Annotated in this window: 84 protein-coding genes and 1 tRNA gene; 52 read left to right on the top strand and 33 right to left on the bottom strand. The window is 72.0% G+C overall.

Annotated elements, in window-relative coordinates; translation table 11 throughout:
• Positions 1–131 precede the first annotated feature (131 nt).
• The 4 genes from ACFWJO_RS11165 to ACFWJO_RS11150 all read right to left on the bottom strand — a co-directional run bounded on the left by ACFWJO_RS11165 (position 132) and on the right by ACFWJO_RS11150 (position 2617).
• On the bottom strand, positions 132–527 hold the full coding sequence (locus tag ACFWJO_RS11165; protein WP_384416195.1) for a YidH family protein: 396 nt from the start codon (positions 525–527) through the stop codon (positions 132–134).
• Positions 528–536: 9 nt separating this feature from the next.
• A complete protein-coding gene (locus ACFWJO_RS11160; protein WP_386864426.1) occupies positions 537–1052 on the bottom strand; it encodes an NUDIX hydrolase in 516 nt (171 codons plus the stop codon).
• Positions 1053–1085: 33 nt separating this feature from the next.
• Complete coding sequence (locus tag ACFWJO_RS11155) at positions 1086–1850, bottom strand: glucose 1-dehydrogenase (RefSeq protein ID WP_386864519.1); 765 nt, start codon at positions 1848–1850, stop codon at positions 1086–1088.
• Between the two features lie 137 nt (positions 1851–1987).
• Complete coding sequence (locus ACFWJO_RS11150) at positions 1988–2617, bottom strand: TetR/AcrR family transcriptional regulator (protein ID WP_386864425.1); 630 nt, start codon at positions 2615–2617, stop codon at positions 1988–1990.
• A 94-nt stretch (positions 2618–2711) separates the two neighbouring features.
• Here ACFWJO_RS11150 and ACFWJO_RS11145 point away from each other — a divergent pair, with 94 nt between their 5' ends.
• Entirely contained in the window at positions 2712–4379 is a 1668-nt protein-coding gene (locus ACFWJO_RS11145) for an FAD-binding dehydrogenase (protein WP_386864424.1), read from the top strand.
• 189 nt (positions 4380–4568) lie between these two features.
• Here the strand turns inward: ACFWJO_RS11145 and ACFWJO_RS11140 are convergent, their stop codons facing one another.
• Together ACFWJO_RS11140 and ACFWJO_RS11135 are read right to left on the bottom strand one after the other, a co-directional pair.
• Positions 4569–5966 carry a gluconate:H+ symporter gene (locus ACFWJO_RS11140; protein WP_386864423.1) on the bottom strand — a complete coding sequence of 466 codons (1398 nt, stop codon included), beginning with the start codon at positions 5964–5966 and terminating at the stop codon, positions 4569–4571.
• A 123-nt stretch (positions 5967–6089) separates the two neighbouring features.
• Positions 6090–6626 carry a gluconokinase gene (locus tag ACFWJO_RS11135; protein WP_386864422.1) on the bottom strand — a complete coding sequence of 179 codons (537 nt, stop codon included), beginning with the start codon at positions 6624–6626 and terminating at the stop codon, positions 6090–6092.
• A 147-nt stretch (positions 6627–6773) separates the two neighbouring features.
• Here ACFWJO_RS11135 and ACFWJO_RS11130 point away from each other — a divergent pair, with 147 nt between their 5' ends.
• The 4 genes from ACFWJO_RS11130 to ACFWJO_RS11115 all read left to right on the top strand — a co-directional run bounded on the left by ACFWJO_RS11130 (position 6774) and on the right by ACFWJO_RS11115 (position 11002).
• A complete protein-coding gene (locus ACFWJO_RS11130; protein WP_386864421.1) occupies positions 6774–7475 on the top strand; it encodes a FadR/GntR family transcriptional regulator in 702 nt (233 codons plus the stop codon).
• Positions 7476–7676: 201 nt separating this feature from the next.
• Complete coding sequence (locus ACFWJO_RS11125) at positions 7677–9152, top strand: amino acid permease (protein ID WP_386864420.1); 1476 nt, start codon at positions 7677–7679, stop codon at positions 9150–9152.
• 135 nt (positions 9153–9287) lie between these two features.
• Positions 9288–10373: an S-(hydroxymethyl)mycothiol dehydrogenase gene (locus tag ACFWJO_RS11120; RefSeq protein ID WP_386864419.1), complete on the top strand. Its 1086-nt coding sequence runs from the start codon at positions 9288–9290 to the stop codon at positions 10371–10373.
• Positions 10373–11002: an MBL fold metallo-hydrolase gene (locus tag ACFWJO_RS11115; RefSeq protein ID WP_386864418.1), complete on the top strand. Its 630-nt coding sequence runs from the start codon at positions 10373–10375 to the stop codon at positions 11000–11002. The genes ACFWJO_RS11120 and ACFWJO_RS11115 overlap by 1 nt, the downstream gene beginning before the upstream one ends.
• Here ACFWJO_RS11115 and ACFWJO_RS11110 read toward each other — a convergent pair.
• Together ACFWJO_RS11110 and ACFWJO_RS11105 are read right to left on the bottom strand one after the other, a co-directional pair.
• Entirely contained in the window at positions 10986–11915 is a 930-nt protein-coding gene (locus tag ACFWJO_RS11110; RefSeq protein ID WP_386864417.1) for an RluA family pseudouridine synthase, read from the bottom strand. The genes ACFWJO_RS11115 and ACFWJO_RS11110 overlap by 17 nt on opposite strands.
• Positions 11916–11986: 71 nt before the next feature.
• Positions 11987–12074 (bottom strand) — tRNA-Leu (locus ACFWJO_RS11105).
• A gap of 218 nt (positions 12075–12292) precedes the next feature.
• Here ACFWJO_RS11105 and ACFWJO_RS11100 point away from each other — a divergent pair.
• From ACFWJO_RS11100 to ACFWJO_RS11090, 3 genes are all read left to right on the top strand, one after another.
• Positions 12293–13618 (top strand): M20/M25/M40 family metallo-hydrolase, encoded by a 1326-nt coding sequence (locus ACFWJO_RS11100; protein ID WP_386864416.1) that lies wholly within the window; start codon positions 12293–12295, stop codon positions 13616–13618.
• Between the two features lie 139 nt (positions 13619–13757).
• Positions 13758–13991 carry a chaplin ChpH gene (gene chpH, locus ACFWJO_RS11095; protein WP_345489987.1) on the top strand — a complete coding sequence of 78 codons (234 nt, stop codon included), beginning with the start codon at positions 13758–13760 and terminating at the stop codon, positions 13989–13991.
• 116 nt (positions 13992–14107) lie between these two features.
• Positions 14108–14968, top strand: a complete 861-nt coding sequence (locus ACFWJO_RS11090; protein ID WP_386864415.1) for a chaplin — start codon at positions 14108–14110, stop codon at positions 14966–14968.
• Between the two features lie 58 nt (positions 14969–15026).
• On the opposite strand, the gene ACFWJO_RS11085 is transcribed toward ACFWJO_RS11090, so the two are convergent.
• A complete protein-coding gene (locus ACFWJO_RS11085) occupies positions 15027–15215 on the bottom strand; it encodes a DUF5703 family protein (protein ID WP_128983151.1) in 189 nt (62 codons plus the stop codon).
• A 47-nt stretch (positions 15216–15262) separates the two neighbouring features.
• On the opposite strand from ACFWJO_RS11085, the gene ACFWJO_RS11080 reads away from it, so the two are divergent.
• Entirely contained in the window at positions 15263–15895 is a 633-nt protein-coding gene (locus ACFWJO_RS11080; RefSeq protein WP_386864414.1) for a hypothetical protein, read from the top strand.
• Positions 15896–15978: 83 nt separating this feature from the next.
• On the opposite strand, the gene ACFWJO_RS11075 is transcribed toward ACFWJO_RS11080, so the two are convergent.
• Complete coding sequence (locus tag ACFWJO_RS11075) at positions 15979–18222, bottom strand: helix-hairpin-helix domain-containing protein (RefSeq protein ID WP_386864413.1); 2244 nt, start codon at positions 18220–18222, stop codon at positions 15979–15981.
• Positions 18219–19205, bottom strand: coding sequence for an aldo/keto reductase (locus tag ACFWJO_RS11070; protein WP_386864412.1), 987 nt, complete (start codon positions 19203–19205; stop codon positions 18219–18221). The genes ACFWJO_RS11075 and ACFWJO_RS11070 overlap by 4 nt, the downstream gene beginning before the upstream one ends.
• A gap of 186 nt (positions 19206–19391) precedes the next feature.
• Here ACFWJO_RS11070 and ACFWJO_RS11065 point away from each other — a divergent pair, with 186 nt between their 5' ends.
• Together ACFWJO_RS11065 and ACFWJO_RS11060 are read left to right on the top strand one after the other, a co-directional pair.
• Positions 19392–20441 carry an LLM class F420-dependent oxidoreductase gene (locus tag ACFWJO_RS11065; RefSeq protein WP_386864411.1) on the top strand — a complete coding sequence of 350 codons (1050 nt, stop codon included), beginning with the start codon at positions 19392–19394 and terminating at the stop codon, positions 20439–20441.
• 269 nt (positions 20442–20710) lie between these two features.
• Positions 20711–21496, top strand: a complete 786-nt coding sequence (locus ACFWJO_RS11060; RefSeq protein WP_386864410.1) for a ferritin-like domain-containing protein — start codon at positions 20711–20713, stop codon at positions 21494–21496.
• A gap of 27 nt (positions 21497–21523) precedes the next feature.
• Here ACFWJO_RS11060 and corA read toward each other — a convergent pair whose 3' ends face one another.
• Positions 21524–22516, bottom strand: a complete 993-nt coding sequence (gene corA / locus ACFWJO_RS11055; protein ID WP_386864518.1) for a magnesium/cobalt transporter CorA — start codon at positions 22514–22516, stop codon at positions 21524–21526.
• Positions 22517–22612: 96 nt separating this feature from the next.
• Between corA and ACFWJO_RS11050 the strand changes: the two genes are divergently transcribed.
• The 5 genes from ACFWJO_RS11050 to ACFWJO_RS11030 all read left to right on the top strand — a co-directional run bounded on the left by ACFWJO_RS11050 (position 22613) and on the right by ACFWJO_RS11030 (position 29390).
• A complete protein-coding gene (locus ACFWJO_RS11050) occupies positions 22613–23302 on the top strand; it encodes a histidine phosphatase family protein (RefSeq protein WP_386864409.1) in 690 nt (229 codons plus the stop codon).
• A 116-nt stretch (positions 23303–23418) separates the two neighbouring features.
• Positions 23419–24009: a DUF3090 domain-containing protein gene (locus ACFWJO_RS11045; protein WP_386864408.1), complete on the top strand. Its 591-nt coding sequence runs from the start codon at positions 23419–23421 to the stop codon at positions 24007–24009.
• The gene (locus tag ACFWJO_RS11040) at positions 23973–24827 is read left to right on the top strand and encodes an SCO1664 family protein (RefSeq protein ID WP_386864517.1); all 855 of its coding nucleotides are present in this window, start codon (positions 23973–23975) and stop codon (positions 24825–24827) included. Before ACFWJO_RS11045 ends, ACFWJO_RS11040 begins: the two co-directional genes overlap by 37 nt.
• A gap of 165 nt (positions 24828–24992) precedes the next feature.
• Positions 24993–26222 (top strand): cysteine--1-D-myo-inosityl 2-amino-2-deoxy-alpha-D-glucopyranoside ligase, encoded by a 1230-nt coding sequence (mshC, locus tag ACFWJO_RS11035; RefSeq protein WP_384414524.1) that lies wholly within the window; start codon positions 24993–24995, stop codon positions 26220–26222.
• Positions 26223–26333: 111 nt separating this feature from the next.
• Complete coding sequence (locus tag ACFWJO_RS11030; RefSeq protein ID WP_386864407.1) at positions 26334–29390, top strand: NPCBM/NEW2 domain-containing protein; 3057 nt, start codon at positions 26334–26336, stop codon at positions 29388–29390.
• A gap of 87 nt (positions 29391–29477) precedes the next feature.
• Here the strand turns inward: ACFWJO_RS11030 and ACFWJO_RS11025 are convergent, their stop codons facing one another.
• The 5 genes from ACFWJO_RS11025 to ACFWJO_RS11005 all read right to left on the bottom strand — a co-directional run bounded on the left by ACFWJO_RS11025 (position 29478) and on the right by ACFWJO_RS11005 (position 35703).
• Positions 29478–30515, bottom strand: a complete 1038-nt coding sequence (locus ACFWJO_RS11025; protein ID WP_386864406.1) for a PAC2 family protein — start codon at positions 30513–30515, stop codon at positions 29478–29480.
• Positions 30516–30668: 153 nt separating this feature from the next.
• The gene (locus tag ACFWJO_RS11020) at positions 30669–32273 is read right to left on the bottom strand and encodes an FAD-dependent oxidoreductase (protein WP_386864405.1); all 1605 of its coding nucleotides are present in this window, start codon (positions 32271–32273) and stop codon (positions 30669–30671) included.
• A 16-nt stretch (positions 32274–32289) separates the two neighbouring features.
• Positions 32290–33819, bottom strand: coding sequence for a glycerol kinase GlpK (gene glpK, locus ACFWJO_RS11015; protein WP_386864404.1), 1530 nt, complete (start codon positions 33817–33819; stop codon positions 32290–32292).
• A gap of 35 nt (positions 33820–33854) precedes the next feature.
• Complete coding sequence (locus tag ACFWJO_RS11010) at positions 33855–34640, bottom strand: MIP/aquaporin family protein (protein ID WP_386864403.1); 786 nt, start codon at positions 34638–34640, stop codon at positions 33855–33857.
• Between the two features lie 298 nt (positions 34641–34938).
• Entirely contained in the window at positions 34939–35703 is a 765-nt protein-coding gene (locus ACFWJO_RS11005) for an IclR family transcriptional regulator (protein WP_386864402.1), read from the bottom strand.
• A 243-nt stretch (positions 35704–35946) separates the two neighbouring features.
• Here ACFWJO_RS11005 and metH point away from each other — a divergent pair, with 243 nt between their 5' ends.
• The 4 genes from metH to ACFWJO_RS10985 all read left to right on the top strand — a co-directional run bounded on the left by metH (position 35947) and on the right by ACFWJO_RS10985 (position 43995).
• On the top strand, positions 35947–39465 hold the full coding sequence (gene metH / locus ACFWJO_RS11000) for a methionine synthase (RefSeq protein WP_386864401.1): 3519 nt from the start codon (positions 35947–35949) through the stop codon (positions 39463–39465).
• A gap of 131 nt (positions 39466–39596) precedes the next feature.
• Positions 39597–40304, top strand: coding sequence for an HAD family hydrolase (locus ACFWJO_RS10995; RefSeq protein ID WP_386864400.1), 708 nt, complete (start codon positions 39597–39599; stop codon positions 40302–40304).
• Between the two features lie 455 nt (positions 40305–40759).
• Positions 40760–42349 carry an ABC transporter substrate-binding protein gene (locus ACFWJO_RS10990; RefSeq protein ID WP_386864399.1) on the top strand — a complete coding sequence of 530 codons (1590 nt, stop codon included), beginning with the start codon at positions 40760–40762 and terminating at the stop codon, positions 42347–42349.
• Positions 42350–42417: 68 nt separating this feature from the next.
• Positions 42418–43995, top strand: a complete 1578-nt coding sequence (locus ACFWJO_RS10985; RefSeq protein ID WP_386864398.1) for an ABC transporter substrate-binding protein — start codon at positions 42418–42420, stop codon at positions 43993–43995.
• Between the two features lie 68 nt (positions 43996–44063).
• Here the strand turns inward: ACFWJO_RS10985 and ACFWJO_RS10980 are convergent, their stop codons facing one another.
• Both ACFWJO_RS10980 and ACFWJO_RS10975 read right to left on the bottom strand, forming a co-directional pair.
• The gene (locus ACFWJO_RS10980) at positions 44064–44735 is read right to left on the bottom strand and encodes a response regulator (RefSeq protein WP_384414555.1); all 672 of its coding nucleotides are present in this window, start codon (positions 44733–44735) and stop codon (positions 44064–44066) included.
• 50 nt (positions 44736–44785) lie between these two features.
• Positions 44786–45682 (bottom strand): RecB family exonuclease, encoded by an 897-nt coding sequence (locus ACFWJO_RS10975; protein ID WP_386864397.1) that lies wholly within the window; start codon positions 45680–45682, stop codon positions 44786–44788.
• Here ACFWJO_RS10975 and ACFWJO_RS10970 point away from each other — a divergent pair.
• The 3 genes from ACFWJO_RS10970 to ACFWJO_RS10960 all read left to right on the top strand — a co-directional run bounded on the left by ACFWJO_RS10970 (position 45597) and on the right by ACFWJO_RS10960 (position 48862).
• Positions 45597–47033, top strand: a complete 1437-nt coding sequence (locus tag ACFWJO_RS10970) for a site-2 protease family protein (protein WP_386864396.1) — start codon at positions 45597–45599, stop codon at positions 47031–47033. The genes ACFWJO_RS10975 and ACFWJO_RS10970 overlap by 86 nt on opposite strands.
• A gap of 87 nt (positions 47034–47120) precedes the next feature.
• Positions 47121–48008: a tRNA (adenine-N1)-methyltransferase gene (locus ACFWJO_RS10965; protein WP_019884997.1), complete on the top strand. Its 888-nt coding sequence runs from the start codon at positions 47121–47123 to the stop codon at positions 48006–48008.
• A gap of 284 nt (positions 48009–48292) precedes the next feature.
• Positions 48293–48862: a hypothetical protein gene (locus ACFWJO_RS10960; protein ID WP_386864395.1), complete on the top strand. Its 570-nt coding sequence runs from the start codon at positions 48293–48295 to the stop codon at positions 48860–48862.
• Between the two features lie 32 nt (positions 48863–48894).
• Here ACFWJO_RS10960 and ACFWJO_RS10955 read toward each other — a convergent pair whose 3' ends face one another.
• Entirely contained in the window at positions 48895–49206 is a 312-nt protein-coding gene (locus tag ACFWJO_RS10955) for a ferredoxin (protein WP_386864394.1), read from the bottom strand.
• A gap of 242 nt (positions 49207–49448) precedes the next feature.
• On the opposite strand from ACFWJO_RS10955, the gene arc reads away from it, so the two are divergent.
• The 5 genes from arc (at position 49449) to prcA (ending at position 55049) form a co-directional block, all read left to right on the top strand.
• Positions 49449–51215, top strand: coding sequence for a proteasome ATPase (arc, locus tag ACFWJO_RS10950; RefSeq protein WP_384414571.1), 1767 nt, complete (start codon positions 49449–49451; stop codon positions 51213–51215).
• Between the two features lie 165 nt (positions 51216–51380).
• Complete coding sequence (gene dop / locus ACFWJO_RS10945) at positions 51381–52892, top strand: depupylase/deamidase Dop (protein ID WP_386864393.1); 1512 nt, start codon at positions 51381–51383, stop codon at positions 52890–52892.
• A 145-nt stretch (positions 52893–53037) separates the two neighbouring features.
• Positions 53038–53250: a ubiquitin-like protein Pup gene (locus tag ACFWJO_RS10940; RefSeq protein WP_030759619.1), complete on the top strand. Its 213-nt coding sequence runs from the start codon at positions 53038–53040 to the stop codon at positions 53248–53250.
• Positions 53251–53409: 159 nt separating this feature from the next.
• Positions 53410–54249, top strand: a complete 840-nt coding sequence (prcB, locus tag ACFWJO_RS10935) for a proteasome subunit beta (RefSeq protein WP_386864392.1) — start codon at positions 53410–53412, stop codon at positions 54247–54249.
• Positions 54250–54296: 47 nt separating this feature from the next.
• Entirely contained in the window at positions 54297–55049 is a 753-nt protein-coding gene (prcA, locus tag ACFWJO_RS10930) for a proteasome subunit alpha (protein WP_386864391.1), read from the top strand.
• Between the two features lie 87 nt (positions 55050–55136).
• Here prcA and ACFWJO_RS10925 read toward each other — a convergent pair whose 3' ends face one another.
• Positions 55137–56156: a LacI family DNA-binding transcriptional regulator gene (locus tag ACFWJO_RS10925; protein WP_386864390.1), complete on the bottom strand. Its 1020-nt coding sequence runs from the start codon at positions 56154–56156 to the stop codon at positions 55137–55139.
• A gap of 124 nt (positions 56157–56280) precedes the next feature.
• On the opposite strand from ACFWJO_RS10925, the gene ACFWJO_RS10920 reads away from it, so the two are divergent.
• The 12 genes from ACFWJO_RS10920 (at position 56281) to ACFWJO_RS10865 (ending at position 69340) form a co-directional block, all read left to right on the top strand.
• Entirely contained in the window at positions 56281–57612 is a 1332-nt protein-coding gene (locus ACFWJO_RS10920) for an MFS transporter (protein WP_386864389.1), read from the top strand.
• Positions 57613–57621: 9 nt separating this feature from the next.
• Positions 57622–58983 carry a Pup--protein ligase gene (pafA, locus tag ACFWJO_RS10915; protein ID WP_384414588.1) on the top strand — a complete coding sequence of 454 codons (1362 nt, stop codon included), beginning with the start codon at positions 57622–57624 and terminating at the stop codon, positions 58981–58983.
• Positions 58984–59111: 128 nt separating this feature from the next.
• Positions 59112–60050 (top strand): FKBP-type peptidyl-prolyl cis-trans isomerase, encoded by a 939-nt coding sequence (locus ACFWJO_RS10910; protein ID WP_386864388.1) that lies wholly within the window; start codon positions 59112–59114, stop codon positions 60048–60050.
• A 64-nt stretch (positions 60051–60114) separates the two neighbouring features.
• On the top strand, positions 60115–60495 hold the full coding sequence (locus ACFWJO_RS10905; RefSeq protein ID WP_386864387.1) for an FKBP-type peptidyl-prolyl cis-trans isomerase: 381 nt from the start codon (positions 60115–60117) through the stop codon (positions 60493–60495).
• 177 nt (positions 60496–60672) lie between these two features.
• Entirely contained in the window at positions 60673–61677 is a 1005-nt protein-coding gene (locus ACFWJO_RS10900; protein WP_386864386.1) for a helix-turn-helix transcriptional regulator, read from the top strand.
• A 16-nt stretch (positions 61678–61693) separates the two neighbouring features.
• Positions 61694–62644, top strand: coding sequence for a helix-turn-helix transcriptional regulator (locus ACFWJO_RS10895; RefSeq protein ID WP_384414599.1), 951 nt, complete (start codon positions 61694–61696; stop codon positions 62642–62644).
• Between the two features lie 97 nt (positions 62645–62741).
• Positions 62742–62987 (top strand): hypothetical protein, encoded by a 246-nt coding sequence (locus ACFWJO_RS10890; protein WP_386864385.1) that lies wholly within the window; start codon positions 62742–62744, stop codon positions 62985–62987.
• Positions 62988–63124: 137 nt separating this feature from the next.
• Complete coding sequence (locus tag ACFWJO_RS10885; protein ID WP_384414606.1) at positions 63125–63322, top strand: hypothetical protein; 198 nt, start codon at positions 63125–63127, stop codon at positions 63320–63322.
• Positions 63323–63508: 186 nt separating this feature from the next.
• Complete coding sequence (gene tatA, locus ACFWJO_RS10880) at positions 63509–63793, top strand: Sec-independent protein translocase subunit TatA (RefSeq protein ID WP_384414608.1); 285 nt, start codon at positions 63509–63511, stop codon at positions 63791–63793.
• Positions 63794–63897: 104 nt separating this feature from the next.
• Positions 63898–64800 (top strand): twin-arginine translocase subunit TatC, encoded by a 903-nt coding sequence (gene tatC / locus ACFWJO_RS10875; protein WP_386864516.1) that lies wholly within the window; start codon positions 63898–63900, stop codon positions 64798–64800.
• A gap of 128 nt (positions 64801–64928) precedes the next feature.
• Entirely contained in the window at positions 64929–67757 is a 2829-nt protein-coding gene (locus tag ACFWJO_RS10870; RefSeq protein ID WP_386864384.1) for a DEAD/DEAH box helicase, read from the top strand.
• A 176-nt stretch (positions 67758–67933) separates the two neighbouring features.
• Positions 67934–69340, top strand: coding sequence for a cytochrome P450 (locus ACFWJO_RS10865; protein ID WP_386864383.1), 1407 nt, complete (start codon positions 67934–67936; stop codon positions 69338–69340).
• Between the two features lie 142 nt (positions 69341–69482).
• On the opposite strand, the gene ACFWJO_RS10860 is transcribed toward ACFWJO_RS10865, so the two are convergent.
• Genes ACFWJO_RS10860 through ACFWJO_RS10850 form a run of 3 tightly spaced genes read right to left on the bottom strand, consistent with a single transcriptional unit; the run spans position 69483 to position 71797 of the window.
• Entirely contained in the window at positions 69483–70415 is a 933-nt protein-coding gene (locus ACFWJO_RS10860) for an ADP-ribosylglycohydrolase family protein (RefSeq protein ID WP_386864382.1), read from the bottom strand.
• Positions 70416–70424: 9 nt separating this feature from the next.
• The gene (locus ACFWJO_RS10855; protein WP_386864381.1) at positions 70425–70898 is read right to left on the bottom strand and encodes an ABA4-like family protein; all 474 of its coding nucleotides are present in this window, start codon (positions 70896–70898) and stop codon (positions 70425–70427) included.
• Entirely contained in the window at positions 70895–71797 is a 903-nt protein-coding gene (locus tag ACFWJO_RS10850) for a hypothetical protein (RefSeq protein WP_386864515.1), read from the bottom strand. Before ACFWJO_RS10850 ends, ACFWJO_RS10855 begins: the two co-directional genes overlap by 4 nt.
• Before the next feature lie 193 nt (positions 71798–71990).
• Between ACFWJO_RS10850 and ACFWJO_RS10845 the strand changes: the two genes are divergently transcribed.
• Positions 71991–72635, top strand: a complete 645-nt coding sequence (locus ACFWJO_RS10845; protein WP_386864380.1) for a MerR family transcriptional regulator — start codon at positions 71991–71993, stop codon at positions 72633–72635.
• A 167-nt stretch (positions 72636–72802) separates the two neighbouring features.
• The gene (locus ACFWJO_RS10840; RefSeq protein ID WP_386864379.1) at positions 72803–74593 is read left to right on the top strand and encodes a hypothetical protein; all 1791 of its coding nucleotides are present in this window, start codon (positions 72803–72805) and stop codon (positions 74591–74593) included.
• A 157-nt stretch (positions 74594–74750) separates the two neighbouring features.
• Here the strand turns inward: ACFWJO_RS10840 and ACFWJO_RS10835 are convergent, their stop codons facing one another.
• Both ACFWJO_RS10835 and ACFWJO_RS10830 read right to left on the bottom strand, forming a co-directional pair.
• The gene (locus ACFWJO_RS10835) at positions 74751–75587 is read right to left on the bottom strand and encodes a siderophore-interacting protein (RefSeq protein ID WP_386864378.1); all 837 of its coding nucleotides are present in this window, start codon (positions 75585–75587) and stop codon (positions 74751–74753) included.
• A 110-nt stretch (positions 75588–75697) separates the two neighbouring features.
• A complete protein-coding gene (locus ACFWJO_RS10830; protein WP_385694328.1) occupies positions 75698–76603 on the bottom strand; it encodes a 5'-3' exonuclease H3TH domain-containing protein in 906 nt (301 codons plus the stop codon).
• Between the two features lie 273 nt (positions 76604–76876).
• On the opposite strand from ACFWJO_RS10830, the gene ACFWJO_RS10825 reads away from it, so the two are divergent.
• From ACFWJO_RS10825 to ACFWJO_RS10810, 4 genes are all read left to right on the top strand, one after another.
• Positions 76877–78064: a glycine betaine/L-proline ABC transporter ATP-binding protein gene (locus ACFWJO_RS10825; RefSeq protein WP_386864377.1), complete on the top strand. Its 1188-nt coding sequence runs from the start codon at positions 76877–76879 to the stop codon at positions 78062–78064.
• Positions 78057–79868, top strand: a complete 1812-nt coding sequence (locus ACFWJO_RS10820) for an ABC transporter permease/substrate binding protein (protein ID WP_386864376.1) — start codon at positions 78057–78059, stop codon at positions 79866–79868. Before ACFWJO_RS10825 ends, ACFWJO_RS10820 begins: the two co-directional genes overlap by 8 nt.
• Before the next feature lie 204 nt (positions 79869–80072).
• Complete coding sequence (locus ACFWJO_RS10815; protein ID WP_384414634.1) at positions 80073–80624, top strand: helix-turn-helix domain-containing protein; 552 nt, start codon at positions 80073–80075, stop codon at positions 80622–80624.
• Positions 80621–81394, top strand: a complete 774-nt coding sequence (locus ACFWJO_RS10810) for a helical backbone metal receptor (RefSeq protein ID WP_386864375.1) — start codon at positions 80621–80623, stop codon at positions 81392–81394. Before ACFWJO_RS10815 ends, ACFWJO_RS10810 begins: the two co-directional genes overlap by 4 nt.
• On the opposite strand, the gene ACFWJO_RS10805 is transcribed toward ACFWJO_RS10810, so the two are convergent.
• Entirely contained in the window at positions 81321–82478 is a 1158-nt protein-coding gene (locus tag ACFWJO_RS10805) for a TDT family transporter (protein WP_386864374.1), read from the bottom strand. The genes ACFWJO_RS10810 and ACFWJO_RS10805 overlap by 74 nt on opposite strands.
• A gap of 70 nt (positions 82479–82548) precedes the next feature.
• On the opposite strand from ACFWJO_RS10805, the gene ACFWJO_RS10800 reads away from it, so the two are divergent.
• Positions 82549–83481, top strand: coding sequence for a LysR family transcriptional regulator (locus ACFWJO_RS10800; RefSeq protein WP_386864373.1), 933 nt, complete (start codon positions 82549–82551; stop codon positions 83479–83481).
• 273 nt (positions 83482–83754) lie between these two features.
• On the opposite strand, the gene ACFWJO_RS10795 is transcribed toward ACFWJO_RS10800, so the two are convergent.
• Positions 83755–85365 (bottom strand): amidohydrolase, encoded by a 1611-nt coding sequence (locus tag ACFWJO_RS10795; protein WP_386864372.1) that lies wholly within the window; start codon positions 85363–85365, stop codon positions 83755–83757.
• A gap of 14 nt (positions 85366–85379) precedes the next feature.
• Positions 85380–86042: a TetR/AcrR family transcriptional regulator gene (locus ACFWJO_RS10790; RefSeq protein ID WP_386864371.1), complete on the bottom strand. Its 663-nt coding sequence runs from the start codon at positions 86040–86042 to the stop codon at positions 85380–85382.
• Between the two features lie 71 nt (positions 86043–86113).
• Here ACFWJO_RS10790 and ACFWJO_RS10785 point away from each other — a divergent pair, with 71 nt between their 5' ends.
• The gene (locus ACFWJO_RS10785; protein ID WP_386864370.1) at positions 86114–87535 is read left to right on the top strand and encodes a purine-cytosine permease family protein; all 1422 of its coding nucleotides are present in this window, start codon (positions 86114–86116) and stop codon (positions 87533–87535) included.
• Here the strand turns inward: ACFWJO_RS10785 and ACFWJO_RS10780 are convergent.
• From ACFWJO_RS10780 to ACFWJO_RS10770, 3 genes are all read right to left on the bottom strand, one after another.
• The gene (locus ACFWJO_RS10780; RefSeq protein ID WP_386864369.1) at positions 87525–88208 is read right to left on the bottom strand and encodes a gamma-glutamyl-gamma-aminobutyrate hydrolase family protein; all 684 of its coding nucleotides are present in this window, start codon (positions 88206–88208) and stop codon (positions 87525–87527) included. The two genes, ACFWJO_RS10785 and ACFWJO_RS10780, sit on opposite strands and share 11 nt — an antisense overlap.
• A gap of 32 nt (positions 88209–88240) precedes the next feature.
• Positions 88241–89689 carry an ethanolamine permease gene (eat, locus tag ACFWJO_RS10775; RefSeq protein ID WP_386864368.1) on the bottom strand — a complete coding sequence of 483 codons (1449 nt, stop codon included), beginning with the start codon at positions 89687–89689 and terminating at the stop codon, positions 88241–88243.
• 142 nt (positions 89690–89831) lie between these two features.
• Positions 89832–90560, bottom strand: coding sequence for a FadR/GntR family transcriptional regulator (locus ACFWJO_RS10770; RefSeq protein ID WP_386864367.1), 729 nt, complete (start codon positions 90558–90560; stop codon positions 89832–89834).
• Positions 90561–90638: 78 nt separating this feature from the next.
• Between ACFWJO_RS10770 and ACFWJO_RS10765 the strand changes: the two genes are divergently transcribed.
• The 4 genes from ACFWJO_RS10765 to ACFWJO_RS10750 all read left to right on the top strand — a co-directional run bounded on the left by ACFWJO_RS10765 (position 90639) and on the right by ACFWJO_RS10750 (position 95594).
• On the top strand, positions 90639–92003 hold the full coding sequence (locus ACFWJO_RS10765) for a glutamine synthetase family protein (protein WP_386864366.1): 1365 nt from the start codon (positions 90639–90641) through the stop codon (positions 92001–92003).
• A gap of 8 nt (positions 92004–92011) precedes the next feature.
• Entirely contained in the window at positions 92012–93376 is a 1365-nt protein-coding gene (locus ACFWJO_RS10760; RefSeq protein ID WP_386864365.1) for an aldehyde dehydrogenase family protein, read from the top strand.
• Positions 93377–93381: 5 nt separating this feature from the next.
• Positions 93382–94167: a 3-oxoacyl-ACP reductase gene (locus ACFWJO_RS10755; protein ID WP_384414667.1), complete on the top strand. Its 786-nt coding sequence runs from the start codon at positions 93382–93384 to the stop codon at positions 94165–94167.
• 161 nt (positions 94168–94328) lie between these two features.
• The gene (locus ACFWJO_RS10750) at positions 94329–95594 is read left to right on the top strand and encodes an HAD family hydrolase (protein WP_386864364.1); all 1266 of its coding nucleotides are present in this window, start codon (positions 94329–94331) and stop codon (positions 95592–95594) included.
• Positions 95595–95617: 23 nt separating this feature from the next.
• Here ACFWJO_RS10750 and ACFWJO_RS10745 read toward each other — a convergent pair whose 3' ends face one another.
• A complete protein-coding gene (locus tag ACFWJO_RS10745) occupies positions 95618–96820 on the bottom strand; it encodes an amino acid deaminase/aldolase (RefSeq protein WP_386864363.1) in 1203 nt (400 codons plus the stop codon).
• Positions 96821–97474: the final 654 nt, after the last annotated feature.

The raw sequence follows: 97474 nt of genomic DNA, 5'->3' as shown, positions 1-97474 counted from the left end.
GTTCTCTGTTTTCCCGAAGACCACACCAACCCCTTTGGAGGAGGGGTGGGGGCCCCCCCAGCCAGCCTGGTTCCCCTCCTCCGCCCCCCTGGGTCCCCGTCCCCCCCCCTGTTCCCCGCCCCCGGCCGCGGTCACCGCCCGGCCCAGCCGAAGACGACGACCACCACCATCGCCAGCGCGACCACCGCCACCGCCAGGCTCAGGACCGTCGGGAAGCGGGACACGGGCAGGTCCTCGCCGCGCCGCATGGCCCGCTCGCAGCGCACCCAGTGGTTCACGGCGCGCAGCGCGCACAGCACACCGGCCGCGAGCAGCGCGAGGGCGAGCCCCACGCGGACGCCCCAGCGCAGGTCGGGCAGGAACTGGTCCACGGCGAAACCGCCGCCGATCAGAGCGAGCGCGGTACGGATCCAGGCCAGGAAGGTCCGCTCGTTGGCCAGGGAGAAGCGGTAGTCGGGGGTCTCGCCCTCCTCCCGCAGGCGCCGCGGCGCGAACCACAGCCGCAGGCTCTGTACGAAGTCGCTCACGCGGGCACCCTAACCGCCCCGGTGCGCGAGCAGCCGCTCGTACGCGGCGAGCCCGTCCGGCACCCACTCCCACTCCGCGAGCCGCGCCGCCAGCTCGTCCTCCGGCAGGAACGCGTGCCAGGCCACCTCCTCGGCCTGCGGGTTCACCGGCAGCTCGCACCGGACCTCGTACACGGCCGACCACCACTTGCCGGCGACGCCCCCGGAGTCGTACAGGAACTTCAGGACGGGCCGGGGCCGGGGCAGCCCGGACACGCCCAGCTCCTCCTCGGCCTCGCGCAGCGCCGCGTCGTCGTAGGACTCGCCCGCGCCCACCACCCCGCCGACGAACATGTCGTACAGGGACGGGAAGACCAGCTTCGTCGGCGTCCTGCGGTGCACGAAGATCCGCCCCTCGGCGTCCCGTACCTGGATGAAGGCGCAGCGGTGGATCAGGCCCCGCGCGTACACCTCGCCGCGCGGGGCCCGCCCCACCACCTGGTCGTTCTCGTCGACGACGTCGAGTACTTCGTCAGAGGCGCTCATGCGCCCATGAAATCACCGGGCGGGCCGCCGTCGTCACTGCCCCATGACGTACTTCACCGTCGGGCCGGTCGTCCAGCCGCCGTCCACCGCCAGCTCCGCGCCCGTGACGTACGAGGCGGCGTCCGAGAGCAGGAAGACCACGGCGCCCGCGATCTCGTGCGCCTCGCCGACCCGGCCCATGGGGGTGTTGGGGTACCTGCCCTCGCCCTTCTCGATGCCGACGGAGGCCGTCATCGGGGTGTATGTCATGCCCGGGTGGACCGAGTTCACGCGGATCCGGGAGGTGCCGAGCTCCACCGCGCCGATCTTCGTCAGACCGCGCACGCCCCACTTGGAGGCGCCGTAGCCGGCGGTCAGCGCGAGGCCCATCAGGCCGGCGGCGGACGAGATGTTGACGATGGAGCCGCCGCCCGCCTCCTTCATGGCCGGAATAGCGGCCTTCATGCCGATGAACACGCCGGTCAGGTTGATGTCGAGGACCCTGCGGAAGTGCTCGACCGACTCGGTCTCCAGGAACGCGCCCGTGGGTATGCCGGCGTTGTTCACCAGGCCGTGCAGCCCGCCGAACTCCTCGACGGCGTACGCGACGGCCGCCGCCCACTCCTCCTCCGAGGTCACGTCGTGGTGGCGGAAGCGCGCCCGCTCGCCCAGCTCGGCGGCGGTGGCCCTGCCCTCCTCGTCGAGCACGTCGGTGATCACGACCGAGGCGCCGGCGGCCACGGCATGCCGGGCGGCCTCGGCGCCCAGGCCGCGGGCGCCGCCGGTGATGAGCACGGTCTTGCCGGTGAGGTCGTTCATGGCGGGGTGGTTCGTGCCGGAGTCGTTCGCGGCGGGGGCGTTCGTGGCGGAGTCGGTCATGGCGGAGTCGGTCATGGCGGGGTCGGTCATGGGGAGGAGGGTCCCTTCGGGGTGGTCCCGGCTGTGCGTCGGGGCGGTCAGAGGTTCCGGGGCCGTGCGGCCCGGAGGAGCGCGGTGGTCGTCTCGACCAGGTCGGCGAGGAAGAGCGGCTCGTCGGTCAGCGGCTCGGCGCCGTCCAGGTACTGCCGGGCCCGGTCCGCCATGGCGGCGCCCACGACGGTCAGCGCCAGGTCCAGCCGCTCCAGGCGCAGCGGCTCGGGCAGCCCGTCGGCGGCGAGCCGGGCCTCGATCCGCTCGATGAGCCGCCAGTAGCAGGTGCCGGCCAGCGTGGGGTGCGGCGTGCGGGTGCGGACGCCGCTCTCGTGGCTCAGCTGCGCGGAGATGCGCAGGCACCGCCGGCCGCGGTCGGTGCGCAGCTCGCTCGCCTCCGCCGTGACGAGCGCCGCGACCAGGGCGTGGGTGTCGTCGGCGGCGGCGTCGAGGAGCGGGGCGAGCACCTGCTCGGTGCGGAGCTGGCGGCCGGCCATGACGGCGTCGAGCAGCCCGGCACGGGAGCCGAAGTGGTACTGCACGGCGGAAGGGTTGCCCTGGCCGGCGAGCGCCACGACGTCCCGCAGCTGGGCGCCGTCGACGCCCTGCGCGGCGAAGACCTCCTCGGCCGCGCGGATCAGCTTCTCCCGGGTCTCGGGCCCTGACGTCCTTGCCATGCCCTCATATTAATGCTCGACATTAGAAAACGGGAGGGCTCGCGGAGGGCCGGAACCGTTGACTGGATACATCGGTGTATCCAAGATGCGGTCCATGCCATCTCATGAGTCGTACGACGCCGACGTGATCGTCATCGGGGCCGGTCTCGCCGGTCTCGTCGCCACCGCCGAACTGGTCGACGCGGGCCGGTCCGTCATCCTGCTCGACCAGGAGCCCGAGCAGTCCCTGGGCGGTCAGGCCCACTGGTCCTTCGGCGGGCTCTTCCTCGTCGACTCGCCCGAGCAGCGCCGGATGCGCATCCGCGACAGCCGCGACCTGGCCCTCCAGGACTGGCTCGGCACGGCCGGTTTCGACCGCCCGGAGGACGACTGGGCGCGGCGCTGGGCGGAGGCGTACGTCGACTTCGCCGCCGGCGAGAAGCGTTCCTGGCTGCACGGCCTGGGCGTGCGCTTCTTCCCGGTGGTCGGCTGGGCCGAGCGCGGCGGCTACGACGCCAACGGCCACGGCAACTCCGTACCGCGCTTCCACATCACCTGGGGCACCGGCCCCGGACTCGTCGAGCCGTTCGAGCGGCGGGTGCGCGAGGGCGTCGCCCGCGGCCTGGTCCGTTTCCGCTTCCGCCACCGCGTGACCGGTCTCGGCTCCACCGCCGGGGCCGTGGACACCGTGACGGGCGAGGTCCTGGCCCCCTCCGGCGTCCCGCGCGGCACGGCCAGCAGCCGCGAGGTCACGGACACGTTCTCCTTCCGCGCCCAGGCGGTGATCGTCACCTCCGGCGGCATCGGCGGCAACCACGACCTCGTACGGAAGCAGTGGCCGGAACGCCTCGGCACCCCGCCCGACCGCATGCTCTCCGGCGTGCCCGCCCATGTCGACGGACTGATGCTCGGCATCGCCGAGGACGCCGGCGCCCACCACGTCAACCGCGACCGGATGTGGCACTACACCGAGGGCATCGAGAACTGGAACCCGATCTGGGCCCGCCACGGCATCCGCATCCTGCCGGGCCCGTCGTCCCTCTGGCTCGACGCCACCGGCAGGCGGCTGCCCGTACCGCTCTTCCCCGGCTTCGACACCCTCGGGACCCTCGAACACATCATGCGGACCGGGTACGACCACACCTGGTTCGTGCTCGACCAGAAGATCATCGGCAAGGAGTTCGCGCTCTCCGGCTCCGAGCAGAACCCGGACCTCACCGGCAGGTCGGTCCGCGACGTCCTCGTCCGCGCCCGCGCCGACGTGCCGGGGCCGGTCAGGGCCTTCATGGACAAGGGCGTCGACTTCGTCGTCGAACGCGACCTCGGGGCCCTGGTCCGCGGCATGAACCGGATCACCGGAGAGGACCTGATCGACGAGACGGCGCTGCGCCGCGAGATCACCGCCCGCGACCGCGAGATCGCCAACCCCTTCACCAAGGACCTCCAGGTCACGGCGATCCGCGGGGCCCGCCGCTACCTCGGCGACAAGCTGATCCGTACGGCCGCCCCGCACCGCATCCTCGATCCGAAGGCCGGCCCGCTGATCGCCGTACGCCTCGGCATCCTCACCCGCAAGTCCCTCGGCGGCCTCCGGACCGACCTCTCCTCCCGCGTCCTCACCGCCTCCGGCGACCCGCTGCCCGGCGTGTACGCGGCGGGCGAGGCGGCCGGCTTCGGCGGCGGCGGCGTCCACGGCTACCGCTCCCTCGAAGGCACCTTCCTCGGCGGCTGCCTCTTCTCGGGACGCGCGGCGGGACGAGCGGCGGCGGACGCGGTCGGCTGAGCGCCCGGTCGGCTGAGCGGCCGGCCGGCCGACCGGGCGGGCCGGCAGGCCGACGGGAACGCGGGAGACCCCGGAGCGCGCGGGAGCGCTCCGGGGCCTCGTGCTTCCGGACCGGGACTACGTCACCGGCCACATCACCGGCCACATCACCGGCCACATCACCGGCCACCTCACCGGCCGGATCAGCGGCTACATCACCAACGACAGCAGCAGCACGAACACGATGCCGACCACCGAGATGATCGTCTCCATCACCGACCAGGTCTTGATCGTCTGGCCGACGTTCATCCCGAAGTACTCCTTCACCAGCCAGAAACCGGCGTCGTTGACGTGGCTGAAGAAGAGCGAGCCGGCGCCGATCGCCAGGACCAGGAGCGAGACCTCACCGGTCGACATGCCCTCCGCGAGCGGGGCCACCAGGCCCGCCGCCGAGATCGTCGCCACGGTCGCCGAGCCGGTGGCGAGCCGGATCGCGACCGCGATCAGCCAGGCGAGCAGCAGGGCCGGGATGGACCAGTCCTTCGAGAAGTCCAGGATCATCTGGCCGACGCCGATGTCGATCAGGGTCTGCTTGAAGCCGCCGCCCGCGCCGACGATCAGCAGGATGCCCGCGATCGGGGCGAGCGACTTCTCGACGGTGGAGGACAGGCGCTCCTTGGAGAAGCCGGCCGCGCGGCCCAGGGTGAACATGCCGACTATGACGGCGGCGAGCAGTGCGATCAGCGGCGATCCGATGACGTCGGTGACCTTCTGCAGGCCGTTGTCGGGGTCGTCCACGACGATGTCGACGAGGGCCTTCACCAGCATCAGGACGACCGGCAGCAGCACGGTGGCGACGGTGGCGCCGAAGCCGGGGCGCTTCTCCAGGTCCTCGGAGGGGCGGACCGGGATCATCTTCTCGGGGGCCGGGATGTCCACCCAGCGGGCGGCGAACCGCGAGAACACCGGACCGGCGATGATCACGGTCGGGATGGCGACGACCAGGCCGAGGGCGAGGGTGACGCCCAGGTTGGCGCCGACCGCGTCGATCGCGACGAGCGGGCCGGGGTGCGGCGGGATGAGGCCGTGCATCACGGACAGACCGGCGAGGGCGGGGACGCCGATCCGCATCAGCGAGTAGTTGCCGCGCTTGGCGACCAGCAGCACCACCGGGATCAGCAGCACGATGCCGACCTCGAAGAAGAGCGGCAGGCCGATCACGGACGCGATGAGCACCATCGCCCAGGGCATGGCCCGCCCGGACGCCTTCGCCAGGATCGTGTCGACGATCTGGTCCGCGCCGCCCGAGTCGGCGAGCAGCTTGCCGAGGATCGCGCCGAGCGCGATGAGCACGCCGACACCGGCCACGGTGCTGCCGAGCCCGGTGGTGAAGGACTTGATGGTGTCCGCGAGCGGGGCGCCCGCGAACGCGCCGAGCGCCAGCGACCCGATGGTCAGGGCGAGGAAGGCGTGCAGCTTGAACCTGGTGATGAGCAGGACGATGACGGCGATGCCGGCGAGTACGGCGATCCCGAGCTGGGCGTTGCCCGCCGAGGTGATCGGTTCGGCGGCGTCCGCTGCCAGGGTCTCGACGCTGAGACTGGTCACGGTGGGTCCCTTGGGGTGAGGGGGCAGGGGAAGGGGGGCGGCAAGAGAACGGGGGAGAGCGGGGAAGACGAGGGAGAGCGGGGACGGGGTAGAGCTGGGGAGGGAACGGGGGAGAGCCGGGGCTCAGGCCGTGAGCCTGCGCAGCGCGGCCACGGCCCGGGCGGTGATCTCCTCGGGCGTGCCCGAGACGTCGACGGCGACGCCGGCCTCGTCCTTCTCCAGGGGCTGGAGGGTGGCGAACTGGGAGTCGAGGAGCGCCGTGGGCATGAAGTGGCCCTTGCGGGCGGCCATGCGCCGCTCGATCAGCTCCCGGTCGCCGGTCAGATGCAGGAAGACGACGCCGGGCGCGGCCGCGCGCAGCCGGTCCCGGTAGCCGCGCTTCAGCGCCGAGCTGCTCACCACGCCGCCGAGCCCCGCCCGCCCGTGCGCCCACTCCCCGATGGCGTCGAGCCAGGGCCCGCGGTCGTTGTCGTCCAGCGGGATGCCGGCCGACATCTTGGCCACGTTGGCCGCCGGGTGGAAGTCGTCGCCCTCCGCGTACGGAAGGCCCAGCGCCTCGGCCACCAGCGGACCGATCGTGGTCTTGCCGGTGCCGGCGACGCCCATCACGACGACGACCGGCGGACGGCCGTCGGCGGAGGGCCGGGGGGTGGTGCTCATGGGTGGTGCCTCGCTGTCTTCTTCGACATCGATCCGTCGCGCTCATGAAACCCATTGGGTACGACGTATTCAAGACCCTGTGACAAATAAGTCGTACTTTTTCTTCCCGACGTGATCATTCGTGTGATCACGCATAGGCTGGCCACCATGACGACACCGGGCCAGGGGCTCCATCCGCACGTCCTGACCTCCCTGGGCCTCGCGATCACCGCGGGGGAGTACCCGCCCGGCAGCGTGCTGCGCACCGACGAGCTGGCCGAGCGCTTCGAGGTCTCCCGCACCGTGGTGCGCGAGGTCGTCCGCGTCCTCGAGTCCATGCACCTCGTCGAGTCCCGCCGCCGGGTCGGCGTGATCGTGCTCCCCACCGAGCGCTGGAACGTGTACGACCCGCAGGTCATCCGCTGGCGTCTGGCCGGCGCCGACCGGCCCCGCCAGCTGCGCTCGCTCACCGTGCTGCGCTCCGCCGTCGAGCCGGTCGCGGCCGGCCTCGCCGCCCTGAACGCCACGCCCGAGCAGTGCCGCGAGCTCACCGAGCAGGCCCTCGGCATGGTCGCCACCTCGCGCGGGCGACAGCTGGAGGCGTACCTCGTCCACGACGTCGCCTTCCACCGGGTCGTCCTCAACGCCTCCGGCAACGAGATGTTCGCCCGGCTCGGCGACGTGGTCGCCGAGGTGCTCACCGGCCGCACCCGCCACCAGGTGATGTTCGAGGACCCCGACCCGGCCGCCGTCACCCTGCACGTCCAGGTCGCCGAAGCCGTACGGGAGAAGGACGCGGCCCGGGCCGAGCGGCTGACCCGCGAGATCGCGGTGGGAGCCCTCAAGGAGCTGGACGTCCTCGCGCCGTAGCCCGTGTACCGCACGTGCTGTAACACGCCGTACACCCGCAAGTAACCTCTGAACTAGCTCAAATAAGGGCGTTCAGTGACATCCGCCACAGTCAGCAACCGGGTGTTGCCGTGAGGATGTGCGCTGGCCGTGCCGGGAAGCCTCACAAGGGCACGGCCGGGTACCGCACAGACCCTCCCCCTCACGAAGGCGAACAACTCCATGAGTGACCGCATCACTGCGGCCGACCCGCTGTCCGCCACTCCGGCGGCCTCCGGAGCCGCGCCCTCGTCGACGACCCCCCACGTCGACGCCGGTGACGCCGGATACCGCAAGGACCTCAAGTCCCGGCACATCAACATGATCGCCATCGGCGGCGCCATCGGCACCGGCCTGTTCCTCGGCGCCGGCGGCCGCATGGCCAACGCCGGTCCCTCCCTCTTCATCGCGTACGCGGTGTGCGGCGTCTTCGCCTTCTTCGTGGTCCGGGCCCTCGGTGAGCTCGTGCTCTACCGCCCCTCCTCCGGCGCCTTCGTCTCGTACGCCCGTGAGTTCATGGGCGAGAAGGGCGCCTACACGGCCGGCTGGCTCTACTTCCTCAACTGGTCGACCACCGCCGTCGCCGACATCACCGCCGCGGCCACCTACGCGCACTTCTGGTCGATGTTCAGCGACATCCCGCAGTGGATCCTCGCGCTGATCGCCCTCGCGGTCGTCCTCGCCGCCAACCTCATCTCCGTGAAGTACTTCGGCGAGATGGAGTTCTGGTTCGCGATCATCAAGGTCGCCGCCCTGGTCGCCTTCATGGTGGTCGGCATCTTCCTCGTCGTCACCTCGCACGACGTCGGCGGCCACACGCCGGGCCTCGCCAACATCACCGACAACGGCGGCATCTTCCCCAACGGCATGATGCCGATGCTGCTGCTGATCCAGGGCGTCGTCTTCGCCTACGCCTCCGTCGAGCTGTGCGGCGTCGCCGCCGGCGAGACCGAGAACCCCGAGAAGATCATGCCGAAGGCGATCAACTCGATCATGTGGCGCGTGGGCCTCTTCTACGTCGGCTCCGTCGTGCTGCTCGCGCTGATCCTCCCGTACACCGCGTACTCCGGCGACCAGAGCCCCTTCGTCACCGTCTTCGACAAGCTCGGCATCCCCGGCGCCGCCGGCGTGATGAACCTGGTCGTGCTCACCGCCGCCCTCTCCAGCCTCAACTCGGGCCTCTACTCCACCGGCCGCATCCTGCGCTCGATGTCGCTGGCGGGCTCCGCGCCCAAGTTCACCGGCGTGATGAACAAGGGCGGCGTGCCCTACGGCGGCATCCTGCTCACCGCGGGCTTCGGCGTCGCCGGCGTCATCCTCAACGCCCGGATGCCCGAGGAGGCCTTCGAGCTGGTCCTGAACTTCGCCTCGATCGGCATCATCGGCACCTGGGCGATGATCATGGTCTGCTCGCTGCTCTTCGTCCGCCGCGCCAAGGAGGGCAAGCTCGCCCGCCCGAGCTACCAGCTGCCCTGGGCCCCGTACACCCAGATCGTCACGCTGGGCTTCCTCGCCGCCGTCCTGGTCCTGATGTGGATGGACGGCGGAGTGGGCCGCACCACCGTCAACTGCCTGCCGCTGATCGCGGCCGCGCTGGTCGGCGGCTGGTTCCTGGTCCGCGGCCGGGTCCGCGCGACCCAGGCCGAGCGCCAGGACTGACCCGGGCGACCCCCGGCCGGCCTCCCCCCACGGGAAGAGCGAGACCCCCGCAGGCACGATCCGCGGGGGTCTCGCGTTTTGTCAGGAGATAGTGGTACGCAAGATCCTTACAGTGTCGGAGAAGGGAAGTTCGCGATGCCGCAGCAGGTCCAGGGGGTCGTGGCCCCCGGCAGGAACGAGCCCGTACGGGTCGAGACGATCGTGATCCCGGACCCCGGCCCCGGCGAGGCCGTCGTGCAGATCCAGGCCTGCGGGGTCTGCCACACCGACCTCCACTACAAGCAGGGCGGAATCAACGACGAGTTCCCCTTCCTGCTCGGCCACGAGGCCGCGGGCGTCGTCGAGTCGGTCGGCGACGGCGTCACCGACGTCGCGCCGGGCGACTTCGTCGTCCTCAACTGGCGCGCGGTCTGCGGCCAGTGCCGCGCCTGTCTGCGCGGCCGCCCCTGGTACTGCTTCGACACCCACAACGCGAAGCAGAGGATGACCCTTCTCGACGGCACGGAGCTCTCCCCGGCCCTCGGCATCGGCGCCTTCGCCGAGAAGACCCTCGTCGCCGCGGGCCAGTGCACCAAGGTCGACCCGGCCGTCGCGCCCGAGGTCGCCGGACTCCTCGGCTGCGGCGTCATGGCCGGCATCGGCGCCGCGATCAACACCGGCGGCGTCGGCCGCGGCGACAGCGTCGCCGTCATCGGCTGCGGCGGCGTCGGCGACGCCGCGATCGTCGGCTCCCGGCTCGCCGGAGCCGCGAAGATCATCGCCGTCGACATCGACGACCGGAAGCTGTCCAAGGCCACGGAGATGGGCGCCACCCACACCGTCAACTCCCGCACCACCGACCCCGTCGAGGCCGTCCGCGAGCTCACCGGCGGCTTCGGCGCCGACGTCGTCATCGAGGCCGTCGGCCGCCCCGAGACCTACCGGCAGGCCTTCTACGCCCGCGACCTGGCCGGCACCGTCGTCCTCGTCGGCGTCCCGACCCCCGAGATGAAGCTCGAACTCCCGCTCCTCGACGTCTTCGGCCGCGGCGGCGCGCTCAAGTCCTCCTGGTACGGCGACTGCCTGCCCTCCCGCGACTTCCCGATGCTCATCGACCTGCACCAGCAGGGCCGCATCGACCTCGGCGCCTTCGTCACCGAGACCATCGGACTCGGAGACGTCGAGAAGGCCTTCGCCCGCATGCACGAAGGCGACGTGCTGCGCTCGGTGGTGGTCCTCTGATGGCCGCCCGCATCGACCACCTGGTCACCTCCGGCACCTTCAGCCTCGACGGCGGCACCTGGGAGGTCGACAACAACGTCTGGATCGTCGGCGACGACACCGAGGCGATCGTGATCGACGCCGCCCACGACGCCGACGCGATCCTCGCCGCGCTCGACGGCCGCACCCTGCGCGCCATCGTCTGCACCCACGCCCACGACGACCACATCGACGCGGCCCCGGCCCTCGCCGCCGCCACCGGCGCCCGGATCCTGCTGCACCCCGCCGACCAGCCGCTGTGGAAGCTCACCCACCCTGACCACACCCCGGACGGCGACCTCGCCGACGGCCGGGTCCTCACCATCGCCGGCACGGACCTCCGGGTCCTCCACACCCCCGGCCACGCGCCCGGCGCCGTCTGCCTCCACGCCCCCGACCTGGGCACCGTCTTCACCGGCGACACCCTCTTCCAGGGCGGCCCCGGAGCGACCGGCCGGTCCTACTCCGACTTCCCGACGATCATCGACTCGATCCGCGAGAAGCTCCTCACCCTCCCGCCGGAGACGGTGGTCCGCACCGGCCACGGCGCCACCACCACGATCGGCGCCGAGGCCCCGCACCTTCAGGAGTGGATCAGCCGAGGCCACTGAGCGGGCGCCGGCTCGTGAACGTCCTCCGCTCGCCCGTGAACGGGTCGGTGAACACCAGCGACCGCGCGACCAGCTGCAACGGCCGCGCGAAGTCCTCCGGCCCGTCCTCGCGGACCACCGGATAGACCGGGTCGTGGAGGATCGGGAGCCTGAGCGCGTTCATGTGCACCCGCAGCTGATGGGTCCGCCCGGTCACCGGCACCAGCCGGTACCGGGCGAAACCGCCGCCGTGGGCGAGCAGCTCGATCCGGCTCTCCGCGTTCGGATCGCCCGGAACCTCCCGGGCGGCCATCACCCCGCGCTCCTTCTCGATACGGCTGCGCACCGTCACCGGAAGCTCCCGCCGCGGGTCGTACGGTGCCACCGCCTCGTACGCCTTGTGCACGAGCCGGTCCCGGAACAGCGTCTGGTAGGCCCCGCGGTCCTCCGGCCGTACGACGAAGAGCACGAGCCCGGCCGTCAGCCGGTCCAGCCGGTGGGCCGGCTGCAGCGTCGGCAGCCCCAGGTCCCGCCGCAGGCGAGCGACCGCCGTCTCCGTCACGTGCCGCCCGCGCGGCATCGTCGCCAGGAAGTGCGGCTTGTCCGCCACCACGATCCGCTCGTCCCGGTACAGCACCTCGATCTCGAAGGGCACCCGCTGCTCGGCCGGAAAGTCCCGGTGGAACCAGAGGTATCGTCCGCCGGCGTACGGCTCGTCCCAGCCGACGGCCGTCCCGTCCGCCCCGACGAACCGGCCCGTCCGCACCATCTCCTCGACCCGGTCCGTGCCGACGGCCCCGCCGTACCGCCCGACCAGGTAGTCCCGCACGGTCGCCGTGCCCGGCTCCAGCTCCTCGGGCAGCCGCACGCGCACCGGATCGATCCCGTCCCGCTGCGGAAGCGGCGCCGTCGGTGCCTTCGTTCTGCGTCGCACGCCCGTCCTGCCGCCGTAGAGCCGTAAAGCCGTAAAGAAGAAAAGACCCCACGTGATGTGGGGTCTTTCGCTGGTGTCCGAGGGGGGACTTGAACCCCCACGCCCGATAAAGGGCACTAGCACCTCAAGCTAGCGCGTCTGCCATTCCGCCACCCGGACAGGTGTTTCGTCTTCCGGCCGCTGGGCCCTTCCGACGAGGAAAACCATAGCAAACATCTGGAGGGGCCGATCACCACCCTGGCCCCGGCCGCCTCGGGCGCATCCACCGTGTCAGGAGTGTGTCGGCCGGGAGCCGCCCTTGGGCGGGGGCGGGGGAGCGCGGGAGGATGGGGTGATCACACAGCAAGCACGTGGGGCACGTAGTGGGAGGAAGCAGCGTGAGCGAGTCGAACACCGGCCGTGGCGTCACCGGCGAGGACGAGGTCGTCGACCTGTGCCGGGACCTCATCCGCATCGACACCAGCAACTACGGCGACCACTCCGGTCCGGGCGAGCGGGCGGCGGCAGAGTACGTCGCGGAGAAGCTCGCGGAGGTCGGACTCGAGCCGAAGATCATCGAGTCGCACAAGGGACGGGCCTCCACCGTCGCCCGGATCGAGGGCGAGGACCCCTCGCGGCCCGCCCTGCTCATCCACGGCCACACCGACGTCGTCCCGGCCAACGCCGAGGACTGGACCCACCACCCCTTCTCCGGCGAAGTCGCCGACGGCTGCGTGTGGGGCCGCGGCGCCGTCGACATGAAGGACATGGACGCGATGACCCTGGCGGTCGTCCGCGACCGGCTGCGCAGCGGCCGCAAGCCGCCGCGTGACATCGTCCTCGCCTTCCTCGCCGACGAGGAGGCCGGCGGCACCTACGGCGCCCGTTACCTGGTCGACAGGCACCGTGACCTCTTCGACGGCGTGACGGAGGCGATCGGCGAGGTCGGCGGCTTCTCCTTCACCGTGAACGAGAACCTGCGGCTCTACCTGGTCGAGACCGCCCAGAAGGGCATGCACTGGATGCGGCTGACCGTCGAGGGCACCGCCGGGCACGGCTCCATGACCAACGACGACAACGCCATCACCGAGCTCTGCGAGGCCGTCGGCCGGCTCGGCCGTCACCAGTGGCCGGTGCGCGTCACCAAGACCGTGCGGTCCTTCCTGGACGAGCTCTCGGACGCCCTCGGCACCCCGCTCGACCCCGAGGACATGGACGCCACCCTCGCCAAGCTCGGCGGCATCGCCAAGATGGTCGGCGCCACCCTGCGCAACTCCGCCGCCCCGACCATGCTCGGCGCCGGCTACAAGGTGAACGTCATCCCCGGCCAGGCCACCGCGCACGTCGACGGCCGGTTCCTGCCCGGTTACGAGGAGGAGTTCCTGGCCGACCTCGACCGCATCCTCGGCCCGCGCGTCAGGCGCGAGGACGTGCACGGCGACAAGGCCCTGGAGACCAGCTTCGACGGCGCCCTGGTCGACGCCATGCAGCTGGCCCTGCGCGCGGAGGACCCGATCGCCCGGGCCGTGCCGTACATGCTCTCCGGCGGCACCGACGCCAAGTCCTTCGACGACCTCGGCATCCGCTGCTTCGGCTTCGCGCCGCTCCAGCTGCCGCCGGAGCTGGACTTCGCCGGCATGTTCCACGGCGTCGACGAGCGCGTCCCGGTGGACGGGCTGAAGTTCGGCGTCCGCGTCCTGGACCGCTTCATCGACGCGTGCTGAGGCCCGCCCGAATCGACCGCGCGTGCACCGATTACCGGAAAGAGTGAATGGCCGAGGTGTCTCGTTGCCCCCTCGATTCCCCCTCGTTACAGGTGGTGCGGTCCGAGGCTGGGACCGCTTTTGCCAACAAGGAGGAATAATGATCAAGAAGGTCGTCGCTGCTGCGGCTGCCACCGGCGGTCTCGTTCTCGCGGGTGCGGGCATGGCCGTTGCCGACGCGGGTGCCCAGGGTGCGGCCATCGGTTCCCCCGGTGTCCTCTCGGGCAACGTCGTCCAGGTTCCGGTCCACGTCCCCGTGAACGTGTGCGGCAACACCGTCACCATCATCGGGCTGCTGAACCCCACCTTCGGCAACACCTGCATCAACGCCTGACGTTGAGCCTCGACCCCTCGAGGGTCCGAGCCAAGGCCGGCCCCGGAGTGCGTGCCATGCACTCCGGGGCCGGTGGCCATTTCGTCACGAGCCGAAAAGGCAGGTAATCAGCAAAAATGCGACAGGTCACACGCATCATCACCCGCAAGAGCATCGTCACCGTCGCCGCGGCGGGCGGCATGATCGCCCTCGGCGGCGGTTACGCCCACGCCGGCTCGGGAGCGAGCGGTACGGCCTCCGACTCGCCGGGCGTCGCGTCCGGCAACACCGTCCAGGCCCCGGTCCACGCGCCGGTCAACGTGTGCGGCAACACGGTCTCGGTGATCGGGTTGATGAACCCGGCCACGGGCAACTCCTGTGCCAACACCGGCACGGACGGGTCCGGCGGCTACGGCGACGAGGGGGGCTCCGGCTCCTCCGCCGACGGCCACGCCTCCGACTCGCCGGGCGTCGGCTCCGGCAACACCGTCCAGGTCCCGGTCGACGCCCCCGTGAACGTGTGCGGCAACAGCGTCAACGGCGTCGGCGTGGGCAACGCCGCCGGCAACAACGACTGCGGCTACGGCGTCGAGCCGACGACGCCGGGCAACCCGGGCAACCCGGGGAACCCGGGTGGGCCGGAGACGCCCGGCAACCCGGGGAACCCGGGCGGGCCCGGGACGCCGGGGAACCCCGGCAACCCCGGTAACGAGGGCGAGCACCCGGGCAACCCCGGAAACCCGGGTACGCCCGGAACGCCGGGGACGCCGGGCACGCCCGGCAACGAGGGCGGGCACCCCGGAACGCCGGGGGCGCCGGGCACGCCCGGCAGCTCGTACGGGCCGAACACGCCCGGTACGCACGCCGTCACGCCGAGCAGTCCCACCGAGGAGCTCGCGCACACCGGAGCGGGACCGCTCGGTCTCGCCGTCCCGGCCGGCGCGGCCCTGCTCCTCGCCGGCTCCGTGATCTACCGCCGGTCCCGCCGCACCGCCTGACCCGTCCGGAAAACGGCAGGGGCCCCGCACCGCGGGGCCCCTTCTGCTTCTTCTGTTCTCACCAGGTGGCGCGGGTCTGGCGGATGATGCGCCGCCGCAGCCGCACCCTGCGGCTGCCGTCGCGGCGCAGGCTCAGGCGGTCCAACTCCCAGTGTCCGTACTCGGCATGGTCGGTCAGAAGCCGCGTCGCCTCCTTGCGGGAGACGCCTCGCGGCACGTACACGTCGACAAATTCGTATTCCGGCATCGCATCTATTGTGCGGCCAAGGGCCCGGTACGGATAGCGTCTGTCCTATGTCTGATGCTGCGCAGCCCACCGCTGCCGAGGTACGCGCCGCCGCCGAGGCGGTCAAAGCCGCACTGGACCGTCACCTCGCGGCGGTCGAACGCCGCACCGGGGACGACGACCCGGCCGTCTACGAGGCCTTCAACGCGCTCGCCACGGCGGCGGAGGCGTACGACGAGGCCCTCTACGACCGGTACGACGAGGTCACACCCTTCGAGATCCCGGGCGCCGACGACTCCCTGCCGCCCTACGCGGGCCCGGACGAGCCGCACGCCGTGAGCGTGCTGATCCGTCGCGACTACGCGGTGGTGGAGCCGCAGCGCCTGATCGCCCAGGCCCGCCGGGTCACCGATCTCGAACGGGAGGAGGGCCCCGGGACCACCCACGCGGCGCTCGGCGTCGTCTTCGGCGAGTACGAACCTGACGAAATCGCGTCCCGTCACAAGGAATTCGGTCTGGAGGAGGGCGACTCCACGCTCTGGGTCGAGGCCGCCGAGGAACTGCCCGAACCGGGGGAGTGGCTGCACGCCCCCTTCGACCAGGCCGACCCGGAACGGATCGTGTGCCGCTTCGACATCAGCACTGTCTTCGACGACGAGGTGGACGAGGAGGAGCTGGAGGAGCAGGTCCGCCGGGCCTGAGCCACCGGCCACCACCTGCCGGGCCCCGTAGACGGCGCGCGCCCTTCCCGCGGAGATCGGGGAGGGCGCGCGCCGTCTTCACGTCACGCCTCGGCGTCCTCCTGCAGCAGCGCCTCCAGGAGCGGACGCAGCCGCGTCGTGCGCTCCGGGTCCCGGCCCTCGGCCACCGCCCGAGGCAGCGCCTGCTCCACACCGTGGACGACCGACAGATGGCGCTCCGCGCGCCCGAACGCCGTGTACACCCAGGACCGGGTCAGGCCTCCCGCCGCGTCGCCGGGCAGCACCACGACCGCGGCCGGCCAGCGCGCCCCGACCGCCTGGTGCGCGGTGAGCGCCCAGCCGTGGCGCAGGGCGGACTCGACCCGCTCCTTCGCCACGACGACCTTCTCGCCCTCGCAGTCCAGGTGCAGGCCCTCGGCGTCGGCCGAGACGACCGTGCCGACCCGGGTGCGGCCCGGGGCGGGGGAGTGGGCCACCCGGTCGCCCGGGTCGTAGCCGCCGAAGCGGCCCGGGCCCGGGTTGAGGCGCTCCTTGAGCGCGGCGTTCAGGGCGCGGGTGCCGGCCGAGCCGCCGTGGCCGACCGTGATCACCTGGGTCTGCGCGGCCGGCACGCCGATCGCCCGCGGGATCGAGTCGGCGACCAGCTGCACCGTGCGGTGCACCGCCTCGCCGGCGTCCCGGACCGGGACGATGACGACCTCCTTGCCCGGTGCGGCCACCTGGTTCAGCTCTCCGACGCCGATGCCCGACACCAGCTCGCCCACCGGGCCCGGGTCGGGCACCCGGGAGGCGATCTGCGGGGCGACCCGGGCCGCGAGCAGATCGGCGAACACCCGGCCGGGACCCGCCGGGCCGAGCACGTGCGGATCGCCGCTGAGCACCAGCCGGCAGCCGTCGGGCAGCGCCTCCACGAGCGAGGCCGCGCTCTCCACGTCGAGCTGCGGCGCGTCCAGGACGACCAGCAGGTCCAGGGCGAGGCTGCCCTCCGCGTCCCGGCCCGGACCGGCCGCGCCGGACAGCAGCGCGGCCACCGGCACCGCCCCGTCCCGGGCCGTGTGCGCCGCGAGCGCGACCCGCAGACCCCGTGCGCGGGCGGCCTCGGCGAGCGCGGCCGGCTCGGCGCGGGCGGCCTCGCCGCCGGTGTGGAGCACGAGGCCGTGGGCGCCCGCCGCCCGGGCCAGTTCGGGGCCGTCCCACTCCGCGGCCTCGACCGTACGGATCAGGCGGGCGAGACCGTCGGCCAGGCTCTCCTCCGCGAGCGCGAAGCGCTCCAGTCCCAGCAGCACCGGCGTCCCGGGGCGCGGCTGCTCCCCGGCCTCCTCGCCGTCCTCCCCGGTCTCCTCCGGCTCCTCGTCCTGTTCCTCCTCCTGGAAGACCAGCACCGCGGCCTCGGAGACCGCGAGGTCGACGGCCTTGTCGGGCTCGGGCACCGAAAGCCTGGCGAGCCCGTCCCGTACGGCGCCGATCTCCAGGGCCGTGTGCCCCTTCAGGGCCGCCTGGTCGAGGAGCCAGGCGGTGAGCGCGACCACCCGGCGCGGGTCGGCGGGGCCGCACTGCGGGCCCAGCAGCGCCCGCGCGAAACCGTCCGCCTGCTCGGACCGGACGCCCGGCACCGCGAGCAGCTGCCACGGGTCGTCCTCCAGCGCCCGGGCGGCGCCCTCGCCGAGGACCGCGGCGACCTGACCGGCGAGCGCCTCGGGCGCGCCGCCGCGCGCGAGGACCTGTCGCACGGCCGCCGTGGTCTCCTCGGTGACGAGCGGCGCCTCGGGCACCGGCGGGCGCACGGTCGTCTCGGGGGCCGCCGCCGGTGCGGGCCGGGCCGGCTCGGGCGCCTCGACGCGCGGCACCGAGACCGGCCTGGCGCCGCTCTCCACCGCCCGCACCGCCGCGAGGAGATCCGCGGCCGTGCCCGTCAGCTTCCCGCCAGCCTCCACGGGCGAGCCGCGCTCGGCCTTGCGCCGCTCGATCTTCTCCCGCAGCTCCCGCTGCGCGGCCAGCTCCGCCTGCGCCTCGGACAACGCGGACGCGCCGGCACCCTCCGCACCGCCCTCGCCCGCACCCGCATCCGAGCCTTCGCCCGCACCGGAGCCCTCGGCCGTACCCGAGCCCGCACCCGTACCCGAGCCCTCGGTACCGTCCGCGCCCTCGGCCGTACCCGACGCCTCGGCCGTATCCACGCCCTCGCCCGCACCGGAGCCCTCGCCCGGCGCCCCGTCGGTCTCCGGAGCCGCCTCGGGTGCGTCCGGCGGGCCCGAGGACGGTTCGGGGGTGTCGGTGGCGGTCTCGGTCGCCTCGGGCGGCGCGGTGTCGCCGGAAGGCTCGGTCACAAGGTGCTCCAGTCGTGATCCGGGTAGCGGTGCACGGGCGCCGACACGTCGTCGAGGGCCCGGCAGATCTCGTCAGGAAGACTAAGGCTCTCCACTGACAAAGCCGCCGCGAGCTGCTGCGCGTTGCGCGCGCCGACGATCGGGGCGGCGACGCCGGGCCGGTCGCGGACCCAGGCGAGGGCGACCTGGAGCGGCGTGGTGGCGAGGCCGTCCGCCGCCGTGGTGACCGCGTCCACGATCCGGCTCGCGGCGTCGTCCAGATACGGCTCGACGAACGGCGCGAGCGCCTCCGAACCGCCCCGCGAGTCCGCCGGAGTGCCGTGCCGGTACTTCCCGGTGAGCACTCCGCGCCCGAGCGGCGAGGAGGGCAGCAGCCCGATGCCCAGGTCGAGCGCGGCCGGCAGCACCTCGCGCTCGACGCCCCGCTGGAGGAGCGAGTACTCCATCTGCGTCCCGGCGAGCCGGGTGCGGTCCCCGGCGTGCTGCCAGGTCCCGGCCTTCGCCAGCTGCCAGCCGCAGAAGTTGGAGACGCCCACGTACCGCGCCCGGCCGCTGCGCACGGCGATGTCGAGGGCCTGGAGCGACTCCTCGAGCGGGGTGTACGGATCGAAGGCGTGCAGCTGCCAAAGGTCCACGTAGTCCGTGCCGAGCCGGGCGAGCGAGGCGTCGAGCGCGGCGAGGAGGTGGCCGCGCGAGCCGTCCGTGCGCCGGTCGGGGTCGGGCACGCTGCCGGCCTTGGTCGAGATCACCAGGTCGCTGCGCGGGATCAGGCCCGACCTCTCGTCCACGAGCCGCCCGAGCAGGTACTCCGCCTCGCCGCCCCCGTACACGTCCGCGGTGTCCACGAGCGTGCCGCCCGCGTCCCAGAACACCTTCAACTGCTCGGCGGCGTCGTGCTCGTCGGTGTCGCGGCCCCAGGTGAGGGTGCCGAGCCCGAGCCGGGACACGCGCAGGCCGGTACGTCCGAGATGCCTCTGCTCCATGGCCGCGAGATTACTGGCCACGGCACCACGCGGAGAGACCCTGTGGACAACCTGTCCACAGGCTGCCCGTTCGAACCCCGTCGACCCGGCAGGCGCCCCGCTCCCGGCCGGCTCCTGACGAATGCCGGGACCGCGCGCTAGAGTCCCCGGCACAGAGACGTTACCGATGGGTAAGGGGTACGTGGCATGCGGCTCGGCATCAACCTCGGCTACTGGGGCGCGGGCATGGACGGCGACAACCTCGCCGTGGCCCAGGAGGCGGACCGCCTCGGCTACGACGTCTGCTGGGCGGCGGAGGCCTACGGCTCCGACGCCCCGACCGTGCTCTCCTTCGTCGCCGCCAGGACGGAGCGGATCGACATCGGCTCGGCGATCATGCAGATCCCGGCCCGGCAGCCCGCCATGACGGCCATGACCGCCGCGACCCTCGACTCGCTCTCCGGCGGCCGCTTCCGCCTCGGCCTGGGCGTCTCCGGCCCGCAGGTCTCCGAGGGCTGGTACGGCGTCAAGTTCGACAAGCCGCTGGCCCGCACCCGCGAGTACGTGGAGATCGTCCGCCGCGCGATGTCCCGCGAGCGCCTCACGTACGAGGGCGAGCACTGGACCCTGCCGCTGCCGGACGGCCCGGGCAAGCCGATCAAGCTCACGGTCCACCCGACCCGCCCGTACATCCCGCTCTACATCGCCGCCATCGGCCCCAAGAACCTGGAGCAGACCGGCGAGATCGCCGACGGCGCCCTGCTGATCTTCCCGGCCGCCGAGCACCTGGAGGAGACGGCGCTGTGCCACCTCCGCGCGGGCCGCGAGAAGGCCGGGCTCACCATGGACGGCTTCGACGTCCACCCGACGCTGCCCCTCGCCCTCGGCGACGACATCGACGCGCTGGCGGACGTCTTCCGCCCGTACACCGCGCTCTACGTCGGCGGCATGGGCAGCCGCAAGCAGAACTTCTACAACCAGCTCGCTCAGCGCATGGGTTACGAGAAGGCCGCCGCCGAGATCCAGGAGAAGTACCTGTCCGGCGACAAGGCCGGTGCCGCCGCGGCGGTGCCGCGCCAGCTCATCGACCAGACCACCCTGCTCGGCTCCGTCGAGCGGGTCGCCGACCGCATGAAGGCCTACGCGGCGGCCGGCGTGACGACCCTGACGCTGGCCCCGGCCGGCTTCACGCTCGACGAGCGGATCGCGGCGCTGAGGGCCGGTGTCGAGGCCCTGGAGCGGGCCGGACTCGCGTGAAGGGTCCGCCCGGGCAGGCCTCCGGGCCGGGTCCCGGGCAAGCCTGCGGCCGTGGTGGGGGCTCGGGGGTCTTCCCCGCCACGGCCGTCACGCAGCACAACGCGTGAGCGCGCCCCGGGGTTACGGGCCGCGGCGCGGCCCGCCCGCCGCGGCCCGTACGTCGTTCGGCCCAGCGCCCGCCGTCCTCCTGTTGCCCGTCCCGGCGCGGCGGTCTTGACTCGTACTCCACGGGCGTGCGGCGTGCGGACGTCCGCATGGAGGTGGCACCCATGCTTTCGGCCAAGAGCCTGTTCCAGGAAATCATCGACAACGACGAGTCGTTCCGGCTCTTCTGTTCCATCGCCGCCAGCGGCGAGGCGCAGGGCGGCTGGGAGAACGGGCGCATCGCCGCCCTCGTCGCACCCGGCATGCGGGAGATGGCCCCCAAGATCGCCCGGCACGGCGCCGACGAGGACAAACACGGCCGGATCTTCAACGCCCTGCTGAGGAAGCGCGGCCTCGATCCCGTACCCGTACCGCCCGAGACCGACTACACGATGCTGCTGGAGAAGCGCGGGATCGGCCTCGCGCACGACAAGCTGCGCCGCGACGAGCCGCTGACCGAGCGGGACATCGTCGTCTACCTCAGCCACAGCCGGGTCACCGAGCAACGGGCCGCCGACCAGATGGACATGCTGGTCAAGTACTTCGGGGACCACCCCGAACTGGGCAAGGCCATCCACATGATCGACCACGACGAGACCAACCACCTCGCCTACTGCCACGAGGAGCTGCTCCGCCTCAACCACGCGGGGCACGGCCGCCTCATCCAGCGCACCCTGCGGGAGTCCGCGCTCGTCGAGATCCAGGTCTACCGGGACGTCAGCCTCGCCGTGATGAGCCACATGGGCCGCATCCTGCGGTGGCCGAGGGCGAAGGCCGCCGCCCTCGCCGCCGGCGTCCACGGCATGTACGCGTACGAGCGGGCGGCCGGCTGGCACCGGATGGTGGGCCTGACGATGCCCGAGCGGCGCGACGCCCTGGGAGGGCCCGCGACGCCCGCCCCGGCCTTCTGAGGCACCGGCTCCGCCCGCGTCCCGTCCCTACATCCAGCCGCGCCGCTTGAACAGCCGGTACAGGCCCAGGACGGTCCCCGCCATCAGCAGGAGCAGCGCCGGGTACGACCACACCCAGCGCAGCTCCGGCATGTGGTCGAAGTTCATGCCGTAGATCCCCGCGACCATCGTGGGGACCGCGGCCATCGCCGCCCAGGCCGAGATCTTGCGCATGTCGTCGTTCTGCCGCACGCCCATCTGCGCCAGGTGCGCCGACAGCACGTCCGACAGCAGCCGGTCCAGGCTCTCCACCTGCTCGTTGGCGCGCAGCAGATGGTCCTGCACGTCACGGAAGAACGGCATGGCCTTGTCGTGCACGAAGGGCACCGTGCCCGTGGCGAGCCGGGCCATCGGCGCGGTCAGCGGGCTCGCCGCCCGGCGGAACTCCAGGACCTGCCGCTTGGCCGTGTAGATCCGCTCCGCGGTCCGCTTCGGGCTGCCGCCGGACGGCGCGAAGACGTCGGCCTCCAGCTCCTCCAGGTCGATCTGGAGTTCCCCGGCGACGTCGATGTAGTGGTCCACGACCGCGTCGCTGATCGCGTACAGGACCGCGGTGGGCCCGTGCCGGAGCACGTCCGGCGTTGCCTCCATGCGCTTGCGCACCGCCGTCAGCGGGCTGCCGGCCCCGTGCCGCACGGTCACGACGAACGAGTCGCCGACGAAGACCATCACCTCGTCCGAGCTGACCCGGTCGCTCTCCGGCTCGTACACCACCGGCTTGAGCACGACGAACAGGCAGTCGTCGTACACCTCCAGCTTGGGCCGCTGATGCGCCTTCAGGGCGTCCTCCACGGCCAGCGGGTGCAGCGCGAACTCCGCGGAGACGTGCCCGAACTCGGCCTCGGTCGGCTCGTACAGGCCCACCCACAGGAACGCGTCCCCGCTCGACCGAGCCTCCGCCAGCGCGTCCGACAGGTCGGCGGGGCTCTCCATCCGCTGCCCGCGCCGATAGATGGCTGAGTCCACGATCACCCGCCGTATTCTCCCCCCACCGCCGCCGGACCGCATCCCCGCGGGGACGCGGTCCGCCCGCTCGGGCGTCCCCACGCGCGCGTGCCTGCGCCTACGCTGGCCCCCATGGCCACCCTGATCCTCGTACGGCACGGACGCTCCACCGCCAACACCTCCGGGGTGCTCGCCGGACGCACGCCCGGGGTCGCGCTCGACGAGCGCGGCGCCGCGCAGGCCGTCGAGCTGCCCGGGCGGCTGGCCGGAGTGCCGCTCGCCGCCGTCGTCTCCAGTCCGCTCCAGCGCTGCCACGAGACCGTGCGCCCGCTGCTCGACGCCCGCCCCGGGCTTTCGCTGCACACCGAGGAGCGGATCAGCGAGTGCGACTACGGCGACTGGTCGGGCCGCAAGATCGCCGAGCTCATGGACGAGCCGCTGATGCAGGTCGTCCAGGCGCACGCCTCGGCCGCGGTCTTCCCCGGCGGGGAGTCCATGCGCGCCATGCAGGCGCGGGCGGTGGACGCGGTGCGCGACTGGAACGCCCGGATCGAGGCCGAGCACGGCGAGGACGCCGTCTACGCGATGTGCTCGCACGGCGACATCATCAAGGCGATCGTCGCCGACGCCCTCGGCCTCCACCTGGACCTCTTCCAGCGGATCCAGGTCGACCCCTGCTCGGTCACCGCGATCCGCTACACGCGCCTCCGTCCCTTCCTGCTCCGCCTCGGCGACACCGGCGACCTGTCCGCCCTCGCCCCGCGCGAGACCGCCGGCGGACAGGGGGAGGCCGAGGTCGGGGGCGGTGCGGGCGCACCGTGATCCATCCGCGCAGTAGGGTGGACGCGCCGCTGTAGCGCCGTTCCGCGACACCGGCGGCCACGAGAGCAGCGTTCACGACAGCAGCACCACAGCCGAGAGCCAAGGGAGTCAGGAACGTGTCCCGTCAGGTGTTCCTCTACGACCCACCGGAGCGTTTCGTGGCCGGCACGGTCGGGCTGCCTGGCCGCCGTACGTTCTTCCTCCAGGCGTCCGCGGCCGGCCGGGTCACCAGCGTCGCCCTGGAGAAGACCCAGGTCGCGGCCCTCGCCGAGCGGATCGACGAACTGCTCGACGAGGTCGTGCGCCGTACCGGCGGCAACGCCCCCGTGCCGGCGGTGGCCCCCGCCGACATCACGGACACCGCCCCGCTCGACACCCCCGTAGAGGAGGAGTTCCGGGTCGGCACCATGGCGCTCGCCTGGGACGGCGAGGAGCAGCGGATGATCGTCGAGGCGCAGGCGCTCGTCGAGCTCGACGCGGACTCCGAGGAGGACCTCGCCGAGGCCGAGGAGCGGCTGCTCCAGGACGAGGAGAACGGCCCGCCGATGCTGCGGGTCCGGCTGACCGGCGCCCAGGCCCGGGCCTTCGCCAAGCGCGCCCTCGACGTGGTGAACGCCGGCCGGCCGCCGTGCCCGCTGTGCAGCCTGCCGCTCGACCCCGAGGGCCATGTCTGCCCGCGCCAGAACGGATACCGTCGCGGCGCATGAGCAGCCATCAGGCCCCCGCGACGCCCACGACTCCCGCGGTCCTCGAACTGCTCGGCCGCGGCGAGCTCACGGTCCGCGGCCAGGTCCGCGAGGCGTCCAACGCGGTGCTGTTCTGCTCCGTCGCGTACGAGGGCGAGGAGACGGCCTGCGTCTACAAGCCGGTCGCCGGGGAACGCCCGCTGTGGGACTTCCCCGACGGCAGCCTCGCCCGCCGCGAGGTCGCCGCCTTCGAGCTGTCCGAGGCCACCGGCTGGGGCCTGGTCCCGCCGACCGTGCTGCGGGACGGGCCGTACGGCGAGGGCATGGTGCAGCTGTGGGTCGAGGCCGACCCGGAGGCGGCCCTGCTCGCGCTGGTCGAGGACGAGGAGCCGGGAGAGGGCTGGAAGGCCGTCGGCCCCGCCCAGGTGGCCGAGGACCGCACGGCGCTGCTCGTCCACGCCGACAGCCCGCAGCTGCGCCGGCTGGCCGTTCTGGACGCCGTCATCAACAACGGCGACCGCAAGGGCGGGCATCTGCTGCCAGGACCTGACGGACATCTGTACGGGATCGACCACGGCGTCTCCTTCCACGTGGACGACAAGCTGCGCACCCTGCTGTGGGGCTGGGCGGGCGAGGAGCTGACCGAGGAGGCCGTCGCCGTGCTGGCCGGTCTCGACGCGCGGCTCGCGCCCGGCACTCCACTGGCGGAACGGCTCGCGGCGCTGCTGACCGCCGCCGAGGTGGACGCCCTGCGGGCGCGGGTCGCCCGGCTGCGCGTGACCGGGCGGCATCCCGTACCGTCGGGGCGGTGGCCCGCGATCCCCTGGCCGCCGGTGTAGCGGCGGGTGTTGCCCGGCGGACCGATGCTTTTCCGCCAACCTCCCGCGGACGCGCCACACCCCCTAGGGGTATGCACGAACGGCTCTGACCCGCAAGACCGCCTATTCGGTCAAGATCCCGGGTGCGGTTCGTATCCGGAACACCTGTCCGGTTACGCTCAGGACATGCATGCCTGGCCCGCTTCTGAGGTCCCCGCCCTGCCCGGCAAGGGCCGCGACCTCCGGATTCACGACACGTCGACCGGCGGACGAGTGACCCTCGACCCCGGCCCCGTCGCCCGTATCTACGTCTGCGGCATCACGCCGTACGACGCCACCCACATGGGGCACGCGGCGACCTACAACGCGTTCGACCTCGTGCAGCGCGTGTGGCTCGACACCAAGCGGCAGGTCCACTACGTCCAGAACGTCACCGACGTGGACGATCCCCTCCTCGAGCGGGCCGTCCGCGACGGCATCGACTGGGTCGGCCTCGCCGAGCGCGAGACCGCCCTGTTCCGCGAGGACATGACCGCCCTGCGCATGCTGCCCCCGCAGCAGTACATCGGGGCCGTCGAGGCCATACCGGGCATCGTCCCGCTGGTCGAGCGGCTGCGGGACGCCGGTGCCGCCTACGAGCTCGACGGCGACATCTACTTCTCCGTCGAGGCCGACCCGCACTTCGGTCAGGTCTCGCACTACGACACCGCGCTGATGCGCCACCTGTCCGCCGAGCGCGGCGGCGACCCGGACCGGCCGGGCAAGAAGAACCCGCTCGACCCGATGCTGTGGATGGCCGCCCGCGAGGGCGAGCCCAGCTGGGACGGCGCCAGCCTCGGCCCCGGCCGCCCCGGCTGGCACATCGAGTGCGTCGCCATCGCCCTCGACCACCTCGGCATGGGCTTCGACGTCCAGGGCGGCGGCTCCGACCTGATCTTCCCGCACCACGAGATGGGCGCCTCGCACGCCCAGGCCCTCACCGGCGAGTTCCCCATGGCCAAGGCGTACGTCCACGCCGGCATGGTCGCCCTGCACGGCGAGAAGATGTCCAAGTCCAAGGGCAACCTGGTCTTCGTCTCCAGGCTCCGCAGGGACGGCGTCGACCCGGCCGCCATCCGGCTCTCCCTGCTCGCCCACCACTACCGGGCCGACTGGGAGTGGACCGACCAGGTCCTCCAGGACGCCGTCGCCCGCCTGGGCCGCTGGCGCGCCGCCGTGTCGCGCCCCGACGGCCCGTCCGCCGACGCGCTCGTCGAGGAGATCCGCGAGGCCCTCGCCGACGACCTGGACGCCCCGGCCGCGCTCGCCGCGGTCGACCGCTGGGTCGCGCTCCAGGACGCCGAGGGCGGCACCGACGAGTCCGCCCCCGGACTCGTCTCGCGTGCCGTCGACGCGCTGCTCGGCGTCGCCCTGTAGCCGTCCGGGCGACGCCTCCGGCTCGCCCGACCGCCCTCGGACTTCCACGGAAGTCCGGGGGCGGTCCTTTTTGTCCTGTCGCCACGCTCGAATCTGCGCTAGATAGGCCCCATGCAATCATCAATGCGCATGAGAGCTGCAGTCGCCGGCACACTCCTCGGCCTGCTCGCCGTCTTCGCCGGACCCGGAAGCCCCGCGTCCGCCGAGCCGTCCGACACCACCGTCGGCGCGGTCACCGGCTTCGCCGCCGACGGGTCCGTCTACCGCCTGACCGCGGGCCACGCGGAGGCCCGGGTCAGCTTCGTCTCCGACGAGACCTTCCGCATCGAACTCGCCCCCGACGGAAAGTTCACCGACCCCACCGGCCACGACATCGTCCTCCCGCAGGGCCCGCCGCCCGCCACCCGCTGGGTCGACCGCGGCGACCGCTACGAACTCAGCACCGCCCGGGTGACCCTGCGCGCCTACAAGTCCCCGCTGCGCTTCGCCGCGCTCCGCGCCGACGGCACGCCGCTGTGGACCGAGACCCAGGGCCTCACCTGGAACCAGGACCGCACCGTCCAGACCCTGGCCCGCGGCGCCGACGAGCAGTTCTACGGCGCCGGCATGCAGAACGGCCGCGGCAACACCTCCCACCGCGGCAAGACCGTCGAGGTCGGCGTCGACTACAACTGGAACGACGGCGGCCACCCCAACTCCGTCCCGTTCTACCTCTCCTCGGCCGGCTACGGCGTCTACCGCAACACCTACGCGCCGAACACCTACGCCTTCGGCGAGCCCGTCACCACCACCGCCCGCGAACAGCGCTTCGACGCCTACTACTTCGCCGGTGACGGCGAGGACGCCCTCAAGGACGTCATCGGCCAGTACACCCGGCTCACCGGCAAACCCTTCCTCCCGCCCGTCTACGGGCTGGAGATCGGCGACGCCGACTGCTACCTGCACAACGCCAACCGCGGCGAACGCCACACCCTCGACGCCCTGAAGGTCGCCGACGGCTACGTGCAGAACGACATGCCCAACGGCTGGATGCTCGTGAACGACGGCTACGGCTGCGGCTACGAGAACCTCGCCGAGACCGCCCAGGGCCTCCAGCAGCGCGGCATGCAGCTCGGCCTGTGGACCGAGGACGGCCTCGACAAGCTCGCCGACCAGGTCAGGGCCGGCCAGCGGGTCGCCAAGCTCGACGTCGCCTGGGTCGGCGAGGGCTACAAGTTCGCCCTCGACGGCTGCAAGGCCGCCCACGCGGGCATCGAGGCCAACAGCACCGCGCGCGGCTTCACCTGGGCGCCCGAGAGCTGGTCCGGCGCCCAGCGCTGCGGAGTCCAGTGGTCCGGCGACCAGTCCGGCAGCTGGGAGTACATCCGCTGGCAGATACCCACCTACGCCGGCGCCTCCATGTCCGGGCTCGCCTACACCACCGGCGACGTCGACGGCATCTTCGGCGGCAGCCCCCGGACGTACACCCGTGACCTCCAGTGGAAGACCTTCCTCCCGGTCACCATGACCATGGACGGCTGGGCCGCCCACGACAAGCAGCCCTTCCGCTACGGCGAGCCCTACACCTCGATCAACCGGGCCTCGCTCAAGCTCCACGAGGCCCTGCTGCCGTACATCTACTCGCACGCCCACCGGGCCACCGAGACCGGCGTCGGCCTCGCCCGGCCCCTCGTCCTCGAATACCCCGATGACCCGGTGGCCGCCTCCGACGCCGCGAAGTACGAGTTCCTGAGCGGCGAGGACTTCCTCGTCGCGCCCGTCTACAAGGACGCCGTCGAGCGCGACGGCATCTATCTCCCCAAGGGCACCTGGATCGACTACGCGAACGGGCGCACCTACGAAGGCCCCGTCACCCTCGACGACTACAGCGCCCCGCTCGACACCCTGCCCCTGTTCGTCCGGGCCGGCGCCGTCGTCCCCATGTGGCCCGGCGGCATCCGCTCGGCCACCGACCGCAGGCCCGGCGACCCGATCGCCTGGGACGTCTACCCGCAGGGCACCTCCTCCTTCGAGCTGTACGAGGACGACGGCGTCACCCGCGAACACCGCTCCGGCCGGTACGCCACCCAGCGCGCCGACGTGACGGCCCCGCGGCGCGGAGCCGGCGACGTGACCGTGCGCATCGGCGCGAGCGTCGGCGACCACACCGGCAAGCCGGCCGCCCGGCCCTACCACTTCACCGTCCACACCGGCGACGCGCCCGGCGCCGTCACCCTGGGCGGCCGCGCGCTGGCCCGCCACACCACGAAGGCCGCCTTCGAGGCCGCCACACAGGGCTGGTGGTACGACCGCGACGACCGCGGGGGAGTGGTCCGGGTCAAGACCGCCGCCCAGCCCACCGACCGTGCCTTCACCCTCGTCCTCAGCGGCACCAGCGCCGTCGGCGGGGCCGTGCCCGGCGCCGCCGCCACCCTCACCGCGCCCGCCGGCCAGGAACTGGGCGCCGGCGTGCCCGGCACCGTCGCCGTGGACGTCACCGCCGGCACCAGGGACGCCACCGCGGTCGAGGTCGGCCTCGACGTCCCCGCCGGCTGGCAGGTCGCCCCGGCCGCGCCGATCGCCCGCGTCCCGGCCGGCACCACCCGGCGCGTGGAGCTCGCTGTCACCCCCGCCGCGGACGCCGCCCCCGGCGAGGCCACGCTCACCGCGACCGCCCGGCACCGCGCGGCGGGCGCGGACCTCACCGCGAGCCTGCGCTTCGCCGCCGGGGTCATGCCGCCACCGCCCACCGCGCCCGCCTGGGCGAGCGACCTCGTCTGGCTGAAGTCGGCCAACGGCTGGGGCCCGCCCGAACGCGACCGCTCCAACGGAGAGTCGGGCGCCGCCGACGGCCACACCCTCACCCTGGCGGGCACGACCTACGAGAAGGGCATCGGCGCCCACGCCGACTCCGACATCGAGGTCTACCTCGGCGGCCGCTGCACCTCCTTCACCGCCGACGTCGGCATCGACGACGAGATCGCCGGCTACGGAGACGTGGCCTTCTCCGTCGAGGCCGACGGCAGGGTGCTGTGGACCTCGCCACGGGTGACCGGGGCCTCGGCCACGGTCCCGGTGGACGTCGACGTGACCGGCGCCCGCCACGTCCACCTGAGGATCACCGACACCAACGGAACGAAGAGCGGCGACCACGGGGACTGGGCGGCCGCCCGGTTCGACTGCGCCTGACGTTCCCGGTCGTGGTGGGGCGTCCGACCACCACGGGCAGGGAGGACGCGTACGGGAGGGGCGGTCGCGCCGCCCCTCCCGTACCGGTCACTCCTCGGCGTCGTCGCCGTCCGGCTCCTCGCCCCGGTCCGCGTCAGAGCTCCCTTGCGGATCCGGGTCCGCGCCGGGGACCGCCTCCGGACCCGGCTGCTGCGGCTTCGGCGGACGGGTCCGCTCGCCCGGACCGTCCCTCAGGTACGAGGTCTCGCCGCCTTCGGTCGCCACCCCGGGCCCCGGACCCTGGCCCGGGTCGCGGCGCCGCAGATAGCGCTCGAACTCGCGGGCGATGGCCTCTCCGGAGGCCTCCGGCAGCTCCGCCGTGTCCCGCGCCTCCTCCAGGGTCTGCACGTACTCGGCGACCTCGCTGTCCTCGGCTGCCAGCTGGTCCACGCCCAGCTGCCAGGCTCGCGCGTCCTCCGGCAGTTCGCCCAGCGGGATGTGCAGGCCGATCAGGTCCTCGAGGCGGTTGAGCAGCGCCAGCGTCGCCTTCGGGTTCGGCGGCTGCGACACGTAGTGCGGCACCGCCGCCCACAGACTCACCGCCGGGACGCCGGCGTGGGTGCAGGCCTCCTGGAGGATGCCCACGATGCCCGTCGGGCCCTCGTAGCGGGTCTCCTCCAGGTCCATCGTGCGGGCCAGGTCGGGGTCGGAGGTGACGCCGCTGACCGGCACCGGCCGGGTGTGCGGGGTGTCGCCGAGCAGCGCGCCCAGGATCACCACCATCTCCACGCCCAGCTCGTGGGCGAAGCCGAGCAGTTCGTTGCAGAACGAACGCCAGCGCATCGACGGCTCGATCCCGCGCACCAGGACCAGGTCCCGGGGCTTCTCGCCGCCGATCCGCACCACGGAGAGCCGGGTCGTCGGCCAGGTGATCTTCCGGACGCCGCCGTCCAGCCACACCGTGGGCCGGTTGACCTGGAAGTCGTAGTAGTCCTCGGCGTCGAGCGCCGCGAACACCTCGCCCTTCCACTCCCGGTCCAGATGGGCGACCGCCGCGGAGGCGGCGTCACCGGCGTCGTTCCACCCCTCGAACGCGGCCACCATGACCGGGTCGATCAGCTCGGGAACCCCCTCGAGCTCGATCACCCAGCGCCTCCTTCGTCGAAGTTCCTGTCGTACGGACCAACCTTACGGCTTTCCCCGGCCGCGTCGGCCTTGATCAACTACCCAGGAAAACCGGGGCGCACACGGAACGGGTAAGGGGCGGTCTCCAATGGAGACCGCCCCTTACCGCACCGCTCACTTGCGCAGCATGTCCTCGACCTTGCCGCGGATCTCGTCGGTGGCGAGGCCGCGGATGGTCAGGGTGGTGCGGCGGCGCAGCACGTCGTCCGCGGTCTCGGCCCACTCCAGGTCGCGGGCGTAGGCGACCTGGGCCCAGATCTCCGGCGCGTCGGGGTGGATGCGCTCGGCGAGCTCGGGGTTCTCGTTCGCCATGCGGGCGATGTCGAAGGCGAGCGAGCCGTAGTGGGTGGCCAGGTGCTTGGCGGTGTCGGCGGACATCCGCGGGCCGGGCGCCGGGCCGTCCACGAGCAGCCGGTGGGCGACCGCGTTCGGGTTCGCGATGCCCGGCAGCGGCAGCCGCTTCGGCAGCGTGGACACGGACTCGTAGTCCTCGCCCAGCGGGTGACCGGGCAGCGACTCCAGCTTCTTCATGATCGTGCGGCCGATGTGGCGGAAGGTGGTCCACTTGCCGCCGGCGACCGACAGCATGCCGCCGCGGCCCTCGGTGACGACCGTCTCCCGCTTGGCCTTGGAGGTGTCGCCCGGACCGCCCGGCAGTACCCGCAGGCCGGCGAAGGCATAGGTGATCAGGGAGCGGTCGAGCTGCTGGTCGCGGATGGAGAAGGCGGCCTCGTCCAGGATCTGGGCTATGTCCTTGTCGTTGACCGCGACCTCGGCCGGGTCGCCCTCGTACTCCTCGTCGGTGGTGCCGAGCAGGAGCATGTCCTCCCACGGGAGGGCGAAGGTGATCCGGTACTTGTCGATCGGGGTGGCCAGCGCGGCCTTCCACGGGGAGGTGCGCTTGAGCACCAGGTGGGCGCCCTTGGAGAGGCGGATGGAGGGCGCCGCGTTGGGGTCCTCCATCTTCCGCAGGTGGTCGACCCACGGGCCGGTGGCGTTGAGCACCAGGCGGGCGGTGACGCCGAACTCCTCGCCGGACAGCCGGTCCCTGAGCTCGGCGCCGGTGACCCGGCCCTTGGTGAAGCGCAGGCCGGTGACCTCGGCGTGGTTGAGGACGACCGCGCCGGCGTCGACGGCGGCGCGGACCGTCATCAGCGCCATGCGGGCGTCGTTCATCTGGTCGTCGCCGTAGACGGCGACGGCCTTCAGGTTGTCGGTGCGCAGCTCCGGCACGTCCTGGGCGGCCTTGGCGGGGCTCAGCAGGTGGCCGACGCCGTCACCGAAGGCCGACAGGGCGCTGTAGGCGAAGACGCCGGCGCCGAGCTTGGCCGCGCCGTGCGGGCCGCCCTTGTAGACGGGCAGGTAGAAGGTGAGCGGGTTGGACAGGTGGGGGGCCACCTGGCGGGAGACCGCGCGCCGCTCGAAGTGGTTCTCCGCGACGAGCTTGACCGCGCCGGTCTGCAGGTAGCGCAGACCGCCGTGGAGGAGCTTGGAGGAGGCGGAGGAGGTGGCGCCGGCGAAGTCGCCGGCGTCCACCAGGGCCACCCGCAGCCCGGACTGCGCGGCGTGCCAGGCGGTGGAGATGCCCAGGATGCCGCCGCCGATCACCAGGAGGTCGTACGTCGCCTTGGACAGCTGCTCCCTGGTCTCGGCGCGGGTCGGAAGCGAACCGGCGGCCGGGTGCGTCCCCAGGGAGGGGAGGCTCTGCAGGGTGGTCATCGCGAATTGCTCCTCGTCAGTTCTCTTCTGCTTCGATCCAGCCCATGGAGCGCTCTACGGCCTTGAGCCAGTTCTTGTACTCGCTGTCGCGCTTGTCGGCGTCCATGCGAGGGGTCCACTCGGCGGCCCGGCGCCAGTTGGCGCGCAGCGCGTCGGTGTCGGGCCAGAAGCCGACGGCCAGGCCGGCGGCGTAGGCGGCGCCGAGGCAGGTGGTCTCGGCGACCATCGGGCGCACCACGGGGGCGTCCAGGAAGTCGGAGAGGGTCTGCATCAGCAGGTTGTTGGAGGTCATGCCGCCGTCGACCTTGAGGGCCGTCAGCTCGACGCCGGAGTCCTTGGTCATGGCGTCGGTGATCTCACGGGTCTGCCAGGCGGTGGCCTCCAGGACGGCACGGGCGATGTGCGCCTTGGTGACGTAGCGGGTGAGGCCGGCGATGACACCGCGGGCGTCGGAGCGCCAGTACGGGGCGAAGAGGCCGGAGAAGGCGGGCACGAAGTAGGCGCCGCCGTTGTCCTCGACCGAGGAGGCGAGGGTCTCGATCTCGGCGGCGGACTTGATGAGGCCCATCTGGTCCCGCATCCACTGCACCAGGGAGCCGGTGACGGCGATCGAGCCCTCCAGCGCGTAGACCGGCTTCTCGTCGCCGATCTGGTAGCCGACGGTGGTCAGCAGACCGCTGTAGGAGTTGATGATCTTGTCGCCGGTGTTCATCAGCATGAACGTTCCGGTGCCGTACGTGGACTTGGCCTCGCCCTCGGCGAAACAGGTCTGGCCGAACAGGGCGGCCTGCTGGTCGCCGAGCGCGGAGGCGACCGGGACGCCGTCGAGGACGCCGCCCTTGACGGTGCCGTACACCTCGGCGGAGGAGCGGATCTCCGGCAGCACCGCGGCCGGGATGTCCATGGAGGCGAGGATGCGCTCGTCCCAGGCCATCTCGTGGAGGTTCATCAGGAGGGTGCGGGAGGCGTTGGTGACGTCGGTGACGTGGTGGCCGCCCTCGACACCGCCGGTCAGGTTCCAGATGACCCAGGAGTCCATGGTGCCGAAGAGGATGTCGCCGCGCTCGGCGCGCTCGCGCAGGCCCTCGACGTTGTCGAGCAGCCAGCGGACCTTGGGGCCGGAGAAGTACGAGGCGAGCGGGAGGCCGGTCTCGCGGCGGAAGCGGTCCTGGCCGACGTTGCGGCCGAGTTCCTTGCACAGGGCGTCGGTGCGGGTGTCCTGCCAGACCAGCGCGTTGTGCACCGGCTCGCCGGTGTTCTTGTCCCACATCAGGGTGGTCTCGCGCTGGTTGGTGATGCCGATCGCCTTGACGTCGGCCGCGGTGATGCCGGCCTTGGCGATGGCGCCGGCGACGACCTCCTGGACGTTGGTCCAGATCTCCATGGCGTCGTGCTCGACCCAGCCCGGCTTCGGGAAGATCTGCTCGTGCTCCTTCTGGTCGACGGAGACGATGCGGCCGTCCTTGTCGAAGACGATGCAGCGGGACGAGGTGGTGCCCTGGTCGATGGCGGCGATGAACGGTCCGGCGGTGTGGGCGTCGGTCACGGTGTACTCCAAGGGAAGGCTGGAAGAAGGACGGCTCAGACGAACGCGAGCTTGTAGATACCCGCGGCGATGGCGCCGCCGATCAGCGGACCGGCGACCGGGATCCAGGCGTAGCTCCAGTCGGAGCCGCCCTTGTTCGGCAGCGGGAGGAGGGCGTGCACGATGCGTGGGCCCAGGTCGCGGGCCGGGTTGATGGCGTAGCCGGTCGGGCCGCCCAGCGAGAGGCCGATGGAGACGACCACGAAGGCGGTGATCAGGGCGCCGATGACGCCGAGGCCCTTGCCGCTGTCGTTGAGGCCCTGGGTGAGCACGGCCAGCACCAGCACGACGGTGCCGATGATCTCGGTGGCGAGGTTCTGCCAGGGGTTGCGGATCTCCGGGCCGGTGGAGAAGACGCCGAGCACCGGACCCGCCTTGGGAGCGGCCTTCTGGTCGACCATGCCCTCCTCGTGCGGGGTCGAGATGATCGACTCGTCCGTGAGGTGGGCCCGGAACTGGCCGTAGTAGGCGATCCAGACCAGCGCCGCGCCGATCATGGCGCCGAGCATCTGGCCGGCGACGTAGACCGGCACGTCGCTCCAGTCACCGCTCTTGATCGCTATGCCGATCGTGACGGCGGGGTTCAGATGGGCGCCGGAGAGGGAAGCGGTCATGTAGACCGCCGTCATGACGGCGAAGCCCCACCCGAACGTGATCGCGAGCCAGCCCGCGTTGCGGGCCTTGGAGCTCTTCAGCGTCACGGCGGCGCAGACGCCGCCGCCGAGCAGGATGAGTACGGCGGTACCGATGGTCTCGCCGATGAAGATGTCGGAGCTGGACACCCGCGACTCCTTTGTCCTTCGTCCAGGGGAAGGCGAACCACGGGTCCCTCCGGTGGTTCGCGCCCTCAGGTGAGGGCGTTGCCGGCCCTTGGCACTGTCACACCTTAGCGCGTATTGCCGGTAGCTGTTCGACAATGCCGACCGATGAACGGAAGTTTTGCGCCACGGTTAACAGCGCGTCAAGGGTCGCGAGCGCGAAAAACCCGCCGATAACGCGATCGTTACCGACGGGTTGGAACGTGCTCCGGCGGGGCCGCGCACGCGGCCCCGCGCGCGGCCTCACAAGGGCCCGTGGGGGTCAGAAACGGCCCGCGCCCAGGTCGCGGGAGACCGCGCGGGCGCAGTCCCGGACGGCCGCCACGAGCTCCGAGCGCAGCTCCCCGCCCGCGCAGACCCGCTCCACCGCGCCCGTGATGGCCACCGCCCCCACCGGCATCCGCCGCCGGTCGTGGATGGGCGCCGCCACCGAGGCCACGCCCTCCCAGGTCTCCTCCACGTCCGCCGCCCAGCCGCGCGCGCGGGTCATGTCCAGCAGCGTCTCGAAGTCCGCGAGCCGGGTGACCGTGCGCGGCGTGAACGGCTCCCGCTCGACCTCCACGGCCTCGCTGTGCGCCACCGGGTCGTACGCCGAGAGCACCTTGCCCAGGGCCGTGGAGTGCAGCGGCTGCATGGCCCCCACCTCCAGGACCTGGCGGCTGTCGTCCGGCCGGAAGACGTGGTGCACGATGAGCACGCCCTGCTGGTGCAGCACGCCCAGGTGGACGCTCTCGCCGCTGGAGCGGGCCAGGTCGTCCGTCCAGACCAGGGCCCGCGCGCGCAGCTCGTGCACGTCGAGATAGCTGTTGCCGAGGCGCAGCAGCTCCGCCCCGAGCTGGTAGCGGCCGGACGCCGGGTCCTGCTCGACGAAGCCCTCCGCCTGGAGGGTGCGCAGGATGCCGTGCGCCGTGCCCTTGGCGAGGCCCAGCGAGGAGGCGATGTCCGACAGGCCGAGCCGGCGCTCGCCGCCCGCGAGCAGTCGCAGCATCGCCGCCGCCCGTTCAAGCGACTGGATGTTCTTCGCCATCGCCCGGCCCTTCTCCTCACATGCTGTTCGACAATGCTGAACACTATCGGTCGATGCCGACCTTGTGTCACACCTGACAGTGTCGGACAAGAACGGGCCGGACCGGGAGTCCCCGGACACAGGATGCCGTCCACCTGCTGGAACCCCGTGCCCACCCCGGCACTCACGCGGCTACTCTGGGCCCGTGCACCCTCCGCCGAGGGCGCAAAGCCGACAGCCGTCGCATCCCAGGGAGCCCCATCCATGGCCTCGTCGCCGACCCCTTCCGCCGCACCCGCAACCGCCGCCCGGCGGGCCGACGCCCTCCGCGAGGCCTTCGCCTCCCGGGTCGTCGTCTCCGACGGCGCCATGGGCACGATGCTCCAGGCCCAGGACCCCTCCCTCGAGGACTTCCAGCAGCTCGAGGGCTGCAACGAGATCCTGAACGTCTCCCGCCCGGACATCGTGCGTGCGGTCCACGACGCCTACCTCGCGGTCGGCACCGACTGCGTCGGCACCAACACCTTCAACTGCAACTTCTCCGCGCTCGGCGAGTACGACATCGCCCACCGCATCCAGGAGCTCTCCGAGGCCGGCGCGCGCATCGCCCGCGAGGCCGCCGACGAGTACACGGAGAAGACCGGACAGCAGCGCTGGGTCCTCGGCTCGATGGGCCCGGGCACCAAGCTCCCCACCCTCGGCCACGTCGAGTACGGCACCATCCGCGACGCCTACCAGCAGAACGCCGAGGGCCTCCTCGCCGGCGGCGCCGACGCCCTGCTCGTCGAGACCACCCAGGACCTCCTCCAGACCAAGGCCGCGATCATCGCCGCGCACCGCGCCATGGAGATCGCCGGCTACACCGTCCCGCTGATCACCTCGGTCACCGTCGAGACCACCGGCACCATGCTGCTCGGCTCCGAGATCGGCGCCGCGCTGACCGCGCTCGAGCCGCTCGGCATCGACATGATCGGCATGAACTGCGCCACCGGCCCCGCCGAGATGAGCGAGCACCTGCGCTACCTCGCCCGGCACGCGGGCATCGCGCTCTCCTGCATGCCCAACGCCGGCCTGCCCGTGCTGACCAAGGACGGCGCGCACTACCCGCTCTCGGCCGAGGAGCTGGCCGACGCCCACGAGACCTTCGTCCGCGAGTACGGCCTCAACCTGGTCGGCGGCTGCTGCGGCACCACGCCCGAGCACCTGCGCCAGGTCGTCGAGCGCGTCCGCGGCGTCGTTCCGCCCGTCCGCGAGCCGCACCCCGAGCCCGGCGCCGCCTCGCTCTACCAGACGGTCCCGTTCCGCCAGGACACCTCGTACCTCGCCATCGGCGAGCGGACGAACGCCAACGGCTCGAAGAAGTTCCGCGAGGCCATGCTGGAGGCCCGCTGGGACGACTGCGTCGAGATGGCCCGCGACCAGATCCGCGAGGGCGCGCACATGCTCGACCTGTGCGTGGACTACGTCGGCCGCGACGGCGTCGCCGACATGAAGGAGCTGGCCGGCCGCTTCGCCACCGCCTCCACCCTGCCGATCGTCCTCGACTCCACCGAGGTCGACGTCATCCAGGCGGGCCTGGAGAAGCTCGGCGGCCGCGCGGTCATCAACTCGGTCAACTACGAGGACGGCGACGGCCCGGAGTCCCGCTTCGCGAAGGTCACCCGCCTCGCCCAGCAGCACGGCGCGGCCCTGATCGCCCTCACCATCGACGAGGAGGGCCAGGCCCGCACCGTCGAGAAGAAGGTCGAGATCGCCGAGCGGCTGATCGCCGACCTCACGGGCAACTGGGGCATCCGCGAGTCGGACATCCTCATCGACACCCTGACCTTCACCATCTGCACCGGTCAGGAGGAGTCGCGGGGCGACGGCATCGCCACGATCGAGGCCATCCGCGAGCTGAAGCGGCGCCACCCGGACGTGCAGACCACGCTCGGCCTGTCCAACATCTCCTTCGGCCTCAACCCGGCCGCGCGCATCCTGCTCAACTCCGTCTTCCTCGACGAGTGCGTCAAGGCCGGCCTGGACTCGGCCATCGTCCACGCCTCGAAGATCCTCCCGATCGCCCGCTTCGACGAGGAGCAGGTCACCACCGCGCTCGACCTGATCTACGACCGGCGCACCGAGGACTACGACCCGCTGCAGAAGCTGATGGCCCTGTTCGAAGGCGCCACCGCCAAGTCCCTCAAGGCCGGCAAGGCGGAGGAACTCGCCGCCCTGCCGCTGGAGGAGCGCCTCAAGCGGCGGATCATCGACGGCGAGAAGAACGGCCTGGAGGCCGACCTCGACGAGGCCCTGACCACCACGCCCGCCCTCGACATCGTCAACAACACGCTGCTCGACGGCATGAAGGTGGTCGGCGAGCTGTTCGGCTCCGGCCAGATGCAGCTGCCGTTCGTGCTCCAGTCCGCCGAGGTCATGAAGACCGCGGTGGCCTACCTGGAGCCGCACATGGAGAAGTCCGACGCCGAGGGCAAGGGCACGATCGTGCTCGCCACCGTCCGCGGCGACGTCCACGACATCGGCAAGAACCTCGTCGACATCATCCTCTCCAACAACGGCTACAACGTCGTCAACCTGGGCATCAAGCAGCCCGTCTCCGCGATCCTCGAAGCCGCCGAGGAGCACTCCGCCGACGTGATCGGCATGTCCGGTCTGCTGGTGAAGTCCACGGTGATCATGAAGGAGAACCTGGAGGAGCTGAACCAGCGCGAGCTGGCCGCCAAGTACCCGGTGATCCTCGGCGGCGCCGCCCTCACCCGCGCCTACGTCGAGCAGGACCTGCACGAGATCTACCAGGGCGAGGTCCGCTACGCCCGCGACGCCTTCGAGGGCCTGCGCCTGATGGACGCCCTCATCGCCGTCAAGCGCGGCGTGCCCGGCGCGGCCCTGCCCGAGCTCAAGCAGCGCCGGGTCGCCAAGGGCGCCGCCACCCTCCAGATCGACGAGCCGGAGCCCGGCGGCCGCTCGGACGTCGCCACCGACAACCCGGTGCCGACGCCGCCGTTCTGGGGCACCCGGGTCGTCAAGGGCATCCAGCTCAAGGAGTACGCGAGCTGGCTCGACGAGGGCGCCCTGTTCAAGGGCCAGTGGGGCCTCAAGCAGAACCGCGCCGGCGACGGCCCCTCGTACGAGGAGCTCGTCGAGACCGAGGGCCGGCCGCGGCTGCGCGGCTGGCTGGAGCGCCTGCACACGGAGAACCTCCTGGAGGCGGCCGTCGTCCACGGCTACTTCCCGTGCGTCTCCAAGGGCGACGACCTGATCATCCTCGACGAGGCCGGCAACGAGCGCACCCGCTTCACCTTCCCGCGCCAGCGGCGCGGCCGGCGCCTGTGCCTCGCGGACTTCTTCCGCCCGGAGGAGTCCGGCGAGACCGACGTGGTCGGCCTCCAGGTCGTCACCGTCGGCTCGAAGATCGGCGAGGCCACGGCCGAGCTCTTCGCGTCCGACTCCTACCGCGACTACCTGGAGCTGCACGGCCTCTCCGTGCAGCTGGCCGAGGCACTGGCCGAGTACTGGCACGCCCGGGTCCGCGCCGAGCTCGGCTTCGGCGGCGAGGACCCCGCCGACGTCGAGGACATGTTCGCGCTCAAGTACCGCGGCGCGCGCTTCTCCCTCGGCTACGGCGCCTGCCCCGACCTGGAGGACCGGGCGAAGATCGCCGAACTCCTGGAGCCGGAGCGGATCGGCGTCCACCTCTCGGAGGAGTTCCAGCTGCACCCCGAGCAGTCCACGGACGCCATCGTCATCCATCACCCCGAGGCGAAGTACTTCAACGCTCGGTAACCGGTACGCGGGTAAATCCCTGCGCCCCCTGTGATCGCGACGTACACTGGTCGGTCCAGTGCAGGCCGGTCGCCCACCCCCGTACCGGGGAGGGTGGCCGGCCTCTTCGTCCCTCCATGGAGGTGTGCCGGATGACCAGTACGGTCCCCGCGTCCTTGTTCCGTGCCAACGGGAGCTCCGCGCTGCAGGCGGTCTTCCTCGACATGGACGGCACCCTCGTCGACACCGAGGGCTTCTGGTGGGACGCGGAGGTGGAGGTCTTCGCCGACCTCGGTCACCGGCTCGACGAGGCCTGGCGGGACGTCGTCGTGGGCGGACCCATGACGCGCAGCGCCGGCTACCTGATCGAGGCCACCGGTGCCGACATCACGCTGGAGGAGCTGACCGTCCTGCTCAACGAGAAGTTCGAGCAGCGCATCGACCGGGGCGTGCCGCTGATGCCCGGCGCCGACCGGCTCCTCACCGAACTGGCCCGGCACAACATCCCGACCGCCCTGGTCTCCGCCTCCCACCGCCGCATCATCGACCGGGTGCTCGCCTCGCTCGGCCGGGACCGGTTCGCGCTGACCGTCGCGGGCGACGAGGTGGCCCGCACCAAGCCGCACCCGGAGCCGTATCTCACCGCCGCCCGCGGCGTCGGCGCCGAGCCGGCGCTGTGCGCCGTCGTCGAGGACACCGCGACCGGCGTCGCGGCGGCCGAGGCGGCCGGCTGCCGGGTCGTCGCGGTGCCCTCCGTCGCCCCGATCGCGCCCTCCGCGGGCCGGGTCGTGGTCCGCTCCCTGGAGGAGGTCGACGTGCCCTTCCTCCGGACCCTGATCGCCTCGCCCAGGACCCACTGACCGCCCGCGCCGTTCGCGCCCGGAAACTTCAGGCCATCCGCCGGAAGGAACCCTGAGTGACTTTGGTCACCCAGAGTGCCGACCGGAGGGTGGCCTGTCTGCGTGCGGTGTCCCGAAACCACCGGTTACACCCCACCCTTGTGTCCCGGTTCGCTCCCGCGCGTACGAATCATTCCCGCGCATGACTATCGAACGCACCGTATTCATGCTCGCCGGCCGAGCGCCCTCGCGGTCTTCCCCGTCCGGTGGCACTGGTGTAGCCCACTAATCTTTCGCACGTACTCCGCCGCACCCTCCGCGTGCCCCGGCGGCCACCCAAGTCGCCGCGTACACAGGACCGATCGCACCCCCTCCCGGCCCGATCGCCACGCCCCGACCGGGCGTCCGGCGGAGTGACCGAAGCCGCTGTACCAATGCCGGCCGTCACCCCGTGCCGGATGAGGAGAACGTCCCTGATGAACCGCAAGACCCTGGTGCTGCCGATCGTGGCCGCACTGCTCACCCCCGTGCTCGCCGGCTGCGGTGGAGGGGACGAGAGCAGAGCGATCGTCGTCGGCACCACGGACCAGTTCGTCGCCACCGAGGACGCCCCCGCCCCGCTCGACCCCGCCTTCGCCTACGACACCGGCGCCTGGAACATCCTGCGGCAGACCCTCCAGACCCTCATGCACGTCCCGCGCGGCGGCGGCGCCCCGGTGCCCGAGGCGGCCCAGAGCTGCGGCTTCTCCGACAAGGAGAGCGAGAGCTACCGCTGCAAGCTCCGTGAAGGACTCACCTTCGCCGACGGCACCCCGATCACCGCCGAGGACGTCAGGTTCTCCGTCGAGCGCGTGCTCGCCATCAAGTCCGACAACGGCACCGCCGCGCTCCTCGCCAACATCGACACCGTCGAGACCAAGGGCGACCTCGAGGTGATCTTCCACCTCAAGACGCCCGACGCGACCTTCCCGTACAAGCTCTCCACCCCCGTGGCGGGCATCCTCAGCAAGGACAAGTACGACGGGAAGTCGCTGCGCGAGGGCTTCGACGTCGACGGCTCCGGCCCGTACACGATGAAGGCCGAACGCGACGGCGACAAGGCGACGAAGTTCGTCTTCACCAAGAACGCCCGCTACAAGGGCGACATCACCCTGCGCAACGACAAGGTCGAACTCCGCACCTTCGGCGACGCCGACGGCATGGACAAGGCGCTGCGCTCCGACGACATCGACATGGCCGCCCGCGCCATGTCCCAGCCGCAGATCAAGGAACTCACCGAGAAGCCCCAGGAGGGCATCGAACTCACCGAGGTCCCCGGTCTCGAGATCCGCTACCTCGCCTTCAACACCAAGGCCCCCGCCGTCAAGGAGAAGGCCGTCCGGCAGGCCATGGCCTCCGTCGTCGACCGCGGCAAGCTGATCGACCAGGTCTACGGCCCCACCGCCGAGCCCCTCTACTCGCTGATCCCCTCCAGCGTCACCGGCCACGCCACCTCGTTCATCGACACCTACGGCGAGCCCGACCCGTCGAAGGCCGCCAAGCTGCTGCGCGAGGCCGGCGTCAAGACGCCCGTCCCGGTCACCCTGCACTACACCACCGACCACTACGGCGCCGAGACGGCCGACGAGTTCGAGGCGCTGCGCGACCAGCTCAACGCCACCAAGCTCTTCGACGCCCGTATCCAGGGCACCGAGTGGTCCCGGTTCCGCCCGGCCCAGAAGCGCGGCGACTACGCCGTCTACGGCCTCGGCTGGTTCCCCGACTACCCGGACCCGGACAACTACGTCGCTCCGTTCCTCGACAGCGACAACTTCCTCAACACCCCCTACGTCAACCAGTCCGTCCGTGACCGGCTCATCCCGCAGTCGCGCCGCGAGGCCGACCGCACCGCCGCCGCCCCGGTCTTCGAGCAGATCCAGAAGATCGTCGCCAAGGACGTCCCCGTCCTGCCGCTGTGGCAGGGCAAGCAGTACGTCGCCGCCCGCGACGACATCACCGGCGTCGAGTGGTCGCTGAACACCTCCTCCGACATGCTCCTGTGGGAGCTCGACCGCGGCACCGCCTGACCCCTTCGTTGTACCGGCCGCGCAGCGGTTGCGCGGCCGGCCTGGCAAGAGATCAAGAGGCAAGTTCTGTGAAGGCACACAACAAGTGGCTGACCGCCCCGCTCGCCGCGGGCCTGGCCGCGACCATGCTCAGCGGCTGCGGCACCGAACAGGGCGGTGACTCCGGCGGCGCCGGGGCCGTCGTCCGCGTCGGCATGTCGGACGAGATCATGGCGACCGACCCGGCCGCCGGTTACGACCCCGGCTCCTGGCTGCTGTTCAACAACGTCTTCCAGTCCCTGCTCGCCTTCCCGAAGGGCGCCTCCGAGCCCGAGCCCGAGGCGGCCGACAAGTGCGGCTTCTCCGGCGGCAGCAAGATCTACACCTGCACCCTGCGCGACGGCCTGAAGTTCTCCAACGGCAACCCGCTCACCTCGGAGGACGTCAAGTTCTCCTTCGAGCGCGCCCTGAAGATCGCCGACCCCAACGGCCCCGCTCCGCTGCTCTCCTCGATCGACTCCATCGAGACCCCCGACGAGAAGACCGTCGTCTTCAAGCTGAAGGTCCCCGACGCCACCTTCCCCAGCAAGATCGCCTCGGGCGCCGGTTCCATCGTCGACCACCGCGAGTACCAGGCCGACGGCCTGCGCACCGACGGCAAGGCCGTCGGCTCCGGCCCGTACAAGCTCGACTCCATCAGCGACACCGAGGCCGTCTTCAGCGCCAACGACTCCTACCAGGGCAACGCCAAGCGGAAGAACGGCAGCGTCACCCTCAAGCTCTACCAGGGCGACCGCGAGGCCCTGGCCAAGGCCCTCTCCGCCGGCGACGTCGACGTCGCCTACCGAGGCCTGGCCGCCGACGACATAGCCGCCCTGGAGAACTCCCAGGGCGACAAGGGCATCCAGGTCGTCCAGGGCTCCAGCGCCGAGGTCCAGCACATGGTCTTCAACGTCAAGGACCCCGTCGTCGGAAAGCTCGGCGTCCGCAAGGCCATCGCCCACCTGGTCGACCGCGAGGCGCTCGTCCAGAACGTGTACAAGTCGACCGCGACGCCGCTCTACTCCATCGTCCCGGCCGGCATCGCCGGACACTCGACCTCGTTCTTCGACACCTACGGCGAGCCCGACAAGGCCAAGGCCAAGGCCGCGCTGCGCAAGGACGGCATCACCGAGAAGGTGAAGCTCACCCTCTGGTCCACGCCGAACCGCTTCGGCCCCGCCACCGACCAGATGATGGAGGCCATCGCCGGCCAGCTCAACGCCAGCGGCCTGTTCGACGCCAAGGTCCAGTCCGTCTCCTTCGAGCAGTACGAGAAGGACATCGCGGCCGGCAAGTACGGCGTGTACGTCCGCGGCTGGGTCCCCGACTACCCGGACGCCGACAACTTCACCTCCCCGTTCTTCGGCGACGACAACGTCCTCGGCAACCGCTACGAGAACGCCCTGATCACCGGCGAGCTGCTGCCCGCCGTCGCCGCCTCCCCGGACCGCTCCCAGACCGGCTCCACGTACACCAAGGTCCAGGACCTCGTCGCCGACGAGCTCCCGCTGCTGCCGCTGTGGCAGGGCAAGCAGTACGCGGTGGCCCGCGAGGGCGTCACCGGCCTCGAGTGGACCCTCGACGCGTCCACCGTCTTCCGCTTCTGGGAGATCAAGAAGGGCTGACGCCCCTCCGCCACGACGAGGGCCCGGCGCGCCTGCGGCGCACCGGGCCCTCACCCGTACCTCGAGACTCACTGCGCGCCGGGGCGCACCAGACCGCTCTCGTACGCGTACACCGCCGCCTGCACCCGGTCCCGCAGGCCCAGCTTCGTCAGCACGTGCCCGACGTGCGTCTTCACCGTCGTCTCGCTGACGAACAGGTCCGCCGCGATCTCCGCGTTCGACAGACCCCGCGCCACCAGCTTCAGCACCTCGACCTCGCGGTCGGTCAGCGTGTTCAGCGTGTCCGGCACCTGCTCCTCGCCCGACGGCAGATGCGCCGAGTACTTGTCGAGCAGCCGGCGCGTGATCGACGGCGCCAGCATCGCCTCGCCCGCCGCCACCACCCGGATCGCCTGCACCAGCTCGTGCGCCGGGGCGTCCTTCAGGAGGAAGCCGCTCGCCCCCGCCCGCAGCGCCTCCACCACGTACTCGTCGAGGTCGAACGTGGTCAGCACCAGCACCTTCGCCGGACCGTCCCGGCCCGGACCGGTGATCTGCCGCGTGGCCTCCACGCCGTCCATCCGCGGCATCCGGATGTCCATCAGCACCACATCGGGCTGCAGCGCCCGCACCTGGTCCAGAGCCTGGAGACCGTCCCCGGCCTCACCCACCACCGCGAGGTCCTGCTCGGCCTCCAGGATCATCCGGAAACCGGTGCGCAGCAGCGGCTGGTCGTCGACCAGTAGGACGCGGATAGCCACGGACAACTCCTTCACGGCGTGGGCTGGACCTGATCCATTCTGCCCTGGGCCTACTCCGCGGACTCCGGCGGGCGCGCGGGCACCACCGGCAGCGGATACACCGGGGGAGTGCCGCCGAACTCCGGACACACCGCCTGGTGGTCGCACCAGCCGCACAGCTTCGTCGGCCGCGGCCGCCAGTCACCCGTCTCCGTCGCCAGCCGGATCGCCTCCCACAACGCGTGCAGCTTGCGCTCCACCCGCAGCAGATCCGCCTCCACCGGGTCGTACGTCAGGACGTCGCCGCTGCCCAGGTACACCAGCTGCAGCCGGCGCGGCACCACGTTCCTCAGCCGCCAGACCACCAGCGCGTAGAACTTCATCTGGAACAGCGCGCCCTCGCTGTACTCGGGCCGCGGCGCCTTGCCCGTCTTGTAGTCGACGATCCGCACCTCGCCCGTCGGCGCCACGTCCACCCGGTCGATCACCCCGCGCAGCCGCAGCCCGGACGCCAGCTCCGTCTCCACGAACAGCTCGCGCTCCGCCGGCTCCAGACGCGTCGGGTCCTCCAGCGTGAACCACCGCTCGACCAGCGCCTCCGCCTCCGACAGCCAGCGCGCGAGCCGCTCGGCCCGCGGCTCCGTCGGATCCGTGCCCGGCGCGTCCTCCGCGAACAGCTCGGCGAGCTCCGGACGCGACTCCAGGAGCCGGTCCCACTGCCCCGGGATCAGCGCCTTCGCCCGCGGCACCGTCCGCTCCACCGCCGGCGCGTCGAACAGCCGCTCCAGCACCGCGTGCACCAGCGTGCCGCGCGTCGCCGCCGCACTCGGCTTCTCCGGCAGCCGGTCGATCACCCGGAACCGGTACAGCAGGGGGCACTGCATGAAGTCGCTCGCCCGCGAAGGCGACAGCGACACGGGCGGCCGTGCCTCCACGGCGCCCACCGGCGGCTGCTCGCTCGTACTCATGACAAAGACCCTACGGCCCGCCACCGACAGTCCGTACCCGTCCGACCCTGATCCACCCGACGGGCGCGCGCGGAATACCATCGACGCAGGACCCGTCGCGCTGCATGATCGAACCGTGACCGAGTGCGCGGGCCGAGCGGCCCGGCGACGAGAGGAACCCGTGAACCAGGACGAGTCCAAGCCGCAGCGGACCGAGGAGCCAGGCGGTGGCATCCTCATGGGCCGGCCCTTCGGCGTGCCCGTCTACGTAGCCCCCAGCTGGTTCCTCGTCGCCGCCCTCATCACCTGGGTCTTCGGCGACCAGATCGAACGCGTCCTGCCCGAACTCGGCGCCGCCCGCTATCTCGTCTCGCTGTTCTTCGCCATCGCCTTCTACGCCTCCGTGCTCGTCCACGAACTGGCCCACACGCTCGCCGCGCTCCGCTTCAAACTCCCGGTGCGCCGCATCCAGCTCCAGTTCTTCGGCGGCGTCTCCGAGATCGACAAGGAGACCGAGACCCCCGGCCGCGAGTTCGTCCTCGCCTTCGTCGGCCCGCTGCTCTCCCTCGTCCTCGCCGGACTCTTCTACCTCAGCCTCTACGCGGTCGAACCCGGCACCGTGCCCGGCGTACTCCTCGGCGGGCTGATGATCTCCAACCTGATCGTCGCCGTCTTCAACCTGCTGCCCGGCCTGCCGCTCGACGGCGGCCGCATGCTCCGCGCCGTCATCTGGAAGATCACCGGCAACGCCATGAGCGGCACCGTCGCCGCCGCCTGGGTCGGCCGCGCCCTCGCCATCACCGTCCTCATCGGCCTCCCGCTCCTCACCCGCACCGGCTGGCTCGGCAACTCGCCCGAGGACATCTCCGGCTTCACCACCGTCACCGACGCCCTGCTCGCCGCGATCCTCGCCGCGATCATCTGGACCGGCGCAGGCAACAGCCTCCGCATGGCCCGGCTGCGCGAACACCTCCCCGAGCTGCGCGCCCGCGCCCTCACCCGCCGCGCCATCCCCGTCGAGCCCACCACCCCGCTCTCCGAGGCCCTCCGCCGCGCCAACGAGGCCGGCGCCCGCGCCCTCGTCGTCGTCGACGGCCACGGCGCACCCACCGGAATCGTCCGCGAGACCGCCATCGCCGCCCTCCCCCAGCACCGCCGCCCCTGGGTCGCCGTCAGCGCCCTCACCCAGGACCTCGTCGACGGCATGAGGGTCCCCGCCGAGCTCACCGGCCAGCCCCTCCTCGACCACCTCCGCGCCAGCCCCGCCACCGAGTACCTGGTCGTCGAGGAGACCGGCGAGATCTACGGCGTGCTGTCCACCGCCGACGTCGAGAAGGCCTTCGTCAAGGCCATGGCACGACCCTCCTCGTAACACCGGCACGCGGCTTCCGAGCACGGTCGACCGTCGGTGCCGACTTGAGCGGACCGGAGGCGAGGAAGCCCTTGATAAGGTGCTCACATGTCCGAACCGACCGGTGCCGCCCGCCGTCGCGGGCCCTTCAAGGTCGGGGACCAGGTCCAGCTCACCGACCCCAAGGGACGCCACTACACGTTCACGCTCGAGGCCGGGAAGAACTTCCACACCCACAAGGGGTCCTTCCCGCACGACGAGCTGATCGGCGCTCCCGAGGGCAGTGTTGTCCGTACCACGGGAAACGTCGCCTACCTTGCGCTGCGCCCCCTGCTCCCCGACTACGTCCTGTCCATGCCCCGCGGCGCCGCCGTGGTCTACCCCAAGGACGCGGGGCAGATCCTGGCCTTCGCCGACATCTTCCCCGGCGCCCGCGTCGTCGAGGCGGGCGTGGGCTCCGGCTCGCTGAGCTCCTTCCTCCTGCGCGCCATCGGGGACAGCGGCATGCTGCACTCCTACGAGCGCCGCGAGGACTTCGCCGAGATCGCCAAGGGCAACGTCGAGCGCTACTTCGGCGGCCCCCACCCCGCGTGGCAGCTGACCGTCGGCGACCTCCAGGACAACCTGTCCGACACCGACGTCGACCGCGTCATCCTCGACATGCTCGCCCCCTGGGAGTGCCTGGAGGCCGTCTCCAAGGCGCTCGTCCCCGGCGGCATCCTGTGCTGCTACGTGGCCACCACCACGCAGCTCGCCCGCACCGTGGAGTCCATCCGCGAGTTCGGCTGCTACGCCGAGCCGCAGCCCTGGGAGTCCATGATCCGCAACTGGCACGTCGAGGGCCTGGCCGTGCGCCCCGATCACCGCATGATCGGCCACACCGGCTTCCTCGTCACCGCCCGCCGCCTCGCGGACGGCGTGGAGCCCCCGATGCGCCGCCGCCGGCCCGCCAAGGGCGCCTACGGCGAGGACTACGAGGGCCCCAACAAGGGCTGACGCCTCACCGGGGCTGACGCCCCGACAACGCAACGGTGCCGCCGCCGAGTTCCCGCCCCAGGGCGAGGAAGTCGACGGCGGCACCCTCATGTTCGGAGCCGCACCGGAGCCCGCACGGCCCGAGCCCCGGCCCGTAACGCCCGTGTCCCCCCACCCGTGACCCGCCCGCGACCCCGCGCGCCGGCCCGCAACACCGGAGCCGACCCCGCCTGTTCCGCACTCCTGTGACGTGTGGCACGATGCCCGCAACTCCTTCCGCACCACCCTCACAGGAGACTTCTCGCGTGCAGACCTCCGCCGTCACGGACCTCGCGCACACCCACGCCCGCCCGGTGCACTGGCTGACCACCGCCACCGCCATGGCCGCGGTCGTCGCCCTCGCCGGCCTCCTCCAGCCCGACCCCGCCGGAGCCACCGGCGCGCACGGCGCCCCCGCCCCGCGGCCCGCGCCCGACGCCGACACCGCCCACTACCCCCTGGAATGCGGCGGAGCGCCCAGCACCATCGCCCGACGGGCCACCGGCGACCTCGACGGCGACGGAAACCCCGAAACCGTCGCAGTCGTACACTGCGAAGCCGGCTCCGGCACACCGCCCAGCGGCATCTACGTCCTCACCCACGGCAAGGGCACCGGCACACCCGCCGCACGCGTCGTCGCCACGCTCGTCGAACCCTCGCAGCAGCAGAACGTCGCCGACTTCGCCGTACGCGGCGGAGCGGTCCACGCCACCCTGCTCGGCTACTCCGGCCCCGACGTCCCCAGCTGCTGCCCCGACCAGCGAGAACAGGTCAGCTGGCGCTGGCAGGGCGGAACCTTCGTCCGCACCGCCCAGGACCAGGCACGCGCGGTCTGACCGGCCCGGCCCCCCGGCCCGTCACCGACGCGTCACTCCGCGTCGGGACCGTACACCTCGACGCCGTCCCCGACCCGGCGCACGTGGATGCAGTCGCCCGGGCACTCCTTCGCCGAGTCCACCACGTCCTGCAGCAGCGGCAGCGGCACCGGCGTCGTCGCCCCCGGCTCCTGGAGCAGCTCGTCGTCCGCGCTCTTCACATAAGCGAGCCCGTCGATGTCCAGCTCGAAGACCTCGGGAGCGTACTGCGCGCAGATCCCGTCCCCGGTGCACAGGTCCTGGTCGATCCAGACCTCCAGCGCCTCGCCGGCACCCGCCGCCGGAGCCTCCTGCTGCACGGTCATATCCCCTGCCGTTTCTGCGTCGCGTCGATAAGTCGGGCAAACCCTGACGGGTGTTGACCACCCACGACGATACAACCGGGCGCTTTTGCCGTGCCCGCCGGTGGGTATTCCCCTGGCGTGAGGGGAAGCGCAAGGGTGAAGATCGGACACACCCCGCAGTCTTTTTGATCTAGGGGTTTCAATCATCACCCACCCAGGTAGGGTCAGGAAGCGTCCAGCTCCCCTTGGAGGAGGTGAGGACCGTGGCAGCCCACGACGACGACATCAACCGCGGCATCCGGCCGGGGCGGGGGTCTGAGGACCCCGCCGGCCAGGTTGCCTATCTCGAGCAGGAAATCGCCGTCCTGCGCCGCAAGCTCGCCGACTCTCCGCGTCACACGAGGATTCTCGAGGAGCGGATCGTCGAGCTGCAGACGAACCTGGCCGGCGTGTCCGCTCAGAACGAGCGACTCGCCAATACGCTCCGTGAGGCCCGCGACCAGATCGTGGCCCTCAAGGAGGAGGTCGACCGGCTCGCCCAGCCGCCGGCCGGCTTCGGTGTCTTCCTGCAGGCCAACGAGGACGGAACGTGCGACATCTTCACCGGGGGCCGCAAGCTCCGGGTGAACGTCAGCCCCAGCGTCGAGCTCGACGAGCTCAGGCGGGGCCAGGAAGTCATGCTCAACGAAGCGCTCAACGTGGTCGAGGCCATGGAATTCGAGCGCGCCGGCGACATCGTCACCCTCAAGGAGATCCTCGAGGACGGCGAGCGCGCCCTGGTCATCGGCCACACCGACGAGGAGCGGGTCGTGCGGCTCGCCGAGCCCCTCCTCGACATCACCATCCGCCCCGGAGACGCCCTCCTCCTGGAACCCAGGTCGGGATACGTCTACGAGGTGATCCCGAAGAGCGAGGTCGAGGAACTCGTCCTCGAAGAGGTCCCGGACGTCGACTACGACAAGATCGGCGGTCTGGGCAACCAGATCGAGCTGATCCGCGACGCGGTCGAGCTCCCGTACCTCTACCCCGACCTCTTCAAGGAGCACGAACTCCGGCCGCCGAAGGGCATCCTGCTCTACGGTCCGCCCGGCTGCGGCAAGACGCTGATCGCCAAGGCCGTCGCCAACTCCCTTGCCAAGAAGGTCGCCGAGGTGACCGGCCAGCCCGCCGGGAAGTCCTACTTCCTGAACATCAAGGGCCCCGAACTCCTCAACAAGTACGTCGGCGAGACCGAGCGGCACATCCGCCTCGTCTTCCAGCGTGCCCGGGAGAAGGCGAGCGAGGGCACCCCCGTCATCGTCTTCTTCGACGAGATGGAATCCCTCTTCCGCACCCGCGGCTCCGGCGTCAGCTCGGACGTGGAGAACACCATCGTCCCCCAGCTGCTCGCCGAGATCGACGGCGTGGAAGGCCTGGAGAACGTCATCGTCATCGGCGCCTCCAACCGCGAGGACATGATCGACCCCGCGATCCTGCGGCCCGGCCGGCTCGACGTCAAGATCAAGATCGAGCGCCCGGACGCGGAAGCGGCCAAGGACATCTTCGCCAAGTACCTCACGGCCTCCCTCCCGCTGCACGCCGACGACCTCGCCGAGCACAGCGGATCCAAGGAGGCCGCCGCCCACGGAATGATCCAGTCCGTGGTCGAGCAGATGTACGCGGAATCCGAGGAGAACCGCTTCCTCGAGGTCACGTACGCCAACGGCGACAAGGAAGTCCTCTACTTCAAGGACTTCAACTCGGGCGCGATGATCCAGAACATCGTCGACCGGGCCAAGAAAATGGCCATCAAGGCCTTCCTCGACCACGACCAGAAGGGCATCCGCGTCTCCCACCTCCTCCAGGCCTGCGTGGACGAGTTCAAGGAGAACGAGGACCTGCCCAACACCACCAACCCCGACGACTGGGCCCGGATCTCCGGAAAGAAGGGCGAGCGGATCGTCTTCATCCGCACCCTCGTCACCGGAAAGCAGGGCGCGGACACCGGTCGCTCCATCGACACGGTGGCCAACACCGGTCAGTACCTGTAGTGACGCGCACCGGCTGCGGATGTCCGGAATCCGGGCATCCGCAGCCGTCGCTTTCCACTCACCCAATCGCATTCGATCTCCCCGTACGCGCGCGGCCGCTTTAGGCTCGTGGGTACCGCCGAATCACGCACAGTGCGGGGGTCGGCGCCGGGCAAGGAGGGCCGCATGACCGTACGGCGCGTTATGGGCATCGAGACGGAGTACGGGATCTCCGTCCCGGGGCACCCCAACGCCAATGCCATGCTCACCTCGTCCCAGATCGTCAACGCCTACGCGGCGGCGATGCACCGGGCGCGCCGCGCCCGCTGGGACTTCGAGGAGGAGAACCCGCTGCGGGACGCCCGCGGCTTCGACCTCGCCCGCGAGGCCGCCGACTCCAGCCAGCTCACCGACGAGGACATCGGCCTCGCCAACGTCATCCTCACCAACGGCGCACGGCTCTACGTGGACCACGCCCACCCCGAGTACAGCGCCCCCGAGGTCACCAACCCCCGCGACGCCGTCCTCTGGGACAAGGCCGGCGAGCGGATCATGGCCGAGGCCGCGGAACGGGCCGCCCAGCTGCCCGGCGCCCAGCCGATCCACCTCTACAAGAACAACACCGACAACAAGGGCGCGTCCTACGGCACGCACGAGAACTACCTGATGAAGCGGGAGACCCCCTTCTCGGACATCGTGCGCCACCTGACGCCGTTCTTCGTCTCCCGCCAGGTCGTCACCGGCGCGGGCCGCGTCGGCATCGGCCAGGACGGCCGCGAGCACGGCTTCCAGATCAGCCAGCGCGCCGACTACTTCGAGGTCGAGGTCGGCCTGGAGACCACGCTCAAGCGCCCCATCATCAACACGCGCGACGAGCCGCACGCGGACGCCGAGAAGTACCGCAGGCTCCACGTGATCATCGGAGACGCCAACCTCTCCGAGATCTCCACCTACCTCAAGCTCGGCACCACCGCCCTCGTCCTCTCCATGATCGAGGACGCCTTCATCACCGTCGACCTCGCCGTCGACCAGCCCGTCCGCACCCTCCACCACGTCTCCCACGACCCCGGGCTCCAGTACCTGATCACGCTGCGCAGCGGCCGGACACTCACCGCCGTACAGCTCCAGATGGAGTACTTCGAGCTGGCCAGGAAATACGTGGACGAGCGGTACGGCTCGGACGCCGACGAACAAACCAAGGACGTCCTGACCCGCTGGGAGGACACGCTCAACCGGCTCGAGAACGACCCGATGAGCCTGGCCGGCGAGCTCGACTGGATCGCCAAGCGGGAACTCATGGAGGGCTACCGCAAGCGCGACGGCCTGGACTGGGACGCGGCCCGGCTGCACCTGGTGGACCTCCAGTACGCGGACGTGCGGCCCGAGAAGGGCCTGTACAACCGTCTGGTGGCCCGTGGGCGCATGAAGCGCCTCCTGGACGAGGAAACGGTGGAACGGGCCGAGACGAGCCCTCCAGAGGACACCAGGGCCTATTTCCGCGGCCGCTGCCTGGAGCAGTACGCGGACGACGTGGCCGCCGCCTCCTGGGACTCGGTGATCTTCGACCTCCCGGGCCGGGACTCGCTCCAGCGCGTCCCGACCCTGGAGCCCCTGCGGGGTACCCGGAACCACGTCAAGGAGCTCCTGGACCGCTGCCGGACGGCCGAGGAACTGGTCCGCGTCCTTTCCGGCGGCTGAGGCGGCTGAAATGCCCGGGCACTGGGAATCATGAGACCAGTGCCCGGACGTTGCGGAAACTGCAGGGCCGATGTCAGTCCCGGCTTGTAGGGTCGGATCTTGTACAGACCCACACGAGCGGGCCGATTCGAGCGGGGTGAGGTTTATGGCGACCAAGGACACCGGCGGCGGACAGCAGAAGGCGACGCGTTCCACCGAGGAGGTCGAGGAGACCACGGCGGAGGCGAGCTCCGACCTCAAGGAACGCCAGGAGAAGCTGAGCGACGACGTGGACTCCGTCCTGGACGAGATCGACGACGTCTTGGAGGAGAACGCCGAGGACTTCGTTCGAAGCTTCGTTCAGAAGGGCGGCGAGTAGCCGCTCGGGCGCCCACCCGACCCTCCGTCCCCGGAGCCCCGGAAAGCCGCGGGTCCGGGGACGGATGACAGGCGCAGGCACGGGTAAGGTCCGTGCACAGCAAGCAAGATCGGCCCGTGCGTCCCACGGCGGGCCGTCGTTCCCATCGGAAGGAATCGCGTGGAAGCCAACCCTCGTAGTATCGGGCGTCTGCCGGCGGCCTTCCTGACGCCGGGCTCGTCCTCCTTCATGGACTTCCTCTCCGACCACTCGCCGGAGCTGCTCCCGGGCAACCGGAGGCTTCCCGAGGGGATCGTCGAGGCGCCGCACGGGACGACCATCGTCGCCGCGACGTTCCCCGGCGGCGTGGTGCTCGCCGGTGACCGGCGGGCGACCATGGGGAACATGATCGCGCAGCGGGACATCGAGAAGGTTTTCCCGGCCGACGAGTACTCCGCGGTCGGCATCGCCGGCACCGCGGGTCTCGCCGTGGAGATGGTGAAGCTGTTCCAGCTGGAGCTGGAGCACTTCGAGAAGGTGGAGGGCGCGACGCTCTCCCTGGAGGGCAAGGCGAACCGCCTGTCCACGATGATCCGCAGCAACCTGGGCATGGCCATGCAGGGCCTCGCCGTCGTGCCGCTCTTCGCGGGCTGGGACGAGGGCAAGGAGAAGGGCCGGATCTTCTCCTACGACGTCACCGGCGGCCGCTCCGAGGAGCACGGTTACGCCGCCACCGGCTCGGGCTCGATCTTCGCGCGCGGGTCGATGAAGAAGCTCTACCGGGACGACCTGACCGAGCAGCAGGCCACCACGCTCGTCGTCCAGGCGCTGTACGACGCGGCGGACGACGACTCGGCGACCGGCGGCCCGGACCTGGCCCGCAGGATCTTCCCGATCGTCACCGTCATCACCGACGAGGGCTTCCGCAGGCTCACGGAGGCGGAGTCCTCCGAGCTGGCCCGGTCGGTCACCGAGCGGCGTCTGGAGCAGCCCGACGGGCCGCGCGCCGCTCTGCTCTGACCGTTCGTCGACCCCTGTAGAAGCCCAGAAGAAAGGGACGGTAGCCGGTGTCCACGCCGTTCTATGTCTCACCTCAGCAGGCCATGGCCGACCGGGCCGAGTACGCCCGCAAGGGCATCGCCCGCGGCCGTAGCCTCGTCGTCCTCCAGTACGCCGACGGCATCGTCTTCGTCGGCGAGAACCCGTCCCGCGCGCTGCACAAGTTCAGCGAGATCTACGACCGGATCGGCTTCGCCGCGGCCGGCAAGTACAACGAGTACGAGAACCTGCGGATCGGCGGCGTGCGCTACGCCGACCTGCGGGGTTACACCTACGACCGTGACGACGTCACGGCCCGTGGTCTGGCCAACGTGTACGCCCAGACGCTGGGCACGATCTTCTCCAGCGCGGGCGAGAAGCCGTACGAGGTGGAGCTGGTCGTCGCCGAGGTGGGCGCGGAGCCGGAGGGCGACCAGATCTACCGGCTGCCGCACGACGGGTCGATCGTGGACGAGCACGGCTCGGTCGCGGTGGGTGGCAACGCGGAGCAGATCAGTTCCTTCCTGGACCAGCGGCACCGCGACGGCATGTCCCTCGCCGAGGCGCTGAAGCTGGCCGTGCAGGCGCTGTCCCGGGACACCAACGGCAGTGAGCGGGAGATCCCCGCGGAGCGGCTCGAGGTGGCGGTCCTGGACCGCACGCGTCCGCAGCAGCGCAAGTTCAAGCGGATCGTCGGCCGGCAGCTGAAGCGGCTGCTCGAGGCGGACGACGCGGCCGTGGCGAAGACGGACGACCCGTCGGACGAGGCCGTGGAGGAGTAGGCCGCACGGCCAGAAGCGCAGGGCCCCGGAACCGTACGCGTACGGTTCCGGGGCCCTCGTCGTGGGCGCTCTCGTCGTGGGCGGGGCCTAGACGGCTGGGGCCGGGCCCGAGGAGCCCCGTACGACGAGTTCGGCGGGCAGCTCCGCCGGGTCGGGCCGCTCGCCGGCGAGGACGGCGAGGAGCGCTTCCATGCCCCTCTGGCCGAATTCCTCGGCGGGCAGCCGGACCGTGGTGAGTTCCGGCTCGACCGCGGTGGCGAGGGCCATGTCGTCGAAGCCTGTGACGGAGAGGTCCTCGGGGACGCGCAGCCCGAGTCGGCGGGCAGCCTTGCAGACGCCTGCGGCGAGGATGTCGTCGTCGCAGATCACCGCGGTGGGCCTGGGGCCGGGGGCGGCGAGCGCCTGGTAGGCGGCCTCGTGTGCGGCGCGGACGTGGAGCGCTGCTCGTGCCGTGCGGACCTCCGTTCCGCGCAGGGCCTCGGCGAGGGCGGCGGCGCGTACGTCGAAGGTCCAGGACGGGACGGCGGACGCCAGGTGCAGGAAGCGGCGATGGCCGAGGCCGAGCAGGTGGCCGGTGACCCGGCGCATGCCGTCGGCGACGTCGAGGTTGACGTGTGCGGCGGCGGTGCGGTCGGCGGGGTCGCTGTCGAGCATGACGAGGGGCAGTTCGGTGCCCTGGAAGGCCTTGAGGGCGTCGGTGGCCATGGAGGAGGCGATGACGCCGTCCAGGGAGGCCGGTGCGGAGGCGAAGGGGTCCTTGGCGGGGCCGACGCCGTCGGGGGAGGGGTACAGGACGACGCCGAAGCCGTGCCGGGCGGCCTCGGCGGCGGCGCCGGTGTAGACGTGCGCGAAGAACTCGTTCGTGAGCGCGGGGACGACGAGGAGGGCGGTGCGGGTGCGGCCGAGGCGCAGGCTGCGGGCGGCGAGGTTGGGCCGGTAGGCGAGCGCCTGGGCGGCGGCGCGGACCGACTCGGCGGTGCGTTCCGAGACCCGGCCGCGCCATTTGCCGCCGAGGACGAGGGAGACGGTGGCCTGGGAGACTCCGGCCGCCCGGGCGACGTCCCGGCTGGTCGGCCGAGTGGCGGCGGGCTGTTCCGGCGTGTGCACTGGAGCCTCCGGGTCGGGAACGGGTGCGGTACGCGGGGTGGACCGCCGTGCTGCCGACATGGTACGTATGACCCAGGACGTTATACGTAAAACCTCGGGCGGATGCCCCGGGAGGGGAGCGATCATGGCCACCGAGGCCAGGGCGGGCAGCGGCTATCTGGACATCCTGCGCGCCCCGCACGCCGCGCGCCTGCTGACCGGCACCCTGGTCGGCCGGCTGCCCAACGGCACCGGCCCGGTCGCCATCACCGTCTTCACCCGCGCCGAGGGCGGCAGCTACAGCCTGGCCGGCGGCCTCATCGCCGCCTACGGCCTCGCCACGGCCGTCGGACAGCCGCTCCTGGGCCGCGCCGTCGACCTGAAGGGCCAGCCCCGCGTCCAGCTCCCCGCCGCCGTCGTCTCCGCGCTCGGCATGGCGGCCCTGGCCGTCACCGGCATCGGGAACCTGTTCCTCGCCTACGCCGCCGTCCTGGTCGCCGGGCTCTTCACCCCGCCGCTCGAAGGCGGGCTGCGGGCCCTGTGGCCGAGCGTCCTGGGCCGCGAGGACCGGGTCCACCGGGCGTACGCGCTGGACGCGGTGGCCCAGGAGGTCATGTTCACCGTCGGGCCGCTGCTGCTGACCCTGCTGGTCTCGCTCTGGTCGCCCGCCTCCGCGCTCCTCGTCATCAATCTGCTCGGCGTCCTGGGCGCCCTGTCGGTCGTCGTCTCCAAGCCCTCCCGCGCCTGGCGCTCGGCGCCCCGCGAGGCGCACTGGCTGGGCGCGCTCCGCTCGCCGGGCCTCCTCGCGCTGCTGGCCTCGTTCTTCTTCGTCGGTCTTGCCCTCGGCTCCATCACCGTCGCCGCCGTCGCCTACGCGGACGACCGCGGCAACGAGGCGGTGTACGGCTGGCTGATGGCCGCCCTCGGCCTCGGCGCTCTCGTCGGCGGCGTGGCCTACGGCGCCCGCCAGTGGGCCGGTGCGCCCGAGCGCAGGCTGCGGGTCCTGGTGCTGCTGCTGGCGCTCGGCTACCTGCCGCTGCTGCTGGTGCCCGGGCCGGCCGCCATGACCGCGCTCGCCGCCCTCTCCGGGGTCTTCCTCGCGCCCGCCATCGCCTGCGCCTTCATCGTGGTCGACCGCCACGCGCCGCGGGGGACGGTGACGGAGGCCTTCTCGTGGCTCGTCACCACCTTCGGCGTGGGCGCCGCGCTGGGCTCGGCGGTCTCCGGGCCGGCCGTCGAACTCGCCGGGACCCCGGCCGGTTTCGCCGTGGCCGGCGCCGGCGGGCTCGTCGCCTTCCTCGTCCTCCTCGCCACCGGCCGTGTGCTCGGGCCGCCCGCGGAGGCGCGACACGCCGTGAGCGGGGGCGCGGCGGGCGACGGGGCCGGGGCCGGAGCGACCGAAAAGAACGCGCACTCATCGGAAAATGATCGAAACGGGGCCGTCGAACCCGGTTTCAGCTCAGGTCTTCAGGCGTAATGTTCAGACATGGACCGCCGCATTTTCGGGCTGGAGAACGAGTACGGCGTCACGTGCACGTTCAGGGGACAGCGCCGACTGTCTCCTGACGAAGTGGCGCGCTACCTCTTCCGCCGTGTCGTGTCATGGGGCCGCAGCAGCAATGTCTTCCTGCGGAACGGCGCCCGCCTGTACCTGGACGTGGGTTCGCATCCGGAATACGCAACTCCCGAATGCGACAACGTGGTCGAACTGGTCACCCACGACAAGGCGGGCGAGCGCATTCTCGAAGGACTGCTCGTCGACGCGGAACGCCGCCTGCACGAGGAGGGAATCGCGGGCGACGTCTATCTCTTCAAGAACAACACCGACTCCGCCGGAAACTCCTACGGTTGCCACGAGAACTATCTGGTGGCCCGCCACGGGGAGTTCTCCCGGCTCGCGGACATCCTCATTCCGTTCCTCGTCACCCGCCAGCTCATCTGCGGTGCGGGAAAGGTGCTGCAGACCCCGCGCGGCGCCGTGTACTGCGTGTCCCAGCGTGCCGAGCACATCTGGGAGGGCGTCAGCTCCGCCACCACGCGCTCGCGTCCCATCATCAACACCCGCGACGAGCCGCACGCGGACGCCGAGCGCTACCGCCGGCTCCACGTCATCGTCGGCGACTCCAACATGTCCGAGACGACCATGCTGCTGAAGGTCGGCGCCACCGACCTCGTGCTGCGCATGATCGAGGCGGGCACCGTGATGCGCGACCTCACGCTGGAGAACCCGATCCGGGCCATCCGCGAGGTCAGCCACGACATCACCGGCCAGCGCAAGGTCCGCCTCGCCAGCGGCCGCGAGGCCTCCGCCCTGGAGGTCCAGCGGGAGTACTACGAGAAGGCCGCCGACTTCGTCGACCGCCGCGGCATCCGCAGCGGCACCGTCGCCCAGGTCCTCGAACTGTGGGGCCGTACGCTCGACGCCATCGAGCAGGAGCAGCTCGACCGCATCGAGACCGAGATCGACTGGGTCATGAAGTACAAGCTCCTGGAGCGGTACCGGGCGAAGCACAACATGACCATGTCGCACCCGCGGGTCGCCCAGATAGACCTCGCGTACCACGACATCCACCGCCGCCGCGGCCTGTACTACCTGCTCCAGAAGAACGGCCAGGCGGCGCGGGTCTGCAACGACGTGAAGATCTTCGAGGGCAAGTCGGTGCCCCCGCAGACCACCCGGGCCCGGCTCCGCGGCGACTTCATCCGACGCGCCCAGGAGCAGCGCCGGGACTTCACCGTCGACTGGGTCCACCTCAAGCTCAACGACCAGGCGCAGCGCACCGTGTTGTGCAAGGACCCGTTCCGCTCGGTCGACGACCGGGTGGAAAAGCTGATCGCCGGAATGTAGGACCGGCACAGCTCCGCAGGCGGTCGCACATCGGCCCCGCACGTTTCACGTGCGGGGCCGACGGCATCACAGAGCGGTCCCCTAGAGTGTCCGGACAACTACTGTGCCGTCTGAGATCTGAGGAACTAGTGCGCCGACTTGCCGGCCTGCTCGTCGTCCCGCTTCTGCTGCTCACCACAGCGGCATGCGGCAGCGACGACAAGGGCTCCGATTCCGGTTCGATGAAGAACGGGCTTCCCGCCATCACCGCGGGGGAGAAGTTCGGGGAGAAGCCGACCCTCTCCAAGGGCGTGGGCGACCCGCCGAAGGCCCTCAAGGTCAACGTCATCAGCGAGGGCGACGGCGCGGTCACCAAGAAGGGCGACGCGCTCTCGGTGAACTACCTGGGTCAGGAGTGGGACGAGACCACCCCCTTCGACAACAGCTTCGACCGGAAGCAGCCCTTCTCGCTGACCCTCGGCGAGGGCCAGGTCATCCAGGGCTGGGAGAAGGGCCTGGAGGGCCAGAAGGTCGGCAGCCGCATCGAGATCGGCATCCCGCCGGAGCTCGGTTACGGCGCCCAGGGCCAGGGCGACATCAAGGGCAACGCGACCCTGGTGTTCGTGGTCGACATCCTGAAGGCCGTCACCATCCCGAAGTCCGCCAGTGGCACCGAGGTGGCCCAGGACAACAAGGACCTGCCCAAGGTCGGCACCAACACCGACGGCAAGCAGCCGTCCCTGACCGTGCCCAAGGTCGACCCGCCGACCAAGCTGGTCTCCAACTACGTCCTCGAGGCCAAGGGCGAGACCGTCGCCGCCACCGACACGGTCGTCGTGAACTACGTCGCCGCCCTGTGGAAGGACGGCAAGGTCTTCGACTCGACGTACACGCAGGGCAAGCCCGCCAACTTCCCGCTCGCCCAGCTGACCCTGAAGGGCCTCAAGGACGGCCTCGTCGGCAAGAAGGTCGGCAGCCGCGTCCTGATCGTCGCCCCGCCGTCCGAGGCCTTCGGCGACAAGGAGCAGCAGGGCATCCCGAAGAACTCCACGCTCGTCTTCGCCGTCGACATCCTGGCGAAGGTGTAAGACTGTCCAGGTCGCACAGATCATCGTCTGTGCGGTTCGTAGTTTGTCTGAGGAGCGCACTGCAGTGAACATCGAGAAGCCCGAGGTCGACTTCCCGGTCGGCGAGCCGCCGGCCGACCTGGAGATCAAGGACATCTGGGAGGGCGACGGTCCGGTCGCCGAGGCCGGCGACACGGTCGACGTCCACTACGTGGGTGTGCTGTTCGAGTCGGGCGAGGAGTTCGACGCCTCCTGGAACCGCGGTAACCCGCTCCAGTTCCAGCTCGGTGTCGGCATGGTCATCCAGGGCTGGGACCGGGGCGTCCAGGGCATGAAGGTCGGCGGCCGCCGCCAGCTGACCATCCCCGCGCACCTGGCCTACGGTGACCGCGGCGCCGGCGCCAAGATCGGCCCCGGCGACACGCTGATCTTCGTCTGCGACCTCGTGGACGTGAAGAAGGGCTGATCCGGCCCCTTCGTACGGCCCTGAGGGCCCCCGCCTCCCCGGCGGGGGCCCTCAGGCGTGTCCGGCGGGGGCTCCCGGCCCCTGCCCCGTCCCGGCCCGGCTTTTGTCCGGACACCCCGGGGCGGTACGGTCGGACGTCCGAGAAGTCAATCCGGCAGAAGAGGGTGCGGGGCGTCGATGGCGATTGCCAAGGCCGAGCGGCTGATGAATCTTGCGCTGTGCCTGCTCGGAACCCGCCGTCCGCTGAGCAAGCGGGAGCTCCGCGGCTCCATCGAGGCGTACGTAGAGGCCTTCGGGCCGGGAAACCGCGCGGCCTTCGGGCCGGGCAACGGCCCCGCGGCCGGTGACGACGCCTTCAACCGGATGTTCGAACGCGACAAGGACGACCTGCGCGAGCTGGGCCTGGTCATCGAGACCGTCGAGAACCTCGACGGCGAGACCGGCTACCTCGCCCGCCGCGACTCCAACCGGCTGCCTCCGATCACCCTCGACGCCGAGGAGGCCGCGGCCCTCGGCCTCGCCGCCAAGGTCTGGCAGCAGGCCCGGCTCGCCGGGGCCGCGAGCGGTGCCCTGCAGAAGCTGCGCGCCGCCGGGATGCCGGAGGCGGAGGACTCGTACGACTCCCAGCACAGCGCCCTGGAACCGCGCATCCCGGTGCACGAGGCCGCCTTCGAGCCGCTGATGCTGGCCTGCCGCGACCGCCGGCCGGTCGTCTTTGACTACCGCAAGGCCACCGCCGCCCGCCCCGAGACCCGGCACGTCGAGCCGTGGACCCTGGAGTGCTGGCGCGGCCACTGGTACCTCGCGGGCTGGGACCGGGACCGCGGCGCCGAGCGGGTCTTCCGGCTCTCCCGCATCACCGGCAAGGTGCGCTCCCGGGCGGGCGCCTTCACCGCGCCCGTGCCCGACGTCGTCACCGTCCGCGAGACGGTCGAGAGCTGGGCGGGCGAGACCGCCACGCGCTCCGCCCGGATCCGGCTGCGGGCCGGCTGCGGCTACCCGCTGCGGGCCCGCGCGCTGTCCGTGACCGAGGGCGCGGACGGCTGGGACGAGCTGGAGATCCCGTACGGGCACGGCCTCGACGCCTGGCTCGTGGAGTTCGGGCCGGACGTGGTCGTCCTGGAGCCCGCGGACCTGCGGGCCGACGTGGTGGAGCGGCTGCGCGCCGTCGCCAAGGGCTGAGGGGGAAGGAACGACCATGGCCGCCAACGCCATCGACCAGACGAGGCGCATGCTCTCCCTCGTCACCTATCTCCGGGAGCGCCCGGGTGCGCACGTCGCCGACGTCGCCCGAGCCTTCGGGATCACCGAGGACGAGCTGATCTCGGACCTCGACGTGCTGCCGATGTGCGGCACCAGCTTCCGGGGCGGCGACCTCCTCGACATCGACACCGACGGCGACCGGATCTGGTGGCACAACCCCGACGACGTCGCCGCCCCGCTGCGGCTCGCCGCCGACGAGGCCACCGCCCTGCTCGTGGCGGCGCGCGCGGTGGCGACTCTGCCCGGGCTGCGCGAGGGCGACCGCGAGGCGCTGCTGCGGGCCACCGCGAAGCTGGAGGCGGCGGCCGGCGAGGCGGCCGGGGCGAGCTCCCGGCTCTCGGTGACCTTCGAGTCCGAGGGCGGGGTCTTCGCCGAGGTCGACCGGGCCATCTCCGAGCGGCGCCGGCTGTGGCTGCGCTACTACTCGCCCGCGCGTGACGAGCTGACCGAGCGCGAGGTGGACCCGATCCGCCTCTTCGCCGTCGGCCACACGTACATGGAGGCGTGGTGCCGGCTCTCCGAGGCGCGCCGCACCTTCCGGCTCGACCGGGTCGCCGAGATCAGGATCCTGGACGACCACGCCGCGCCGCCGGAGATCGAGCTGCGGGACCTGTCGGAGGGGCTGGTGCAGCCGTCCGCCGAGGACCCCGAGGTCGTGGTGGAGGTCGGGCCCGGCGGCCGCTGGGTCGCCGAGTACTACCCGCACGACCGGGCCGACGAGCTGCCCGACGGCGGCCTGCGGATCACGCTGCGCACCCCGTCACCGGCCTCGCTGCGCCGGCTGGCGCTGCGGCTCGGCAGCGACGGGCGGATCGTCGCCCCGCAGGAGCTCGCGGACAGCGCCCGGGAGGCCGCCGTGGCGGCACTGGCGGCGTACGAGGGCTGAACAGCAGGGGGAACGTGACGTTCCGGGGGGACCGGACGCTGTTCCCAGTGGGACCGTACCCGTACCGCAGTGGGGAGAGTTGAGGGAAATGTCCGCGATGTCCGCCCTTACGGCGCCGGTCGCCCCGGTCACCTTCAAGGCCGCCTGCCCCGACTGCCGCGCCCGCTTCGAGCTTTCCGCGGGCGCCCTGCGGCTCGCCATCGGCGCGAGCCGCCGCACCACCTTCTACTCCTTCACCTGCCCCGAGTGCGGCAGCGCGGTCCGCAAACCGGCCGGTGAGCGGATCGTCGAGCTCCTCACCGGCGGTGGCGTGAACACCCTGCGCCTGCACACCACCGGCTGACGGGCCGCCGCGCCCGGCCACACCAGCCGGCACCGGCCGCGGCCCGGCCGCACCAGCCACCGGCCCGGCCACCGGCCGCACCGGCCACCGGCCACTCCGGCCGCGGCCCGGCCGCCGGCAAGGTCTAGGCTCGGCACATGTTCTGGCCCATGCTCGCCATCGCCCTCGGCTTCCTCGGCATCGCCGTCCTCGGCGTCCTCGGCATCAAGGTGTTCCTGGAGGCCCAGCGCCTCGGCCGTCAAGTGGCCCGCACCACACAGCGCATCCAGCAGGCCGCCGAGGACCTCGAGAAGGCGGCCGTCGGACTGGCGCGAACGGGCGAGACCCTGCGCTGAATTCGCCCCGCACGCTGCGCGGACGGCCGCCCGCGCCCACGTGCGGTACGCAATCCGGAGTATGCAAGGGCATTGCCGCCCGTTTACTCCTGCGGGTTACGATCGCTAGCAGCGCGGTGGCCGGACGCATGTCCGACCGGCCGGGCACGCACTCCAATGTCGCCTCGGTGAAGAAGGTAAACAGCTATGGGTAGGCTCGGCCCCACCGAGATCATTCTGATCCTCGTCGTGATCATCCTGCTGTTCGGCGCCAAGAAGCTCCCGGACATGGCGCGTTCGCTGGGCAAGTCCGCCCGCATCCTCAAGAGCGAGGCCAAGGCGATGAAGAGCGACGACCAGCAGAGCGCCCCCGCCGACCCGCCGCACCCCGCGCCCCAGGACCAGGCCGCGCCGCGCACCATCCAGGCCGCGCCCGGCGACGTGACCAGCTCGCGTCCCGTGACCGAGCCCACCGACACCACCAAGCGCTGACCCGGTCCGCCGCGGCCGCCGCCGGGGGCGGCGGCCGCCGCACGAGATGAGGACGTGGGTTGCTCAAGTCTGCCCGCAAGCAGGAGAAGGATCCCGAGGGCCGGATGCCCCTCGTGGAGCACCTGCGTGAACTTCGCAACCGCCTCGCGAAGGGCCTGCTGGCCATCGCGGCGGTGACCGTCGTCGCCCTCGTGTACAGCGAGGACCTGATGGTGTTCCTGACGAAGTCGGTACCCAAGTGTCCCGAGGGGACGATGGGCGACGGCGGTAACTGCGCCGTCGTCTCCTTCAACACGCTGATCGCCCCCTTCAGCACGACCATCCAGGTCAGCCTCGTGACCGGCCTCGTCGTCGCGAGCCCGGTCTGGCTGTACCAGCTCTGGGCCTTCATCGCGCCCGGACTGCACAAGCACGAGAAGAAGTACACGTACGCCTTCGTCGGCGCCGCGGTCCCGCTCTTCTCGGCCGGCGCCTACCTCGCGTACCTCATCCTTCCCATCAGCGTGAAGGTGCTCATCAGCCTCACGCCCGAGGGCTCCGCCAACATCCTCTCGCTGGCCGACGTCCTCGACTTCACCCTGCGCATGGTGCTGGTGTTCGGCCTCGCCTTCGAGCTCCCGCTCGTCCTGGTGATGCTGAACCTCACCGGAGTGCTCAGCGGCAGGCGCATGGCCCGCTGGTGGCGCGGCGTGATCATGGGTGTCTTCGTCTTCGGCGCCGTCATCACGCCGACGACCGACCCCGTCGGCATGCTCGCCCTGGCCGGCCCGATCACCCTCCTCTACCTGGCGGCGGTCGGCTTCTCGCTCCTCAACGACAAGCGGCGCAGCCGCAACAACCCCGACGCCGAGCTCGGCGACGACGAGGCCTCGCGGCTCGACCTGACGCCCGAGGCCGTCGGCGAGGTCGAGGCCGTCAGCGCCGCCCGGGCCCTGCCCGAGCAGGCCACCGGGGAGTCGGAAGGCGCCAGGTCGCACCGGCTGAACGGGTACGACGACATCACCTGACCCGTCACGTGCTCCGCCAGGTCCCCCCGGACGCCGTCCGGGGGGACCTGCGCGTTCCCGCCCCCTCCCGCAGTGCCTCGATAAAGATCGCGTCACTGTCAGAGGGGGCGGGTAGGCTCGACAACAAGATGACAGAGGACCTCACACCAGCCGAAGCGTACGCAGCTGCCCGCGCCCGCAACGCGGAGCAGGCCACCGCGCTGGCTCCCTTCCGCGAGATGTACGACTTCGGTCTCGACCCGTTCCAGATCGAGGCATGCCAGGCTCTCGAAGCGGGCAAGGGCGTGCTCGTCGCCGCACCCACGGGCTCCGGCAAGACCATCGTCGGCGAGTTCGCCGTCCACCTCGCCCTCCGGCAGGGCCGCAAGTGCTTCTACACCACGCCCATCAAGGCGCTGTCCAACCAGAAGTACGCCGACCTCGTGAAGCGGTACGGGCACGGGAAGGTCGGCCTGCTCACCGGTGACAACAGTGTCAACGGTGACGCCCCGATCGTCGTCATGACCACCGAGGTCCTCCGCAACATGCTCTACGCGGGGTCGCAGGCACTGTCCGGCCTCGGCTACGTCGTCATGGACGAGGTCCACTACCTCTCGGACCGCTTCCGCGGCGCCGTCTGGGAGGAAGTGATCATCCACCTCCCCGAATCGGTGACCCTGGTGTCACTCTCCGCGACCGTGTCGAACGCCGAGGAGTTCGGCGACTGGCTCGACACCGTCCGCGGCGACACCGAGGTGATCGTCTCCGAGAGCCGCCCCGTGCCGCTGTGGCAGCACGTCCTGGCCGGCCGCCGGATGTACGACCTCTTCGAGGAGGAGACCGACCACGGCGGCCGCGGCGCCTCCCGCCGCGAGGTCAACCCCGACCTGCTGCGCCTGGCCCGCACCGAGAACTCGCGCACGTACAACCCGCGCGACCGGCGCCGCGGCAAGATGGTCCGCGAGGCCGACCGCGAGCGCGAGCGCCGTCAGCGCTCCCGCATCTGGACGCCCGGCCGGCCCGAGGTCATCGAGCGGCTCGACGCCGAGGGCCTGCTGCCCGCGATCACCTTCATCTTCAGCCGCGCCGGCTGCGAGTCCGCCGTCCAGCAGTGTCTCTACGCGGGACTCCGGCTCAACGACGACGAGGGCCGCGCCCGCGTCCGCGAGATCGTGGAGGAGCGCACCGCCGCCATCCCCACCGAGGACCTGCACGTCCTCGGCTACTACGAGTGGCTGGAGGCCCTGGAGCGAGGCATCGCCGCCCACCACGCCGGCATGCTCCCCACCTTCAAGGAGGTCGTCGAGGAGCTGTTCGTCCGCGGCCTCGTCAAGGCCGTCTTCGCCACCGAGACCCTCGCGCTCGGCATCAACATGCCGGCCCGCTCCGTGGTCCTGGAGAAGCTCGTCAAGTGGAACGGCGAACAGCACGCAGACATCACGCCCGGTGAGTACACCCAGCTCACCGGCCGGGCCGGACGCCGTGGCATCGACGTCGAGGGCCACGCGGTCGTGCTGTGGCAGCGCGGCATGGACCCCGGCCACCTGGCCGGACTCGCCGGCACGCGGACGTATCCGCTGCGCTCCAGCTTCAAGCCCTCGTACAACATGGCGGTCAACCTGGTCGACCAGTTCGGTCGGCACCGCTCGCGCGAACTCCTCGAGACCTCCTTCGCCCAGTTCCAGGCCGACCGATCGGTCGTCGGGATCTCCCGGCAGGTCCAGCGGAACGAGGAGGGCCTGACGGGCTACCGCGAGGGCATGACCTGCCACCTCGGCGACTTCGAGGAATACGCGCGGCTCCGCCGCGAGCTCAAGGACCGCGAGACCGAGCTGGCCCGGCAGGGCGCCGCGCAGCGCCGCGCCCAGGCCGCCGCGTCCCTGGAGCGGCTCAAGCCAGGCGACGTCATCCACGTGCCGACGGGCAAGTTCGCCGGCCTCGCGCTCGTCCTCGACCCGGGCGTCCCCGCGGGCCGTACCAACGGGCACCGCGGCTTCGAGCACCACGACGGGCCGCGTCCGCTGGTCCTGACCGCCGAGCGGCAGGTCAAGCGGCTCGCCTCCATCGACTTCCCGGTGCCGGTCGAACCGCTGGAGCGGATGCGCATCCCGCGTTCCTTCAACCCGCGCTCCCCGCAGTCCCGCCGCGACCTCGCCTCCGCGCTGCGCAGCAAGGCCGGGCACATCAACCCGGAGCGGCACCGCAAGCAGCGCTCGGCCGCCGCCGACGACCGCGAGATCGCGCGGCTGCGCACTGAGATCCGGGCCCATCCCTGCCACGGCTGCGACGAGCGCGAGGACCACGCCCGCTGGGCGGAGCGGTACTACCGGCTGCAGCGCGACACCAAGCAGCTGGAGCGGCGGATCGAGGGCCGCACCAACACGATCGCCCGCACCTTCGACCGGATCGTCGCGCTTCTCACCGAGCTCGATTACCTGCGCGGTGACGAGGTCACCGACAACGGCAAGCGGCTCGCCCGGCTCTACGGCGAACTCGACCTGCTCGCCAGCGAGTGCCTGCGCGAAGGCGTGTGGGAGGGGCTCAACCCGGCCGAGCTGGCCGCGTGCGTCTCCGCGCTCGTCTTCGAGGCCCGGCAGTCCGACGACGCCGTCGCGCCGAAGCTGCCGACCGGGAAGGCCAAGGCCGCACTCGGCGAGATGGTGCGGATCTGGGGCCGGCTCGACGCGCTGGAGGAGGAGTTCAGGCTCCACCAGACGGAGGGCGTCGGCCAGCGCGAGCCCGACCTGGGCTTCGCCTGGGCCGCCTACCAGTGGGCTTCCGACAAGGGGCTCGACGAGGTGCTGCGCGAGGCCGAGATGCCCGCGGGCGACTTCGTGCGCTGGTGCAAGCAGGTCATCGACGTGCTCGGGCAGATCGCGGCGGCCGCTCCGAAGGAGAACAGCACGGTCGCCAAGAACGCACGCAAGGCCGTGGATTCGCTGCTCAGGGGAGTCGTCGCCTACAGCTCGGTCGGCTGAGCGGAGAGGAGCTGACCGTGGCGTGGCGGCGGGCGTTCCGGCGGGCGCGGCGGTGGGTGTGACGGTGAACTGACAAGGGTTTTCCACAGGGGTGGCGGAGTGTCGGTTCCTTCCGCTTCCATGAACTCGTACAGCCGAACGAGATCGTGGAGCAATTCCGCAGGGGGGAACCGCACTTGACCACGCACGCCGGTCCGTCCGCCGTCGCCGGCGCGACCGCGGACGGACGGAAGACCGTCCCGGGCCCCCGGGGCGTCCCTTTCCTCGGGAACCTGCCGGAGTTCGGCAAGGACCCCCTGGCCTTCTTCGAACGGCTGCGGGAGCGCGGGGACTTCGTCCGCTGGCGCTTCGGCCGCACCAACTCCCTGTTCATCGCCCATCCCGAGGCCATCGGCGAACTCCTCACCGAGGTCGAGCGGACCTTCGACCAGCCCGACCTGGGCATCGCCTTCCGCACCCTGCTCGGTGAGGGTGTCGTCGTCTCCAAGGGCGCCGACTGGCGTCGCAAGCGCTCCCTCGTGCAGCCCTCGGTGCGGCCCCGTCAGGTCAAGTCCTACGCCGCGACGATGGCCGAGTGCGCGGTCGACCTCGCCGGGCGCTGGACCGACGGCCAGCGGGTCGACATCAAGAAGGAGATGGCCGCTCTCACCCAGCTGATCGCGGTCCGCACCATCTTCGGCGTCGACACCGCCGCCGACGCCGAGGCGATCGGCCGTGCCATGGACGTCGCCCAGAAGGAGATCGGCGCCGAGTTCAGCGGCATCGGGGCGGTACTGCCCGACTGGCTGCCCATTCCCGGCCGGGCCCGCATCAAGCGGGCGACCGCCGTCATCGACGCCGAGGTCGCCCGGGTCGTCGCCCGCCACCGCGACGGCGACACCGAGCGCCCCGACCTGCTCAGCCGGCTGCTCGCCGCGCAGGACGAGACCGGCGCCCACCTCTCCGACCGGGAGATCCGCGACGAGACCGTCACGCTCTACATCGGCGGGCACGAGACCACCAGCTCCACCCTCGTCTGGGCCTGGTATCTCCTCTCCCGCAACCCGCGCGTGGCCGAGGCCCTGGGCGCGGAGCTCGACCGGGTGCTCGGTGACCGCGACCCGGGCTTCGACGACTACGCCGAACTCGCCTACGCCCAGGCCGTGGTGAAGGAGACCCTGCGGCTCTACCCGACGATCTGGCTGCTCACCGGCATAGCGAAGGAGGGCGCCATGCTCGGCGGCGCCCCGGTTCCGCCCGGCACCCGGGTCTGGAGCAGCCAGTGGGCCACCCACCGCGACGCCCGCTGGTACCGGGACCCGCTGGAGTTCCGCCCCGAGCGCTGGCTGACACCGAGGGAGGGCGAGGAGGCGGAGGAGATACCGGAGTACGCCTGGTATCCCTTCGGCGGCGGGCCCCGCGTCTGCCTCGGCACGCGTTTCGCCATGGTGGAGGCGGTCCTGATCCTGGCCGTCCTGGCCCGCCGCTTCCGGCTGGACGTCACCGCCGAGGACGTCCGCCCGGTGCCGGGCCTCACCCTCCAGCCGGACCGGGACGTGCTGGCGACGGTGCGGTCACGCCGGGGCGGGCCCGAAGGGGCCTGAGAGCGCGGATTCGGGGCCGGGCGGGGCGGAGGGAGCGGTCGGCGGCCCTGGGCCGGGCGGGGCTTGGGGCGTGTCCGGTGGATCGGGGCCGGACGTGGCTGGGGAGGTGTCGGCCCTGCATCAGGCCTGGTGAACGAGCTGGCTAGGAGCCCTGGCGGGCCAGGGCTCGCGCCAGGGCGCGCAGGTCGTCGGCGCGCAGGACGCGGTCGCCGAAGCCCGGCAGGGGTACGTGCAGGGCTTCGGCCCAGCGGGGCGGGACGGCGTCCGGTCCGTACATCGCGCCGGCGAGCATGCCGGTGACGGCGGCGACGGTGTCCGTGTCGCCGCCGAGGTCGACGGCGGCGGCGAGGGCCTGCTCGAACGAGGTGGTGGTGCGCAGGGCCCACAGGGCGGAGCCGAGGCAGGGCCAGACGGCGCCGTTGAACTCGGTGGCGTCCTCGGGCCGCCAGTCGGGGGCGAGGACGGTCGCCCACCGGTCCCGGTGGGCTTCGGCGACGTCGCCGAGCACGTCGGGTACGGCCGCGAGCGGGTCCTCGCCGAGGAGGGCGACGCGGACCAGCTCGTGGAGTACCGCCGTGCCCTCCCAGGCGGCGGCGTCCCCGTGGGTGAGGGCGGCGATCCGCCGGGCCGCGTCCATGGTGGCGGCGCGGCCGGCGGAGGCGAAGCGGACGGCCGATGTGGCGGCGCGCATCAGCGAACCGTTGCCGGCAGCACGGCCGTTGAGCTGGAAGTGCAGGGCTGCGGCGATGTCCCAGGTGTCGCCGCCGAGGAGCACGGCCTCCGTCTGCAGGCCGATGTCCTTGGGCTCGGCGGCTGCCCAGCGGCGGAAGCGGTCGAACATGTCCGGCAGATCGAGTCCGCCGCGTTCGAGGAGCGACTCCCCGACGAGCACGGCCATCTGCGTGTCGTCCGTGGCTTCCCCGGGGTCCCAGCCACCGCCCCCGCACATCTCGCCGGTGCCGTCGGGGAAGCGTTCCCGGAACACGCCGGGAAGCCCGAACTCGAAGGGTGCCCCGAGGGCGTCCCCGACGGCGGATCCCAGTACGGCGCCGAAGGCCCGGTCCTCGTCTCGCATGCGGCGAGGCTACAGGCGGGCGGCCTGGGCGTTGGGGTCGGAGGTGGAGCGGTCGGGGTGTCCCGTGCGGGACCGGCGGGCCGCCCGGATCGGGAGGAAGAGGAGGAGGGCGAAGGGGGAGAGGAGGATCGTGAGGACGAGGAGCGGGCCCATGAGGAAGGGCGAGAGGCCGAGGCGGCGGCCCTCGCGGTAGATCCACTGGCCGAGGAGCAGGTCCCAGGCGATGATCTGGGCCCAGACCGCACTCGCCCCGTTGGCGAGCACGGTGAGGTCGCGGAAGGCGTCGATGTCCGGGCTGCTGACCGCCGTCCAGAGCTCCGGCAGGACCGGGGCCACGAGGACCAGGTAGAGCGCGAGGACCGGGAGGACGGTCAGGGGCGAGGCGGCCACCCGGTCCGTGACGCTTCGGCCCGGCGCGAAGATCATCAGCAGCCAGACGGGCGCCGCGAGGAAGAAGGTGAGTTCGAAGAGGAAGCCGGTCATGCGGCGAGCTCCTGACGGTCGGCCGATACGGAGGTCTGAGGGATGCGGAGCGCCAGCGCGGTGGCCACGGCGGTGAGGACGGCGAGGGTGCCGGCCGCGGCGAGGGTGAGGGCGTCGGGGGAGAGCAGCGGCTGGCCGCGCAGGGCCTGCCAGGTGACCAGCACGAAGGTGCCGGCGTACGCGCCCGAGGCGACGAGCGTCAGCCGGAGCCGGACCCGGTCGTCGGCGAGCCGGGCGAAGCGCGGCGCAAGGGCGGCGAGGAGCAGCAGGAGCAGCGGGACCAGCTGGAGCGCGTGCATCCCGAAGAAGTGGGCGACGCGCAGGTCGCCACCGGTGGTGGACCAGCCGATGAGCGGGACGCCGGGGCCGCCGTCGGGCACGCCCACGCTGTGCGCGCCGGTGACCGGCGGGTCCTCCTGGGCGAGCTGCTCCGGCGTCGGCCGGACCATGAGGAAGCCGACCGCGGCGCCGGCGAGGGCGATGAGCGAGGAGAGGCGTACGGCCCACGCCGTGGCGCGGTCCAGGATGCGGGCGCGCAGAAGCAGGACGGCGATCACGAGTGCGGCCAGCCAGAGGACGACGACCGTCAGGCCCATGAGCTGGAAGACCGCCGCGTCGAAGGGCGTTCCGGCGTTGAAGTGGCTCTGCCTGCCGCGCACCACCTGGCCGGTGATGAGGACCATCTCGACGGCGCTGGCCGCCGCGAGCACGGTCCCGGCCCACCAGCCGACCCGCCGGGCGCGGGTCCCGGGCAGCAGGGAGAGCATCCAGGCGAGCGTCAGCGCGTAGGCCACGAACGAGACCGAGAACTTGAACGGCTTGGCCCAGATGGGCGCGCCGACCAGCACCCGGTCGTCCAGCAGGAGTCCGCCGGCCGAGACCAGGGCGAGCAGGACCATCGAGCCCGTGAACCAGACCAGGGGTCGGTGCAGGGTGCGGAGCCGCAGCTGCGGTGCCGATGAGGTCGAGGACATGAGAATCCCCCCGTGGGATGGAATGGATAGTGACACTCGCCGCTATCTGATAGTCCCACTATCTATGATGGGGGTCGGGTCGGCAAGGCCATAGCGCGACCGGAAAGGTGAACACGCGGTGCGAATCGGAGAGTTGAGCCGGAGGACCGGGGTGTCCGTGGCGACGATCAAGTACTACGTACGGGAAGGACTGCTGCCCGCCGGGCAGCTCACGAGTCCGAACCAGGCCTCGTACGAGGAGTCGCACGTCCGGCGGCTGCGCCTGATCCGGGCCATGATCGACGTCGGGGGGCTGTCCGTCGCCGCCGTCCGCGAGGTCGTCGCCGCGGTCGACGACCCGGACCGCCCGTTGCACGACATGCTCGGCGCCGCCGCCGACAACGTGGTGCCGCGCTACGAAGGCGCGGGCGACGAGCCGGGCGACGCCCTCGTGGCCGCCCGCGCCACGGTCGCCGACCTGATCGCCCGCCGGGGCTGGCTCTCCCACCGCGACGCCCCGGCCGGAGAGGCCCTCGCGGTCGCCATCGCCGCCCTGGAGAACGTCGGCCACGGCGGATTCGCCGAAGCGGTCCTCGAGGAGTACGCGGACGCGGCGGAACGCGTGGCCCGGGTGGACGTCGACTACGTGGCCAAGAACGTCGCCCGCGAGGAACTCGTCGAGAGCGTGGTGGTCGGCACGGTCATCGGCGACGCGGTCTTCGCGGCCCTCCGCCGCCTCGCCCACATCGAGGCCTCGCGCCGCGTCTTCGGCATCGAGCGCTAGCGGATGGCTCGTCGATCAGGCGGGATCCGCCCGTTCGGACAGAGTGCGGCTCCGGTCGGGTGAATTGTGGGCGGGGGCCCGGCGCGCGCAGGTGCCGGCGCATCCGCAGAAACGATCGGGCTCTGGTACGACGGGCGCGTTCCGACACGACCGAAGGGAACTCGCCCATGCCTCCCACGCCCCTCGACGCACCGGAGCCGGGGACGCCCCCGCGGCCGAGACCGAGCCGACGGCGCGGTTTCGCGGCGCTGCTCACCGGTGCCCTGCTGGCCGCCGTCCTCCCTCTGGCCGCCGGTGCCCCCCAGGCCCGGGCCGCCGTGGGCATCGACGAGTACCCCGTGACCAACCCCAGTACCCCAGTCGGCATCACTGCCGGGCCTGACGGCAATCTGTGGTTCACCGAGGCGGTCGGCAACAAGATCGGCCGCATCAGCCCGACGGGCACGCTCATCGCCGAGTACCCCCTGCCCCTCGAGGCCAGCACCCCGCACGACATCACCACCGGTCCGGACGGGAACGTCTGGTTCACCATGCAGCACTGGGACTCCCGGGTCGGGAAGATCGACATGAACGGCACGGTCACCGAGTACCCGCTGCCCGAGCAGTTCGTCGAACCCACCGGCATCACCGCGGGTCCGGACGGGGCCGTGTGGTTCACCGAGCAGAACGCCGGCCGGATCGCCCGCATCACCACCACCGGCGCCCTCACCGAGTTCCCGCTGCCCACCGGCTCCGGCCAGCCGTCCTCCATCACCACCGGGCCTGACGGCAACCTGTGGTTCACCGAGATCGGCGCCGACCGCATCGGCCGCATGACGCCGTCCGGCACCGTCACCGAGTTCCCGGTCCCCGGCGGCGGCGGTCCGGCCGACATCACCACCGGACCCGACGGGAACCTGTGGTTCACCGTGTTCGGCGGCAACCGGATCGGCCGGATCACGCCGTCCGGCGCGATCACCCAGTTCGACCTGCCGCCGAGCGAACTCGCGCCCCAGCCCCAGGACATCACCGCCGGGCCGGACGACAGCCTGTGGTTCACCGAGCTCAACAACGGGAAGATCGGGCGGATCAGCACGTCCGGCGTCATCGCCGAGTTCCCGCTGCCCTCTTCGGAGTCCGCCCCCTGGGGCATCACCAAGGGCCCGGACGACGACATCTGGTTCGCCGAGGCCGCCGGCTTCGTCGGGCACCTCCGGCTGACCGACGCCGATCTGGCCGTCGCGAAGTCCGACACCGGCTCGGACCCCGTCGTGGAGGGGCAGAACGTCACGTACACGCTCACCGCGACGAACAACGGCCCCCAGACGGCCGAGGGAGTCGTCCTCCAGGACACCCTCCCGGCCGGACTGCAGTTCGTCTCCGCGTCGCCCGGTTGCACCGCCGCCGGCACCACCCCGGACGTCGTCACCTGCGCCGTCGGCACCCTCACCGCCGGAGCGAGCGCCGCGCGGACCATCACCGCGACGGCCACCACCGAGGACGTCGTCGTCGACACGGCGGGCGTGGCCGGCGCCGTCTCCGACCCGGCCCCGGCCAACGACACCGCGACGGAGACCACCACCGTCGACGCGGTCACCTGCTTCGGCGAACAGCCCACCCTCACCGGCACCCAGGGCGACGACCAGCTCACCGGCACGCCCGCGCGGGACGTCATCCTCGCCCACGGCGGCAACGACACCATCAGCGGCCTCGGCGGCGACGACCTGATCTGCGGCGGCCCCGGAGCGGACTCGATCAGCGGCGGTCCCGGCCGCGACCGGATCGACGGCGGCGCGGGTGACGACACCGTCCACGGCTCCCCGGGCGACGACACCGTGACCGGCGGCCCCGGCGACGACTCCCTCTTCGGCGACGTCGGCAACGACCACCTCGACGGTGGCCCGGGTACCAACAGCAACAACGGCGGCCCCGGCACCGACGTCTGCGCCAACCCCGGCACGGGCCCGGGATGCCCGTGACCTGACGCCGACGGGGTGCTCCCGAGACCGGGAGCACCCCGTCGGCCGGCGTGCGGTGCGCCGCGTGCGGTGCGCTCGGCGTTGTGCCGTACGCGGTGTACGGCGCGCGGCGGGTGTGCCGCGCTCGGCGCGCGTTGCGGCGCGCTCGGCGCGCGCGTCAGTTCTCCTGTTCGCGCTCCACCTGCTCGTTCCACTCGCGCTTGATCGCGCGCCAGGCCTCGTCCGTCTTGCCCAGGCGCCAGTAACCCGAGATGGACAGGCGCTCGCGCGGCACCTCGCGGTCGAGGCGGAGGTGGCGGCGCAGTTCCTTCACGAAGCCGGCCTCGCCGTGGACGAAGGCGTGCACGTCACCCGCCGGGAAGTCCAGGCCGCGCACCGCCTCCAGCAACGCCTCGCCCACCGGGCGGGCGCCGCGGTGCAGCCAGGTGACGTCCACCCCGGCCGCCGTCGCGAACTTCTGCTCCTCCGCCGCGTCCGAGACCTCCAGGAACGCGTGCACCGCCGTGCCGGCCGGCAGCCGCTCCAGGGCGACCGCGATCGCCGGGAGGGCGCTCTCGTCGCCGACCAGCAGGTGCCAGTCGGCGGCCTCGTCCGGCACGTACCCGCCGCCGGGGCCGAGGAAGCGGATCGTGTCGCCCGCCTGGGCGCGCGCCGCCCACGGCCCCGCCAGGCCCTCGTCGCCGTGCACCACGAAGTCGACGGTCAGCTCACGGTGCACGGCGTCCCAGGCCCGCACCGTGTAGGTCCGGGTCGTCGGCCACTGCTCGCGCGGGAACTCCGCCCGGATCCGCTCCATGTCGAACGGCTCCGGGTAGCTCACGCCCTCCGGCGCGAAGAGCAGCTTCACGTAGTGGTCGGTGTACTCGCCGATCTCGAAGGCGTCCAGACCAGGGCCGCCGAGCACCAGGCGCACCATGTGCGGAGTGATCCGCTCCGTGCGCACCACCTGGGCCTCGTGTGCCCTCGGTGCCTTGCGTGCGGGCTGTTCTGCCACGGCGGTCTCCCGTTCCCGGTAATGACTTAGGTTTACCTAAGTTAGCATCCCGGGAGGGGCCCGGCGAGAAGCCCCCGGAAGCGCTCGGCTCCAGCCGGGGCTCCGAGGCCTCAGCGCGCCAGGACCGGCAGCAGCCGGGCCACCGCCCCTCCGAGCCCCCACCGCTCCACCAGGCCCGCCAGCGCCTCCGGATCCCGCGGCTCCGACGGCAGCGCCGCCGAGAACTCCGGCAGCGGCGCGTCCCGCGCCACCCGCACCACCGTCGGCGCCACGTCCAGGTACTCCGCCGCCTCCACGATCCCGCGCCGCTTCGCCGGAGTCAGCCGCGAGGTCCGGTCGCCCGCCGCCGCCCGCACGCCCGCCAGGTCCCCGTACTCCGTGATCAGCTGCGCCGCCGTCTTCTCGCCGATGCCCTTCACCCCGGGCAGGCCGTCGCTGGTGTCGCCGCGCAGCGCCGCCATGTCCGCGTACTGCTCCGCCCGCACCCCGTACTTCGCGAGGATGAACTTCTCGTCCACCAGATCGCAGTCGCCCACTCCCTTGCGGGGATACAACACCCGCACCCCGCGAGCGTCGTCCACGAGCTGGAACAGGTCCCGGTCGCCCGTGACGATGTCCACCGGGCCGGCCGCCCGGGCCGTCAGCGTGCCGATCACGTCGTCCGCCTCGAAGCCCGCCGCCCCGACCCGCGCGATGCCCAGCGCGTCGAGCACCTCCACGATCACCGGCACCTGCGGCGACAGGGTGTCCGGCACCTCCTCCACGTCCGGACCCGCCGGCGTCTCCTCGGCCACCCGGTGCGCCTTGTACGAGGGGATCAGGTCCACCCGCCACTGCGGCCGCCAGTCGTCGTCCCAGCAGGCCACCAGGTCGTCCGGCCGGTGGTCCTGGACGAGCCGGGTGATGAAGTCGAGCAGCCCGCGCACGGCGTTGACCGGCGTCCCGTCCGGTGCCCGGACCGAGTCCGGCACGCCGAAGTACGCGCGGAAGTAGAGGCTGGCGGTGTCGAGGAGCATCAGGCGTCGGGTCACACCCCGATCATGCCGCACGCCGCCGACAACACCACCCCGCACGCGTGACACGCGTCACCTTCGCGTTTGCTCCCGGAAAGGCCAGGGCAGGCGCGAGCCCGGAGCGGACCCGGTACGGGATTCAACGATCCGGACGGCCATCCGGACCACGGACGAATCCTCGTACGTGGCGGGCGCGCGGGCAGATCCCGCCCCGCTCCACGGCCCGGCTGCTGCGGGGGTGGTGGGCCGTTTTTCGTTGCTACCCGTGAGGTGTATGTGTCCAGGCTCCAGGCCGACCACCTGTACAAGGTGTTCGGCAGACGACCCGACGAAGCAGTCCGCGAACTCGCCGAATCCGGCGCCGACCGGGACGCCCTGCGTGCCGACGGCACCACGGCGGCCGTGATCGACGCGTCCTTCACCGTCGAACCCGGCCAGATCTTCGTCGTCATGGGTCTGTCCGGATCCGGCAAGTCCACCCTGCTGCGGATGCTCAACGGCCTGCTGACCCCCACCGCCGGCCGGGTCCTCTTCGACGGCCGCGACCTCACCGCGCTCTCCGACCGCGAGCTGCGCGAGGTCCGGTCCAGGAAGATCAGCATGGTCTTCCAGCACTTCGCCCTCTTCCCGCACCGCAGCGTCCTCGAGAACGCCGCGTACGGCCTGGAGGTCCAGGGCGTCCCGCGCGCCGAGCGCGAGAAGCGCGCCACCGAGGCCCTCGAGCTGTGCGGCCTCGCCGGCTGGGAGAAGTCCTGGCCCGACGAGCTGTCCGGCGGCATGCAGCAGCGCGTCGGCCTCGCCCGCGCGCTCGCCACCGACGCCGACCTGCTGCTCATGGACGAGTCGTTCAGCGCGCTCGACCCGCTGATCCGCCGCGACATGCAGGACCAGCTGCTGGTCCTGCAGCAGAAGCTGAAGAAGACGATCGTCTTCATCACCCACGACCTCAACGAGGCCATGCGCCTCGGCGACCGCGTCGCCGTCATGCGCGACGGCCGGATCGTCCAGCTCGGCACCGCCGAGGACATCCTGGTCCGCCCCGCCGACGACTACGTGGCCTCCTTCATCCAGGACGTCGACCGCACCCGCGTGCTCACCGCCGCCGCCGTCATGACGGACGGCACGGTCGAGCCCGGCGACTGCCCGCCCGGCTGCGGCTGCCGGGCCGTCGCGCCGGAGACGCCCCTCGCCGAGCTGTGCACCGTCTCCGCCCGCTCCCTGCATCCCGTGGCCGTCGAGAACGCCGACGGTCACGTCCTCGGCGTCGTCGCCCAGGACCGCCTCCTGGGCGTCATGGGCGGCCTCGACGCCGACCTCCGCCCCGGCGTCCCCGCCGCAGCGAACGGATCGAAGGGAGCGAGCGGAGCGCCCGGAGCGGCCCTGACCACCGGAGCGACCCTGACGACCGGAGCGGCCGTCGAACCGGCCGCCGGCGACGAGAAGGAGGTGACCGCCCATGCCTAGGCTTCCCCTCGGCCAGTGGGTCGACAACACCGTCGACTGGCTCCAGGCCCAGTTCTCCTGGCTGTTCGACGCCGTCACCAGCGTCGTCACCGGTCTCTACGACGGCATCGACGCCGTCCTGTCCGCGCCCCAGCCGCTGCTCTTCGCCGGCATCCTCGCCGTCGTCGCCTGGTGGCTGCGGGGCCTCACCGCCGGTGCGCTCGCCTTCGCGGGCTTCGCCCTCGTCGACTCCATCGAGCTGTGGGACGACGCCATGTCGACCCTCTCGCTGGTGCTCGTCGCCACCCTCGTCACCCTGGTCATTGCCGTACCCCTCGGCATCTGGGCGGCCCGCTCCAAGACCGTCAGCGCCGTGCTGCGCCCGGTCCTGGACTTCATGCAGACCATGCCGGCGATGGTCTACCTCATCCCCGGCATCATCTTCTTCGGCGTCGGCGTCGTCCCCGGCATCATCGCCACCATCGTCTTCGCCCTGCCTCCCGGCGTGCGCATGACCGAACTCGGCATCCGCCAGGTCGACGGCGAACTCGTCGAGGCCGCCGAGGCCTTCGGCACCACCCCGCGCAACACCCTGCTGCGCGTACAGCTGCCGCTCGCGCTGCCCACGATCATGGCCGGCGTCAACCAGGTGATCATGCTCGGCCTGTCCATGGTCGTCATCGCCGGCATGGTCGGCGGCGGCGGACTCGGCGGCGCCGTCTACCGCGCCATCGGCAACGTCGACATCGGCCTCGGCTTCGAGGCCGGCATCTCCATCGTCATCCTCGCCATGTACCTGGACCGGATGACCGGCGCCCTCGGCCGCCAGGTCTCCCCGCTGGGCCGGCGCGCCGCCGCCAAGGCCCACGCCGCGCGGGCCGCCCGCGCCGGAGCGAAGATCTGGGGCCACCGCCCGCAGCCCGTCACCGCCCTCGTCGGCGTCGTGATCCTCGCGCTCGTCGCCGGCGGCATGGGCTTCCTCGGCGGCAGCGGCGGCTCCTCCACCACCGCCGCCGGCCAGGCGAACACCGGCCACGGCAAGAAGATCAGCCTCGGCTACATCCCCTGGGACGAGGGCATCGCCTCCACCTTCCTCTGGAAGGAGCTCCTGGAACGCCGCGGCTACGAGGTCGACGCCAGGCAGCTGGAGGCCGGAGCCCTCTACACCGGACTCGCCGGCGGTCAGATCGACTTCCAGACCGACTCCTGGCTGCCCGTCACGCACGCCCAGTACTGGGAGAAGTACCGGAACAAGCTGGAGGACCTCGGCTCCTGGTACGGCCCCACCTCCCTCGAACTCACCGTCCCCTCGTACATGAAGGACGTGAACAGCCTCGCCGACCTCAAGGGCAAGGCTGGGCAGTTCAAGGGACGGATCGTCGGCATCGAGCCGAGCGCCGGGATGATGGGCATCCTCAAGGACAAGGTCCTCAAGGACTACGGCCTCGAGGGCGAGTACAAGGTCGTCGACGGCTCGACGCCCGGCATGCTGGCCGAACTCAAGCGTGCGTACGACAAGAAGGAGCCGATCGTGGTCACCCTCTGGTCTCCGCACTGGGCCTACTCCGGTTACGACCTGAAGAAGCTCCAGGACCCCCGGGGCAGCTGGGGCAAGGGCGACGGCGTCCACACCCTCGCCCGCAAGGGCTTCGCCGCCGACAACCCCGAGGTCGGCGCCTGGCTGAAGAACTTCAAGCTGAGTGAGAAGGAGCTCACCGGCCTCGAGGCCGTCATCCAGGAGACCGGCAAGGGCAAGGAGCAGCAGGCCGTCCGCACCTGGCTGGACCGGAACCCGGGCCTCGCGGAGCGGCTCGCCCCGCAGTAGAGGCCGGCTGGATCCGGACTCGCGATAGTTCCGAATTCGCTCCGAAAAGGGGTGGTCGCCGAACGTGTTCGGCGACCACCCCTTTTCGCCACGACGCGAAACCCGGGCCCAAAGCTGCGTAAGGTTCAGGTAACCGACCAGTACGAGACCACGAGCGCCGCGAGTGACACGGGCGACACGAGCGACACGAGGGAGGGGGCCGAGATGGACGACAAGGAGTCACTGCGCGTGGGCGCGGCCGTCAAGAGGCGCCGACGGGCACTCCAGCTGACGCTGGCCGTCGTCGCCCAGCGCAGCGGCCTGTCCGTGCCCTTCCTCAGCCAGGTCGAGAACGAGCGTGCCCGCCCCAGCGACCGCTCCCTCCAGCTGGTCGCCGCGGCCCTGGAGACCACCGCCGCCGAGCTCCTCGCCGCCGCCGAGGCGGCGCGCACCGTCGACGTCGTCCGCTCGGACGAGGAACTGTGGGAGATGCCGCCGGGCGTACGGCCGCTGGTCCGCGGCAGGCACCAGCTCCAGGCCCTGGAGTTCACCGGCGAGCAGGACGCCGGACGCGAATTCCTCCACCGCAACGACGAGTTGCTGTACGTCGCCGACGGCGCCGTCGAGGTCGAGGCCGAAGGCCGCGCGTACCGGCTGGGCAGCGGCGACACGCTGTACCTGTCCGGCGGGGTGCGCCACCGGTGGCGGGCCACCGCGCCCGCGACCCGGCTCGTCTTCGTCTCCGTCGCCGACCACATCGAGGCCGAGGAGGGATGACGGCCGCCCCCCGGCCTCCGGCGGCGCGCGGCCCGCGGGTCGTCTCGCTCGTGCCCTCGCTGACCGAGGCGGTCGCCGTCTCCGCGCCCGGCGCCCTGGTCGGCGTCACCGACTGGTGCACCCACCCCGCCGACCTCGGCGGCGCGGTACGGATCGGCGGGACCAAGAACCCGGACACCGAGGCCGTCGTCGCGCTGCGGCCCGATCTCGTGATCGCCAACGAGGAGGAGAACCGCGGCCCGGACCTCGACGCCCTGCGCGCCGCCGGTCTCGACGTCCTCGTCACCGAGGTGCGCACCCTCGACCAGGCCTTCGCCGAGCTCACCCGGGTGCTCGGGGCCTGCGGCGTGACGGACCGGCCGCGGTGGCTGGACGCCGCCGAGGCCGCGTGGGCCGCGGTCGCCGACGCGGTCGCCGCGGGCGACGAGCCCCTCCGTACCGCCGTCGTACCGATCTGGCGCCGGCCCTGGATGGTGCTCGGGCGCGACACCTTCGCCGGGGATCTGCTCGCCCGCCTCGGCGTGCGGAACCTCTACGCCGGGCATCCCGAGCGCTATCCGCGCGTGCCGGTCGAGGAGCTGAACGCCGCGGCGCCCGACCTCGTCGTCCTGCCCGACGAGCCCTACCGCTTCACGCGGGACGACGGCCCCGAGGCGTTCCCCGGGGCTGTCACCGCGCTCGTCGACGGACGCCACCTCACGTGGTACGGGCCGTCCCTGGCCGAGGCTCCGCGGTCGCTCGCCCGGGCCCTGCGGGCAGCGCGCCGCTGACCAGGCCGCGCAGGGTGTGGCCGGCCGCGATCAGCCAGGCGGCGACCAGCAGGACGTAGAGACCCACCGCGAGCCAGCGGAAGGCGGCCAGGCCGGTGTGCTGGGCCAGTCCCTCGGCGCCCGTCACACAGGTGCCGACCGGGAAGGTGAAGGCCCAGAAGGTCATCGCGAAGCCCATGCCCCGACGACGGGCCCGCAGGACGAGCGCGCCGGCGAGGGCCAGCCACAGCAGGGCGAAGCCCATGACGGGGACGCCGTAGAGCACGGCGAAGGCGGCGAAGCCGTGGGCGTACGGCTCGGGCAGCACGCCCGGCGCGGTGTCGGCGAACTTGTTCGCGGCCGTCGTCGACTGGCCCAACGGGCCGAGGACCAGGAACAGGGTGGGCGTCAGGGCGAGGGGGAGCGGCCCGTGGGTGACGAGGCGGCCGAAGACCAGGGGCAGCATCACCAGGGTCGCGAGCAGGCTGACGCCGAACATCGCGTAGCAGGCGAGCAGGAAGGTCTGCCGGGCCGGCCCGGCGGGGAGGTGGGGCAGGAGCAGGGGGCCGAGAGCCGCCGAGACCATGGGGGCGACGACCGGGAGCAGCCACACGGGAGAGGCGCCCTCGATCCGGTGCCGGGCCACCATCAGGTACGGCACCGCCACGGCGGCCGCCAGTCCGACGGCCGTGCCGGCCGTGAACAGGACGGTGTCGACGGCGACCGCGGCGGGCAGACCGATCCAGTCCCTGCCGACGATCATGGTTCCGCCGCCGACCGCGAGCAGGGCCATGGAGAGGCAGCCGTAGAACGGCGCCATCGCCGGGTCGAGGAGATGGGCGCGGGCCTGGTCGCGGTGGTGGGTCCAGTGCAGGGCGCGGGCGCCGAGCAGCGTCAGCAGCATGACGAAGGACAGCGCCCAGACGGCGGTGCAGGCGGCCCGCAGTCCCGGGACGTCCACCGGGAGGGTTGCTCCCGCGTTGGCGATGACGGCGGTGCCCATCACCGAGGCGTACCAGTTGGGGCCGAGGTGACGGACCGAGGCCCACCGCACGCCGGGGGTGGTGGCGAGGGGGGCCGGACGGGAAGGTGCGAGCGTTGCCATGTGCCGACCTTCTCGCGGGCTCAGGGCCCCCACCAGGGGTGATGTGACTATGAGGGCATAAGCTGGCTTTATGAGCAGCGAACCGAGTGACGTCGTCAGTCTTCTGTCCCACCGGGTCCCCGACCTCGGCGCGCTCGAACTGCTCCTCGCCGTCGCCCGGCACGGCAGCCTCGGACGGGCCGCACGCGAGGTCGGCATCACCCAGCCCGCGGCGAGCAGCCGCATCCGGTCCATGGAGCGGCAGCTCGGGGTGGCCCTGGTCGACCGGTCGCCCCGCGGGTCCCGGCTGACGGACGCGGGAGCGCTGGTCACGGACTGGGCGCGGCGCATCGTCGAGGCGGCCGAGGCCTTCGACGCGGGCGTGCAGGCGTTGCGCGGGCGGCGGGACTCGCGGCTGCGGGTCGCGGCCTCGATGACGATCGCCGAGTACCTGCTGCCGGGCTGGCTGATCGCGCTGCGGGCCGAGCGGCCCGACACCGCCGTGTCGCTGCTCGCGGGGAACTCGACGGTCGTCGCCGAGCGGCTGCTCGGCGGTGAGGCCGATCTCGGGTTCGTGGAGGGGCTGGCCGTGCCCGAAGGGCTGGACGGGGCCGTCGTCGCCCACGACCGGCTCGCCGTCGTCACCGCCCCCTCGCATCCGTGGGCGCGGCGCGGGCGGGCGATCGATCCGGCGGAGCTGGCGGCGACGCCGTTGGTGCTGCGGGAGCGGGGATCGGGGACGCGGCAGGTGCTGGACGCGGCGCTGGCGGGGTACGGGGGGCTGGCGCAGCCGCTGCTGGAGCTGGCGTCGACGACGGCGGTGAAGGCGGCGGCGGTGAGCGGGGCGGGGCCGGCCGTGCTGAGCGAGCTGGCCGTTGCCGAGGAGCTGGCCTCGCGACGGCTGGTCGCCGTGCCGGTCGCGGGGGTGCTGCTGCGGCGGGATCTGCGGGCGGTGTGGCCGGCGGGGCATCGGCCTACGGGGCCGGCTCGGGATTTGGTGTCGTTGACGCGTAGTGGGGGGTGAACCGCCACTGGGGCGTGACCTGGCGCGCCCGTGGGTGGGCGGGCCGGTGCGTGTGCGTGTGCGTGTGCGTGTGCGTGTGCGTGTGCGGCGTGTGCGTGGTGGCCCGTGCGTGGTGCCGCGGGGGCCGTTCCGGGGCCCGTGTTCGGGACTGCATGATTTACGGCGCGGAGCTGGTCCCCGGTGTGGTGAACGGCCTTGTTCCGCGCCACACATCACGCGTCACGTCCCGAACACGGGCCCCTCCACGGCCCCCGCTCCCGTTCCTGCGTCTCCTCAGGCCGTGCGGTGCGTCACCTTGCCGTCCACCGTCGTCAGGACGACCGGCAGCTGCGGCAGGTCCGCCGCCGGTGTCGTGAGGGGGTTCTCCGCCAGTACCGTCAGGTCCGCCCGGTGGCCCGGGGTCAGGCGGCCCGCCTCGTGTTCCTCGTTCGCCGCGAAGGCCGCGTTGACCGTCATGCCGCGCAGTGCCTCCAGCGGCGACAGGGCCTGTTCCGGGCCGTGCGGCGGCTGGGTCAGGTCGCGGGTCGGGCGGCGGTGGCGGGCGCCCGCCATGACGGTGAGCGGCGGGAACGGCGCGATCGGCCAGTCCGAGCCGAGGACCACGGTCGCCCCGGAGTCCCACAGGTCGCGGCAGCGCCAGGCGCGGGAGGCGCGTTCCTCGCCCAGTCGGCGGGACCAGTTGTCGGTGTGGTCGGCGCGTGTGAAGTCGCAGCAGTGGGTGGGCTGCATGGACGCGATGACGCCCAGCTCGGCGAAGCGGCGCAGCGTGTCGTCCGGGACCGTCTCGATGTGTTCGACGCGGTGCCGGACCGTGCTCCGGTGCTTCTCGATCGCGTCCAGGGCGTGGCGCACCGCCGCGTCGCCGATCGCGTGGGTGGCGGTCGGGACTCCGGCGCGGGCAAGCTCGCCGATCACGTGGGTGTAGGCCGCCGGGTCCGGCCAGAAGGCGTGGGCCGACTCGCCGTGGCAGTCGGGGCGCTCCAGCCAGGCCGTGCCGTTGTCGATGGTGCCGTCCATGAAGAGCTTGACGCCGTCCACGCGCCACAGGCGGCCCCGTGCCTGCTGGAGTTCGATCAGCTCCCGTACGCCGTCCGCGTCGGTGCCGGGCTGGCACCAGGGCGCCACGCGGAGGCGGAGCGGGAGTTCGCCTGCCTCGTCGAGTTCCGCGAGGAGGGCGAGGCTCTCGCCGTTGGCGTCCATGACGTGGGCGCCGGTCAGGCCCGCCACGGCCATGGCGCGGAGGGCCTTGGACAGGCGGTCGCGGCGTTCGCCGTGGGTGGGCCGTGGTGCCACGCGTTCGACCAGTTCGCAGGCGGCGTCTTCCTGGAGCAGGCCGGTGGGGCGGCCTCGTTCGTCGCAGACGACCTGGGCGGAGGCCTGGTCGAAGACGCGTGGGCCGTCGACGCCGGCGAGTTCCAGGGCGCGGCGGCTGGCGAGCGCGGAGTGGGCGTCGAAGAGCAGGAGGAAGGCCGGGATGCCGTCGAGGACGGTGTCGAACGGGGCGACGGAGACGGGTTCGCCGCCGAAGACGTTGGGGTCGAGGCCCCAGGCGAAGAGCCAGTCGCCGCGGCCGAGGCGCCGTGCCTCCGTGGAGAGCGCGTCGCGGACGTCGGTCAGGCCGGTGCAGCGGGACAGGTCGAGGCCGTGGGTGAGTTCCGCGCCGCTGACGGGGTGGAGGTGGCCGTCGACCAGGCCGGTGGTCACCACGGCGCCCTTGAGGTCGATGACCTCGGTGTCGCCGGTGGCCAGGGCCCGGATCTCCCTGTCGTCGCCGAGGGCGGCGATCCGTCCGGTCTCGGACACGGCCAGCGCCGTCTCCGGCAGGAAGGCGCCGGTGCCGGGGTCGAGCAGCCGGGCGGAGGACAGGACGAGTCGGGTGCGCACACGAGCTCCTGGGGTCACTGGGGGAGGAGGGGGGCGGGGAGGGACAGCGCCGCTCGGTCCAGCGTGCCGGGGGGCAGGTCGAGTTCGCGTTCGGCCGTGGTCACCGCCATCCGCCGTACCGCCTCGGGGCGGTTCTCGCGGGCCGTGTTGGCGTGGGCGCCCAGGCCGTCGAGGACGACGAGGATCTGGATCGCGGTCACGTGCGGGTCCGGCGTGCGGAACTCGCCGCTCGCCACGCCGTCGCGGACGAGGCCTTCCAGCCGTTCGTCGTTCGCCAGTTCCTGCTCGTGGACCCGTTCCCGGAGGAGCGGGCGGTAGCGGCTGAGGTGGCGGGCGTTGATCCAGAGGCGGCTGATGTCGTCGTAGGCCTCGCCCTGCGAGAGCGCGAAATAGCGCGCGAGGTACTGGGTGGGCGTTCCGTCGGGGCGGTCGGCCGGGAGCAGGGCGTCGAGTTCGCCGGTGGCGGCGGTGCCGAAGGCCTCGGCCACCAGGTTCTCCGCCGAGGGGAAGTAGTGGCTGATCAGACCCGGGCGTACGTCGAGATCCTCGGCGATGCGCCGGAGGGTCACGCACTCCAGGCCCTCGCTGAGGGCGACGGCCGCGGCCGCCTCGACGATCTCCGCCCGGCGGGCCTCGGGGGACTTGCGAACTCGCTTGCGCTGGACGCTTGACGACATGGGGACGATGCTATTGAGTGTGCGACCAATAAGCAACCAGGTGTGCACGACACGCTCTCCCGGAGGGCCGCATGGCATTCAGCACCCCCGCTTCGAGACCCCGGTCCACGACGGCCCCCGACAGTGACCGGCCCACGCGGATCGAGTCCCACGGCATCGACCACATCCCCGACGAGGAGCGGTACGGACATCCGCGCGAGCTCTTCTCCGTCTGGGCCGCCGCCAACGTCAACTACCTGAGCCTCGTGATCGGCGGCGCCCTCGTCCTGATGGGCCTCAGCCTCGCCCAGGCGTTCGTGGTGATCCTGGTCGGCAACCTGTTCTGGCTGCTCACAGGCGTGCTCGCGATGTCGGGGCCCGCCGCGGGCGCACCCAGCGAGGTGATCACCCGGGCCATGTACGGCGTGCGCGGCAACCGCGTGAACAACGCCGTGACCGGGTGGATGATCTCCGTCTGCTACTTCGCGCTCAACCTGGCGGCGGCGGCCGGCGCCGCGTTCGCCCTGGTCGAGAAGGCCGGCCTCGACGCCTCCACGCCGGTGAAGGTCGTCGTCGTCCTCGTCGTCGCGGCCGGCACGCTCACCATCGGCGTGTACGGACACGGCCTCATCGTGCGGCTCTACCTGCCCATCACCCTCGCCCTGACCGCCGTCTTCGGCGTCGTCGCCTATGTCGTGCTGCTGAAGGCGGACTTCGGCTACGCGCCCGAGGCCTCGCTGAGCGGGGTGGACCTGTGGGCCACGGTGATCGCGGGCGTCACGCTCATCGCGGCCGGCCCGCTCTCGTACACCACCAGCGCCGACTTCTCCCGCTACCTTCCCGCCACGACCTCGGCGAAGGCGGTCGTCGGCTGGACCGCCCTCGGCGGGTTCCTGCCCAGCGTCGCGGTCTGCTCGATCGGCGCCCTCGCCGCCACCGTCGTCGACATGACCGATCCGCAGACCGCGCTCGAGTCGATGCTGCCGGGCTGGTTCGGGCCCGTGTTCCTGCTCGCGCTGGTGCTCGGCACCGTCGCGATCAACGCGATGACCGCGTACAGCGCCGGCCTCGCCCTCCAGGCGGTGGGCCTGCGCATCCGCCGCTCCCGCAGCGTCCTCGTCGACGGCGCGGTGGCGGTGGCCCTGACCCTGTACGCGCTGCTGGTGTCCGACTTCCTGGACACCGTCAGCAACGTCCTCCAGCTGACCGTCGTCCTGCTCGGTCCGGCCATGACGGTGTACGCGGTGGACATCTGGCTGCGCCGCAACCGGTACGACGGCACCGCCCTCATGGACGAGAGCCCGGCGAGCCCCTTCTGGTACGCGGCGGGCTTCAGCCCCGCCGGTGCCGTCGCGGTGCTCGGCGGCGGTGCCGTGGCGGCGCTGTGCGTCAACACCGCCTACACCGGCCCGGTCGCCCGGGCGCTCGGCGGTGTCGACCTCGCCATGCCCGTGGGCATGCTCCTCGCCGGGCTGCTGTACGCCCTGCTGTCGCGCGGGCGGATCAGCGCCTGACGGCCGCCGCCACGAGGGCCCGCGTCACCCGCAGGTCCTCGCCCATCTCCGGGTGCCACTGGACGCCCAGCGCCCAGGCGGGCGAGGGGAGTTCGATCGCCTCGACCGTGCCGTCCGCGGCGTGCGCCGAGGCGATCAGGTTCTTGCCGAGGACCTCCACGCACTGGTGGTGGTACGTGGGGACGTCGGTCCGCTCCGGGACCAGGGCGGCGTAGCGGGTGCCGGGCACCGGGGAGACCGGGTGCCGGCCCATCACGCCGACCGCCTCCGTGTGCCCGTCCAGGTGCTGGACGAGGGTGCCGCCGAGCGCCACGTTCAGGAGCTGCATGCCGCGGCAGATCCCCAGGAGCGGTGTGCCGGCGTCGAGGGCCGCCTCGATCAGTGCCAGCTCCCAGGCGTCCCGGGCCCGGGCGGGCGGGCCGGTACGCGGGTCGGGCTCGGCCCCGTACCGCACCGGCTCGACGTCCGCGCCGCCCGCGATCACGAGCCCGTCCAAACGCGCCACCGTCTCCGCCGCCACGGACGGGTCGTCCGGGGGCAGCATGGCCGCAAGGCCGCCGCTCCGCTGGACCAGGCGCGGGTACGCGGCCGGGAGCAGCGCCGCGGGCAGGTCCCACACGCCCCAGCGGGCCTGGTCCAGATAGGTCGTCACGCCGATGAGCGGCTTGGGCACGGGTTCCTCCGGGGTCGGGAAAGGGGGAGCGGTCAGCGTTCGAGTTCCGCCTCGGCCGCGGCGAGCGCCGCGAACTCCTCCTCGGGTGCGCTCGCCACCAGGTGGTGGCGACTGTAGAACGCGAAGTAGGCCAGCGCGATCACGTACACGGCGAGGGCGATGAAGGCGGCGTCCTTGTCCACCAGGAAGGTCGCCACGAGTGCCGAGAGGGCGAGGACGAAGGCGGTCGACGAGGTCACGACGCCGCCCGGAGTGCGGTACGGGCGGGGCAGCCCCGGCTCCCGGCGGCGCAGCACGATGTGGGAGAGCGCCATCAGGGCGTACGAGATGGTGGCGCCGAACACCGCGATGTTCAGCATCCGCGCCCCGTTCCCGGTCCCGGCGGCGAGCGCGAACCCGATGGCGCCGGGGATCAGCAGGCCGAGGTAGGGCGACTTGCGGCGGCTGGTGAGCGAGAGGAAGCGGGGCAGGTAGCCGGCCCGGGACAGCGCGAAGAGCTGGCGCGAGCCCGCGTAGATGAGGGAGAAGAAGGAGGCGACCAGGCCCGCGAGGCCCGCGTAGTTGACGAAGCGGCTGAGCGCGGTGGGTTCTCCGTCGCCCTGCAGCGCCACCACCAGCGGGTTTCCGGCCTCCTGGACGGCCGCGGAGCCGCGGGCGCCGGTGGCCGCGAAGAAGGTCACCACGGCGAGGACCACCAGGATGCCCATGGACAGGGCGAGTGCCCGGGGCATGGAGCGCACCGGGTCCTTGGCCTCCTCGGCGGCCAGCGGCACGCCCTCGACGCCCAGGAAGAACCACATGCCGAACGGGAACGCCGCCCAGATGCCCAGGAGGCCGAACGGCAGCCAGGAACTGGCTCCGGTGGCGTCCGCGTCGACCGGGATGTCGTTCAGGCCGTCCACGTGGAAGTCGCTGAGCGCGCCGAGCGCGAAGACGAGCAGCGCGGCCACGGCGACGGCGGTGACGATCAGGCTGAACCGCAGCGCCTCGCCCACGCCCCAGAGGTGGATGCCGATGAAGAGCGCGAAGCAGACCAGGTAGACCGGCCAGCCCGACTCCAGGCCGAAGAGGCCGAGCGACTCGACGTAGTCGCCGATGAAGATGGAGATGGCGGCCGGCGCGAGCACGTACTCGATGAGGATCGCGGTGCCGGTGAGGAAGCCGCCCCAGGTGCCGAGCGCGCGCCGGGCGAAGCCGTAGCCTCCGCCCGCGGTGGGCAGGATGGCGGACAGCTCGGCGAGCGAGAACACCAGACAGGCGTACATGGCGCCCATGAGGACCGTCGCGATCGCGAGACCGCCGAAGCCGCCCTTGGACAGGCCGATGTTCCAGCCGGAGAAGTCGCCGGAGACGACGTACGCGACGCCGAGCCCGGTCAGCAGCAGCCAGCCCGCGCTGCCGCGGCGCAGGGTGCGCCGCTCCAGGTAGTCGTCGGGGGCGGTGGTCTTTCCTGTGGTGCCTGAGGTGTCTTCCAGCGTCATGGCAGCGCTCAGCTCCCCGCTACGGGCCCAATGGATTGGTGCCATACCTTTGCGGCCGTCGGGCGGAGAGCGCAAGTCCCTGGCGTTACTTTCGGGTTACGCGCGCCTCCCGGGGTGCGCGGGACCGGCCGGGCGCCGCCCCTCAGGTGAGGAAGCCGCGCAGCAGCGCCGCCGTGCCCGCGCAGTGCTCCCGCATCACCTCGCGCGCCGCGTCCGCGTCCCCGTCGAGCACCGCCTCCACCAGCGCGGTGTGCTGGTGCTGCGAGTGCTCCAGGTTGCGCACCAGCAGCGGGATGCAGTCCAGGAGGTCGTTGACCGTCGCCCGCACCGCCGCGTACTGCGCGGTCAGCGTCGGCGAGCCGGACAGCTCGGCGAGCGTCAGGTGGAGCAGGGTGTCCTGGCGCCGGTAGTCGCCGAGCGGCGCGTCGTGCGTCGCCGCCAGCGCGGCGCGGAGGCGCTCCGCACCCTCGTCATCCAGGCCGTGCGCCGCGCACAGCCCGGCCGCGCCGACCTCCAGGACCTCCCGGAAGCGCAGGGTGTCCTCCATGTCGACGGCCGCGATCCGGCGGCGCAGCTCGGCCTCGTCGGCGGTCTGCGGCCGGTGCAGCACGAACGTTCCGCCGTACCGGCCGCGCCGGCTCTCCACCAGGCCCTGCTCCTGAAGCACCTTCAGGACCTCGCGCAGCGTGACCCGGCTGATCCCCATCCGGTCGGCGAGCTCCCGCTCGGCCGGAAGCCGCTCCCCGCCCGGCACCAGGCCGAGCCGTACGACCTGCAGGATCTGCTCCAGGGCCTCCTCGAAACCGTTGCCCGCGCGCACCGGCCGCAGCACGGGCGTCAGCCGGTCCGCCGATTCACTCGTACTGGCCACCTCGTCGTTTCCCCTTCCCAAGCAATGGTTCTTGGCAATACCTTATGGCTCCCGGCAGGCCGAAGGAGGAGTAATCCCGTGGCAGACCGCACACCCCCGCTCACCGTCGACGAGCTCCGCACGCTCGTCGCGAGCGGTGAGATCGACACCGTCGTCCTGGCCTTCCCCGACATGCAGGGCCGGCTCCAGGGCAAGCGGTTCGCCGCACCGTTCTTCCTCGACGAGGTGCTCGACCACGGCACCGAGGGCTGCAACTATCTTCTGGCCGTCGACACCGAGATGAACACCGTCGACGGCTACGAGATGTCGTCCTGGGACCGCGGCTACGGCGACTTCGCCATGCGCCCCGACCTCGCCACCCTGCGCCGCGTGCCCTGGAACGAGGGCACCGCCATGGTGACCGCCGACCTCGTCTGGAACGACGGCAGCCCCGTCGTCGCCGCCCCGCGCCAGATCCTGCGCCACCAGCTCGACCGGCTCGCCGCCCACGGCTACACCGCCCACGTCGGCACCGAGCTCGAGTTCATCGTCTTCAAGGACACCTACGAACAGGCCTGGGACGCCAACTACCGCGGACTGACCCCGGCCAACCAGTACAACATCGACTACTCGGTGCTCGGCACCGGTCGCGTCGAGCCCCTGCTGCGCCGCATCCGCAACGAGATGGCCGCCGCCGGACTCACCGTCGAGTCCGCCAAGGGCGAGTGCAACCCCGGCCAGCACGAGATCGCCTTCCGGTACGACGAGGCCCTGGTCACCTGCGACCAGCACGCCGTCTACAAGACCGGCGCCAAGGAGATCGCCGCCCAGGAGGGCTGCTCGCTCACCTTCATGGCCAAGTACAACGAGCGCGAGGGCAACTCCTGTCACATCCACCTGTCGCTGCAGGACGCCGACGGCGTCAACGTGATGGCGGGCGACGGACCGGACGGCATGTCCGAGGTCATGCGGCACTTCCTCGCCGGACAGCTCGCCGCCCTGCGGGACTTCTCCCTGCTCCTCGCCCCCAACATCAACTCCTACAAGCGCTTCCAGCCCGGCTCCTTCGCCCCCACCGCCGTCGCCTGGGGCCACGACAACCGGACCTGCGCGCTGCGGATCGTCGGCCACGGCCGCTCCACCCGCTTCGAGAACCGGGTGCCCGGCGGCGACGTCAACCCGTACCTCGCCGTCGCCGCCCTCGTCGCCGCCGGCCTGTACGGCATCGAGCAGCGCCTCGAACTCCCGCCCGCCTGCACCGGCAACGCCTACACCGCCGACTACGCCCACGTCCCCACCACCCTGCGCGAGGCCGCCGAGCTCTGGGAGAACAGCGAGATCGCCAAGGCCGCCTTCGGCGCCGAGGTCGTCGCCCACTACCGCAACATGGCGCGCGTCGAACTCGACGCCTACGACGCCGCCGTCACCGACTGGGAACTGCGCCGCTCCTTCGAACGCATGTGAGGAACCCCTTGCTCCAGGTACTGAACCCGGCGACCGAGGAGGTCGTCGCGACCGTCCCCGCCGCCACCCCGGCCGACGTCGACGCCGCCGTCACCCGCGCCGCCGCCGCCCAGCGGGCCTGGGCCGCGGTCGCCCCCGCCGACCGGGCCCGCGCGCTGCGCCGCTTCGCCGCCGTCGTCGACGCCCACGTCGAGGAACTCGCCCTCCTGGAGGTCCGCGAGGCCGGCCACACCCTCGGCAACGCCCGCTGGGAAGCCGGCAACGTCCGCGACCTGCTCGACTACGCGGCCGGGGGAGTCGAGCGCCTCAACGGCCGGCAGATCCCCGTCCCCGGCGGCCTCGACATCACCGTCCTCGAACCCCTCGGCGTCGTCGGCGTCATCGCGCCCTGGAACTTCCCCATGCCGATCGCCGCCTGGGCCACCGCACCCGCCCTCGCCGCCGGCAACGCCGTCGTCCTCAAGCCCGCCGAGACCACCCCGCTCACCGCGCTGCGCCTCGCCGAACTCGCCCTGGAAGCCGGCCTCCCCGAGCACCTCTTCCAGGTCCTGCCCGGCGAGGGCCCGGTCGCCGGCGCCGCGCTCGTCGACCACCCCGGCGTCGCCAAGGTCGTCTTCACCGGCTCCACCCGCGTCGGCAAGCAGATCATGGCCCGGGCCGCCGACCAGGTGAAGCGGATCACCCTCGAACTCGGCGGCAAGAGCCCCAACATCGTCTTCGCCGACGCGGACCTGGAGGCCGCCGCGGCCGCCGCCCCGATGGCCTTCCTCGACAACAGCGGCCAGGACTGCTGCGCCCGTACCCGCATCCTCGTCCAGCGTCCGGTCTACGACCGCTTCCTGGAGCTCCTCACCCCCGCCATCGAGGAGATCGTCGTCGGCGACCCCCTCGACGAGCGCACCCAGATGGGCCCGCTCATCTCCCGCGCCCAGCTCGACCGCGTACGGGCGTACGTCACGGACGCCGCCGAGCACGGGGAAGCCGTCCGCGGCAAGGCCCCCGAAGGCCCCGGCTTCTGGTTCCCGCCGACCCTCCTCACCGGCGTCCCCGAGGACGCGCCCTGCGCCGTCGAGGAGATCTTCGGGCCCGTCGCCGTCGTCCTGCCCTTCGAGGACGAGGCCGACGCGATCCGGCTCGCCAACGCCACCCCGTACGGCCTCTCCGGCTCCATCTGGACCCGCGACATCGGCCGCGCGCTGCGCGCCTCGCGCGCCGTCCGGGCCGGCAACCTCTCCGTCAACTCCCACTCCAGCGTCCGCTACTGGACCCCCTTCGGCGGCTTCGGCCAGTCCGGCCTCGGCCGGGAGCTGGGCCCCGACGCCCTCACCGCCTTCACCGAAACCAAGAACGTCTTCATCAGCACGGAGGCCTGACCCGTATGACTACTGAAGCCACCATCTGCCGCCGGCTCGTCGGCCGCACCGCCGTCATCACCGGCGCCGGCAGCGGCATCGGCCTCGCCGCCGCCCGCCGCCTCGCCTCCGAGGGCGCCCACGTGGTCTGCGGCGACATCGACGAGCGGGCCGGCAAGGCCGCCGCCGAGGAGGTCGGCGGCACCTTCGTGAAGGTCGACGTCACCGACCCGGAGGAGGTCGAGAACCTCTTCAAGGTCGCCTTCGACACCTACGGCTCCGTCGACATCGCCTTCAACAACGCCGGGATCTCCCCGCCCGACGACGACTCCATCCTCGAGACCGGCCTGGAGGCCTGGAAGCGCGTCCAGGACGTCAACCTGACCTCCGTCTACCTCTGCTGCAAGGCCGCCCTGCCGTACATGCGGCGCCAGGGCAGGGGCTCCATCATCAACACCGCGTCCTTCGTCGCCATCATGGGCGCGGCCACCAGCCAGATCTCGTACACCGCCTCCAAGGGCGGCGTGCTCGCCATGTCCCGCGAACTCGGCGTCCAGTTCGCGAGGGAGGGCATCCGGGTCAACGCCCTGTGCCCGGGCCCGGTCAACACCCCGCTCCTCCAGGAACTGTTCGCCAAGGACCCGGAGCGCGCCGCGCGCCGCCTGGTGCACATCCCGGTCGGCCGGTTCGCCGAGGCGGAGGAGATCGCCGCCGCGGTCGCGTTCCTCGCGAGCGACGACTCCTCCTTCGTCAACGCCACCGACTTCCTCGTCGACGGCGGCATCTCCGGCGCGTACGTGACGCCGCTGTAGAACGGGCCCGCACGTGACGCCGCCGTAGCAGGCGCGTACGTGACGCGGCCGTAGGACACCGCTCCCGACCTCCCCACCGCCGCCACCCGTCCCCACCCCCACCCCACGACAGCCGGGCGTCGCAAGGCGCCCGGCTGTCGTGCGTCAAGAGAGGTGTGATCATGACCAGCAGGCTCCGCACCCACGCCGCCGCGGCCGCCCTCGCCGTCGCCGCGACCGCCCTCCTCCCGGCGACGGACGCCACGGCCGGGCCCCGCCCCTGCCCCACGCTGAACGTCTCCGAAGGCTGGCACGGCGACAACAAGGCCCGCATCGAGCGCCTGATAGCCGACCACTGTCAGGACGAGCACGACAAGGGCACCAGGACGAAGAAGCCCCTCGCCGTCTTCGACTGGGACAACACGGTCATCAAGAACGACGTCGGCGACGCCACCCTGTACTGGCTGCTCCGCAACGACCGCATCAGGCCCCCGCGCCACGGCGACTGGGCCGCCACCAGCCGCTGGCTCACCCCCGAGGCCGCCACCGCCCTCGCCGGCGCCTGCCCCACAAGCGTGCGCACCCTGCCGACCTCCACCGACACGCGCTGCGCCGACGAGATCCTCGCCGTGTACGGGACGGGCGCCACCAGCACGGGCAGCACCGCGTTCGCCGGCCACGACCACCGCCGCATGGAACCCCAGTACGCCTGGCTCGCCCAGCTCCTGCACGGCTGGACCGCCCGCGAGGTCCGGTCCTTCGCCGCCGCGGCCCGCGCCGAGAACCTCGCCGCGCCGCAGGGCGCCACCCAGCAGGTCGGCACCGCCCGGGTCACCGGCTGGGTGCGCCACTACGAGCAGCAGCGCGACCTGATCCGGGTGCTCCAGGACGCCGGCTTCGACGTGTGGATCGTCTCCGCCTCGCCCGAGCCCGTCGTCGACGTCTGGGCCCGGGGCGTCGGCATCGACCCCTCCCACGCCATCGGCATCCGCAACACCACCGAGCACGGCCGCCTCACCAGCCACCTCCAGGGCTGCGGAAGCGTCCACGACGGTGAGGACCGGATGATCACCTACATCGACGGCAAGCGCTGCTGGATCAACCAGGAGATCCTCGGCGTCCACGGCCCCGCCGCCGAGCGCGTCCAGCCGGCCGCCCGCCGCCAGGTCCTCGCCGCGGGCGACTCCGACACCGACGTCTCCTTCCTGCGCGACGCCACCGGCCTCCGGCTCGTCCTCAACCGCAACAAGAACGAACTGATGTGCCGGGCCTACGACAACAGTGACGGCCGGTGGATCGTCAACCCCATGTTCATCGAGCCCAAGAAGCGCCGGACCACCCCGTACCCCTGCGCCACCACGGGCTACACCGCCGCCGACGGCACCGCCGGGCCGGTCCGGCGCGCCGACGGCAGCATCGTGCCGGACCAGCAGGACTCGGTGTTCTGAAGGGCGTCCTGGAGGAGGGCGCCCTAGAGGAAGGTCCGCCCCTCGCCCCGGTACGTCGGGACGGCGGCCGTCACCCGGTCGCCCTCCACCAGGTGCAGCGTGTCGAAGCGCTCGCACAGCTCGCCGGCCTTCGCGTGGCGGAACCAGACCTTGTCGCCGATGCGGAGGTCGTCGGCGGGCGAGCCGAGCAGCGGGGTCTGGACCTCGCCCGGGCCCTCCTGCGGGTCGTAGCGCAGACCCTCGGGCAGGTACGGGACGGGAAGCCGGTCCCGTCCGGCGACGCCGGACGCGGGGTAGCCGCCGCCGAGGACCGTCACCACGCCCACGCCGGGGCGGCGCACGACGGGCAGGGCGAAGAGGGCGGCGGGGCGCCCCGAGAACGAGGTGTAGTTGTCGAAGAGCCGCGGCACGTAGAGCCCCGAGCCCGCCGCGATCTCCGTCACCGCGTCCTCGGCGGCCGTGTGCTGCACGCTGCCCGTGCCGCCGCCGTTCACGAACTCCAGCTCCGGCGCCACCGCGCGCACGGCACGGACCACCGCCGCCCGGCGCGCCGCCAGCTCCTTGCGGGCCGCCGACTGCATCAGCCGGATCGCCCGCGAGCGCACCGGCCGGCCCGCCACCGCGTCACCGACGCCGGCCACGTGGCCCTCGTACGCCATGAGCCCCACCAGCCGGAAACCGGGCCGGCGGGCGACCGAGCGGGCGAGGTCGGCCAGCTCGGCGGGCTCGCGGAGCGGCGAGCGCCGGGCCCCGATCCGCACCCGGCCGCCCAGCAGGTGCAGCGAGGTGTCCAGCTCCAGACAGACCCGGACCTCTTCCTTGCCGCCCGCCCGCGAGGCCTCGATCAGATCGAGCTGGGCCACGTCGTCGACCATCACGGTCACCGCGCCGGCCAGCTTCGCGTCGCCCGCGAGCTCGGCGAACCCGGCCCGGTCGGCCGACGGATAGGCCAGCAGCACGTCCTCGACCCCGGCCCTGGCCAGCCACAGCGACTCGGCGAGCGTGAACGACATCACGCCCGCGAACCCGTCCCGCGCCAGCACCCGCTCCAGGAGCGCCCGGCACCGCACCGACTTGCTCGCGACCCGGACCGGCTTGCCCCCGGCCCTGCGGACCAGATCGTCGGCGTTCGCGTCGAAGGCCTCCAGGTCCACGACGGCGACCGGCGCGTCGAGATGGGAGGTGGCCCGGTCGTACCGGGCGCGGTCGGCGGCACGGGGAGTCATGGGCCGAGCTTGCCAGACGGGTTTACGCGTGGGTAGCCCCTGGGTTCCCGCACCAGGGGGAACAGACCGTAGAGTGGCGGCCATTGCTTTCACGGAACGACCAGGGGGACGGGGATGAGCACCGAGCCGCAGCGCCCGATGTCCCGCATCACCGAAGCCCTCCTCCCTCCGGAGCCCGTCACACCACCGCACCACCGCCTCCCGGCCCCTGCCGACCGGACACCGCCGAACGCCTCGCCGCACTCCTCTGCCGGGCTCGCGGCGTCCTCTCCGGCGGCTGGTCTCCCTCGGCCGGACGCCTCCACGCAGCACTCGTCCGGGCCCGGGGCGGCTTCCCTGACGCAGGCCACGCGGGGCCCGCGGGCGTCTTCCCCGGCCGCCGATTCCCCGGCGCCGGGCGCCTCGGGCCCCCTCACGCCCGGGCCCGAGGCGTCCTCCCCGGCCGCCGGTCTCCCGCGGCCGGCAGCCTCCGGCGGCGCCGCGGCGCCAGCCGCCTCGCGGCCCTCCGCGCCCGCGCCCGTGCCTCCGGCCGAGCGTCCCGTGTCCCGGATCACCGAGGCCCTGCTGCCCCCGGAGCCTCCGGTGCCGTCGGCTTCCGCGGCTCCGGCGCCGGCGGCCGCACCGGCGGACCGCACCGGCGAGGCCGGGCGGCCC

Source organism: Streptomyces sp. NPDC127092 (genome assembly GCF_042722475.1).
GTDB lineage: Bacteria > Actinomycetota > Actinomycetes > Streptomycetales > Streptomycetaceae > Streptomyces.
Note: the sequence above shows the minus strand (reverse complement) of the source record. Positions and strands in the feature narration are given on the sequence as shown.

Bases quoted from the DNA above. Each gene is read 5' to 3' on its own strand.
- ACFWJO_RS11160 (WP_386864426.1), bottom strand. From the start codon at position 1,052: ATGAGCGCCTCTGACGAAGTACTCGACGTCGTCGACGAGAACGACCAG.
- ACFWJO_RS11155 (WP_386864519.1), bottom strand. From the start codon at position 1,850: ATGAACGACCTCACCGGCAAGACCGTGCTCATCACCGGCGGCGCCCGC.
- ACFWJO_RS11150 (WP_386864425.1), bottom strand. From the start codon at position 2,617: ATGGCAAGGACGTCAGGGCCCGAGACCCGGGAGAAGCTGATCCGCGCG.
- ACFWJO_RS11145 (WP_386864424.1), top strand. From the start codon at position 2,712: ATGCCATCTCATGAGTCGTACGACGCCGACGTGATCGTCATCGGGGCC.
- ACFWJO_RS11135 (WP_386864422.1), bottom strand. From the start codon at position 6,626: ATGAGCACCACCCCCCGGCCCTCCGCCGACGGCCGTCCGCCGGTCGTC.
- ACFWJO_RS11130 (WP_386864421.1), top strand. From the start codon at position 6,774: ATGACGACACCGGGCCAGGGGCTCCATCCGCACGTCCTGACCTCCCTG.
- ACFWJO_RS11125 (WP_386864420.1), top strand. From the start codon at position 7,677: ATGAGTGACCGCATCACTGCGGCCGACCCGCTGTCCGCCACTCCGGCG.
- ACFWJO_RS11120 (WP_386864419.1), top strand. From the start codon at position 9,288: ATGCCGCAGCAGGTCCAGGGGGTCGTGGCCCCCGGCAGGAACGAGCCC.
- ACFWJO_RS11115 (WP_386864418.1), top strand. From the start codon at position 10,373: ATGGCCGCCCGCATCGACCACCTGGTCACCTCCGGCACCTTCAGCCTC.
- chpH (WP_345489987.1), top strand. From the start codon at position 13,758: ATGATCAAGAAGGTCGTCGCTGCTGCGGCTGCCACCGGCGGTCTCGTT.
- ACFWJO_RS11090 (WP_386864415.1), top strand. From the start codon at position 14,108: ATGCGACAGGTCACACGCATCATCACCCGCAAGAGCATCGTCACCGTC.
- ACFWJO_RS11085 (WP_128983151.1), bottom strand. From the start codon at position 15,215: ATGCCGGAATACGAATTTGTCGACGTGTACGTGCCGCGAGGCGTCTCC.
- ACFWJO_RS11080 (WP_386864414.1), top strand. From the start codon at position 15,263: ATGTCTGATGCTGCGCAGCCCACCGCTGCCGAGGTACGCGCCGCCGCC.
- ACFWJO_RS11070 (WP_386864412.1), bottom strand. From the start codon at position 19,205: ATGGAGCAGAGGCATCTCGGACGTACCGGCCTGCGCGTGTCCCGGCTC.
- ACFWJO_RS11065 (WP_386864411.1), top strand. From the start codon at position 19,392: ATGCGGCTCGGCATCAACCTCGGCTACTGGGGCGCGGGCATGGACGGC.
- ACFWJO_RS11060 (WP_386864410.1), top strand. From the start codon at position 20,711: ATGCTTTCGGCCAAGAGCCTGTTCCAGGAAATCATCGACAACGACGAG.
- ACFWJO_RS11050 (WP_386864409.1), top strand. From the start codon at position 22,613: ATGGCCACCCTGATCCTCGTACGGCACGGACGCTCCACCGCCAACACC.
- mshC (WP_384414524.1), top strand. From the start codon at position 24,993: ATGCATGCCTGGCCCGCTTCTGAGGTCCCCGCCCTGCCCGGCAAGGGC.
- ACFWJO_RS11030 (WP_386864407.1), top strand. From the start codon at position 26,334: ATGCAATCATCAATGCGCATGAGAGCTGCAGTCGCCGGCACACTCCTC.
- ACFWJO_RS11020 (WP_386864405.1), bottom strand. From the start codon at position 32,273: ATGACCACCCTGCAGAGCCTCCCCTCCCTGGGGACGCACCCGGCCGCC.
- ACFWJO_RS11005 (WP_386864402.1), bottom strand. From the start codon at position 35,703: ATGGCGAAGAACATCCAGTCGCTTGAACGGGCGGCGGCGATGCTGCGA.
- metH (WP_386864401.1), top strand. From the start codon at position 35,947: ATGGCCTCGTCGCCGACCCCTTCCGCCGCACCCGCAACCGCCGCCCGG.
- ACFWJO_RS10995 (WP_386864400.1), top strand. From the start codon at position 39,597: ATGACCAGTACGGTCCCCGCGTCCTTGTTCCGTGCCAACGGGAGCTCC.
- ACFWJO_RS10990 (WP_386864399.1), top strand. From the start codon at position 40,760: ATGAACCGCAAGACCCTGGTGCTGCCGATCGTGGCCGCACTGCTCACC.
- ACFWJO_RS10970 (WP_386864396.1), top strand. From the start codon at position 45,597: ATGAAGTCGCTCGCCCGCGAAGGCGACAGCGACACGGGCGGCCGTGCC.
- ACFWJO_RS10975 (WP_386864397.1), bottom strand. From the start codon at position 45,682: ATGAGTACGAGCGAGCAGCCGCCGGTGGGCGCCGTGGAGGCACGGCCG.
- ACFWJO_RS10965 (WP_019884997.1), top strand. From the start codon at position 47,121: ATGTCCGAACCGACCGGTGCCGCCCGCCGTCGCGGGCCCTTCAAGGTC.
- ACFWJO_RS10955 (WP_386864394.1), bottom strand. From the start codon at position 49,206: ATGACCGTGCAGCAGGAGGCTCCGGCGGCGGGTGCCGGCGAGGCGCTG.
- dop (WP_386864393.1), top strand. From the start codon at position 51,381: ATGACCGTACGGCGCGTTATGGGCATCGAGACGGAGTACGGGATCTCC.
- ACFWJO_RS10940 (WP_030759619.1), top strand. From the start codon at position 53,038: ATGGCGACCAAGGACACCGGCGGCGGACAGCAGAAGGCGACGCGTTCC.
- ACFWJO_RS10920 (WP_386864389.1), top strand. From the start codon at position 56,281: ATGGCCACCGAGGCCAGGGCGGGCAGCGGCTATCTGGACATCCTGCGC.
- pafA (WP_384414588.1), top strand. From the start codon at position 57,622: ATGGACCGCCGCATTTTCGGGCTGGAGAACGAGTACGGCGTCACGTGC.
- ACFWJO_RS10900 (WP_386864386.1), top strand. From the start codon at position 60,673: ATGGCGATTGCCAAGGCCGAGCGGCTGATGAATCTTGCGCTGTGCCTG.
- ACFWJO_RS10895 (WP_384414599.1), top strand. From the start codon at position 61,694: ATGGCCGCCAACGCCATCGACCAGACGAGGCGCATGCTCTCCCTCGTC.
- ACFWJO_RS10890 (WP_386864385.1), top strand. From the start codon at position 62,742: ATGTCCGCCCTTACGGCGCCGGTCGCCCCGGTCACCTTCAAGGCCGCC.
- ACFWJO_RS10885 (WP_384414606.1), top strand. From the start codon at position 63,125: ATGTTCTGGCCCATGCTCGCCATCGCCCTCGGCTTCCTCGGCATCGCC.
- tatA (WP_384414608.1), top strand. From the start codon at position 63,509: ATGGGTAGGCTCGGCCCCACCGAGATCATTCTGATCCTCGTCGTGATC.
- tatC (WP_386864516.1), top strand. From the start codon at position 63,898: ATGCCCCTCGTGGAGCACCTGCGTGAACTTCGCAACCGCCTCGCGAAG.
- ACFWJO_RS10870 (WP_386864384.1), top strand. From the start codon at position 64,929: ATGACAGAGGACCTCACACCAGCCGAAGCGTACGCAGCTGCCCGCGCC.
- ACFWJO_RS10860 (WP_386864382.1), bottom strand. From the start codon at position 70,415: ATGCGAGACGAGGACCGGGCCTTCGGCGCCGTACTGGGATCCGCCGTC.
- ACFWJO_RS10855 (WP_386864381.1), bottom strand. From the start codon at position 70,898: ATGACCGGCTTCCTCTTCGAACTCACCTTCTTCCTCGCGGCGCCCGTC.
- ACFWJO_RS10850 (WP_386864515.1), bottom strand. From the start codon at position 71,797: ATGGTCCTGCTCGCCCTGGTCTCGGCCGGCGGACTCCTGCTGGACGAC.
- ACFWJO_RS10840 (WP_386864379.1), top strand. From the start codon at position 72,803: ATGCCTCCCACGCCCCTCGACGCACCGGAGCCGGGGACGCCCCCGCGG.
- ACFWJO_RS10830 (WP_385694328.1), bottom strand. From the start codon at position 76,603: ATGCTCCTCGACACCGCCAGCCTCTACTTCCGCGCGTACTTCGGCGTG.
- ACFWJO_RS10820 (WP_386864376.1), top strand. From the start codon at position 78,057: ATGCCTAGGCTTCCCCTCGGCCAGTGGGTCGACAACACCGTCGACTGG.
- ACFWJO_RS10815 (WP_384414634.1), top strand. From the start codon at position 80,073: ATGGACGACAAGGAGTCACTGCGCGTGGGCGCGGCCGTCAAGAGGCGC.
- ACFWJO_RS10810 (WP_386864375.1), top strand. From the start codon at position 80,621: ATGACGGCCGCCCCCCGGCCTCCGGCGGCGCGCGGCCCGCGGGTCGTC.
- ACFWJO_RS10805 (WP_386864374.1), bottom strand. From the start codon at position 82,478: ATGGCAACGCTCGCACCTTCCCGTCCGGCCCCCCTCGCCACCACCCCC.
- ACFWJO_RS10800 (WP_386864373.1), top strand. From the start codon at position 82,549: ATGAGCAGCGAACCGAGTGACGTCGTCAGTCTTCTGTCCCACCGGGTC.
- ACFWJO_RS10790 (WP_386864371.1), bottom strand. From the start codon at position 86,042: ATGTCGTCAAGCGTCCAGCGCAAGCGAGTTCGCAAGTCCCCCGAGGCC.
- ACFWJO_RS10785 (WP_386864370.1), top strand. From the start codon at position 86,114: ATGGCATTCAGCACCCCCGCTTCGAGACCCCGGTCCACGACGGCCCCC.
- eat (WP_386864368.1), bottom strand. From the start codon at position 89,689: ATGACGCTGGAAGACACCTCAGGCACCACAGGAAAGACCACCGCCCCC.
- ACFWJO_RS10755 (WP_384414667.1), top strand. From the start codon at position 93,382: ATGACTACTGAAGCCACCATCTGCCGCCGGCTCGTCGGCCGCACCGCC.
- ACFWJO_RS10750 (WP_386864364.1), top strand. From the start codon at position 94,329: ATGACCAGCAGGCTCCGCACCCACGCCGCCGCGGCCGCCCTCGCCGTC.
- ACFWJO_RS10745 (WP_386864363.1), bottom strand. From the start codon at position 96,820: ATGACTCCCCGTGCCGCCGACCGCGCCCGGTACGACCGGGCCACCTCC.